This window comes from Brevundimonas sp., from assembly GCF_030656255.1.
Classification (GTDB): Bacteria; Pseudomonadota; Alphaproteobacteria; order Caulobacterales; family Caulobacteraceae; genus Brevundimonas.
The window spans coordinates 1-90,021 of sequence record NZ_JAUSOE010000036.1 but is presented as its reverse complement, the minus strand read 5'-3'; the positions used below and the strand labels follow the sequence as shown (position 1 = coordinate 90,021).

Genomic DNA, 90,021 nt, shown 5'->3' with positions numbered 1-90,021 from the left:
TCCAACGGCTTGACGATTTCTCGCCCCGACTTCCCCGCCAGGGTTCCCCCGTCCCCTATAATCACGCCCGGTCTCGTCGCTTGGAGGGCTCGCTTGGCCTGCGACCTTGCGGCGGCGAGAGCGGATGGAACGGGAGCGGGGGTGGAACTCCCCCGCGCCGACGGCGACACATGGTGCGCCGTCGGAGGGTCGAGGGGGATACTTGATCGCACTCGGGACGGTCCTTCGCAGGGACCGCCGACCCGTCGCAGGCTTATGGGGTTAGGCGATAAGACCGCCACCGCTCGGCGCCCCGAGCTTGCAGGCCAACCATTCGCGCGGGGCGTCAAACCTTCGTCGAAACGGTACTTCTAAATCAAAACTCCGGGCGAAGGCCCGGCGCCCCGCCCAGCCCTCCGCTTCCAAAGGGCCTCCAACTCCGCCGAAAGGACGGAGCGTTTCGCCGTGTCAGAATTCCGAAATGGCGCCCGGACGGCGCGACCGGGTCTTCAGCCACATGACGCCCAGCAGGTCCGAGAAGGACGCCCGCAGCCGGCCCCAGTTGGTGTATTTCGACCGGCCGACCTCGCGATGGCGGTGGTCCACGTCGAGGTACTGGTTCCTGAACCCCTCGCGGATCATCAGGGCCGGCAGATAGCGGTGGATGTGATCGAAATAGGGAAGGCGCAGGAAGACGTCGCGGCGAAAGGCCTTCAGTCCGCAGCCGGTGTCGTCGGCGTCGTCGCCCAGCAGGCGGCGGCGGATGCGGTTGGCCCAGATCGAGGCCTGGCGCTTGGCCTGGCTGTCCTGTCGCTTGGCGCGGCGGCCGCCGACCAGGCCCACATCGGCCGGCGCGGCCAACAGGGCGTCGACCAGGCGCGGCGCGTCAGCCGGGGGGTTCTGGCCGTCGCCGTCCATGGTGACGACCACGGGCGCGCGGGCCGCCAGCACCCCGGTGCGGACCGCCCGGCTCTGACCCGCATTGGTCCCGTGGGCCAGGACCCGCAGGGCCGGCAGTTCGGCCATGGCGGCCCTCAGCTCCGCCAGGGTCGCATCCTTGGAGGCGTCGTCGACGAAGATCATCTCATAGGATCGCCCGGCGAAGGCCGCCGCGATCTCGCGGGCCAGGGGCACGGCGGCGCCCGCCTCGTCATGGACGGGCACGACGACGGAGATCAGAGGCGCAGGGCTGTTTTCGGCGGTCATCGCCGCTCCATAGACGAGATCGAGCGCTTAGGGGAGACGGCTGACGACGGGCCGGTCGCCGTGTAAGGAGTCTCTCATGAAGACTTTCGATCTGGATCGCCGCATCGCCGGCTGGAAGGGTCCGCTCCTGGCGGCCCTGCTGACGCTGATCGCCGGCCTGCCCGGCCTGCTGCTGCTACCGCCGCTGGACCGCGACGAGAGCCGCTTCGCCCAGGCCACGGCCCAGATGCTGGAGAGCGGCGACTATGTCGATATCCGCTTCCAGGACGAACCGCGTTGGAAGAAGCCCGTCGGCATCTACTGGATGCTGGCCGCCGCCGTCGCCCTGACCTCGGACGTCGAGGATCGCGACATCGCCCCTTATCGAATCCCGTCGCTGCTGGGGGCCATGCTTGCCGCCTGGGCCGTGGCCTGGGCCGGTTCGGCCCTGCTGGGCGCTCGTGTCGGCTTCTTCGGCGGCGCGATCATGGGGGCCACTTTCCTGCTGTCGACCGAGGCGGGCATCGCCAAGACCGACGCCATGCTGTGCGGCGCCACCACCCTGGCCATGGCGGCCCTGGCGCGGATCTATATGGCGACGCGGGCCGGCGAACGGCCGATCCGGCCGCACAAGCTGCTGTTCTGGATCGGGGTCGGCCTGTCGATCCTGATCAAGGGGCCGATCGGGCTTCTGGTCATCGGCCTGGCCGTGATCGCCCTGTCGATCTGGGACCGGAACATCAAATGGCTGGCGCGCCTCGGCTGGGGCTGGGGCCTGCCCCTGGTCGCCCTGATGGTCGGGCCCTGGGCCATCGCCATCACCATCGCCACCGACGGCGGCTTCTGGCGCGAAGCCATCGGCGGCGACCTGGCGCCCAAGATCGCCGGCGCGCATGAGAGCCATTCCGGCTTCCCCGGCATGTATCTGCTGCTGGCGCCCCTGCTCTTCTTCCCCTCGACCCTGCTGCTGCCCGCCGCGGTCTCGACCGGCTGGAGCCGGCGCGCCGAGCCGGCCATCCGCTTCCTGGTCTGCTGGCTGGTTCCCGGCTGGCTGATGTTCGAACTGGCCCCGACCAAGCTGTGGCACTACACTCTGCCGACCTTCGGGGCCCTGGCCCTGCTGGCCGCCGCCGCCCTGGCGCGACCCATCGGCAAGGCGTCACGCATCACCGGCGCCGCTCTGGCCCTGTTCGCCGCCCTGCTGATCATCGGCATCACCGTCTATGGGCTGACCGTCTATGGCACCTCGACGGCCCAGACCTGGGCCGCCCTGACCGTGGTCACGACCCTGGCGGCGGCGGCCATGGGCGCCTTCCTGCTGCTGAACCGCGCCCCGGTCGCGGCCCTGGTCGCGTCCCTGGCCTTCGGAATCGTGGCCCACGGCGCCCTGGCCGGGACCATCCGCCAGCTGCGCCCCCTGGCCATCGCCCCCCAGTTGGAAAAGGCGCTGGAGGCCGCCGACCTGCATCCGCGCCAGGGCCGCACCCCCGGCCCGGTCGCCATCACCACCTATCATGAGCCCAGCTTCGTCTTCCTGACCGGCCGGGATACGGACCTGACCGACGCCGAGGGCGCCGCCCGCGCCCTGGCCGAGGGTCGGCCCGCCATCGTCGAGGCGCGCGACGCCGACGCCTTCCGCGACGCTGCAGGACGACTGGGCGTTTCGGGCCACGCCGTCGGCGTGGTGCGGGGCTACAACTATTCGGGCGGGGACGAGATGACCCTGACCGTCTATGCGCCGCCGCCCCGGCCCGGAACAGCCGATGACGCAGGCGATGGCGCAGGCGAAGCCCCATGAGTCGGTTCATCCAGATCGTCGAAGTCGGTCCCCGCGACGGGCTGCAGAATGAAAAAACCGTGCTGGACCCCGCCGTCCGCGTCGATCTGGTGCGGCGGCTGGAAGCGGCCGGCGCGCGCCGGATCGAGGCCGTCTCCTTCGTCCATCCCAAATATGTGCCGCAGATGGCCGGCGCCGAAGCCGTCATGGCCGCCCTGCAGCATGCGGCGGGCCGCAGCCGCATCGGCCTGGTCCTGAACGGAAAGGGCTATGACCGGGCGCTGGCGACGGGGGTCGATGAGGTCAATGTCTCGGTCGCCGCCACCGACGGCTTCGGCCTGAAGAACCAGGGCCTGTCGGTGAAGGACCAGCTGGCCATGCTGGGCGAGATCGTCGCCCGCCGGCACAATGCGGAGGCGTCAGACGGCGCCCCGTCCCTGTCGGCCATGATCTCGTGCGTCTGGGGCTGCCCGTTCGACGGCGAGGTCTCTGTGGATCAGGTCGCAGACATGGTCGGGGCCTTGGCGGACCTGGGCGTGGCGGAGATCGGCCTGGCCGACACCATCGGCGCCGGGGATCCCTGGGCCGTGACTCGCAAGGTCGAGGCCGCGCGCAAGGCCGCGCCTGACGCGACCCTGCGCCTGCATTTACACGACACCCGCAACACCGGCCTGGCCAACGCCTACGCCGGGGTCGAGGCCGGGATCGATGTGCTGGACGCCTCGGTCGGCGGCATCGGCGGCTGTCCCTTCGCGCCCGGGGCGACGGGCAATATCGCCACCGAGGACCTGGTCTATATGCTGGCGCGCGGCGGGTTCGAGACCGGCTATGACCTGGACGCCCTGATCGCCACGGCCCGCTGGATCGGCGAGGTCCTCGGCCGCCCGGCCCCGTCCGCCCTCAGCCGCGCGGGCGGATTTCCCCGCGCCTGAGCACGCCGTCACCTCCGTCGTGGCGAAACGGGACAAATAGAGTTAATCAAGCTTAACAAGCGCAGCCGTTGCGCCGGGGAGGACTGCCATGCTGATCGCCATACCCCTGCTGCTGATCCCGGTGATCCTGTACAATATCGTCGTGCTGTTCGGCGCGCCGGGCGATATGGGCATGGCCCAGGCCGACGCCATTCTGCGCGATCCGATGTTCTCAATCCCGATGGCGTCCGGCGCCCAGTGGAATATCGGTTCGGGCGACCTGATCCTGTTCCTGGGCCTGATTCTGCTGTTCTTCGAGCTGATCAAGTCGACCTCCAGCCAGAAGGTCGCCATCGTCAATCACGCCCTGTCGATGGTCCTGTTCATCGTCGTTCTGGTCGAGTTCCTGCTGATCCGCGGCTTCGCCACCTCGACCTTCTTCCTGATCGTGGTGATGATCCTGCTGGACGTCCTGGCCGGCTTCATCGTCACCATCATCTCGTCCCGTAAGGACTTCGACCTGGCGGGCTGACGGGTTCGGGCCTCAAGTCGCCCGAAGGGCGACAGGCCCCTAAGAAAAAGCCGTGAAGATCAGGGCGACGACGGCGACGTCGAAAACCTTGGCGGCAAGATGAAGCGCGGGCATGGGCTGGTCCGAAAAGAGGCGTCCTGCCCCCGTCCCAGCAAACCCCGTGCCGCTTGGACCCTGCGGCGATCAGATGTCGGTCTTGGCCGCCTGGCCGACCGGAGGGCGACGCTCGGCCTCGCCCGAATATTCGGTCCCCAGATAGGCGGCGCGGGCGGCGCCCAGCACGGGCGGACCGCCACGCAGGCCGCGCTTCTGGCCGCGCTGTCCCATCTGCTGGGCGACGAAGGCCGCCGCCCCCGGCTCGGCCGCCACATGGACGGCAGGTCTTGCCGGGGCGGTTTCGGGCTTGAACTCAGTTTCGGCGGGTTCGATCGGGACCAGGGCGCGCGACGTTTCATGATCGGCCCGCCGCTCACGTTCCCGGCGCTCGCCTTCGCGGCGATCGATTCGCTCAGGCCCGCCGACCGCCCGTATGCGCTCGGTCATTTCGCCTTCGACCCGCCCGCCAGACGATCAATCTGGGCGCGCATCTCGTCCATCTGGCGGCGCATCTCGTCCAGAGCGTCGGGGGCTGCAGGAGCCTCGGTCCCGGTTTCCGCAGCCGTCGCCTGAGACGACGTTTGGGGCTCGGTCCGGGAATAGCCGAAGGCGGGGAACATCTGCATGGCCCGTTCGAACATGGCCATGTTCGCCTTGGCCGCCTCCTCCATCAGGGTCGCGCCCGATCCCGTGCCGAAGGCGCGGCTCATCTGGCTGGCGAACTGTTCCTGCTGGCGGCCGAAATTGGCCAGCGACATCTCCAGATAGGAGGGCAGAACCCCCTGCATGGAGCCGCCGTAAAATCCGATCAGCTGGCGCAGGAACTGCACCGGCAGCAGGGCCTCGCCCCGGCTTTCCTCTTCGAAGATGATCTGGGTCAGGATCTGGCGGGTCAGGTCGTCGTTGGTCTTGGCGTCATAGACGACGAACTCGGTGCCTTCGCGCACCATGGCGGCCAGGTCCTCCAGCGTCACATAGGCGCTGGTCCGCGTATTATAGAGCCTGCGGTTCGCATACTTCTTGATGACGACCTGGGCGCCGTCGCCGTGTTTTCCACCCTTGGTCTTTTCGTCAGCCACGCTTGTTCTCGCGATGTTGCAACGCGTCACTATCCTCCGTTGCGACGCGATGCGCCAGAGGGGTGATTCGGCGACCTAAACGCGCAGGGATCGGACGAATGCCCTAGTGGCTCATCGCGGGGGCCAGCACGACGCCCACCAGAACCGCCGTCCAGTGGACCGTCGCGCCGGTGACGACGAAGCCGTGCCAGATGGCCCTGCGGAAACGCACCTTGGGGCTGATGAAGACCAGGACCCCGGCGGTGTAGATCAGACCGCCGATCACCAGCAGAGCCAGGGCGACCGGATGGACCGTCTCGACCATGGGCTTGAGCGCGGCCACAGCCAGCCAGCCGAACACCACATAGACGCCGCTCCAGAACTTGTCGGAAATGCGCGGCGCGAACAGCTTCACCCCGGCGCCGACGAAGGCCAGGGTCCAGATCAGGGCGGTGAAACCGACCGACCACAGTCCTTCGAATCTCTGGGTGGTGAAGGGCGTATAGCTGCCGGCGATCATCAGGAAGATGGCGGCCTCGTCGAGGCGGCGCAGCACGGGTCGCGCGGCGCAGGGCTTGGTCCAGTTGTAAATGGTCGAGGCGGTCAGCATGCCGACCAGACAAAGAGCGTAGATGGCCGTAGCCATGACCCCGCCGATTCCGGCGTAAACCCCGGCCAGGCCGGCCAGAATGACGCCGCCGACCGCCGCCAGCATCAGGCCGACGACATGGACCCACAGGTCCGCCAGTCTTTCGGCGCGTGTCTGGTAGTGCTCGATCATGTCCAGCTCGTCCGGCGTGCAGACGTGGGCAGCAAGGCGTTTCAGCGTGCGGAGCATGGCCAATCAAATCCAGGATCGTCCGTATCGTTCCTCCACAATGCGCCGACAGGGTGACGAATGCCTGAATCTGCGTCGGTCTATTTCAGCCACAGGTGACGAAGCCGCCGGGATGCGGCAAAACGGCAACTCATTATTCTGCAGTGAGTGAAATCCCATGACCGAGGTCGTCATCGTCTCCGCCGCCCGCACGCCCGTCGGGTCCTTCCTGGGCGCCCTGTCGACCCTGCCGGCGTCGAAGCTGGGCGAAATCGCCATTCGGGCCGCCTTGGAAAGGGCGGGCGTCTCGGGCGAAGAGGTCGATGAGGTGATCCTGGGCCATGTGCTGCAGGCCGCCGCCGGCCAGGGTCCGGCCCGCCAGGCCGCCGTCGGCGCCGGGGTGCGCCAGGCGGCGCCGGCCTGGAGCCTGAACCAGATCTGCGGCTCGGGCCTGCGCGCCGTGGCCATCGCCGCCCAGCAGATCGCGCTGGGCGATGCGAAGATCGTCGTCGCCGGCGGCCAGGAAAGCATGAGCCAGGCCCCGCACGCCCAACAGCTGCGGGCCGGGCACAAGATGGGCGACGTCGCCCTGATCGACACCATGATCAAGGACGGGCTGTGGGACGCCTTCAACGGCTATCACATGGGCCAGACCGCCGAAAACATCGCCGACAAATGGGCCATCACGCGTGAGGCCCAGGACGAATTCGCCCTGGCGAGCCAGCACAAGGCCGAGGCGGCGCAGAAGGCGGGCCGGTTCGACGCCGAGATCGTTCCGGTCGTCATCCCCGGCAAGAAGGGCGACGTCGTCGTCGATCAGGACGAATATCTCCGCCACGGCGCGACCATCGAACTGATGCAGAAACTGCGCCCCGCCTTCGCCAAGGACGGCAGCGTCACCGCCGCCAACGCGTCGGGTCTGAACGACGGCGCCGCCGCCCTGGTGCTGATGAGCGCCGATGAGGCGAAGGCGCGCGGCCTGGAGCCCCTGGCCCGCATTGTCTCGTCCGCCACCGCCGGCGTCGATCCGGCGATCATGGGCACGGGGCCGATCCCGGCTTCGAAGAAGGCGCTGGAAAAGGCGGGCTGGAGCATCGCCGACCTGGATCTGGTGGAATCCAATGAGGCCTTCGCCGCCCAGAGCCTGTGCGTGGTCAAGGAACTGGGTCTCGACCCGGCCAAGGTCAACGTCAATGGCGGCGCCATCGCCATCGGGCACCCCATCGGCGCCTCGGGCGCCCGCATCCTAACCACCCTGCTGTTCGAGATGAAGCGGTCGGGCGCGAAAAAGGGCCTCGCCACCCTGTGCATCGGCGGCGGCATGGGCGTGGCCATGTGCGTCGAGCGCGACTGACCCCGCAAAAAAGGGGCGGCGTTCCCGCCGCCCCTTCCTCAGATGACGATCTCAGTCCGCCGGATACTCGAACGGATCGCTGGGCGTCGGCTGGGTCGGCAGCGGCATGCGCGGCAGAGGTTCGTCGCGATTGGCCGCATTCAACAGGAAACTGGCCAGGATGACGGCCGCCTGACGCATGTCCTCAGCCTTCAGGTGATCATAGCTGTCGATGCTGGTGTGGTGGATGCGCGCGGAGTAATCGAGCGGGTCCTGGATGAACTGGTAGCCCGGGATGCCGACCGTCTGCATATAGACATGGTCGGTGCCGCCGGACGGCCGCAGGGACACCGTCGTGGCGCCCATGCTGGCGAAGGGCGCCAGCCATTCCTGGAAGATCGGGGCGACGGCGACATTGCCCTCGGCGTTGACGCCCCGGATCTTGCCCGAGCCGTTGTCGATGTTGAAATAGGCGACCAGATCGCCATAGCCCGCGCGCGGCTCGACCGGCCAGCGGTTGCGCCAGGTGCGATTGTTGGGCAGGGCCGCCAGGGCCGGATCCGTCGCGGGGGCGCGGGTCGCCAGATGCCGGTCCACATAGGCCAGTGAGCCCAGTATGCCCTGTTCCTCGCCGTTCCACAGGGCGAAGCGGATGGTGCGCTTGGGCCGGACGCCCAACTGTTTCAGGATGCGCGCCGCCTCCATGACCACGGCGCTGCCCGCCGCATTGTCCTGGGCCCCGTCCGAGGCGACCCAGGAGTCCAGGTGAGCGCCGGCCATCACATATTCGCGGCCGCCGCCGCTGCCCGGAATATCAGCCAGGATACTGTAGGCGTTGACGTCTTCGTCGTGGAACCGGACCTCGCTGGTCAGTTCCAGCGTCGGCGGCGCATCGGTCAGGGCCAGGCGCGCCAGACGGCGATAATCCTCGGCCGCCAGCTCCATGCCCGCCAGTTTCGGCGTGGCCCCCACCTGATAGGTGTAGCCCGTGCCGTGCAGCAGGCCGCCGTCGCGCTGGGAGATTTTCACCCAGGCCAGAGCGCCCTGTTCGACCAGAAAGGCGTCCAGCTTGGCGGCGAAATCAGCGGTCGCCAGCTGCTTCTGGATGGCGATGGGGGAATATTGCGGTTGGGAATAGGTGTTCCGTTCGGCCAGTTCGGCGCTGGTCCACCGGCGGAAGGCCGGCTCGCTCGGCTCGGAGCCCGTCCCTGGCTGCGACAGCATGACGATCTTGCCAGCCAGCTTGCCACGCCACTTGTCGAAGTCCTCGACCTTGGAGATCGGCGCCACGACGACGCCCGCGCTGATGGTTCCGTTGGTCGAGGGGGTCCAGGCCACCGGAATGGCGCGCAGATCCAGCGGACGCGGCGCGGTCATCCGGGCGCTGGAGCGGACGATCGACCAGCCCCGGCCGAACTCGAAGCCTTCGGCCCGGACATTGGACAGGCCCCAGTCGCGGAACTGCTGCTGCGACCAGCGTTCGGCCTCGCGCATCTGGGGCGAATTGGTCATCCGTCCGCCGATCCGGTCGGTCAGATAGGCGGCGGTCTGCATCACCTGGCTGTGGTTCAGTCCCTGGTCGATGATGCCGTTGACCGCGACCCGATCCACAGACTGAGCGGCGACGGGCGTGGCGAGCAGAGCGGCGACGGAAACAAAGGCGAGCAGACGCGACATGGAACCCCCTGATTGGTCAGGCGCCCATCTGAATTGATCCGCACGCCGAGCGCAAACGGCAAAACCGGGTCACGCCGCGGCGATCAGCCCCAGGGGCCGCGCGGTTCGCTAGGGGTGGCGGGCACGCCGGTGGTCGCGCGGCGCGGGGTGACAGGAACCGCAGAGACGGGCGGCGTCGCAGCCGCACGAGGACGCACCCCCATCTTGGCGCCCAGCTCCACCAGGGCGCGCACTCGGTTGGCCGTGGCCGGATGGGTCGAGAACAGATTATCGGCGCCGCGTCCGGCCAGGGGATTGATGATGAACAGCTGGCCCGAAGCCGGATTGCGTTCGGCGGTCGGATTATGGATCCGCTTGGCGTAGGCGTCGATCTTCTGCAGGGCCGAGGCCAGGGCCTGGGGGTCGCCGGCGATCTCGGCGCCGATACGGTCGGCGTCGTATTCGCGGCCTCGGCTGATCGCCATCTGCACCAGGCCGGCCGCCATGGGCGCCAGGATCATCAGGGCCAGGGTTCCGATGATGCCGCCCGGCCGTTCGCGATCCTCGCCGCCGCCGAAGAACAGCGCGAAATTGGCCAGGGCGGCGATGGCGCCGGCGATGGTCGCCGTCACCGTCATGATCAGGGTGTCGCGGTTCTTCACATGCGCCAGTTCGTGCGCCATCACCCCGCGCACCTCCTCGCGCGTCAGCATGTCCAGAAGGCCGGTGGTGGCGCAGACGGCGGCGTTCTGGGGATTGCGGCCCGTGGCGAAGGCGTTCGGCTGATCGCTGGGAATGATGGCGACCTGTGGCTGGGGCAGGCCGGCGTCGCGGGCCATCTGGCGCACGTCGGCGACATAGTTGCGCACCACCGCATTGGGATGCTGCTCGTCGACCGGCTGGGCCCGGTACATCTTCAGCACGATCTTGTCGGCGTTCCAGTAGCTGAACAGGTTCATCCCGCCGGCGAACACCAGGGCCACGGCCATGCCGGTCGCGCCGCCGATCAGATAGCCCAGCCCCATGAACAGGGCGGTCAAGGCGGCCAACAGGATGAAGGTCTTCAGATGGTTCATCGTCGTTCCATCCGCGATCATCCGGTTTCTCTGGCGTCGCGGCTTCAATCGACTATTTGAGGCCATGAGACGCCGCCCTCAAGGGAGCCGACCTGTGACCGAACATCCCACCCCCGAGGGGGACGCCCCCTCTGCCGAAAATGAAAACACGCCTGTTTTCAACACCGAAATCCCCCATGCGACGCCGGAAAAGCCGTTGAGCGAGGTGGCGCGCCGCGCCCTGCTGGAAGCGGCTGATCGTCGCGCGGCCGAACAGGTCGCTCCGACCGACCCGGAATACGGCGGGCCGAGCGGCCCTGAACCCACCCGTTACGGCGATTGGGAGAAGAAGGGCCTGGCCATCGATTTCTGAGGCCACCATCCCGACATCGGGCGCAGGACTTGCCTGAACGGAGACAACTCAAAGGAGTCTGTCCCGTGACGATACAGTCCATGATCGCCGCCGCGTCGGCGGCCCTTCTGCTTTCCGCCGTTCCCGCCCTCGCCGGAGGCCCGTCTGGCGGCCATGGCGGCGGCTGTGGAAGCTGTGGCGGAGGCGGCGGAGGCGGCGGCCATCAGGGCGGCGGCGGACACTCGGGCGGGGGTCATTACAACGGCGGCTACAACAGCAACGTCAATGTAAACGTGAATGCGGGGGCCAACGCCTCGGCCTATGCCGGCGCAGCCGCCTATTCCGCCGTCAACGCCCGGGCCTATTCCCATTCGTCCAGCTTCAGCCGCGGGTCCACCGGCGGCGGCGTGACCTATGTCGGCGGCGGCGGTTACGCCGACGGCGGATATTCGGGCGGCTATATTCCCGGCCCGCCCGTGAACTTCGTCGGCCCGGCCCCGGTCAGCGCCCCGGTCGGCTATCCGGTCTATGGCTTCGGACGCGACTATATCGGCTGGCGTCCTTATCAGCCGCAGCGCCCGGTCGATTGCAACTGTCGCCCCGCTCCGCGCCCGACCTATCGCGAAGACCGATATGAAGGCCGTTATCAGGAGCGGTACGAGCAGTCCTATGAACAGCGCGGCTACGAACAAGACCGCTATTACGAGCAGGCCCCGGTTCAGGTTCAGGGCCCGCCCGTCTATGTCGCGCCGCAGCGGATCTATGTCGCCCCGTCCCAGGTGAACATCGCGCCGCCCGAGATCGTGACCGGACCGCCGGTCTATATCGAACAGCCGCCCATCTATGTGCAGGCGCCGCCGGTCAATATCGGGCCTCAGCGCATCCATGTCGCGCCCAGCCAGGTCAATCTGGCGCCGCCCCAGATCGAGACCGCCGGTCCCGTCTATATCGACCAGGCGCCGGTTCATGTTCAGCCGGCCCCGGTCGAGGTCGCCCCGGCCCCGATCTATGTGGCCCCGCCTGAAGTCCACACCGCGCCGCCGGTCCAGGACTATTACGGCGACCTGCCGCCCCCCGACTATGTCGCGCCGCAGGCCCCGCCGCGTCAGCGCTACGCCCAGGAGCCGGGCGAGCGCGGCTGATCAGATCAGGGCGATGCTCTCGGCCACGGCCAGGGCTGCGGCCCGGGGATCGGTCGCCGCCGTGATCGGGCGGCCGATCACCAGATGGGTGGCGCCGGCCTGAAGCGCGGCTTCGGGCGTCGCCGCCCGGGCCTGGTCATCCAGGGCGGAGCCCGCCGGCCTGACCCCCGGAGTCACGATCAGGAAGTCCGGGCGACCGGCGGCGACGGCGATCTCGCGCACCCGCGCCGCTTCGTGCGGGCTGGAGACGACGCCGTCGATCCCGGCCTCCAGCGCCTGTCGCACACGCAGCTCCACCAGATCGGCCGGCGACAGCCTATGGTCGTCGGCGGCCAGATCCTCGGCGGTCAGACTGGTCAGGACCGTGACGCCCAGCACCTTCAAGCCAGACCCCGCCACGCCTCGCGCCGCCGCCGCCATCACCTGGGGCCGGGCGTGGACGGTCAGCAGGTCGCAGCCCGCGTCCGCAAGATTGGCCGCCGCCTTCTCGACCGTGGCGCCGATGTCGTGCAGCTTCCAGTCCAGAAACACCTTGCGCCCCTCGGCCTTCAGGTCGCGCGCCAGGTCCATGCCGCCCGCCGCGAACAGCTGCAGCCCGATCTTGTAGAAACCCACCGCGTCCTGGACCCGAGCCACCAGGGCGGCCGCTTCGGCGGTGGTCGGGACGTCCAGAGCGCAGATGATCCGTTCGTCCGGACCACGATTGGGAGCCAAGGTTTCGGTCTGGGTCATCGACGGACTCGCGCTGAGCGGCTATGCGAGGACGCAAGGGGTGCGTCGGCGCGGCCGGCGTGTTGAATTTCAAGAGCGAGGCGAGGCGATGAACGCGGTCGATCTGGGTGTCAACCTGTTCGTGACCCTGTTCGCCCTGCTGGATCCCATCGGCAATCTGCCGATCTTCGCCGCCGCCACGGCCGGGGCGACCCTGCGTCAGCGGATTTCTGTCTCGGCCCTGATCTGCGCCTTTGCGGCCCTGTTCCTGGCCTTCTTCCTGTTCACGGGCCTGGGCCTGCTGCAGTTCTTCGGCATTTCGCTGGCCGCCTTCCGGATCGCGGGGGGCATATTGCTGTTGCTCCTCGGCCTGGACATGGCGCGCGGCGACTTCCTGGCCATGTTCGCCGACAAGGACGCCATCGCCGATTCCAAGGATGTGCGCGGCTACGCCCGTCGGCGGTTCCAGCGGCTGGTGGTGCCCTTCGCCATACCGCTGATGATCGGCCCCGGCGCCATTTCGGCGGTCATCATCCAGGCGGGCGAGGCGGCCAAGCTGGGCTATGCCGGAACCATGGGCTCGCTGGTCGCCATCGCGGCCGCCTGCGCCGTCTCATTCGTCTGTTTCGCTCTGACCGGCTCGCTCAGCCGACTGCTGGGCGAGGTGGGCATGGCTATCATCGTGCGCGTCCTGGGCCTGATCCTGTGCGCCCTGGCGATCCAGTTCATCCTGCTGGGCCTGGGCGAGGCCATCCCCGGCATGATCTCCGGCGCTGTGACCACCCCCTATCCGGCGGCGAAATAAGGCTTCAGTCGGCGTCTTCCTCGATGGCGTGGATGTCGTCGTCGGACAGGCCGAAATGGTGGCCGATCTCGTGGATCAGGACATGGGCGATCAGTTCGGCCAGGCCGACGTCGCCGCGTTCGCACCATTCGTCCAGGATCGGGCGGCGATACAGGAAGACCCGCGACGGCTCCGCCGCCGGTCCCAGACTGTCGCGCCGGCCGATGTCCACACCATGATACAGGCCCGTCAGCTCGAACGGATCCTCGATCTCAAGGTCCGCCAGGGTCTGTTCGTCGGCGAAATCGTCGATGCGGAACACCACCTCGCCCGCCGCCGCCCGGAACTCGGCCGGCAGGGCGTCGAACGCCTCGCGCGCCAGTCGGGCGAAATCGTCGAGAGAGGGGGCGAAGAGATCGGCGGTCGCGTCGGTCATGCCCTCGCTATCGCCGTCTGAGGCCCGCCATGCAACGGGGCGCGATGACGCGACGAAGACTGACTTTTTCCGGCCAGGTTTGCGGTATGGTGAACGCCGAATCAGGTCGCGGGACCCAGGGACAAGAATGGCCGAGGCCGACATCGCCTATGTCGCCACTGCGGGCGCAGCCGGGCTGGCCCTGGCGGTCAGCGCCTGGGCTCTGCGTCTGCGCGCCAGGCTGAACGCCGCTGCGACCCTGGCCGAAGGCGAGCGGGCCGCGGCCCTGGCCGATCTCAGCCGCCATGACAGCATGTTGCGGGCCTTTGACGACGTCAGCCTGGCCCTGACCCCTGACGGCGAAGCCAGCGGCCCCCCCATCGGCCCGCCCGAACTGATCGACCGCCTGACCGAGGCCAACGGCGACGCGGCGGGACAGGCCCTGCTGACCCGGTTGAAGACCTCTTATGTCGTGCTGATCGACGGCCTGGTGACGGCGGGCAAGGCGTTTGAAGGCCTGATCGAACTGGGCGACGTGGAGCCCTGGCGGATCGAGGGCCGGGTGGCGGGCGGCGGCGCCTGGTTGCGGCTGTCGCCGGCGTCGCGCGTCATGCTGACCGGCGCCGATGCGACCGAGAGCGGCTTGGCCCTGCTGGGCGACGCCTCGCCGATCCCGACCTGGGTGGTGGACGGCGCCGGCAAACTGGCCTGGGCCAACCGGGTCTGGCTGCACGAGATCGGCGCCGACAGTGTCGAGACGGCGCGGGACAAGGGCCTGTCGTTCGACCGGGGCGCCGACGCCCTGGTGGCGGAGGCCGGGCGGCTGGGCGTGCGCCAAGAAGGCTTCCGCTGGACCACCGGCGGCGGCCATCGCCGCGCCTGGCGAATCATCGCCGAACCGGCCGGCGGCGGCGCCGTCACCGCCTTCGCCATCGAGGTGACCGAGGCGGAAGAGACGCGCGACACCCTGCGCCGCCACGTCGACGCCCATGACGAGACGCTGAACCATCTGGCCGACGCCGTGGCCATCTTCGGCCCGTCCAAGCGGCTGGCCTTCCACAACACCGCCTTCCAGACCCTGTTCGACATCGACCCGGCCTGGCTGGACGAACGCCCGACCCACGCCGAACTGCTGGACCGTTTGCGCCAGCGTCGGCGCCTGCCCGAGGTCATGGACTACGCCGGCTGGAAGGCGCGCGAGCTGGAGTTCTATGGCGCATCCCAGGCCTCGCCCGACGACAGCTGGTCGCTTCCGGACGGCCGCACCCTGCGGGTCGTGCGCCAGCCCCATCCGCTGGGCGGCATATTGCTGATCTTCTCGGACATCACCGACGAACTGAACCTGAGAAGCCGGTTCAACGCCCAGATCCAGGTCCAGCGGGCGACCCTGGACAAGCTGAACGACGCCGTCGCTGTGTTCGGTTCAGACGGACGGCTGCGCTTGCACAACGAGGCGTTCGAGACCTTCTGGAAACTGTCGGCGGAACAGATCGCCGGCTCGACCGACTTCGACGCCCTGGCCGAACTGTGCAAGGCCGTACTGCCGGATCCCGCCTTGTGGCTGGGGTTGAAGGCCCGGGTCGCCGATCCCGATCCCGAAAGCCGGGTCGCCATATCGGGCGAAGGGCGCACCATCGACGGCCGGATCGCGGCCTGGCAGACGCGGCCCCTCCCCGACGGCGCCACCCTGGTCGCCTTCTCGGACATCACGGCCCGGCGCGGTCTGGAACAGGCTCTGGTTCAGCGCGAACAGGCTCTGGCTGAGAGTCAGGCCTTGAAACGCGAATTCGTCGGCAGCGTCTCCTATGAGCTGCGCACCCCGCTGACGACCATCGTCGGCTATTCCGAACTGCTCGAGACCATGGGCGACCTGCCGGAACGCAGCCGCCAGCACGCGGGCGCCATCCGTGTCGCCGCCAGCCAGCTGGCCCGGTCCATCGACGACGTGCTGGACATGGCCCAGATCGACGCCGGCGAGATGGAGCTGTCGCTGGGCGACGTGCGTGTTCAGGATCTGCTGGAGCAGGCCGCCGAACGGGTGCGCGCCAAGGTCGAGGGCCGGGGCGCGACCCTGACCGTGACCTGCCCGCCGGGTCTGAAGCCGATCCGCGCTGACGACCACCGTATCGGCCAGGCCCTGAACCACCTGCTGGAGAACGCCGCCCGCGCCGTGTCCGAAGGCGGCGCCGTGACCCTGTCGGCCGAGATGGGGCCGTCGGAAATGCGGGTGACCGTGTCGGATTCGGGACGCGGCATCCCCTATCACCTGCAGGCCCACGTCTTCGACCGGTTCGTGCGGCGCGAGCGCGGCGGCCCCGGCGTCGGCCTCGCTTTGGTCAAGGCCCTGGTCGAACTGCACGGCGGCTGGGCCGAGGTCGAGAGCGAGCCGGGCAAGGGCGCCGCCTTCATCCTGCATCTGCCGCTGGGCGCCGCGACCAGCGCCGCCGCGCCCGAGCTGCAGCTCGTCGTCCCCTCGTTCCAGACAACGGCCTCTTAAGGCCGCGACGCCTTGGACTGATCCCGCGCGGGGCCGAACTCGGCGCCGGGATTCCATTCGGGCCAGGCGTCGGACTGGGCCAGGTCGCGGCCGACGGCGTAGATCAGGGCCACGTCCGCAGCGGCGACGTCCATGCGCCAGGTCGCATCCCATTCGTCCGACGGCTGGTGATAGCGGTTCTGGACATAGTCGCGGCTGGCGGCGCTGGCGCCGGTGAAACCGGCGGCCGGGAACAGGGCCGGCACGCCCTTCAAGGCGAGGGGGAAGTGGTCGGAGCGATAGAAGGCGCCGGCCTGGGGCGCCGGATCGGCGATCAGGGTGCGACCGGTCGCGGTCGCATGGCGGGCCAGGACGTCGTCCAGCTGGTTCTTGCCCTTGCCGATGACCACGACATTGGGATCGATCTCGGTTCCCGGCAGCAGGCTGTCGACATTGATGTTGGCCACGGTCGTCTCCAGCGGCCAGACCGGATTGGCGGCATAATAGGTCGAACCCAGCAGGCCGGCCTCCTCCCCCGACCAGGCGGCGAAGACGATCGAGCGTTTCGGGCGCGGCGCGTCGGCGAAGGCGTGGGCCAGCTCCAGCAGGGCCGCGACGCCGGTCGCATTGTCCACCGCCGCATTGTAGATCTTGTCGCCCGAGGCGTCGGGCGTGCCCACGCCGTAACCGTCCCAGTGGGCGCCGTACATGACGGTCTCGTTGGGCCGTTCGGAGCCGGGTATGCGGGCGATCACGTTCTTGGTTTCCACCCGGTCGGCGATCTGGCGGAAATCAACGCTCATCGTCATTCCCGGCAAGACGACGGGGCGGAAGTCGGCGCTGCGAGCCCTGTTCTTCAGAGCGGCGAAGTCCAGGCCGGCGGCGGTGAACAGTTCCTCGGCCTTGGCGCGCTGGATCCAGCCCTGGAAGGGGGCGCGCTCCGCGTTCGGGTCGGCGCGGACGATGTCGAACTTGGGCGCGGCCGACGAGTTCTGCAGCACCGACCAGCCGTAGCCGGCGCCGGCCGTCTCATGCACCACCAGCACCCCCGCCGCGCCGCGACGGCCGGCCTCTAGGAATTTATAGGTCCAGCGGCCGTAGAAGGTCATGGCCTTGTCGTCGAACTTGCCGGCGACCGGATCGCCCGCCGGGGCTTCAAAGTCGGGATCATTGACCAGGACGACGATGACCTTGCCGCGCACGTCCACGTCCTTGAAATCATCCCACTGGCGCTCGGGCGCGGTGGCGCCATAGCCGACGAAGACCACGGGGGCGTCGGTCACGGTGATATGGTCGGTCGGGCGGTCGCTCGAGACCAAGACGTCCGGGCCGCGCTCGAGGGCTATGGTCTGATCACCGACACGGGCGGCGACAGTCGCCGGGCCGTCCTGGCGCGTGCGCGACAGATGGGCGACCTGGACGAAGGCGCCGTCCGGCCCGCCGCCCTCTGCGCCGGCGGCGCGGAACTGTTCGACGAGCCAGGCGACCGTCTTTTCCTCTCCCGCCGATGCGGGGGCGCGGCCTTCGAATTCGTCCGACGCCAGAACGCGCACGGCCTCATTCATCCGCGACGCGTCGATGTCAGGCTTCTCCTGTGCGGTCGCAGAGGAACTGGCGATGATCAGGGCGAGGGCGGAAACAGCGGGCAGGGCGTGGCGCATCGGGGGAGAGCTCCAGAATGGCGGGGGAGTTCAACCCTGCCCGCGTCAGTCCCGCCTGTCGAGCCAGGCCATAAGGCCGCGCGCCGCGACGACGCCCGATGCGAAGCTGGCCTGAAGCAGGTAGCCGCCGGTCGGCGCCTCCCAGTCCAGCATCTCGCCGGCGACGAAGACGCCCGGTCGGGCGGTGAGCATCAGCCTTTCGTCGACGCCCTCCAGCGCCACACCGCCGGCCGAGGAAATCGCGCGTTCCAGGCCCTGAACGCCCGTCAGCGTCAGCGGCATGGCCTTGATCCGCTCGGCCAGGGCGCGGGGCGAAACCGGCGGGGGGCCGGCTTCATACAGCAGGGCGACGGCGGCCGACTCGAGCCCGACCACCTTGCGCAGATGGTTCGACAGGCTGGCCTTGCCGCGGGGCTTCGACAGCCGGTCGGTCAGTTTGCCGACCGCGACATCCGGCTTCAGATCGATTTGGACATCGGCCCGCCCGTCCGCCTCCACCGACGCCCGCAGCGCGGCCGACAGGGCGTAGATGGCGCCGCCTTCGAGGCCGTAGCGGGCGATCATGGCCTCGCCGCGCGCGGTCTTTCCCCCATGCGTCACGGCGACGCCCTTCAGCGGCTGACCCGCGAACCGATCACGGAACAGCGGGGACCAGGCGAGGTCAAACCCCACATTGGCGGGGCGGAAGGGCGCGACGGCGACCCCGGCGGCCTCAAGCCAAGGTTTCCAGGCGCCGTCCGACCCCAGGCGCGGCCAGCTGGCGCCGCCAAGGGCCAGGACCACGGCGTCCGGCCGTTCCAAACGCTCTCCGTCCGGGGTCTCGAACACCAGAGCCCCGTCGCGCCAGCCCGCCCAGCATGATCGGGTGCGGATCTCGACGCCCAGACCCTCCAGCCGCGCCAGCCAGGCCCGGAGCAGGGGCGAGGTCTTCATCGCGTCGGGAAACACTCGCCCGCTGGACCCGATGAAGGTCGGCTGGCCCAGTTCTTTGACCCAGGCGGTCAGGTCGGCGGGCGTGAAGGCGTCGATCCAGCGCGAGACCGGCGCCTGGGCCGGGCCATAACGGGTCAGGAACCGGTCCAGAGGCTCCGAATGGGTCAGATTCAGTCCGCCGCGACCGGCCATCAAGAATTTGCGCGCGACGGACGGCATCCGTTCGTGAACCACGACGCTTAGACCCGCCTGGGCGAGGCGTTCAGCCGCCATCAGCCCGGCGGGGCCGGCGCCGATGACATGCACTTTGCGTTTGGATTGGGTCATCCCCCGCTTTGCCCGCTCGCGGCGACGCTGGCTATAGGGACGGGCGTCGCTATGTTCCGAACCATGAGCGTTGCATTCACCCGAGAAGAAGATCTGGAAGCCACCGCCGCCGACTTGGCGGACCGGCCGATCTCGCCCCACCCCAATCTGGTCACGCCCGAAGGCCTGGCCCTGATCGAGGCCGAACTGGCCGCCGCCCGCGCCGCCTATACCGCCGCCCAGGTGAAGGGCTCCATTGAAACCGACCGCACCGCCATGGCGCGCGCGACGCGAGACCTGCGCTACTGGTCCGCCCGCCGCGCCTCCGCCCAACTCCAGGAGCCCACCGCAGACGACGGCGGAGTGCGATTCGGCGGCTCGGTCTCCATCGAACGCGAGGACGGCCGGACCCAGACCTGGCGGATCGTCGGCGAGGACGAGGCGGACCCGGCCAAGGGCTCGGTCAGCCATGTCTCGCCGCTGGCCCGCGCCCTGCTGGGCAAGCGGGTCGGGGACGAGGCCCTGGTGGCGGGTCAGTCGGTGGAGATCACAGCCGTCGGCTGATCCGGCTCAGCGCGGCTTGTCGGCGCCCTCGCCCAGCATTTCGCGCATCATGTCCAGGATCAGCTTCTGGTTCCGGGCCGGAAGGCGCGGCGCCAGGCGGGCGATCTCGACACTGTGTTTCGTCGGCTTGTGCTCGTGGTCGAAGCCGGGCGTCTCTTCTTCACTCACGCCCGGCTGCGCGTCATGAAAACCCTGGAAGAAGAAGGGGATCTCCACCTTCATGAACTCGGCCATCTCGAACAGTTTCGAGGCCGAGACACGGTTGGCGCCCTTCTCGTACTTCTGAACCTGCTGGAAGCTGACGCCGACGGCGCGGGCTAGAGCGGTCTGGGTCAGTCCCAGATCCAGGCGTTTTTCCTGAACGCGGCGGCCGACGTGACGATCGACGGGATGCGGCTCCTCGAGCTTCTCACGCGCCATGCCGTCCCCGCCCACTCAAATCACTGACCGATTCGGGCGAAGCCTAGTTCTTAGAATCAGCGGCCACAAGCCGGCGAGCGCTGCGGCCAGCAGGCCCGCCAGGAAAGGCCCGTCACCCAGTCGTCCATAAGGGGTGACGCCTGTCGGACGCGGCAGGAGCGTGTCGATCACGCCCATGACGCCAGGGTCCAGACGCTGACCGTCCACGATCCGGCCCCAGGGGTCGATCATGGCTGAAATTCCCGTCGGCGTCGCCCGGGCGATGGGCAGTCCGGTCTCAATGGCGCGGTAGCTGGCCAGGTTCAGATGCTGGCGCGGACCCGAGGTCGCACCGAACCAGGCGTCATTGGAGGCGTTGACGATCCAGTCCGGGCGGCCCGCCGCGCCTGGAGTGAAGCCGGGATAGAGGCTTTCATAGCAGATCAGCACCTGAACCGGCGGCGCGCCCGGAATCTGGATCGGCGCCGGGGTCGGGCCGGCGGAGAAATCGCTGGGCATATGCACCAGGCTGCGCAGGCCGATGGCGGTCATGACCGAACCCAGCGGCAGATATTCGCCGAACGGGACCAGCCGGTGCTTGTCATAAACGGCGGCGATCCGAAGGCCCGGCCCGCCTTCGTCGGCCAGGGCGAACAGACTGTTGTAATAGCGGCCGCCCCCCGGGGCCGTCAGATCCGCCTCGCCGCGCGCCAGCCCCATCAACAGTGTCTGACCCGGCCGCAGGGCGCTGGCGATGGCCGTCGCATCCGTCGAGGCGAAAACCTCATTGGCCGAGGCCGGCAGGGCGCCTTCGGGCCAGACCACCACGTCAGGAACCCGGGCGCCGGGCTGGCCGGTCAGGGCCACATAGCGATCCACGATGGAGCGATAGGCTTCAGGCGACCATTTCGTCTCCTGTTTCACATCAGCCTGGACCAGGCGGACCAGGGTGTCGGTGAACTGCAGATCGGCCTGGGCCAGCCGCACAGCGCCGAAGACGCCGACCAAAACCAGGGCCAGGACGCCCAGTCCCGCCGAGATCAGCCGGTTGCGGGCCGCGCCTGGACCGATCAGGGGCGCGAAGGCGGCCGTGCCGGCGACCGTGACGAGGCTCAGCCCATAGACGCCCACGACTGCGGCGAACTGCGACATGCCGCCGCCCGCCCGCCAGGTCGCGCCGGCCGGGTTCCATGGGAAACCGGTCAGCACATGACCGCGCAGCCATTCGGCGGCGCAGAAGAGGGCGGCGAACAACAGGACTCGAACCACGCCGATAGGCGCGAACCGGCGATAGAGGGCGCAGGCCGCCCCCCAGAACAGGCCGATACCCGCCGGCAGCAGACTGGCGGCGAAGGGCGCCATCCAGGCCTGCTCAGGATTGACGAAAAAGGCCTCGGCCACCCACCAGCAGCCGATGAAGAAATAGGCGAAACCGGCCAGCCAGCCCATCCAGAAGGCGCCGCTTGTCGTGTCCGACCGTTCGGACAGGATCATCAGCAGCGGATAGCCCAGAAGGCCGATCAGGACGCCGAACGGCGGATGGGCCAGGGCTGTTCCCGCCCCAGCCAGCAGGGCCAGGCCGATGCGGATGAACCGCCAGGTCAGGGCGCGCCGCCGCTCGGGCAGGGCGCGGATACGGGCGGCGAACCGGTCCAGGGCGGCGTCGGGAAACATGATCAAACGTCCTGCCCAAGGTCAGCGGATTCGGCGGCGTAGGGGTCGGCGACGCCCAGTTCGGCCAGGATCTCGCGCTCCTCGGCCTCCATTTCTTCGGCCTCGGCGTCGTCCTCGTGGTCGCGGCCCAGCAGGTGCAGCACGCCGTGGACGACCAGATGGCTCAGATGATCCGACAGGGTCTTGCCCTGAGCCTGGGCTTCGGCTGTGCAGACGCCGTAGGCCAGGACGATGTCGCCCAGGTGTGGGGCGGCGCTTTCAGGGGCCGGAAAGGACAGGACGTTCGTCGGCTTGTCCTTGTCACGGAACCGGGCGTTCAGCTCACACACCGCCTCGTCATCCGTCAGCAGGACGACCACGTCGCCCGCGACAGCGCCCAGGGCCGCCTCGGCCGCCTTCGTCACCACCGCCTCGGTTTCCGGCAGGGCGCCGGTCCAGGCCTCGGCCTCGACTTCAATCTCGATCATGCGGGGTCTTCGAGGTCCGGGGCCGGGCGGCCCTTTGCGGCGTCGGCGTCATAGGCGCGCACAATCCGCTCGACCATGGCGTGACGCACCACGTCCGAGGCTTCGAACTTGAGGATACCGACACCCTTGACCCCGTCGAGGATGCGCAGAGCGTGGGCCAGGCCGGAATCGCGCGGGTTCAGCAGATCGATCTGGGACGGGTCGCCCGTCACCACCATGCGCGCACCCTCGCCCAGCCGGGTCAGGACCATCTTCATCTGCAGGCGCGAGGTGTTCTGTGCCTCATCGACGATGACGAAGGCGTGGCTGAGGGTGCGGCCGCGCATGAAGGCGATGGGGGCGGCTTCGATCTCGCCCTTGTCGCGGCGGCGCTGCACGTCCTCGGCGCCCAGGATGTCGTTCAGCGCCTCCCAGATCGGGGCCAGATAGGGATCGACCTTCTCATTCAGGTCGCCCGGCAGGAAGCCCAGTTTCTCGCCCGCCTCGACCGCCGGCCGGGTGATGACCAGCCGGTCCACCTGACCGCGCCGCAGAAGCGAAGCGCCGTAGGCGGCGGCCAGGAAGGTCTTGCCGGTGCCGGCCGGGCCGACGCCGAAGCTGAGTTCGCACCGGCCCAACATGTCCAGATAGGCGGCCTGAGCCTTGGTCTTGGGCACAATGGCGCCACGCTTGCCGCCCGGAAGCGACACGCCCGCCGCCGCCATGCCCGGCGTGCCCTTGCCACCCCGCGCCTGGCCCAGGGCCGCGCGCACATCGGCCTCAGTGACCTCCGCGCCCAGGGCTGCGCGCTTGGCCAGATCCTCAATGACCTGGCGCGCATCGGCGCGGTCGCGCGTGCCGCCGTTGACCGAGACCCCGCCGCCCGGCGCCTCGACCAGCACCTTGAAGGCATCCTCGATCAGGGCGACGTGACGACTGTTCGGCCCGACGACGGCGCGCAATTCGGCGTCGTTCAAGGGGACGAACTCGGATTCTCGCGCCATCAAGCGGCCTTTTCCTCTGGGGCCGTCGCCTCCGGGGCGACGAGCCGACCGGTCAGACTGTTGTGCTGGCCGGCGATGATTTCGACCGGAACGATCCGGCCGATCAGATGATCCGCGTCATCGACGTGAACCGACTGAAGATATGGGGATCGTCCGACCGCTTGACGACGGTGGCCGTGGCGACCCTGACGATCAAACAGCACATTCAGGGTCCGACCCGCCTGCGCGGCGTTGAAGGCGGTCTGCTGTTCGGTCAGCAGGTCGATCAGCGCGTGGAGCCGCGCCTTGGCGACCTCCGGCTCGACCTGTTTGCCCATTCCGGCGGCGGGGGTGCCGGGGCGGGGCGAATACATGAAGGCGAAGGCCGAGGCGTAGTTCACCCGCCGTACCAGATCGAGCGTGTCCTCGAACTCGCGGTCCGTCTCGCCGGGGAAGCCGACGATGAAGTCGCCCGCCATGGCGATGTCGGGTCGCGCGCTGCGGATGCGGTCGATCAGGTCGAAATAGGTCTGACGCCCGTGCTTGCGGTTCATCAGCCGCAGAATCCGGTCCGACCCCGCCTGAACCGGCAGGTGCAGATAGGGCATCAGGGCGTCCAGCTCGCCGTGGGCCGCAATCAGGTCATCCGACATGTCGTTCGGGTGGCTGGTGGTGTAGCGAATCCGGTCCAGTCCGGGAATTTCCGCCAGGGCGTAGGCCAGTTCGACCAGGCTTGACTTGCGGCCGTCGGGCCGTTCGCCGTCATAGGCGTTGACGTTCTGACCCAGCAGAGTGACTTCGCGCACGCCGCGCCCGGCCAGGGCCCGCGCCTCTTCCAGAACCGAGGCCAGGGGACGCGACCACTCCGCGCCGCGCGTATAGGGCACGACGCAGAAGGTGCAGAACTTGTCGCAGCCTTCCTGCACCGTCAGGAAGGCGGTCGGCCCCTCGGTAAAGCGGGCGGCCGGCAGCGCGTCGAACTTGTCGTCCGGGGCGAAGTCGGCGCCGATCCGTTCGCCCCGCGCCCGCGCCGTGCGGGTCAGAAGCTCGGGCAGCTGGTGATAGGCCTGGGGGCCGACGACGATGTCGACCGCCGGCTGGCGGCGCATGATCTCTTCGCCCTCGGCCTGGGCGACGCAGCCGGCGACCGCGATGGTCAGATCGCCGCCGGTCTCGCGCTTGATGTCGCGAAGCTCGCGCATCTTGCCGAGTTCGGAATAGATCTTCTCCGCCGCCTTCTCTCGGATGTGGCAGGTGTTCAAGATGACGAAATCGGCGGCCCGCACGTCCTCGGTGACGGCATAGCCCAGGGGGCGCAGGACGTCGGCCATGCGCTCGGAGTCATAGACGTTCATCTGACAGCCGTAGGTCTTGATGAACAGGCGCTTTGACGGCGCCGCCGGCATCACGTCGGCTTCTTGAACCTGGGTTTCGGTCATGCCGGGCTTATGATCGCCCGGACAGGCGACGACAAGACCGAGGCTCAGCCCGCATCCACGTCTGCGGGCAGATCCGCGGGGTTCACGCGGGCCGCATGGCGTTTGAAGATCAGGCCTTCGCGCTTGGACGGTTCGGCGCCCTCGATCGGCACGCCGTACAGTTCCAGCTTATGGCCGATCAGTTCGAAGCCCAGCCGGTCGGCGATCTCGGTCTTCAGCTTCTCGATCTCGGCGTCGAAGAATTCGATCACCTCGCCGGTCTTGGTGTCGATCAGGTGGTCGTGATGGTCGTCGCCCGCCTCTTCATAGCGGCTGCGTCCGTCGCCGAAGTCATGCTTCTCGACCACGCCGGCCTCTTCGAAGAGGCGCACGGTGCGGTAGACGGTGGCGATCGAGATGTGCGGGTCGATCGAGGAGGCGCGGCGATACAGCTCCTCCACATCCGGGTGATCTTCGGCCGAGGACAGCACCCGGGCGATCACCCGACGCTGTTCGGTCATACGCATGCCGCGGTCGGCGCAGAGTTTTTCGATCCGGTCCATACCCCTAGAATAGGACGTCGGATCGTTTCAGGGAAGCGCCGCCTTTTCAGGATTTTCCGCGAGGTCCAGACTCAGGACCAGGGCGTCGGTTCGCCCCCCGTCCAGGGCGGCGTAATAGGCCTTGCGACGTCCGATGGGACGAAAGCCCGCCCGGTCGTAAAGGGCGCGGGCGGGGACATTGTCTTCGGCCACCTCCAGGAACAGACGCGAGGCCCCGGCGCGGGCGGCGACCAGGGCGCCCTGGCCCGTCAAACGCCCGCCCAGGCCCGCGCGGCGCGCCTCGGGCTGGACAGCCAGAGTCAGGATTTCGGCCTCATCCAGCACCACGCGAACCAGGATGAAGCCGTCCGGTTCGACCACGGCGAGCACGCCGGCCTGGCCAAGAAGGTCCGCAAACTCCGCCTCGCTCCACGGCGCGGCGAAGGCCTGGGCGTGCAGTCGCGCCAGCAGGGCCGGATCGACGGGCGTCATGGTACCGGTTGACGCGGCTGGCCCGGTAGGCGGGTGGGCGGGGTGGCGTCCGGCGCCCGAAGATACAGAGGGCGGGGCGGATGGTCGGCGGGATCGGCTGCGGCGACCAGTCGCGCCAGAGCCTCAGCCGACGGCGCAACACGAGGGTCCACGGACGCCATGATAAGGTCCGGAAAGGCCTCGGCCAGGACGGCGGCGCCGGAGCCGACCAGTCGAACATCTTTCCCCAGGGCGGCGATTCGTCGCGCCGCCTCGTCCAGCGACAGGGCCTCATCCGCACCAACGGCAGCGCCATCCATGAACAGCCTGGCGTAGACCTGGCCTCGTCGGGCGTCGATCAGGGCCGCAACCGGCGTTGCCCCCGAATCCAGAGACGCGGCCAGCGCATCCAGAGCCGACACTCCGACCACCGGCCGATCCAGGGCCGCGCCCAGTCCCTGGGCGAAGGCCAGCCCGACCCGCAAACCGGTGAAGGAGCCCGGCCCGACGGTGACGCCGATCCGGTCCAGAGCGTCGAAGCTGCGGCCCGCCTCGGCCATGACATCGCGCACCAGACCGCCCAAACGTTCCTGATGGCCCTTGGTCATGGGTTCGAAACGAACGGCCAGGGGCCGCTCGTCCTCAAACACCGCCGCCGTGCAGGCGCCGAGCGCCGTATCGATCACCAGAAGTCTCATGCCGCGCCTTCTAGGCCGCGCGAGACAGAACCTCCACCAGTCGCGTCAGGGCCTGACGCACGGCCCGGTCTTCGATGCGGGAAAAACCGGCGGCCATCGCCCGGCCTTCGGGCGTGGCGGCCATGGTCCGCATCATGGACAGTTCGGGGATTTCCCCGCCGTCCGCCGGTTCGGGAAAGAAGGCCCCGACGGGCAGACCGAGGGCCAGGGCCAGATTGTGCAGCCGCGAGGCCGAGATTCGGTTCTGCCCGCCCTCGTACTTCTGCACCTGTTGGCAGCTGACCCCGATCAGGGCGCCCAGGGCGGTCTGCGACAGACCCAGGGCCGTTCGCCGTGAAGCGATCCGGGCGCCGACGACGGCGTCCAAGGGTTCCGGCGCGCGGGCCGTCTTGCGTGCTGTGGCGGGCGTCCTGTCCATGCCGGGACGATCTCACAACCTTTCCGCGTATGCAACCTTTTCGTTTCATGATTCGCGGCGGGCGGTCACGGCCGAGATGCGGACGACAGACTGGCGGTCAATCACCTCCGCCCGATCCAGCGCGCCCGCTCCCCGAACATGGAGCCGGTCGGCCTCGGTCCGGTCGAAGAGGCGTGGGCGCAAGTCGCCGTCCTTCATCTCAATGATGCAACCCTGGCCGCCCCTGGGCCACAGATCCGGTTGGTATTCGAGGATGACTCCCGGTTCGGCCCAGGGCGAGAGGGCGTCGTCCCGGACCCTCAGGTGTTTCACGTCAGCAGGCGGCGGGCCGTCGAAGCCGCGCCCTCGGCTTTCCAGACCGGTCGCGCTCGGATCGACGGGCGGCGTCTGGGCGCCCGAGACAAACAAGGCCAGGGCCTCTGGCGTCGAATCCAGCGCCCCGGTCAGGCGACGCTGAACATCGGGCCGGAACAGGCCGGGTCGGCGGCCGGATTCATAGAGGCCCCAGCCCTGACTGGTCATATCCAGCCGCGCCCCGGCCTCGGCCTGAGACAGGCCGCGTTGGCGGCGCAGAGCGGCCAGGGCGTCACCCAGGCGAAGAACTTCGGGATCGGGGACAAAACGCGGCATGGGAGGACGAGGATGGCGCCCCGCCGCACGTCTGGCGAGAACGAAAACGCTCAGCCGGTCAGAGGGTCTGCTCGACCCGCGTCACTTCTGGCACATAATGGCGCATCATCTGTTCGACGCCAGACTTGAGGGTGGCCGAAGACGAAGGGCAGCCCGAACAGGCGCCGCGCATGCGCAGGCTCAGCACCCCGGTCGCCTCATCGAAGGAATCGAACAGGATGTCGCCCCCGTCCTGGGCCACGGCCGGGCGGATGCGGCTGTCCAGCAGGGCCTTGATCTCGGCCACGATCTCGCTGTCGTCCTCGGCATGGGTCTCGGTTTCAGATCCCGCGAGGGTCAAGGGCCGGCCCGAGACGAAATGATCCATGATAACGCCCAGGATCGGCGCCTTCATCTCCGACCAGTCCGGCCCGCGCTCCTGCCGGGTCACCGACACATAGTCGACGCCGAAGAAGACGCCGTCGACGCCTTCGAGTTCGAACAGGGCCTCGGCCAGAGGCGAGGCGGTCGCCTCGTCGATGGTGCGGTAATCCAGCACGGCGATGGGCGAAACCTCGCGGCCGGGCAGGAACTTCAGCACATTGGGATTGGGCGTGGGTTCGGTCTGGATGAACATGGGCGGGAGATGCGCTCGACCCCGCCCCGTTGCAAGACCTAGCGGCGCTTCAGCCCACCCAGCAATCCGCGCAGCAGTTCGCGGGTGAGGGTGGATCCCGCCGTGCGCAACACCGACTTGGTCAGGGCCTCCATCGGGGTCTGGCGGTTGGAGGTTCGGGCGCGGGGCGCCGGTGCGGGGCGGGGCTGGCTTCTGGCGCGCGTCTTGGCCGTCGCCTCCTGCGCCCGGTCTTCAGCCTTCTCCTCGGCCTCAGTCCGGTCGGAGGCCGCACGGCGGGCCGCGAGGATTTCCTCGGCGGATTCTCGGTTCAGCATCTGATCGTAGAGGCCGCGCACCGGGCTGGCGGCCATGACGGCGGCGCGCTCGGCCTCGGTCGCCGGGCCCAGGCGCGAGGCCGGCGGCCGGATCTTGGTGCGGGCCACGACGGTGGGCGCGCCCTTCTCGTCCAGCACCGAAACCAGGGCCTCGCCCACGCCCAGCCCCTGGATCGCCTCGGCCGTGTCGAAGGCGGGATTGGGGCGGAAGCTTTGCGAGGCGGCCTTCAGCCCCTTCTGCTCCGACGGCGTATAGGCGCGGAGCGCGTGCTGGATACGGTTGCCGAGCTGGGCCAGGACGCTGTCGGGGATGTCGGCCGGATTCTGGGTCACGAAATAGACCCCCACCCCCTTTGACCGGATCAGCCGCACCACCTGTTCCACCTTCTCCAGCAGGGCGCGCGGCGCATCGTTGAACAGCAGGTGGGCCTCGTCGAAGAAGAAGACCAAGCGCGGCTTGTCGGGGTCGCCCACCTCCGGCAGTTGTTCGAACAGTTCCGACAAAAGCCACAGCAGGAAGGCCCCATACAGGCGCGGGCTGTTCATCAGCCGGGTGGAGTCCAGCACATTGACCTGACCGCGCCCTTCCAGACCGACGCGGATCATGTCTTCCAGTTTCAGAGCCGGTTCCCCGAAGAAGGCGTCGCCGCCCTGTTGTTCGAGCTGAAGCAGGGCGCGCTGGATGGCGGCGATGGAGGCGGGGGCGACATTGCCGACCTCGCGGCCAATCCGCTCGGCGTTCTCGCCCACATAGGCCAGCAGGCTGCGCAGGTCGCCGAGGTCCAGCAGCAGCAGGCCCTCCTTGTCGGCGATATGGAAGACGACGGTCATCACGCCTTCCTGCACCTCGTTCAGGTCCAGCATCCGGGACATCAGCACCGGACCGATCTCTGACACGGTCGTGCGGATCGGGTGTCCCTTCTGTCCATACAGGTCCCAGAAAACGGTCGGAGCCGCGCGCGGCGTCAAGTTCAGACCCATTTCGGTCGCCCGGGCGACCAGTTTCTCGTTCGGCGTTCCGACCTGAGAAATGCCGGACAGGTCTCCCTTCACATCGGCGCAGAAGACCGGCACCCCGGCGTCAGAAAAGCCCTGGGCCATGATCTGCAGCGTGACCGTCTTGCCGGTGCCGGTAGCCCCGGCGACCACGCCGTGGCGATTGGCGCGGTGAAACAACAGGGTTTCCGGGCGGGCGGCGTCGGACTGGCCGAGGAAAAGGCCGGCAGGGGCGTCGGACATGAGAGGTCTCCAGAGGACTGGCAATGGTCTAGCGCAGAGCCTGTCGCGCCGGAACCGCCGCTGTTGGTGCGTGTTGACGCCGCTCGGCGCGCCGCCGAAAAGGACCGCTATGAAAAGCCCTATCACCATGCAGCCTTCGGCCGTATCGCGGAACGCCGCCGCCCTGATCGCCACGGTCGCTGCGGGCGCCGCGATCTATTGGCTGAGGGACATCCTCACTCCGCTGGCCATGGCCGTCTTCCTGTTGATCATGATCGACGGCGTGAAGCGTTCGGTGGCCGACCGGACGCCGCTGAACGACCATTGGGCCGGCGTCGCCGCCCTGATCCTGGTGGTTCTGTCCTTCTTCGCCGCCATCGCGATCATCGTGAACGGGGCGGCCAGCTTCTTCGGCGAGGCCTCGGGCGTATCCCAGAACATCGGGCCGCGCATCGATCAGATCATCCGCGACGTCTACGGCCTGGTGCGGCTGGAACAGCCGCCCACCGCGCAAGACCTGATCAACGGCGTCGACATCCGGGGTTATGTGACCATGGTCGCCATGCAGGCCCAGGGGATCGCGTCCGGCGCTTTCTTCGTCATGGTCTATCTCGGCTTCCTGCTGGCCTCGCAGATCGGTTTCCGGCGCAAGATCGTGGCCATGTTCCCGCAGAAGAGCCAGCGCGACGAGGCGGTGGCCGTGTTCAACCGGGTTCGCAGCGGGGTCGAGGGCTATATCTGGGTCCAGACCGTCACCGGCGCCATGATCTGCGTCGTGGCCTGGATCCTGATGCGCGCCGTGGGGCTTCAGAACGCCGAGTTCTGGACCTTCGTCATCTTCATCGTCGGCTTCATTCCGGTTCTGGGTGGCGCAGTGGCCGGCTTGGCGCCGCCCCTGTTCGCCTTGGTGCAGTTCCCCAGCTACTGGCCGGCCCTGATCCTGCTGGTCGGTCTTCAGGCCATACTGTTCATCGTCGGCAATATGATCCAGCCGCGGATGCAGGGCGACAACCAGAACATCGACCCGGTCGTGGTCCTGTTGTCCCTGGCCTTCTGGGGCAAGCTGTGGGGCGTGGTCGGCATGTTCCTATCCACCCCTCTGGCCGTCATGGCCATGGCGATTCTGGCCGAATTCCAGGGATCACGATGGATGGCCATCCTGCTGTCGGGCGACGGCGAACCCTATGCCGACGAGGGCAAGTCAAAACGAAAAAAGGCGGACCAGACCGAGACGGAAGCAGCGGCGGACGCCGGAGCCTGAACCTGCGGCGCCGCGCCACATCGAAAGCTGTGTTTGGGTCTCTTGAACCTCAAACAAGGCTTCCCATCTGATCTTCAACGCTGCGGGACATCCCCCTCCGAACCGCAGCGAAGCGACCGACGCACATTCCCCTCCCCGAGCGTCGTTCGCGCAGGCCGCCGAGTTCCCCCGCTCGGCGGCCTTCTCGTTTGTGGCGCCGCACAAGTCTTCCAACCTGAACACTGTTCATGAGAATCTTCGATCGTCAGGGGCTTCCCGCGCGACCGGACCTGGCCTAGTCAACGCTGTGGCGCCTCGTCGCGCCATGCCCTTGCGGCCAAGGCCGCGTCGCCCGAGACTGTAGTCCATGACCGCCCTCGATCCGCGCCCCGTCCCGGTTCAGCCAATCTCTTCGGCCGCCCTGGAAACCTCATTCGCGCGGATTCTCGGCACCAGCCCCGGCAAGCCGGAGCAGTCCTTCCTGGCTCAGGCGCACGAGGATTACGCCGCCGACGAAACGCCCGAGCTGGACGGCGAGGATCTGGCCGCGCTCTTGGCCGCCTCGTGGCGGGCGGCCAAGGACTATCCGGCCGGTTCCGCCCCCCTGATCACTGTCGGCCCCTTGGCCGGCGCCGACGGTCAGGCGCTGGACTATGACCTGGTCCGCATCGTCCAGACGGACGCGCCCTTCCTGGTCGACAGCGTCATGGGCGCCCTGGCCGAGGCCGGGGTCTCGGTGCGGGCCCTGTTCCATCCGGTGGTCGAGCTGGACGATCGACGTCTGTCGGTGATCATGCTGGTGATCGACGGCGCCCCGCAGGAGCGCCGTGACGCCCTGGGCGAGGGCCTGGCCGAGTGCTTGACCGACGTCCACGCCGCCGTCGCCGACCATGAGGCCATGACCGGCCTGATGCGTCAGGCCATGCAAAGGCTGGAGGCGACGCCGCCGACCGTCGATCCGGCGGTTCTGGCCGAAAACATCGCCTTCCTGAAATGGCTGAAGAGCGATCATTTCGTCTTCCTGGGCGCACGCGACTATAATTATCCCCTGAACGCCGACGGCGACTACGAGGCCGAGGCCCCGCTGAGCCAGTCGAGCGCCGGTCTGGGCATCCTGGCCGATCCGGACCGCACCGTTCTGCGTCGTGCGTCCGAACCGGCTGTCCTGACCCGTCAGATGCGCCGGCAGCTCGACCTGAGCGAACCGGTCACCGTCGCCAAGGCCAACGCCCGGTCCCGCGTTCATCGCCGCGCCTACATGGATTACGTCGGGGTCAAGCGTTACGGGCCGGACGGCAAGGCGACGGGCGAGACGCGGTTCGTCGGCCTGTTCACCTCGGACGCCTATGACCAGTTGGCGACGGAGACCCCCCTGATCCGCCGCAAGGTGGCCAATGTCCTGAACCGTGCCGACAAGGCGCCCGGCAGCCACAACGAGAAGCGGCTGCGCAATATTCTCGAAAATTATCCGCGCGACGAACTGTTCCAGATCGGTGAGGACGAGCTTCTTTCCATCGCCCTGGGCATCCTCCACCTCTACGACCGGCCGCGCATCCGCCTGTTCACCCGCCAGGATCCGTTCGACCGGTTCGTCTCGGTTCTGTGCTTCATTCCGCGTGAAAAATTCGATTCCTCGGTGCGCGAGCGGATCGGCCAGATCGTCGCCCGCGCCTGGGGCGGCCGGATCTCGGCTTGGTATCCGCAGCTGTCGGACGCCCCCCTCGTGCGGGTTCACTTCATCATCGGCGTGACGCCGGGCGACCATCCGGTCCCGGACGCCGCCCAGCTTGAGCATGACGTGGCCGAAGCCGGGCGCGGCTGGGTCGAACGGTTCGAAGCCGCCTTGCGCCGCGCCGACGTGGCGGATGTCGAGGTCGGGCCGCTGAGCACGCGCTGGGCTCGCGCCTTCGGCGCCGCCTACCGTGACCGCTACGACGCTGACGAGGCCGCCGTCGATCTGAGCGAGATGAACCGGCTGAATGCGACGGGACAGGTCGGAGCCGGAGAATCGGTGGCGGTCCGCGCCTTCCGCAACGCCGACGACAGCCGTCTGCAGTTCCGTTTCAAACTCTATCGCCGCGGCCCATCGGTGCCCCTGTCGGACGTCCTGCCGATCATGGCCGACATGGGTCTGAAGACCTTGGAGGAATACGGCTATCCGATCCGGCCGCTGGGCGAGGAAGAGATTCACGTCCACGAGTTCCTGATGGAAGACCCGCGTGGCGAGGCCCTGGTCTTCGCGGATGTGAAGGAGCCGTTCGAGCGCGCCTTCGCCGCCGTGTGGAACGGCCGCACCGAGAGCGACGGTTTCAACCGTCTGGTCGTCGAACTGGGCATGGAATGGCGCGAGGCCGCCCTGATCCGCACCCTGGCCCGCTATCGCCAACAGACGGGCCTTGATCCGTCCCAGGCGGTGCAGGAGGAGGCCCTGCGCGAATATCCCGACCTGTCGCGCGCCCTACTGTCCCTGTTCAAGGTCCGGTTCGACCCGGCGGACGGCGCGGTCGAGGCGCGTGAGGGCGCGGTGGCCGAACTGAACGCCAAGATCACGGCCCTGCTGCAGGACGTGAAGAGCCTGGACCACGACAAGGCCCTGCGCCGGATGGCCGCGCTGATCGGGGCGATCAAACGCACCAACTATTTCCAGCTGGACGCCGACGGCCTGTCCAAGCCGTACATCTCGATCAAGATCGCCTCGCGCGAGCTTGAAGATTTGCCGCTGCCCAAACCCTATCGCGAGATTTTCGTCTGGGCGCCGCACGTCGAAGGCGTTCACCTGCGCTTCGGGCCGGTGGCGCGGGGCGGGCTGCGCTGGTCCGACCGTCGCGACGACTTCCGCACCGAGGTGCTGGGCCTGGTCAAGGCGCAGCAGGTCAAGAACGCTGTCATCGTGCCTGTGGGCTCGAAGGGCGGCTTCTATCCCAAACAACTGCCCCGGACGACCGACCGCGAGGCCATTCAGGGCGAGGCCATCCGCGCCTATCGCACCTTCCTGTCGGGCCTGCTGGACATCACCGACAATATCGCCGCCGACGGGTCTGTGACGCGTCCGGCCCATGTCGTCGCCTGGGAGCAGGACGACCCCTATCTGGTCGTCGCCGCCGACAAGGGCACGGCGACCTTCTCGGACATCGCCAACGGGGTTTCGGCCGCCTACGGTTTCTGGCTGGGCGACGCCTTCGCCAGCGGCGGATCGATCGGCTACGACCACAAGGCCATGGGCATCACCGCGCGCGGCGCCTGGGAGGCGGTCAAGCGCCACTTCCGCGAGATCGGTCCCCGCGACAAGGTCTGGGACATCCAGACCGAGCCCTTCACCATGGTCGGCGTCGGCGACATGTCGGGCGACGTCTTCGGCAATGGCGCGCTTCTATCCAAGGCCACCAAGCTGATCGCCGCCTTCGACCACCGCGACATCTTCATCGACCCCACGCCCGACCCCGCCGCCAGCTGGATCGAGCGCAAACGGCTGTTCGACCTGCCGCGCTCGTCCTGGCAGGACTATGACAAGGGTCTGATTTCCCAAGGCGGCGGCGTCTTCTCGCGTTCGGCCAAGTCGATCCAGCTGACGCCCGAAATCAAGGCGGCGCTGGACATCGCCGACGACGAACTGGATCCCGTCAGCCTGATCCGCGCCATACTGAAGGCGCCGGCGGACCTGCTGTATCTCGGCGGGATCGGCACCTATGTGAAATCGGCGGCCGAGACCGACGCTCAGGTCGGCGACAAGGGCACGGACGCCCTGCGGATCAACGGCGACGAGCTGCGGGTCAAGGTGGTGGGGGAAGGGGCCAATCTGGGCTTCACCCAGGCCGGGCGTATCGTCTTCGCCCAGGGCGGCGGGCGGATGAACACCGACGCCATCGACAACTCCGCCGGGGTCGACACCTCGGACCACGAGGTCAATATCAAGATCCTGGTCGGGTCGGCCGTGACCAACGGCGTCCTGCCGGTCGAAGAGCGGACCCCGCTGCTGGCGTCCATGACCGATGAAGTCGGACTGAAGGTGCTGGCGCACAACTATGACCAGACCCTGGCCCTGACCCTGCAACAGGCGGAAGGGTCTGGGGCCCTGGACGCCCAGCAGCGGTTCATGCTGGCCCTGTCGGCGCGCGGCAAACTGGACCGCAAGGTCGAGGGCCTGCCGGGCGACGCCCGGGTCAAGGAGATGATGGCCGCCGGAATCCCGCTGGCCCGACCCGAGCTGGCGGTGCTGACCGCCTACGCCAAGCTGGAGCTGTCGGAAGAGATCGTCGCGTCCCAGGCGCCGGAGGATCCCTTCTTCGAACAGATCCTGGTCCGCTACTTCCCCGAGGCCCTGGCCCGGTTCGAGCCGGAGATGAAGAGCCACCGGCTGCGGCGCGAGATCATCGCCACCGTCATAGCCAACGAGGTCGTCAACATGTGCGGCCCGACCTTCCCGGACCGGCTGCGCGGCTCGGCCGAGTGCGACACCACAGCTCTGATCATCGCCTTCGAGGCCGCCAGGCGCGTGTTCCGACTGGACGAGGCCTGGGACGCGGTCTCGGCGCTGGACCTCAAGATCTCGGCCGAGGCCCAGACCGCCCTCTATCGCGAGATCGCCGTGGTGCTGCGTCGCCAGACCTTCTGGCTGGCCCGTCGCGCCAAGGCCGGGGCGTCGGTCCAGGCCTTGATCGACCGCTATCGTCCGACCGCCGACGCGCTTCAAGCCGAGGGCGCGCCGGTTCTGTCGCGCTTCGAACAGAACCGTCTGGATGACCGAGTCGCCATCTTCGCGCATCATGGCGCGCCGCAGGACCTGACCCGCCGCATCGCCATCATGCGGCCCCTGGTGGCCGCCGCCGATATCGGCGACCTGGCCCAGGAAAGCGGCTGGCCGGTCGCGGCCATGGCGCGGCTGTATCACCAGGTGGGCGCCGCCTTCGACTTCGACCGTTTGCGCGCAGCCGCCGGGTCGATCCCGTCGGTCGATCATTTCGACCGTCTGGCCGTGCGTCGCATGATCGAAGACCTGATGAACGAGCAGGCGACCCTGACCCGCGCCGTGGCCCGAGCGTCGGACGCCGCCGTCGGGGTCAGCGAGGATGCGGCCGAGGCCGCCGTGGACGCCTGGATCGGTTCGAAACTGGCCGTGGTCGAAGGCGTCCGCGCCTCGGTGGACGAGATCGAACAGTCGGGATCGGGCTGGACCTTCGCCAAGCTGACCATCGCCAATGCAGCGATCCGCGACCTGGCGTCCGCAGCGGTGCAGGCTTGACGGGGGTCTCGTCTCGCGGCCTCTTCGGTCGATAAGAAGAGCGGGGAGGCCGGCATGCCGAGAAAATTCCTGGTCGTCGTGGACGACAGTCCCGAGTTCGAGGCGGCGCTGCGCTTCGCCTGCCGCCGCGCCCGCTCAACCGGGGGGCGGGTGGTCATGCTGCGGGTCCTGCCGTCCAACAGCGACGCCCACTGGTCGGGCGTGCGCGAAGAGATCGAACGACAGCAGCGCGAAGAGGCCGAGGCCCTGCTGAACCGGCTGGGGGAGGAGGCGCTGGAGCGGTCCGGCGCCCCGCCGATCTTCCTGATCGAGAAGGGCGAGGCCCAAGGCGCGATCAAGAAGGCGGTCAGCGACGATCCGGACATCAAGATCCTGGTTCTGGCCGCCGGAACCGGATCGCGAGGGCCCGGACCGCTGGTCTCCGCCATCATCAAACAGGGCGCCCAGCTGGGCGGGCGCAAACTGCCGGTCACCATCGTCCCCGGCGAACTGACCGAGGCCGAGATCGAAGACCTAGCCTAGCACGAAGCCCTAGGCCGAGGCCGACCGGAGCTGATTGCGCAGGTCGATCAGACCATCGCGCAATTGCACCATGGCCTCCGGCGCCAGGCCGGTCGCCTTATGGAAAGCGTCGGGGATACAGGCCGCCTCCTGCGCCAGGACGCGACCGGCGTCGGTCAGACTGACCCGCACGACGCGCTCGTCGGCCGGATCCCGCGTCCGAGTAACCAGACCGGCGGCCTCCAGCCGCTTGATCAGGGGCGTGACCGTGTTGGACTCCAGAAACAGCCGCTCGCCCAGGCGGCCCACCGTCTGGCCGTCCTCCCGCCACAAAACGCTCATGGCCAGGAGCTGGGGATAGGTCAGCCCCATCCGGTCCAGCATGGGCTTGTAGTAGCGATTGAAGGCCAGGCTGGCCGAATAGGCGGCGAAACACAGCATGTCGTCGACATCCAGCGGGGCGGCGCCGGACAGGTCGGATTGGGGAGGGGCGTCGGGCATAGACCTATAATAATCGCACACGATATAATCGCAAGCTTGACGTCCGAAGGCCTCTGGAGCTAGAAGGACCGCGCGATTATATCGTACACGATCTATTTCATCAGGAGCTCGCCATGTCTATCAATGTCCTCTATCGCGCCACCGCCGCCGCCACGGGCGGCCGCGACGGCCGGGTCGCCACCACAGATGGGGCGCTGGATCTGGCGCTCGGCACGCCCAAGGCGCTGGGCGGCGCCGGCGTCGGCAATAATCCCGAGCAACTGTTCGCCGCGGGCTATGCCGCCTGTTTCCTGAGCGCGATGAAGTTCGTCGGGACCCAAGAAGGCTTTGCGAAGGTTCCGGCCGACGCGACGGTCAGCGCCACGGTCGGAATCGGCCCGCGCAGCGACAAGGGGTTCGGTCTGGAGGTCGCGCTGGTGGTCACCCTGCCGGGCGTTGATCGCGCCGAAGCGGAGGCCCTGGTGGCCGAGGCGGACACGGTATGCCCTTACTCCCACGCCACGCGCGGCAATATCGCGGTGACCCTGACCGTCGCCTAACCCTTGGGCGTCAGGCGCCACATGCGCAGGGGGTGACGCACCGTGCCGGCCTCGGCCCCGGCGGCGTCGCCCCGGCCCATATAGAGGTCGGCGCGGACCGGGCCGCGGATGGCCGAGCCGGTGTCCAGCGCCATGGCCAGACCTCGATACGAGGCCGTGGCGCCGCGCAGGTTTCCGCCGTCCGCGTCCAGCCAGACCAGCTCGCCATAGCGCCACTGGGACGGATCGACGGCGACGGCCCGACGCTCGGTCAAGGGCACGCCCGCCGCCCCGGCCGGATGTCCGTCGTCATCCGGGTCTAGCCGGAAGAAGATGTAGCGCGGGTTCAACGCCATGACCGTCTGGGCTTCATATCCCCGATGGTCGGCCAGCCAGGCTCGGATCGCGTCGCCCGACGTGCCGTTTTCCGGCAGCAGGCCCTGGCGCGCCATGGGACGGGCGATGCCGACGAAAGGCCGGCCGTTGTCGGCGGCGTAGGCGGCGCGCGCGCGCGATCCGTCCTCAAAGGTCAGATAGCCCGAGCCCTGGATCTGCAAAAAGAACAAGTCCTCGGCCCGCATCCAGGCCAGGGCCTGATCGGGACGGGCGTTGGATTCCACCATGGCCCGGTCGCCGGCGCCGCGCGGATCGGCGGGCTTGGGCAGGACGGGCGCGGCGAACTCGGCGTCCGGAACCCGGCGTGCCGGGTATTCCGGGGCGAAATAGGCGGTCAGCAGGCCCGGCCGTCCGTCAGGGGTATCGGCCGGGACGGCGCTGAAGTTCGCTTCGAAAAAGGCGCGCGCGGTCGACGGCGTCACAGTCGTCGTCGACGCCATGGTCTTGGCCCGGCCGCAAACCGCACGGGCGACGGCGTCGCGCGCCGCGCCACATCCGTCGAGATAGGCGTGGAAGGCGGCCAGATGATCCTCGTCATTCCAACCCGGCAGGACGGCGGGACTGAGAGCATCGGAGGGCGGGGGCAGGGGAGCGGCCGGTCCCGGCGATGGAACATAGGGCCGGGGCCCCGTTCCCGGAGCGGTCGGCGCCGTGGGCGTCATGGGGCCGGTGGAACAGGCGGCGGCGGCCAAGACGGTCGCCAGAAGCGACGCCGCCCGGACCCGCCGCAGGACGGCCGACATCAGGCGTTGGCCGGCTCGACCCGGGCCAGGACCCAGTTGGGATCGGCGGCGCCCAGGGTGCGTTCGAAGGTCCAGTGTTCGGCGGTGCGGCGTTCCTCGACCAGAGGCTCGCCCGTGACGGAATCAGCGGTTTCACCCGAGGCCTTGGTCACGCGGCTGCGCAGCTCGGCCAGGAAGCGGACCTTGGCCACGGCCTTATCGCCCTGAACCGTGGCGCCTTCCAGATCGGCGCGGGGCGGGAAGAGGAATTCGACCGTCTCGGTCTCGCCGCGCGTCTCGCGCGCCGCAATGCCGGCGTCGAACGAGGCCATGACATTGGGGGTCAGCAGGGGAGCCAGGGCCGCGCGATCACCGGAGGCGTAGCCGCGTACGATGGTCTCATAGGCCTGACGCGCGCCCTCGACGAAACGATTGGGGTCGAAGGCCGGGTCGCGCGCCTTCAGGCCGGCGATGGAGGCCAGGGTCGCGGCGTCCAGCGCCGGGGTCTTGGCGGCGTCCGGGGTGGAGGTCGGCGGCGAAGGGAGCACCTTGGCGTCCTCCTGCGGCTGACGGCCGACCCTTTTGCCCAGCACATTATAGAGCTGGAACAGGACAATCGCCGCGATGACGGCGAAGATCACGATCTGGAACTGGACCGGCAAGGGGACTTCCTGACTTTCGGCGCGCGAGCGAGAAGGCGCCACGGAGACGATTAGGGTCTCATATAGGAGGACGCAAGGCGGCGCGCGCCCCCTGTCGAGCAAGCGACGTTGCGGCCAAGCGTCTCGGCGTGGTAGTCGCGGCGCCTTATTCCCGGCCCAATCGGCCCTTTTCCGTAATCGAAGACGCCCATGACCGACGCCGCTCCGCCCGCCGACACCGCCGCCCCGAACGGGACACAGCCCCAGCAGGGCCAGCCCGCCGGTCCCGGATTCCGCATCCTGGCGCAATATGTCCGCGACTTCTCGTTCGAGAACCCGCGCGCGCCGGAATCCCTGCGCATCGACGGCAAGCCGGCCATCGACCTAGGCGTCGAAATGGCGGCCCAGGGGCGTCCGGACGGCCTGTTCGAACTGGACCTGAAGCTGTCGATCAAGGCCAGTCACGAAGACCAGCCGGTCTTCCATGTCGAACTGGTCTATGGCGGCCTGTTCCAGCTGGCCAATGTCCAGGAGCAGGACATCGAGCCCCTGCTGCTGATCGAATGCCCGCGTTACCTGTTCCCGTTCGCCCGCGAGATCATCGCCCGCGCCACGGCGGACGGCGGCTTCTATCCGCCCTTCATGCTGGACCCGATCGATTTCGCCGCCATCTATATCGCCCGCCAGCAGCAGATCGCCCAACAGCCGGTCGAGACCGGCCAGGCCTAAGACGAACTAAATCTCCCTCCCCCGCAGGCGGAGGGAGAGATTGCCCTCAGGCCGCGTCTTCCGCGATCTTGACCCCATAGGAGTCCCACAGGGAATGATCCTTCAGGGTCTGGGCCAGGAAGGCGATGTGGGCGGCTTGTTCTTCCGGGGTTGAACGGAGCGTCAGCGGCTGGGGCCGGGCGCCATAGACGGCGGTCTGGGTGATCCCGGCCGCCGAACGGCCCGCGACCGGGGCGGCCGACAGGTCCAGCACCCGCTCCTTGCCGCCGCGAAGCTCCAGATAGACCTCGGCCAGCAGACGGGCGTCGATCAGGGCGCCGTGCAGGGTGCGTTCGACCAGCGACACCTTGAACCGTTTGCACAGGGCGTCCAGCGAGTTGGGCATGCCCGGAAACCGGGCCTGGGCCAGCTTCAGGGTGTCGATCCAGCGCGCCTCGCCGGTGATCGGCCGGCCGCACAACTTGTATTCGAAATCGATGAAGTTGCGGTCGAAGGCGGCGTTGTGGGCGATCATCGGCGCGTCGCCGATGAATTCGATCAGGTCGTCGGCGATCTGGTGGAATTTCGGGGCGTCCTTCACCTTGTCGTCGGTGATGCCATGCACCCGGATCGCGTCCGGCGGAATGGTCCGCTCAGGATTGACGAACCGGTGGAAGGTGCGGCCGGTCGGCAGCAGATCCTGAATCTCGATACAGCCGACCTCGATCAGCCGGTCGCCCGTCTTGGGGTCGAAGCCGGTGGTTTCGGTATCCAGAACAATCTCGCGGGCCATGGGCCCTTAATGGAGTCGTTCGTCGCTTTGCGGAAGACCGGCTTTGCCGTGACGCGGAGATATCCACGCCGGATCCAGCACGGTCTCGACCACGGCGGCGACCTCGGCGCGAGCGGCCTCGAGCCCACGGCCCGTATCGATGACGAAATCGGCGCGGGCGCGTTTTTCGGCGTCGGGCAGTTGGCGGGCCAGGATAGCCTCGAACCGGTCGCGGGTCATGCCCGGGCGGGCCAGGACCCGTTCGGCCTGGATCGCCGGGTCGGCGGTGACCACGACCACGGCGTCCACATGGGCGTCGCCGCCGGTTTCGAACAGCAGGGGAATGTCGAGGACCGCCAATTTCACGCCTGCCGCCCGCGCCGCCTCCAAATCAGCGGCCCGGCCCTGGGCCACCAGCGGGTGGACGATGGATTCCAGCCGGCGGAAGGCGGTTTCGTCCCGACCCAGGGCCTCGGCCAGGCGGGTACGGTCGACGGCCCCATCCACGATCACGCCAGGAAAGGCGGCGCCGACCGGTTCGACGGCCGCGCCGCCGGGCGCATAGAGCTGATGCACGGCGTCGTCGGCGTTCCAGACCAGGGCGCCCAGGCCGGCGAACATGGCGGTCGTCGTCGACTTGCCCATGCCGATGGAGCCGGTGAGACCCAGCAGGATCATGCCGTTTCGCCCAGATGCGCCGTCAACAGGGCGCGCAGGTCCAGCGGCGGCGGCGGGCGGCGGAACAGGGCCTGGAACGAGGGCGCCGCCTGGCCGATCAGCATCGACAGACCGTCCACCGTCGGCAGGCCCCGCGCCCGCGCCGCCGTCAGGAAGGGCGTGGCCAGGGGTTTGTAGGTCATGTCCATCATCACCGTGCCCGGCGCGACGGCGTCGAAATCCACATCCGGCTGGACGCTGAGGGCGTTGATCACCAGAACCGCGCCGTCAAAAGCCTCAGGGCCCGACAGGACCTGGACTGAAGGACCCAAGTCAGCGGCCAGGGCCAAGGCCCGGTCGGCCGATCGGTTGACGATCCGCACCTGGGCGCCGGCCTCGACCAGGGCGCCGGAGCCAGCCCGCGCCGCCCCGCCTGCTCCGAGGACGACGACCGGCTTGCCGTCGAGGTTCAAGTCCGGCGCCTGTTCCTTCAGACCCCGCATCAGGCCGACGCCGTCGGAACTGTCGGCCAGAACCCGGCCGGCCTCAAAGGTCAGGATATTGGCCGAAGACGTCAGTTTAGCCGCCGCCGTCGCCGCATCGGCCAGGGCGAAAGCCTGTTCCTTGAACGGCGCGGTGACGTTCAGCCCGGTGATCAGCCCGGCCCGACCGGCGGCCACCAGTGCATCGAACCCCGCCGCATCGGCGGGGGCGAAGGGCACATAGGCACCGTCGATGTCGCCGGCCGCCAGCCAGGCGTTGTGGATGACAGGGCTGAGCGAATGAGCCACCGGATTGCCGGCGATCCCGGCGACCAAGGCCGCGCCCGTGATGCGATGACCGCTCATGCCGTGAGAACTCCCGCGCGACGCAATTCGGTCAGCACCGGCCAAAGAGGCAGGCCCAGGACAGTGAAATAGTCGCCGTTGATCGCCTCGAACAGTTGCGATCCCATCCCCTCCAGCCGGTAGGATCCGACGCAGGACAGCATGGCCTCGCCCTCGGCCGCCAGATAGGCGTCGAGGAAGGCGTCGGAAAAGTCGCGCATCCGCATCTCGACCGTATCGACACCGGACCAGACGATCTCGCCCTTAACGGCCAGTGCGGCGCCCGAATGGAGGTGGTGGGTGCGGCCACGCATGGATTTCAGCCGGTCGCGCGCGGCCTCCAGCGATTTCGCCTTGGAAATCAGTCCGCCGTCGAAAGCCAGGGTCTGGTCCGAGCCCAGCACCCAGGCGGCCGCATCGTCGCGCGACACGGCCAGAGCCTTGGCCTCGGCGAGGCGGACGGCGAGGGCGGCGGGGTCAAGGTCGGTCGAAACGGCCTTGATCGCCTCCTCGTCCACCCCGGCGACGCGGACCTCGAACGGAACGCCGGCGTTTTCCAGCATGGCGCGGCGGGCGGCGCTCTTTGACGCCAGGATGAGGGGTTCGCGCTCAGGCATTTACCAGCTTGTCCCGATCTTGTGGTTGCGATGCTCGCTTAGCAGGTTGGTGATGGCGGCCGCCGTCTCCTCCACCGAGCGACGGGTGACGTCGATGGTGGGCCAGCCGCGCCGGGCGAAGGCGCGTTTGGCCTTGATGGTCTCGTCGCGGACGGCGTCCTGGTCGGTATAGTTGGAGGATTGGCTGGCGTTCAGATTGTCGATCCGGTTGCGGCGGATCTGGACCAGACGGTCGGGCGAAACGGTCAGGCCGATGACCAGAGGGTTCTTCAGCTTGGTCAGCCGTTCGCCGTCCTCCTGGCCCGGCACCAAGGGCACGTTTGCGGCGCGGATGCCGCGGTGGGCCAGATAGATGCAGGTGGGGGTCTTGGACGTCCGGCTGACGCCGCACAGGACGACGTCGGCGCCCTCCAGCTGTTCCAGCGACCCCTGCCCGTCGTCATAGGCCATGGCGAAGTCCAGGGCGGCGATGCGGTTGAAATAGTCGTGATCCAGAGCGTGTTGTGCGCCCACCCGCGTCGACAGAGCCGCGCCCAGATAGCGGGACATGGCCCCGACCAGGGGATCCAGGGCGCCGATCTGGGGCATGTCCAGCCGCCGGCAGCCGTCCTCCAGCTGTTCACGCAGATCACGGTCCACCAAAGTATGCAGAACCACGCCGGGCGCCGCCTCTACCTCCTGCAGGACACGCTCCATCTGCTTCTCGGACCGGACCAGGGCGTAGATGTGTTCGATCGGAATGACGCCGTCGAAGCGGGCCGTCACCGCCTTGGCCATGGCGTTCAAGGTCTCACCGGTCGAATCCGAGACCAGATGGACGTGAAAATAGGTGGCCAGACGGGTGGGGCCGGGACGGGCGCCGGAGGGTCGCGCGGGGCTCATTCGGTCTGTCGACTCCCTGTTGAAAAATGGGGGACGGCGAGGGACCGTCGGGGCGCCGTTCTCCTTAGCGGGTCATAGGCGCGGTCGCGAGCGGGGATGACGGTGGACGGCGGCGTCGGTTCGACAGCGGTTCGTCCCAAGGCGGACAACCGGTTTCGGCTCGGCTGTGGAAAATCCTAATGGAAGGTTAACGACGCTTAACCCCGTTCACAGCCTCAGACCCCCGCAAAGCCTTGGGCGTTAAGGTTTCATTAGGGATTGTCCACCGCCGGGATAGGGCTGTTCGACATCCCCGTTAAGCCATGGTGTGTCGTGGATATCCGCTTTTGTTCCGCCGACGACCGCCAAACCATCCCCGCCGTTCCACCGCCCTACCTGCCACTTCGAATCTTTTAATTCTTAATCTGATTAGGGATTGAGAGCGGGGGGCTGTGACCTTAATCGTCCTGCATGACCGATCAGACCCCGAACCCCGCTCAGACGCCGATGATGATCCGGGCTCTTCGGGGAGAGAGATTGGAGCGCCCGCCGGTCTGGTTCATGCGCCAGGCGGGCCGGTATCTGCCCGAGTATCGTCGGCTCAGGGCCGAGGCGCCGGACTTCATCGCCTTTTGCCTGAACCCCGAGATGGCGGCTGAGGCGACGCTTCAGCCGATGCGTCGGTTCGGCTTCGACGCGGCCATCGTGTTTGCGGACATTCTGCTGATCCCGCGCGCCCTGGGTCAGGACGTCTGGTTCGAGACCGGCGAGGGGCCTCGGCTGGGCGAAATGCCGATCCCCGGCCGGATGGCGGAACTGGCGCCCGACGCCGGCGCGCATCTGTCGGCCGTGGGCGAGACCCTGTCGATCGTGCGCAAGGCCCTGGAGCCGGAACGCGCCCTGATCGGTTTCGCCGGCGCGCCCTGGACGGTGGCCACCTATATGCTGGACGGCGAGCACCGGACCATCGGCAAGGGCGAGCGCGCCCAGGCCCGGACCTACGCCTATGCCGATCCCAAGCGGGTGGACGAGACGCTGGAGGTTCTGGTCGAGGCCACGGCGCGGTATCTGAAGATGCAGGCCGACGCCGGCGCCCAGGTGTTGAAGATCTTCGAGAGCTGGGCCGAGGGTCTGCCGGACGACCTGTTCGAAAGACTGGTCCTGAAGCCCCACCAGGCGCTTGTGAAGCGCACCCGGGAGCTGGGTGTCACCGTGCCCCTGATCGGCTTCCCTCGGGGCTCTGCGGCGCTTGCAGAGCGGTATGCGCAGGAGGTTGAGGTCGACGCCGTCGCCCTGGACACCGCCTGTCCGCTGGAGGTCGGCAAACGGGTGCAGCAGATCAAGCCGATCCAGGGCGCCCTGGACCCCCTGTTGCTGCGCGCCGGGGGCGAATTGCTGGACCGCCGGGTGGATCAGCTGATGGAGGCCTGGGGCCAGGGGCCGTGGGTGTTCAACCTGGGTCATGGCATATTGCCGGACGTGCCCATCGACCATGTCGAACGGGTTCTGAAGAGGATCGGCGCGCAATGACCCAAACCTCGCAAGGTCGCCGTATCGCGGTGGTGCTGTTCAATCTGGGCGGACCGGATGATCAGGCCTCGGTGAAGCCTTTCCTGTTCAATCTGTTCAATGATCCGGCCATCATCGGCCTGCCGGGATTTGCGCGAACGCCCCTGGCCAAGCTGATCTCCAGCCGGCGAGAGACCAGCGCCCAGGCCAACTACGCCCTGATGGGGGGTGGTTCGCCGCTGTTGCCCGGCACCCGCCGCCAGGCTGAGGCCCTGGAGGCGGTTCTGAACGGGCGCCTTGGCGGGGATGAGGTGCGTGTCTTCATCGCCATGCGGTACTGGCATCCGTTTACGGAAGAGACTGCGGTGGATGTGGCGGCCTTCGGGCCCGATGAAGTGGTGCTGCTGCCGCTGTATCCGCAGTTCTCGACCACCACGACCCAGTCCTCGCTGAAGGTCTGGAACGAGACCTATGCCGGGTCCGGCGTCAGTCGGGCCGTCTGCTGCTATCCCCGCGCCGACGGCTGGGTCGAGGCCCAGGCCCAGGCCATCGGAGCGAAGCTGGACGAGGCGGGGGAGGGACCGGTTCGGGTGCTGTTTTCCGCCCACGGCATCCCCGAGAAACTGGTGAGCGGCAAGGGCGACCCCTATCAGGAACAGGTCGAGACGACCGTGGCCGCCGTGGTCGCCGCTATCGAACGCGACCGGGGGCCGATCGATCACGCCCTCTGCTACCAGAGCCGCGTCGGGCCGATGAAATGGCTGGGCCCGTCGACGCCCGAGGCCATCGAACAGGCCGGTCGGGACGGGGTCGGGGTCGTGATCACCCCCATCGCCTTCGTCTCCGAACATATCGAGACCCTGGTCGAACTGGATATCGAATACGGTGAACTGGCCCACGAAAAAGGGGTCAGTTTGTATTTGAGGGCGCCGGCCGTCGGGACGGCGCCGCTGTTCATCGACGCCCTGGCCGATGCGACGGTCGGCGCCTTGGGGCGGACTGGCGTCGCGCCCTTTGGGCCGGGCTGCAAGGCGGATTGGAAGGCCTGCCCCTATCGTCAGCGCAAGGATGCGGCATGAACCCCTATGACCTCGCGCGTGGCCTGCACATTCTGGCGGTGATCGCCTGGATGGCCGGGCTGCTGTTCCTGCCGCGGCTCTATGCCTATGACGCCGAACAGAACGCCAAGCCCGAGCCCCTACGCAGCGAAATGCAAGCGCTGTTGAGGCTGTGGCAGTCCCGGCTGCTGCGCATCATCGTCAACCCGGCCATGATCCTGGCCTGGGGCTTCGGCCTGTGGCTGATCCATATCGACGTCTCGGCGCGGGGGGCTGCGTTTTTGGCCGAGCCGTGGATGGTCGCCAAACTGGTCGGGGTCTTCCTGCTCAGTGGCTGGCACGGCTTCCTGGCGGCGCAGCGCAAGAAGATCGCTGCGGGGACGTCGAAATATTCCGGCAAGTTCTGGCGGATGACGAACGAGGTCCCGTTCGTCCTGGCCATCGTCATGGTGCTGTCGGTGACGACGGAGTGGACCTTCGGGTGAGGCGGTTAGGCGTGGGTCGAGAGCGATATGACGCCGTTCGAGTGACCAGGAAACTTCGTCGGGAATTGGAAGCCATTCAATTTCCGACCGAGCCCCATTCGGGCATGGGATATTTCCATTGGAAAATACCCGTGCCAGCGGGTTTGGTGTCGGGCGCCTCGGCCAGACCTCGTTTTCAGGCGATCTGCGCCCAGATAATGATCGATGCCAGTAGAAGACTGGCGAGTTTGAAGCCCAAGTCGCTCCAGGATACGCGTGTTGTGGTGATCCTGGGCTATCCGGATTTGTTTCAGAGCGAGATCTGCCTCTTCTTCAAACCTGAGTATTTTGCTTCCTTCTGCAGCCGGAACTCGGACGACTTCAAAAGGGTCGCTCGGCCGGATTCAGAACGGGTTGCCCGCTGGAATTTGAGCATCCCACACGGCTTCGAAGTTCGAGGGTTCGATACTTATCAGCGCGATGACTCATTCGATCCTCCCTTTGAAGAGTGGGGGGAGATGTGGCTGATTGGGGAAGTGGCGGATTGATCCTGGGCATCCTGATGCGCCTCCGCTTGACCTGAACCGCCGCCTGTGGTTCCGCTGGCGGTGAACCGTTCGGTCCTTCCGGCGGTCCCTCTCTTTTCGCGACGCCCGCCGGTTCGACCAGCGGGAGCCCGCCGCGCCTCCCTCCGGCCTCACGGCCAGACATTTCCAGAGACCTGACGCCGTGCGGTTCCGTGCGCGCGTCCGCGAGCCTGTATCATGACCGACGTCACCGACAACGACACCCCCGAGACCGAAAACGCCGAGGTTGAAGCCCCGGCCCATCACGGCGCCGAGCATGAAGCCGGCGAGGCGGCGGGCGCCGATTCCGGCGTGGACACCACGGCGGACGACGAAGAAGATGATGGCGAGCCCGTCGTCGCCAACGGCCGGATCACCCTGGCCGAGCTGAACGAGAAGACGCCGGCCGACCTGGTCGCCTTCGCCGAACAGCTGGAGGTCGAGAACGCCTCGAACCTGCGCAAGCAGGATCTGCTGTTCGCCATCCTGAAGGCTCTGGCCGACGAGGAAGTCGAGATCATCGCCGACGGCGTGCTGGAAATCCTGCCCGACGGGTTCGGCTTCCTGCGCAGCTCGGACGCCAACTATCTGCCGGGCCCGGACGACGTCTATGTGTCGCCGTCGCAGATCCGCCGCTTCGGCCTGCGGTCGGGCGACACCGTCCATGGCGCGGTGCGGGCGCCGCGCGAAGGCGAGCGTTATTTCGCCCTGTTGAAGGTCGACACGATCAATCTCGAAGACCCCGAGATGGTCAAGACCAAGGTCCTGTTCGACAACCTGACGCCCCTCTATCCCGAAGAGCGGCTGCACATGGAAATCCAGGATCCGACGCTGAAGGATCGCTCGGGCCGGGTGATCGACATCGTCGCCCCCCTGGGCAAGGGCCAGCGCTGCCTGATCGTGGCGCCGCCGCGGGTCGGTAAGACGGTGATGTTGCAGAACATCGCCAAGTCGATCGAGCGGAACCACCCGGAAGTCTTCCTGATCGTGCTGCTGATCGACGAACGGCCGGAAGAGGTCACCGACATGCAACGCACGGTCAAGGGCGAGGTCGTGGCCTCGACCTTCGACGAGCCGGCCACGCGTCACGTCGCCGTCGCCGAGATGGTGATCGAAAAGGCCAAGCGGCTGGTCGAGCACAAGAAGGACGTGGTGATCCTGCTCGACTCCATCACCCGCCTGGGCCGCGCCTATAACGCCACCGTCCCGTCGTCGGGCAAGGTGCTGACCGGCGGTGTGGACGCCAACGCCTTGCAACGGCCGAAGCGCTTCTTCGGCGCCGCGCGGAACGTGGAACAAGGCGGGTCTCTCACCATCATCGCCACGGCCCTGATCGACACCGGCAGCCGGATGGACGAGGTGATCTTCGAAGAGTTCAAGGGCACCGGCAACTCGGAAATCGTGCTGGACCGCAAGGTCGCCGACAAGCGCATCTTCCCCGCCATCGACGTGCTGAAGTCCGGCACCCGCAAGGAAGACCTGATCACGCCGAAGGACCAGCTGGCCAAGACCTATGTCCTGCGCCGCATCCTGAACCCCATGGGTCCGCAGGACGCGATCGAATTCCTGCTCGACAAGTTGCGTCAGTCGAAGAACAACTCGGACTTCTTCCAGTCGATGAACACCTGATCCGTCGTCTGACGGTTTCACGTGGAACAGGAGAGGGTTCGATGAAGATCAATGTCGAAGTGGACTGCACCCCGGCCGAGGCGCGGGCCTTCCTGGGCCTGCCCGACGTCACCCCCCTGAACGAGGCGATGGTGGCCGAGATGCAGAAGCGGATGGAGGCCAATGTGGCCGCCATGCAGCCCGACGAACTGATGAAGACCTGGACCAGTTTCGGGCTTCAGGCCCAGGACCAGTTCCGCAGGCTTATGGAAGCCGCAGTGAAGTGAACACCACGTCTCCTCCGCACGGGGTGGGGAGGAGACAACAGGATCATGACTGACACCATCTTCGCCCTCGCTACGCCTCCCGGTCGGGGAGCAATCGCCGTTTTGAGACTGTCGGGGCCGGCGGTTGAGCCGGTTCTGGCCGCCATGGGCGCGGGGCGGCTGAAGCCGCGCATGGCCTCGGTCCGCGACCTGACCCATGACGGCGCCCACATCGACCAAGCCCTCGTGCTGCGGTTCGTGGCCCCCAACTCCTATACCGGCGAGGATGCGGCCGAACTGCATCTGCACGGTGGGCGCGCCGTGGTCGAGGCGGCGAGCCAGGCGCTGATCGCCCTTGGTGTGAGGCCTGCGGAGCCGGGCGAGTTCACCCGGCGCGCCTTCCAGAACGGGCGAATGGATCTCGCCCAAGCCGAGGCGGTTGCGGACCTGATCGACGCCGAGACGACCGCCCAGGCGCGGCAGGCCCTGGGCCAACTGGAGGGGAAGCTTAGCGAGACCTATTCCGGCTTTCGCCGCGACCTGCTCCACGCCCTGGCCTTGGTCGAGGCGGAGATCGATTTTCCGGACGAAGATGTGCCCGATAATCTGGCGCGAACAGCCGGGCCTGTGCTGGACCGATTGGCGAATGATTTACGGCGCGCGGTGGATACAGGGCGGCGGGGCGAGCGGGTGCGTGACGGTTATCGGATCGTCCTGATCGGCGAAACCAATGCGGGCAAGTCGTCGCTGTTCAACGCTCTGGTCGAACGCGAGGCGGCTATCGTGACGCCCATTGCCGGGACGACGCGTGATGTCCTGGACGCCGACCTGGTGATTGGCGGCTATGCGGTGACCTTATCCGATACGGCCGGCCTGAGAGAGAGCACTGACCTTGTCGAGGCGGAAGGCGTGCGACGGGCGCGTATGCGGGCCGAACAAGCGGATCTGCGTCTTTGGGTCAGGGCGCCCGGAGATCCTGATGGGGTGGCGGCCGCATATGCCAAGCCTGGCGACCTCGTCGTAGCCAACAAGGCGGATTTAGGCGGCTCTGTTCCAAGCGGCGGTTTTGAGAGAATAGAGGTCAGCAGCCGAAGCGGGGAGGGTCTCTCCGCTCTGCACAACTGGATCGCGGCGCGATTGGCGCAGGATCTGTCCGGCGCCGATTTTCCAGCGATTACGAGAGAACGTCACCGTCTGCGTCTGAACGAGGCCCTGGCTTCTGTCGAGTCAGGAAGACGGGCCTTGGACATTGCGCCGGAGATGGCGGGTGAGGACCTGCGACGGGCGGCCGAGTCCTTGTCGCGGGTGACAGGGGCGATTGGCGTTGAAGATATCCTTGGCCAGGTGTTTTCGTCCTTCTGCATTGGCAAGTAATACCGGTGTTTCACGTGAAACACCTTAGGTAATACCACCGATCTTCGAAGCGATGCCGCGGTGTGCGGTATAGCGAAAACCGTCCATCTGGACTATGTGGCGGGGATGAACCCCCCAATCGAGATTTCCTACGACGTCGTCGTCATTGGCGGCGGTCACGCCGGCTGTGAAGCCGCAGCCGCTTCGGCCCGTGCTGGCGCGCGCACCCTGTTGTTGACCCAGAAGCTCGAAACCGTTGGCGAGATGTCGTGCAATCCCGCCATTGGCGGCCTGGGCAAGGGCCATCTGGTGCGTGAGATCGATGCGCTGGACGGGATTATGGGGCGGCTGGCCGATGTTTCAGGTATCCAGTTCCGACTGTTGAATCGATCCAAAGGCGCAGCCGTGCGCGGCCCCCGAAGTCAGATCGACCGCCGCCTGTATCGCGAGTCCATGCAGGCGGAGTTGGCCCAGACGCCGAACCTGAGCCTGAGGGCGGGCACGGCCGAGGGCTTGATCCTCGACGGCGACCGCGTGGTTGGCGTGACGACGGGGGCAGGGGAGAAGATCAGGGCGGGCGCCGTGGTCCTGACGACCGGCACCTTCCTGAACGGCGTCATTCATCGTGGCGACGAAAGGATTGCGGCCGGCCGTCATGGCGAGGATCCCTCGACGGGTTTGGCCGCTGATCTTCATGCGGCCGATCTGATGATGGGACGTCTAAAGACCGGCACCCCAGCGCGGCTGGATGGACGAACCATCGCCTGGGATCGGTTGGAGATGCAGCAGGCGGACGAGACGCCTTCCGCCTTCTCCTTCATGACGGACGCAATCACCGTGCCGCAGATCGCCTGTGGCGTGACCCATACGACCGAGGAAACCCACCGCATCATCGCCGAGAACCTGGGTGAGAGCGCGGCCTATGGCGGCAAGCTGTCAGGCCGGGGCCCTCGCTATTGCCCGTCGATCGAGGACAAGGTCGTACGGTTCGCCGATAAGACCAGCCATCAGATCTTCCTGGAGCCGGAAGGTCTGGATGATCCCACCGTCTATCCGAACGGTATCTCGACCTCCGTGTCGGAGCCGACCCAGCTGGCGTTTCTCCGCACCATACCTGGGCTGGAGGCGGTCGAGGTGTTCCGCTACGGCTACGCCATCGAATACGACTACGTCGACCCGCGAGAACTGAGCCCGGCACTTGAGGTCAAGAAGCGCCCCGGCCTGTACCTGGCCGGCCAGATCAATGGCACCACGGGTTACGAGGAGGCTGCGGCCCAGGGTTTGATGGCTGGCCTGAATGCGGCGCGAACGGCGGGTGGCCGCGCGCCGGTGATCCTGGGGCGTGACCAGGCCTATATCGGGGTGATGATCGACGATCTGGTGACTCGGGGGGTGACGGAGCCCTATCGGATGTTTACCAGCCGAGCGGAATATCGGCTGACCTTGAGGGCCGACAATGCAGACCAGCGGCTGACGCCGCTGGCGATAGAGCTGGGGATCGTGGGGTCGGAGCGTCGGAGCCGGTTTGAGATTAAGGCCCAAAAACTGTCCGAGGCCGGTCTTGTTTCACGTGAAACCCTGTTCACGCCCAAGGAGGCCAATGCGCTGGGCATTCCGGTGAACGCAGACGGCCGGCGGCGTTCCATGCGGGAGCTGCTGGCTTTCCCGGATGTGAGCCTGGATCATTTCGTTAAGGCCTATCCTGTCATTGCCGACTGGGACGCCGAGGTGCGCGAGCAGGTGGAGATCGACGCCGGCTACGCCAACTACCTGGATCGTCAGTCGGTAGACGCCGAAGCCCTGAGAACCGAGGAGGGCCTGTTGTTGCCCTCGAATCTCGACTATGCCGCCATCGGCAGCCTGTCGAACGAGGTGAAGGAAAAACTGTCGAGGGTTCAGCCCCGTACCCTGGGCCAGGCGGGGCGGATCGAAGGCATGACCCCCGGCGCCCTGACCGCCCTACTTGCGCATGTGAAGAAGGCGCCGAAGCCCTCGGTTCAAGGCGGGGTCGCCGCCTGATGTTGGATGCCGAAAAGACCGCCTTTCAGATCAAGGCCGGTGCGACCCCTCAGCAGATGGCGGACCTGGAGGATTTTCGAATCCGGCTGGGCGAGGCCAATTCGGTGATGAATCTGGTGGGTCCCGACAGTCTGCCGGACTTCTGGAACCGGCATGCCTGGGACAGCGCCCAGCTTTTGGCTCATGCGCCTGAGGCTCTCACCTGGGCCGACCTGGGCGCGGGCGCCGGCTTCCCGGGCGTCGTCCTGGCCATTCTGTTGAAAGACAGGATTGGGGCGCATGTCTGGTTGATCGACAGCCTGGGTAAACGCTGCCGGTTCTTGCAGGAAATCGTCGACGCCATGGACCTGCCGGCGACGGTCATTAATGGGCGGGCGGAGGAGCAGACGGTCAAATGCGATATCGTCACCGCGCGCGCCGTCGCCCCGATGGAGCGATTGCTAGGTTATGCACAGCCCTACTTCCAAAGGGGTGCACAAGGTCTGTTCCTGAAGGGGGAGAAGGCCGAATCCGAGTTGATTGAAGCGCGGAAATCCTGGCATCTCGAGGCTGAACTGGCCCCGTCGCAAAGCGACCCGCGCGGCCGCATCGTGACAGTCCGGAGTGTTCGACGTGCCCGCCCCCAGCACTAGCAAACTGCCTGCCCGCGTTCTTGCCGTCTCCAACCAGAAAGGCGGGGTGGGCAAGACCACGACCGCCATCAATCTCGGCACCGCCCTGGCCGCCATCGGCAAGCGTGTCCTGATCGTAGATATGGACCCGCAGGGCAATGCCTCGACCGGTCTGGGTGTTCCACGTGAAACACGCCGCGTCACCATTTATGATGTCGTTGTCGATCAGCGCTCGGTCGATGATGCTGCGGTTCAGACGACGGTGCCCGGCCTGTGGATCGTGCCGTCCGACGCCGACATGTCCGGCGTTGAGATCGAATTGAGCCAGGCCGATCGCCGCTCCTATCGCTTGCGCGACGCCTTGCGGGCGCATGACGACGGCCCTACCGCGTATGACTATGTGCTGATCGACTGTCCGCCCTCCCTGAACCTGCTGACGCTGAACGCCATGGCGGCCGCGGATGCGGTTCTGGTGCCGCTTCAGTGCGAATTCTTTGCTCTAGAGGGCCTGAGCCAGCTGATGCGGACCATAGACATGGTCAAGCAAAGCCTGAACCCTGCGCTGGAAATCCAGGGCCTGGTCCTGACCATGTATGATCGCCGCAGCGCCCTTTCAGGCCAGGTGGCCAATGATGTCCGGGCCCATTTCGGCGACAAGGTTTATGACAGCGTCATCCCTCGCAATGTCCGCGTGGCCGAAGCGCCCTCGTTCGGCAAGCCGGCCCTGATTTATGATCTGAAATGTGCGGGCAGCCAGGCCTATCTGCGCCTGGCCAAGGAAGTGGTGAAGCGCGAACGCCAGCGGCTGAAACTGGCCGCCTGAGTCGGGCCCGAAACGGTCCACGAGTATTAGAAGAAGAAACGGAACAGTATCTTGGCTGAACGACAAAGAGGTCTTGGACGCGGTCTGTCCGCCCTGATGGGCGAGGCCGTCGAGGCGCCGACGGCGGCGGGCGCGACCCTGCCGTCAGGCGTTCAACGCGTGCCGATCGAGAGCCTCAAGCCCAATCCCGATCAGCCACGGAAGATCTTCACCCAGGAACATCTGGAAGAACTGACGGCCTCGATCCGCGACAAGGGCGTGCTGCAACCGATCCTGGTCCGGTCGCAGCCTGGCGAGGACGGGGTCTGGCAGATCATCGCCGGCGAGCGCCGCTGGCGCGCGTCTCAGGCGGCGCGCCTGACCGAGGTGCCGATCGTCGTCCACGAGATGGACGACGTCGAGGTGTTCGAAGTCGCCATCATCGAAAACGTCCAGCGCGCCGACCTGAATCCGCTGGAGGAGGCCGACGCCTATCGCGTGCTGATGGAGCGGTTCGGCCGTACCCAGGACCAGGTGGCGGGCATTGTCGGCAAGAGCCGCAGTCACATCGCCAACACCCTGCGCCTGCTGCAGCTGCCGGAAGAAGTGCTCTGGTACGTTCGCAACGGCAAGCTGACGGCCGGTCACGCCCGCGCCCTGATCACCGCGCCCAATGCCCCCGCGCTGGCTGAACAGGCCTACAACGAAGGCCTGAACGTTCGTCAGGTCGAGGCCCTGGCGCGGCGCGCGGCGGAAGGCCCCAAACCGGTCAAGCCCAAGCCGGTCGAAAGCGGGGAGGGGGCGGCCGATGTCGCCGCCCTGCAACAGGATCTGGCCGACGCTCTGGGCCTGAATGTCCAGCTGAACGACCGCAGCGGCAAGGGCGAGCTGACGATCCGCTATGGCTCGCTGGAACAGCTGGATGACCTGTGCAGGCGTTTGATGCGCGCCTGAGACGCCAGACTCATCGGTGAGGACGTGCTAGGATCAGTCCATGACCGACGAAACCACCCCCTCCGCCGCCGACAATCTGAAACAGGCCCTCGCCGCCAAGAAGGCCAAGGCGGGTCATGGCTTTAAAGCCCAGGCCGGCGCCAAGGCTGAGGAAAAGAGCGTCTCGGCGCGGAATGTCGCCATGGCCCAACCGGCTTTCCGCAAGGCGTCGAAGCGGGGCTGAGACTGCCTTTCTCCCCCCTTTCAGGGGAGGAAGGCCGTTAAAGACCGAGCCTGCGCGCGCGGCCGGCGATTTCCAGCAGCAGGCGTTCGGCGATCAGCTGATCCGGCATGCCTGTCGTCTTGGTGGCGACGTCAGCGGTATTGATGCTGTCCAGCACCTCGTCCAGCGCCTCCAGGCGCCAGGCGCGGGCCTGACGCAGCATTTCCGCCTCCTGCTTCCAGAACACGCCGGCGGCCTTGGCCGCCTCCTTGGCGCCTGCGCCATTGGTCTGCAGGATATTGATCCGCCGCAGCCGCCCCAGATGCAAGGCGGCGGACCGCACGGCCAGGACCGAGGATTCCCCCTCGGCGAAGGCCCTCCTGAGACCCGCCTGAGCGGGACCGGGCCGGGCCCCGAAGGCCTGAAGCGCGGCGTCGGACAGGGAGGCGTCAGGCTCGACGCCCAGATGCTGTTCCAGTTCTTCTACGTCGATAGTCCGGCCCGAGCCGGGGCCGATGAACAGGGCCAGACGCTCGATCTCCTGGCGCATCAGGCCCCGCTCGCGCGGCAGTCGGCCGACAAACCGGTCCAGGGCGTCCGCCGTCAGCCCCACCTTGTCGATGGCTAGGGCCTCGCGGACCATGCGGGCTACGTCGCCTGTCTCGTCTTCGTAGCAGACGATGCCGACGGCTCCGTTTTCCTTTTCTGCGGTCTTGCGCAGGACGGATTCGCGGCCCAGTTGGTCGGCCTCGACCACCAGCATGGCGTCGGGATTATAACCGCCTTCGGCATGAATCTTAACGGCCGCGGCCACAGCCTTGTCCACGCCGGGCTTCAGCGTCGACAGGCGGATCCGCACCAGACGACGCCCGCCCATCAGGGACATGGCCGTCAGGGCCTCTTCCAGCTTGCTTTCGTCGCTGTCGATGTCGCTGTCGGTGAGGACGGTGACATTGAAGGGGTCGTTCAGATCCGGCGTGATCGCGCGACACAGGACCTCGGCCCGCTCGGCGACGCCCGACCGGTCCTTGCCGTGGATCACCGCCGCCCGGATGGCCGGATCGGGCGCCTTCAGAAAGCGATCGATCTCAGGGCGTTTGGCGAGGATCACTGGTTCGACAGCGCCTGCATCAGGTCCAGCCGGATCCGGCGGGCCAGTTCCGACGCCGCGCGTTCCTCGCCGTCCTGCTGGGCGGCGATGGCGGCGTAGGGTTGGTCGGCGGCAGCGTAGGTGGTGGTGACGGTCTGCACACCCGTGGCGGGCGTCCCGCCGGCGGCGGGCGTCAGGGTCCAGCTGGCCTTGACGGTTAACTCATAACGGGTGGCGGTATCGTCGATCCGCCGTCCCAGCGAGCGCCGTTCCTGTTCCACCTGGGTCGTCAGGCGATAAAGGGGTGTCGCCGACCGATCCCAGCCCAGGGCGTCCTCCAGCTGCTCGCGCAGCCGATAGCCCAGTCGGTCATCCTGGGCCGAGACGGCGATCCGGCGCAGGGGCGAGCCCACAGCCGGCTCGGCGTACATGGGGGTGAAGCCGCACGCGGAGACCGCCAGCGCGCCTATGACCGCAATAACCGCTGCACCGCGCATCAGCCGGCCACCAGATTGACGATCCGGTCCTTGACCACGACGATCTTCTTCACGCTCAGACCCTCCAGCCGCGCCTGCACAGTCTCGTCGGCCAACACCATGGCCTCGACCTCGGCGGGCTCCATGCCGCGCGGTACGCGGATTTCCGCGCGACGCTTGCCGTTGATCTGGATGGGCAGGACCACCTCGTCGTCGGCCGCGAGCGCAGCGTCCCACACCGGCCACGGCGCGTCCAGAACCATCCCGTCCTCGCCCAGCTGGGTCCAGCATTCCTCGGCCAGGTGCGGGGTGAAGGGGGCGATCAGGCGGGCCAGGGCCGATAGGGCCTGGCGCTTGGCGTCGCCGCCGGCCTGAGCGCTGTCGCGGACGGTGGCGACAAAGGCGTACAGCTTGGCGATGGCCGAGTTGAAGCGGAAGCCCTCGACCCCTTCGGACACGGCCTTGATCGCCTTGTGCGTCTCGCGCAGCAGCTCGGCGTTGGCCTTGTCCTCGCCGGCGAAGCCGGCGTCATAGGCATCAAACAGGGTCCAGGTGCGCTGCACGAACCGGCTGGCGCCCTCGACCCCGCCGGGGGTCCATTGCACGTCCCGTTCGGGCGGGCTGTCGGACAGGACGAACAGGCGACCGGCGTCCACACCATGCGATTCCAGGATTTCCTGGGGGGCGACGACGTTCTTCTTGGACTTGGACATCTTCTCGATGTCGCCGATGACCAGGGCCTCGCCGGTCGACAGCTGGCGCGCGGAGCGGACGCCGTCAGCATTGGTCAGCTCGACGTCGGTGGGCTCGACCCACTGGCCGTTCTCACGACGATAGGTCTCGTGAACCACCATGCCTTGGGTGAACAGGCCCGCGAACGGCTCCTTCACCGACAGCATGCCGGCGTCGGACAGGGCGCGGGTGATGAAGCGGGCGTACAGCAGGTGCAGCACCGCGTGTTCGACCCCGCCGATATACTGATCCACCGCCAGCCAGCGGTTCGCCGCCTCGGTATTGATCGGTTCGGCCGCCGTCGGGTCGGTGAAACGGGCGAAATACCAGCTGGAGTCCACGAAGGTGTCCAGGGTGTCGGTCTCGCGCGTCGCGTCCTGACCGCAGGACGGGCATTTGACGTGCTTCCAGCTGGGGTGACGGTCCAGCGGATTGCCGGGTACGTCGAAGGTGACGTCGTCGGGCAGGACCACCGGCAGCTGGTCGGCGGGAACCTCCACCGGCCCGCAGGATGGGCAGTGAATGATCGGGATCGGGCAACCCCAGTAGCGCTGGCGCGAAACGCCCCAGTCGCGCAGACGATAGATGGTCGCGCCCTGGCCCGCACCCGCCGCCTCGACGCGGCGGATCGCCTCGGCCTTGGCGGTCTCGATATCCAGGCCGTCCAGGAAGTCGGAATGGAAGATGGAGCCCGGGCCCGTATAGGCCTCGTCGCCGACGGCGAAATCGTCGCCGGCGCCCTCGGGGCGGACCACCGGGATCACCGGCAGGCCGTACTTGCGGGCAAAGTCGAGATCGCGCTGGTCGTGGGCCGGGCAGGCGAAGATCGCGCCGGTGCCGTATTCCGACAGGATGAAGTTGGCGATCCAGACCGGGACCTCGGCCCCGGTGAAGGGATGGACGGCCTTCAGGCCCGTGTCCCAGCCGATCTTTTCCGCCTGGTCGATATCGGCCTGAGACGTGCCGCCAGCGCGGCATTTGGCGACGAAGTCGGCGACCGCCGGATCGGCCTCGGCCAGCTGTTTCGAGATCGGGTGATCGGGGGCCAGACCCAGGAAACTGGCGCCGAACAAGGTGTCCGGCCGAGTGGTGTAGATTTCGACCCCGGACTCGTAGCCCGCAGGGGCCTGGCCTGCGAAAGCCCAGGTCATCTGCAGACCCTTGGAGCGACCGATCCAGTTCTCCTGCATCAGCCGGACCTTCTCGGGCCAGCGGTCCAGGGTCTTCAGGCCGTCGATCAGGTCGTCGGCATAGTCGGTGATGCGCAGGAACCACTGGTTCAGCTTGCGCTTCTCGACCACCGCGCCCGAGCGCCAGCCGCGCCCGTCGATGACCTGTTCATTGGCCAGGACGGTGTTGTCGACCGGGTCCCAGTTGACCACCCCGTCCTTGCGATAGACCAGGCCGCGCCGATACAGCTCCAGGAACCAGGCCTGCTGCTTGCCGTAGTATTCCGGGTCGCAGGTCGCGAACTCGCGCGACCAGTCCAGCGACAGGCCCAGCAGTTTCAGCTGGTCGCGCATCTGGGCGATATTGTCGTAGGTCCAGCCCTTGGGGTGGATGCCGCGCTCCATGGCTGCGTTCTCGGCCGGCATGCCGAACGCGTCCCAGCCCATCGGGTGCAGGACGTCATAGCCCTGGGCGCGCTTGGACCGCGCCACCACGTCGCCCATCACATAGTTGCGGGCGTGTCCCATGTGGATGTTGCCCGACGGATAGGGGAACATCTCGAGCACATAGTATTTCGGCCGGCCGGTGTCCTTCGTCACGAAGGCGGAGGCCTCGGCCCAGCGGGCCTGTTGGCGAGGTTCGGCGGTCTTGGGTTCGTAACGGGCCACGGTCGTCCTGAAAGTCAAAAGGGCGCTGCCGCCCTCCGTGCTCAACTAGCCCGAAGGACGACAGCGCCCAAGAAAAATGAGTTCTAATCGCCTCAACGACGACCGAACTCAGACTAATCGGCGCTCAACTAGCCCGAAGGGCGGTAGCGCCAACCAGAAAGTCAGCCTGCGTTAGACAGGTTCAGTTGGCGCGCCTTGGTCAGAATGGCGTTTTCCAGGTCCGCCTCGGTCTGGGCGGCGACCGGAGCGGCGGTCCATTGACCGTCCGCGCCCTTCACTTCCTTGGTCACCGTCACGTTCAACGCGTCGGCGCGCAGGCGGGTGTCCAGGATGAAGACGGTCGCCTTGAAGCGCTCGTTCGGCGTCTGGGGGTTGGCGTACCAGTCGTAGTTGATCACGCCGCCCCACGGATCAGCGGTCAGCAACGGCATGAAGCTGAGGGTGTCGAGCGAGGCGCGCCACAGATAGCCGTTGACGCCAATGCCTTGCTGCACGTTCGTCTTGGGGGCCTTCTTGTCGCCGCCGCCGACAAAGGGGATGCTCGAGCAGGCGCTCAGGGCGACGCCCGAGACCAGGGCGATGGCGACGCCGCGAACCAGGGCCTTGTTGAGGCTCATCAAGGAAGTCTCCGTAAACTCAGGGACGTGAAGGCCCTCGCCCACACGCGCGCAGGGGACCGCGCGTAGGTTCGCGCCGCTGCGTGGCTCTATAACACGGGCAAAAGGGGCGATGACAAGGCGAAGTGCAGCCCTGCGCCGATACGAGTTGCGCCGTTCCGTGACAGATCGCTGACAGCAACCCCTCTTTTGGCTCGAATCCCGTGACGCTTGAGCCACATCGCACTGCAACAATGCAGCGGAACCCCGACATCCGGACCACGTTGCGTTGACCGGGCGGACCCCCGGTGTCTAATCGCGGCGTCCACGACCATATTAGGGTCGGTTCAGGGTAGGGACGTCCAAAATCAAGGACGTTCGAAGGGTTCAGAATGCGTTTCGGCGGTTTCTCGGCTGTGATTTTTGCGACGATGGCGCTCGCCGTCGCTGCGCCGGCGCTTGCCCAGAACGCAGCGACCACGCGCGCGCCCAGCGTCACCTTGTCCGAAGCCCAGGCCGCCCAGCGCAACGCCCCGTCACAACAACGACGTGGCCTGCGCCTGAACGACAAGGGTCGGTGGGGTCTCGATTTCAATCTGAACCAACCGGTCGGGCGCGAGACCGACTGGGGCGATGTCGAGGCTGGCGCCTATTACCGCTTGAACGACCGTCTGCGCGTCGGCGCCGCCGCCGCTGTAGCATCGCGCGAAGCCGACCCGGCCCGCGCGCCTGAAACCAATGGCCGGACCCAGCCCCGCGTGCGGCTCGAGACCATCTTCAACTTCTGATTCGTGATCGACGCCTCACGGCGTCGACGCCAGCCTTCCGCCCTGGCCACGCCTTGCGGGCCAGACTGGCCGATGGTTTTTATGCGTCGTCGAGACGACCGTCTCAACGGAAGGCGAATTGGATCGCCTCCACCCCCGCCAGCCCGCACGCTCCCGCTCCGATCAGGGACGCGACATTATCCGGCTTGATCCCACCCAGAGCATAGACCGGAAGATCGACATTCTGGCTCCAACACCTGAATTCGGCGACGCCCAGGGCGGGTTTGACCGCTGAGGTTCCGCCGGCCGGAAACACCGGCGACAGCACCAGGGCGTTCAGACCTTCGGTCATGGGCCGACCCCCATGCCAGGCGGCGGTCAGCAGCCAATCGGGATGAGCCTGACCAACGGACCGCGCCCGTCCCGCCTCGCGTTCAGGCAGATGAAGCCCGTCCGCCTCCAAGGTCTCCGCCAGATCGGCGTCTCGCCCGATCAGAAGCTTCACCCCGACGCCCTGCGTCGCTTCTCTCAACCGTCGTCCCGTCTCGACGGCGTCGGCCGCCCCGAAGGCGCGATAGACCACCGCAGATCCCGCCGGCAGCCGGACCGCCGTCTCCCACGGTCGAGGCGTACGGTCCGGGTCGGTGAAGAACAGCAACGGCGGCAAACCGGCGGCGTGCGGGCTGACAGCGGCGGCGGCACGGTTTAGAGCGGTCGCCGCATCCCAGAGCGCGCGCGCATCGTCGCTGTAATCAGCCGGCAGGATCATGACCTCTTCTTCCCTCGCTTCGTCCGCCCCGTCCATCGCCGAAAGGGTCGCCGCCGTCCGCGCCCGAATCGACGCCGCCTGTCACGCGGCCGCACGAGATCCCGCCGCCGTCACCCTGACCGCCGTCTCCAAGACCCAGCCGGATGAGGCCATCGACGCCATCCTGGCCACGGGCCAGCGGGTGTTCGGCGAGAACCGGGTGCAGGAGGCGCAGGGGCGCTGGACCGAGAGGTTGTCGGGCCTGGCGGGGTTGGAGTTGCGGTTGATCGGCCCCCTGCAGACGAACAAGGCCGAGGACGCCGTCGCCCTGTTCGATGTGATCGAGACCCTGGACCGCGAAAAACTGGCCCGCGCCCTGGCCGAGGCGGCGCAGAAACGCGGCCGATCGCCGCGCGTCCTGGTTCAGGTCAACACCGGCGCCGAGCCGCAGAAGGCCGGGGTCCTGCCCGAGGCCGCCGACGCCCTGATCGAGACGGCGCGACGGACCTACGGCCTGACGGTCGAAGGTCTGATGTGCATTCCGCCAGCGGATCAGGCGGCCGAATCCCATTTTGTCCTGTTGCGCGACATGGCTGAACGCAACGGCCTGTCGGTCCTGTCGATGGGGATGAGCGGCGACTATGAGGCCGCCATCCGCTGCGGCGCGACCCATGTCAGAGTGGGAACGGCGTTGTTTGGGGAACGAAATCGTCCTTAAACCGCCTCTAGGCCGTAACCCGACGTGAATTCGCACCCCCAAGCCTTGGCGCGGGGGCCAAGCCTCGCCATTGTCTGAACATGCCCACGCCCAAGACCATTCTGATCATCGACGACGACGACGACCTGCGCGAGGCCTTGGCCGAGCAGTTGAACCTCCATGAGGAGTTCAAGACCCAGCAGGCCGCGACCGCCACGGACGGGGTGAGGATGGGTCGCGAGATCCGCGCCGACCTGATCCTGCTGGACGTCGATCTGCCCGACATGGACGGCCGCGAGGCCTGCCGCCTGCTGCGCAAGGACGGGGTTTCCACCCCGGTCATCATGCTGACGGCCCAGGCCGCCGACGCCGACGCCATCCTGGGGTTGGACGCCGGGGCCAACGACTATGTCACCAAGCCTTTCCGATTCGCCGTGCTTCTGGCCCGCATCCGCGCCCATCTGCGCAGCCACGAACAGTCGGAAGACGCCGTCTTCTCCATCGGCCCCTACGAGTTCCGTCCTGCGGCCAAGGTTCTGATGGACGCCAAGGGCAAGAAGGTGCGGTTGACGGAAAAGGAAACCAACATCCTGAAATACCTGTACCGCGCCGGCGCGAAGCCGGTGTCGCGTGAGGAGCTGCTGACCGAAGTCTGGGGCTATAACGCCGGCGTCACCACCCATACGCTGGAAACCCATATCTATCGGCTGCGCCAGAAGATCGAGCCCGAGCCTGGGCAGGCCCGACTGCTGCTGACCGACGCGGGCGGATACCGGCTTCAGCCCTGAGGCTCAGCCGCCTTCCTGATCGTGAACATCGGCAGGAAGACGTGGACCAGCGGGCCGATGCTGACGGCGTAAAGCACTGTGCCCAGGCCCACGGAGCCCCCCAGGCTCCAGCCGACGGCCACCACGATCACTTCGATTGTTGTTCGCACCCATTTCACCGGCCAGCCGGTGCGCGCGACAATCCCGGTCATCAGGCCGTCGCGCGGCCCCGGACCAAGACCCGCGCCGATATAGGCGCCGCTGGCCACGCCGTTCAGCAGGATTCCTGTACCTAATAGAACGGCCCTGACGGGTAGGCCCAGGTCTGTCGGCAGCCAGTCCAGACCAAACCCCGCCACCGTGCCGATGACCAGAACATTGGCTAGAGTGCCGATTCCTGGCCGCTGGCGCAGGGGAATCCATAACAATAGCACCGCCATACCGATCAGGTTGACGACCAGGCCGAAGCCGATACCCGCCGGGCCGGCGAACCGTTCGAATACGCCCTGGGTCAGGACGTCCCACGGGTCCAGCCCCAGATCGGCGCGCACGATCAGGGCGATAGACAGGCCGTAGAGGATCAGGCCGACGAACAATTGGATCAGGCGACGGGTCATTTCGTCGAATTGCGACAAACTGGCTATTAGAAAAAGGTCCAGTTATGCCATTCTGGCCTATGTCGCCGCAATCTATCAGTCCCGTCTCCCTGACACGTCATCTCGGCCCCTGGCGCACGCCCGGCGCGGGGGCGGCCTATCGCCAGCTTGCCGGCGCAGTACGACTTTTGATCCTGGACGGACGACTGCCGTTGGCGGCGCGGCTGCCCGGTGAGCGAGAAATGGCGCAGGTGTTGGGTTTGAGCCGTACGACCGTATCCGCTGCCTATGGCCGACTTCGGGATGACGGCTTTCTGACCGGCGGACAGGGGGCGGCGGCCCGGACAAGTCTGCCGGCCGGGCCCGGTCCGCGTCATGCCCCCGGCGTCGACGAGACTAAACCCGGCCTGATCGACCTGACGGCCGCAGTCCTGCCCGCCGACCCCAATGTTCATGCCGCCTATGTTCGCGCGCTCGAGCGATTGCCCGCGAACCTGCCCGGCCACGGCTATGAAACCGCCGGGCTGGAGGAGCTGCGCGAAACGGTCGCGGCCGGCTATCGCCGCCGGGGCCTGCCGACGTCGCCGGGCCAGATCCTGATCACCCACGGGGCGCACAACGGCCTGGTCCATCTGTTGCGCCTGACGGTTCGCCCCGGTGATCCGGTGGTGATCGACCATCCGACCTATCCCCAGGCCATCGACGCCATCCTGGCCGCCGGAGGACGCGCCACGCCCGTGGCCCTGCCGGACGACGCAAGCGAGGACGGTTGGGATGTAGAGGGTCTGGTCTCGGCCTGTCGGCGCAGCGGCGCGCCCATGGCCTATCTGGTCCTCGATCATAATAATCCGACCGGCCGGATGATGCGTGCGCCCGACCGGTCGCGTTTGTTGGCCGGGTTGAAGGGGAGCGAGACCCTGCTGGTCCTCGACGAGACCCTGGTCGATCTGACGCTCAGCGGACCGCCCGCACTCAGCGCCTCGGCCGTCGATGCGCCGCGCGTCGTGCGGCTGGGCTCCATGTCCAAGAGCGTCTGGGGCGGGTTGCGCATCGGCTGGATCCGCGCCGACCGAGCGGTGATCCAGCGCCTGGCCCAAAGCCGCGCCAGTTTCGACCTGGGCGTGCCGATCCTCGAGCAGTTGGCGGCGGTTGAACTGCTGAATGACGGCGGCGCGGCCCTGGCGGCGCGTCGCCCCCTGCTGCGCGCGCGCCGAGACCATTTGCGCGCGCAGCTTGCTCACCGCCTGCCGGACTGGACCTGCCCCCGTCCTGCCGGCGGCCTGTCGCTTTGGGTCCGGCTGCCCGCGCCGATCAGCTCCGCCTTGACGGTGCGAGCCGAGGCCGAGGGGCTGCGGCTCGCGGCCGGGCCTCGATTCGGCGTCGACGGCGCCTTCGAACGCCGCCTGCGCCTGCCCTACACCCTGCCCGAACCGGTCTTGGATCAGGCCGTGGACCGACTGGCCAAGGCGGCCAAGGCTCTGGGCCGACGCCCCAAGCCCACCACCGCGACTCGTGGACGCCTGCTTCCCGTCTATTGAGGGTCAGACGTCCAGATCGACCGTCACCGGGGCGTGGTCCGACGGCCGTTCCCATTCGCGGACGTCGTCGTGGATACGGGCGGTGTCTTTGACGACGGCGGAGGTCAGGCCCGGCGAGGTCCAGATATGGTCCAGGCGCAGGCCGCGGTTGGACTTGCGGAAGTCGGCGGCGCGATAGCTCCACCAGCTGGCCAGTTTCTGCGGCTCGGGGAACCGGTCGCGCAGCACGTCGGCGAAACCGCCGGTCGCTTGGAGCCGATTGAGGGTCTCGACCTCGATCGGGGTGTGGCTGACGATCTTGGACATGTAGCGATGGTTGAAGACGTCGCCTTCACCCGGCGCGATGTTGAAATCTCCGGCCATGACCAGGGGGCGGGCCTGATCCTGGCGGGCGACGATGGCCGTCAGCTGTTCGTAGAAATCCATCTTGTGATCGAACTTGGGGTTCAGGGTCCGATCAGGGACGTCGCCGCCGGCGGGGATGTAGAAGTTCTGAACATCGATCCCGGCGACCTGGGCCGAGACGCAGCGCGCATGGCCCAGTTTGCAGACCTGGAAGGTGTCGCTGTCCTCCAGCGGCAGGCGCGAGGCGATGGCGACCCCGTGCCAGCCCTTCTGGCCCGCCACGCGCAAGTGGGGCATCCCCATCTCTTCGAAGGCCGCGCGCGGAAACTGATCCGTCGTGCATTTGATCTCCTGCAACAGCAGGACGTCGGGCGCGCGTTCGGCGACGAACCGGGCGACCTGGTCGATGCGCAGGCGGACGGAGTTGATGTTCCAGGTGGCGAGGCGAAGGGTCATGCCCCGCCATAGCAGGCCCCGGCGCATAAAAAAGGCCCGGCCGCTACGGGCCGGGCTTATAAAAGGTGATCGTCTCTCTCGCCGCCGGGAGGGGGATGCATCCGAGGCGGTAGAACGGCCGCCGCCGCTCTGTGCTTCTGATGTCACGGCAAAAAGAAAAGGTCAAATTGTCATATTTGACGTTTGGCTGTGATTATCCGGCAACGGACGGATAGTGTTGATCCTTGAAGCCAGACTCAGTTGCGGCCCGGGCGACGGGTCGGATCCCGCAACTGGAACAGGCTGGAAGCCAGGTTCGAAGCCGGTTGAAGAGCGGTCAGCTGGGTGCGGGTGCGGGCGCCCTGTGCGTCCGTAATGGTCCATTCATGCAGCCGCATCGGATCGCCGGCGAAGGCCAGAACGACCGCACCGTCGTTGGGACGACCGGAATCGCGCGCCGTGATCGCGAAGGCGCCCGAGCTCATCCGCGTGACACGGTCGATGCGGACGCCCTGATCCAGGCGGACATTGCGCGCCAGGAAGGTGGACAGGGGCGTGCGGCCCAGCGGCACCTGCTGGAAATTGTTCAGGCGCGGGTCATAGCGTTTGACGTTGTAGCCGTCCGACACCACCAGAAGGCCGGCGGGATTGGTGTATTCGAAGCGCATCTTGCCCGGACGCTGCAGATAGAACCGACCTTCACGGCGCTGACCGCCGGGACCCGTCTCGACGAAGGTCCCCTGAGCAGAGGTCAGGGCCTGCAGATAGGCTTGAGCCTGCTGCACCACGGCGCGGTCCTCGGCGGACAGGTTGGACTGGGCCTGGGCCGCATCGAAGACGCCGAGCGCCGCGAAGCCGGTCAGGAGGCCTGCGCCCAACAGCAGCCGACGGCGCTGGAGATCGGCAGGGGCGATGGCGAGGGTCTTGGCGTGGGCGGTCATGAAGTCAGTCTCCCGTTCGGGACGGTTGTCGATCCTGCCGTCTTGCCCGGTCGGCTTGGCGTCGGAATGACGCGAGCCTGACCATATTCCGGCGCTCCGATGAAGCCCTGTTCATCGAAATGCTGAAGCTTGCGACGGCAGTGGGAGGGGTAACGGCCTTGGACGTCGCCTGTTCCGAAGCGGCGTCACACCATCGGCGGCGGGCCGGCGAGGACGTCGCGCTTGCCGGCGTGGTTGGCGGGGCTGACCACGCCTTCCTGCTCCATCCGTTCGATCAGGGAGGCGGCGCGGTTGTAGCCGATCTGGAGCCGGCGCTGGACGTAGGAGGTCGAGGCCTTGCGGTCGCGGGTGACCACGGCCACGGCGCGATCGTAGAGGTCGTCGCCGGAGCCGCCGCCCCCATCGTCCACGGCGCCGTCCGCATCCCCGTCCGGCTCGTCGGTGATCAGGTCCAGATAGTCGGGCTCGGCCTGCGCCTTCAGGTGTTTGCAGACGTCCTCGACCTCCTTGTCGTCGACGAAGGGGCCGTGCAGGCGGGTGATCCGTCCGCCGCCGGCCATATAGAGCATGTCGCCCTGGCCCAGCAGCTGTTCGCCGCCCTGTTCGCCCAAGATGGTGCGGCTATCGATTTTTGACGTGACCTGGAAGCTGATCCGGGTCGGGAAGTTGGCCTTGATGGTGCCGGTGATGACGTCGACCGACGGGCGTTGCGTGGCCATGATCAGGTGAATGCCGGCGGCGCGCGCCATCTGGGCCAGGCGCTGGACGGCGCCCTCGACGTCCTTGCCGGCGACCAGCATCAGGTCGGCCATCTCGTCCATGACCACGACCAGGAAGGGCAGGGGCTCGGGCCGGATTTTCTCGGACTCATAGACCGGGCGCCCCTGCTCGTCGAAACCGGTCTGGACCGTGCGTTCGAAATGCTCGCCCTTGGCCTGAGCCTCGCGGGCGCGCTCGTTGTAGGAGGCGATGTTGCGCACGCCCAGTTTGGACATGCGGCGATAGCGGTCCTCCATCTCCCGCACCGTCCATTTCAGGGCGACGACGGCCTTTTTTGGATCGGTGACCACCGGGGCCAGCAGGTGCGGGATGCCGTCATAGACCGACAGCTCCAGCATCTTGGGGTCGATCATGATGAAACGGCATTCGGCCGGGCTGTGGCGATACAGGATCGACAGGATCATGGCGTTGACCCCGACCGACTTGCCCGAGCCGGTGGTGCCCGCGATCAGCAGGTGGGGCATGCGGGCCAGGTCGGCGACATAGGGCTCGCCGCCGATGGTCTCGCCCAGGGCCAGGGGCAGCAGATGGCCCTTCTTGTCGTATTCGGCGCTGGACAGCAGGTCGCGCAGATAGACGGTCTCGCGCTTGGCGTTGGGCAGTTCGATGCCGATGGCGTTGCGCCCCTGGACCACCGAAATCCGGCAGGCGCGGGCGGACATGGAGCGGGCGATATCGTCGGCCAGGGCCACGACGCGGCCGTGTTTCACGCCGGGTGCGGGGACCAGTTCGTACAGGGTGACGACGGGGCCGGGGCGGATCTGGTCGATCACGCCGCGCACGCCGAACTCCTGCAGCACGCCTTCCAGCATCTTGGCGTTCTGCTTCAGCGAATCCTCGTCCACCGAGGCGACGCGCTGGGCGGGCTTGGTCAGTATGCCCAGCGGCGGCAGGTCGAAGGCGCCTTCGGGCCGTACGAAGTCGAAGGCCTGCTGGTCGGTGTCCTCCTTGCGGGCCTTGGGCGCCTTGGGGGCGGCCACGCGGGGCTCGATCGGGCGAGCGGCCGAAAGGCGGGGCGCGGCCTGAACTTGTTCGTCCTCCCACGGCGGCAGGTCGTCATAGGCGGTCTGTGGGGCGTCGGCCGAACCCGCGTCGAGCGCCGCCTCACCAGGCGCGACGGCTGAGCGGGGTTCCGGCTTGGGCTTGGCCGGCGCCCGGGCGCGGGGCGTCTTGACTGCAGGGGCGGGGGGGGCGCTCGGGCGACGCAGCGACCGGCCCCAGTGCAGGGCGTCCACGAAATCCATGGCGCGCAGGCCGATGGCGAAACCGGTCAGCCACAGGCCGCCGATCAGGAAGATCAGGCCGGCGATGATCCGACCGCCGGGAATACGCAGGGCGCCCAGGCCCTGGGCCGTCAGGCCGGTGAAGCCGTCGCCCCAAAGTCCGCCCAGTCCGGCGGCCAGGGGCCAGGCGGCCGGCGCGGCCAGGGCGGCGAGGGCCCCGGACAGCAGCAGCACCCCGGCCGTCGCGGCCAGGGCCTTCAATGGTGTCGGCTTCAGCCGCTGCTGGATGGCGTCGCCGACCGCACGGGCCAGGCCGAAGGCGACCAGCAGCAGGGCTGCGGGCCAGGCGGCCAGACCCAGCGACTGCATGAACAGATCGGCGAACAAAGCGCCGTTGGCGCCCAGCCAGTTGGTGGTCGGCAGGCTGGAGGCGGCGTTCAGACTGGCGTCGGCCGGGTTCCACGAGATCAGCGCGATCATCAGCAGGGTGGCCAGCAGGGCCTGAAGCACGCCCCGGAACCGCACCACAAAGGGCGCGCCCCACAGGATGCGGGCGCTGATCCAGGCCTGACGGCCGACGGCGAGGGCGGTGGACATGAAAGGCGGACCTTCCGGGCGGCTGACGTTCAACCGCCCTTGTCGCACCTTCAGGGTTAAGAGGTTGTTTACCAGCCGGCCCAAGCCGTCAGACGATCACCGCCTCGACCGAGCGGCGCGGGGACAGAGGCAGGGTCGGGCCGTAGCCGAGCCGCAGCACCAGGTTCGGGCGTTTGTCGCCCTCGCCGACCAGGGCGGCCAGTTCCGGGCGCAGGGCCGCGACCTCGACTGGCTGATTCACGAAGGCGTGGCGCAGCCCCAAGCCCGTCGCGGCCAGCATCAGCCTCTGGCAGGCCCGGCCGACGGCGATCCAGTGGGCGGGATCGGATCGTTCCGCCACGAAGACGGCCACGGCGGCGGACGAGGCGATCTGGGCCTCATAGCGGGTGTTTTCGCTCGCGGCGGTGAAGAACCGGTCGAAAGCGAGCCGGCCGAGCCCGTCGGGAAGGACGGGACTGCCGCTGGCCGCCGAAAACAGGCCGTCGCCCTGGCGCAGAGCCGCGCGGGGATTGAAGCGCAGCCATTGCTTCAGCTCGGCCATGAAGGCGGGATCGGCCATCTGAACTGTGTTGCCGGCGACGACCAGTTCGCGGACGCGGTCCAGACTGGGTCGGTCGATCAGAAGATGAACGGCGACGCCGGGCGCCGCAGCCGCCTGACGCAGTTGGGCCAGCGCGTTCGCCGGTATAAGGCGGCCGTCATAGACGGTGCGGCTGGAGCGTCGAGCCGGAATGGCGGCGAACAGGGGATCGGGCTGGGCGCTTCCGGAGGTGAAGCTGTAGCGCAGGCTGCGTCCATCGGGGCCGACGGCTAGTTCGCCGGGACGGCCGGTCGCACCGGCGGCGATCCGCAAATTCTCGGCCGCACAGCCTAGGCTGACGAACAGGTGATGGTCGTCAGGATCGACCGCCGGCGTTCGACGCGACAGGTCGGGCAGGATGTCGACGGCCCCGTCGGACAGGCGAAAGCGCCAGGGCTGGGTGTTGTGACCACTGGCCGCCAGGGCGGCGTAGCGGATCAGTTCAGTGACGGGCGGCGCGTCGGTCAGGGGCGCGCGAAACCGGGCCGCCAAGCGGTCGTAGTCGCCGCTCGATCCGGTGGACGTCCGCCAAGCCACGCCGCCCGCTGCGCCCAGGGCGAGCGTGGCGCCAGCGCCGATCAAAATCCGTCGTCTGTTCATCCGGGCCTCCTGCCCCGACACCCGTGAGCCGGCCGCCGGGCGAAAGCCTTGACCTCGGTCAAGGCTCGTCGGCGCTGTGACGATTTCCCGTCTGGACGTTTCGGTCTTCGGGCGCGACAAGCCTGCCATGGCAGACACCGAACGCTACGACATCATCATCGCCGGGGCGGGGTTGAGCGGGGCGGCGTTCGCTCTGGCGGCGGCCCAGGCCGGGCTGAAGGTGGTCCTGGTCGATCCGCAACCGTTCAGCGCCCAGCTGGCGCCGACTTTCGACGGCCGTTCGACGGCCGTGGCCTTTTCGACCTTCCGCATGCTGGACGTCCTGGGTCTGGGCCAGTCCCTGCGACCCCACGCCTGCCGGATGGACCATATCCTGGTGACCGACGGCCGTCGGCCGGGCGCGGCCAGCCGGTCGGCCTCGCCGGCCTTCCTGCGGTTCGACGCCGACGAGATCGGCGGCCGCACCGGGGGCGAGCCCCTGGGCTATATGGTCGAGAACCGCCGCATCCGCGTGGCCCTGGCAGAGGCGGTGACGGCGGCGGGGATCGAGGTGCGGGCGCCGGCCTCGGTCGTCCGGGTCGAAACCGACGCCGGCAAGGCGACCGTGACCCTGGCGGACGGCGCGACCCTGATCGCGCCTCTGGTGGTGGGGGCGGAAGGCCGGGGTTCGACCGTGCGGCGCGCCGCTGGGATCGAGACGGTCGGCTGGAGTTACGGTCAGAGCGGCGTAGTGGCCACGGTGCGGCTGGGCCGCGACCACGGCAATGTCGCCCATGAATATTTCCTGCCCAGCGGCCCCTTTGCGATACTGCCGCTGACGGACCAGCGCGCCAGCCTGGTCTGGACCGAGACCACACGCCGGGCCGAGGCGTTGCGCGACGCGTCCGATGCGGCCTTCCAGTCCCATCTGATGCGACGGTTCGGCGATTTCCTGCAGGATGTGACGGTCGAGGGGCCGCGTTTCGTCTATCCGCTGTCGCTCAGCCTGGCCGAAAAACTGATCGCGCCGCGCATCGCCCTGATGGGCGACGCGGCTCACGGCGTGCATCCGGTGGCGGGTCAGGGCCTGAACATGGGGCTGAAGGACGCCGCCGCCCTGGCGGAGGTGCTGGCCGAGGCCGCGCGTCTGGGCGAAGACTTGGGCGCCGAGACGGTTCTGGAACGCTACGCCCGCTGGCGCCGGTTCGACACGGCGGTCCTGGCGGCGGGGTTCGACGCCTTCGTGCGGCTGTTCTCCAACGACATCGCCGCTGTGCGGATCGCGCGCGACCTCGGCATGGCGGCGGTGAACCGTATCGGACCCTTGCGCCGGGCCTTCATGCAGGAGGCCGGCGGGGCGACCGGGGATTTGCCGAAGCTGCTGCGCGGCGAGGTGGTCTAGTTCAGTTGCAGCCGCACGCGTTCGAAGGTCGAACTGCGCCGCGCCTCCTCGACACCGTCCAGACCGTGGGCGCGCGACAGGGCCTGGAGCGAGCCGGTCAGGGCGCCCTGTTTCTCGCGCGCGGCGGCGACGTCCAGCCAGGGCCGGTGGTCGTCAGGGTCCAATAGGGCGCGGCGTAGGGCTGAACGCTCGGCGGCGTCATAGTCGCGGCTGTGGATGGCGCGGCTGAACAGCATGTTCTGCAGCCGGATCAGGGTCTGGCGGTCGGTCACCGGCGCCATCAGTATGTCCAGACGGTCGGCGACATGCGGCGTCAAGCCGGCTCGCAGGGCGCGCCGGGTTAGTTCGCTGGGCATGACCAGCCGCCCCTGACTGAAGGGGTCCAGGGCCACGGGCCCTTCGCCGGTCTCGACCCGCACCAGAAAATGGCCCGGAAAATCGACGCCGGCCGCCTTGAGTCCCGCCGCCTTGGCCGCGTGCAGATAAAAGACCGCAAGCGCCGCCGACAGACCGCGCCGACGCTCGGCCACCGCAATGATGTCGGTATTGTCGGGATGGTCGTAGTGCAGCAGGTCGCCGTTCAGCCGCAGATCGGCCGCCATGGTCTCGGACAGGGCGTCGTCGGGGCCTTCTGCGCCGATCCGCTCCTTCAGCCGTTCGCAGGCGCTGTGGGCCAGGGTGCGGACGGGCTCGGCGTCGCGCAACGGGTCGTCATGGATGGCGCAGGCGATCGCCGCCTCCAGCAGAGGGAAGCCGTCGTCGCCGGCCGCTCCGGCCGACGTCAGGATGGCCTCGGCCTTCTCCCGCGTCATGCGATCCTTTCAGCCCCCGCCGTGTCTCTGGACGCCGCGAAGATGACGTGGAAACCGACCGGGAGCCAGCGCCACCATATCAATTCTCAAATCAAGAGGTTGCAGGGCCGGCCGATTGCGCCGGACGGCTTCGCCCGCTGCGACCAGTCGATCATGCTGGGCCGGCTTCAGCGCAAGGAGGGCGGCGTTCAGAGTGGCGCGTCGCTTGACCTCGACCACGGCCAAGATCCGGCCGTGGCGGGCCAGCAGGTCGATCTCGCCCGAGCGGGTCTTCAGCCGGAAACCCAGCACCTGATAGCCTTTGAGCATCAGCCACAGGGCGGCGATCCATTCCGCCGCGTGGCCGGCCTTGAAAGCGGCGCCGCCCTTGGCCTGACGCCACGCCGCCTTGGGGCGACGAATCGGCGTCGGGCGAGGCAGACGGGGGCTCACTTGCCCTGAAGCTCCAGAGCCCGGCGGTACAGAGGCTTGCGCGGCAGATCCAGCGCGCGCGACACCTCGGACGCCGCTTCGCCGGGCGCCAGCCGGGTCAGGGCCTCGGCCAGAGCCGCATCCGCATCGGCCGCCGAGGCCACCTCGGCTTCGCCGGGACCGACGACCACGACGATCTCGCCCTTGGGACCGTCGAGCTTGGGATGAACCGCCAGTTCGTCGAGCGAGCCGCGCACGCATTCCTCAAACAGTTTCGTCAGTTCGCGGGCCACGGCGGCGGGGCGCGGACCCAGGACGGCGGCCATGTCCGTCAGACTGTCGCGCAGACGCGGCCCGCTCTCGAAGAAGACCAGGGTCTGGCGCTGGCTTTTCAGGTCTTCCAGCATCGATTTGCGGCCGGCGGTCTTGGGCGGCAGGAAACCGGCGAACAGGACCCGGTCGGCGGGCAGGCCGGCGATGCACAGGGCGGCCAGCAGGCTAGACGGACCGGGGATCGGGTGGACTGGCAGGCCCTCGGCGATCACCGCACGGGCCACGACGAAGCCGGGATCAGACACCAACGGCGTGCCGGCGTCGGACACCAGGGCCACGACCTCGCCGTTCCTCAGCCGTTCGATGGCCAGTTCGGCGGCGCGGCTCGAGGCGTGGTCGTCGCATCGCTCCAGCTTGGCCTTCAGCCCATAGGCGGTCAGCAGCTTGGCGGTGACGCGGGTGTCCTCGGCCAGGACCAGGTCGGCGGCGGCCAGGACGTCCAGGGCCCTGAGCGTCATGTCGCGCAGGTTCCCGATCGGCGTCGCCACCAGATAGAGACCCGGCTCCACCCGCCGGGGCGGGGGGGCGGTGGGCGGGAAGGGGCCGGGTTCGCTCATGATTAGACGGTGGGAGGCACCGCAGTGGTGGTCTTCTCGACCGCTGCTGCGGGCGGGCGCGGGGCCGAGGTGAGGCCCGATCCCTGGAAGGCGGGACCGGCGTCATAGGCGGCGAAGGTGGCGGCGGTGATGATCTCGCTGACCGAGGCGCCCAGGGAGACGATCTGCACCGGCTTCTCCAGGCCCACCAACAGCGGGCCGATGACCGTGGCGCCGCCCAGAGCCTGAACCAGTTTGGTCGAGATGGCGGCTGAATGAATCGCCGGCATGACCAGGACGTTGGCGGGCTTGGTCAGGCGGTTGAAGGCGTAGGCGGGGTGGCCCGCCGGATCCAGGGCGACCTCGGGCGGCATTTCGCCTTCGTATTCGAAGTCGACGCCCTTCTTGTCCAGGATGCGGATGGCCTCGCGCACCTTTTCGGCCCGGTCGCCCGGAGGATTGCCGAAGGTGGAATAGCTTAGGAAGGCGACGCGCGGGTTGCGGCCCAGTCGGCGAACGGTCTCGGCCGCCTTGACGGCGATGTCGGCCAGATCCGCCGCGTCCGGCAGTTCGTGAATGGAGGTGTCGGCGACGAACAGGGTCCGGCCCTTGGCCAGCAGGATCGACAGGCCGATCAGGGTGTCCTCGACGTCCAGCACCCGCTGGACTTCCTTCAGGGCCATGTTGAAGTTGCGGGTCACGCCCGCGACCATGGCGTCGGCCCGGCCCTTGGCGACCAGGGTGGCGGCGAAATAGTTGCGGTCCTGATTGATCATCCGCGCCACATCGCGGCGCAGATAGCCCCGGCGCTGCAGCTTTTCGTACAGCCAGTCGGTGTCCTCGACATTGTGTTCGGAGACGCGAGCGTTGGTGATCTCGATGCCCAGGTCGTCGAAGTTCAGACCGGCCTCTGCGGCGTTCTGGCGGATCAGATCCTCGCGGCCGACCAGGATCGGCGTGCCCAGATCGGCCTGTTTGAAGCCCCAGGCGGCGCGGATCACGGCCAGTTCTTCACCCTCGGCGAAGACGACCCGCTTGTTCGGTCCGCCACGCACGGCCGAGCTGATCTTCTGCATCAGGGCGGCGGACGGATCGACGCGCGAGCGCAGGGCGTTGCGATAGACGTCCATGTCCTCGATCTGGACCCGGGCCACGCCGGTATCCATGGCCGCCTGGGCGATGAAGGGCGGGATGTACCAGATCAGGCGCGGGTCGAACGGGGTTGGAATGATGTAGTCCGGGCCGAATTTCAGCTTGCGGCCGCGATAGGCGGCGGCGACCTCATCCGGCACGTCCTCGCGGGCCAGGGCTGCCAGGGCCTGGGCGCAGGCGACCTTCATCTCGTGGTTCACCCGCCGCGCCCGCACGTCCAGGGCGCCCCGGAACAGATAGGGGAAGGCCAGGACGTTGTTGACCTGGTTCACATAGTCCGAGCGGCCGGTGGCGATGATGGCGTCGGACCGCACCGACTTGACGTCTTCCGGCGTGATCTCGGGATCGGGGTTGGCCATGGCGAAGATGATCGGATTGGGGGCCATGGAGGCCACCATCTCCTTGGTGATCGCGCCCTTCGCCGACAGGCCTAGGACGACATCGGCCCCGACCATGGCCTCGGCCATGGTGCGCAAGGGGGTGTCGGTGGCGTGAGCGGCCTTCCACTGGTCCATGCCGTGTTCGCGGCCCTGATAGACGACGCCGTCCCTGTCGCAGATGACGGTGTTCTCGGCCTTGACCCCGGCGGCCTTCATCAGGGCGATCGAGGACAGGCCGGCCGCGCCGGCGCCCGAAAGGACCACCTTGACCTCGTCCAGCCGTTTTCCGGCGACGTGGCAGGCGTTGATCAGGCCGGCGGTCGAGATGATGGCCGTGCCGTGCTGGTCGTCATGGAAGACGGGGATATCCAGCAGGTCCTGAAGTTCGCTCTCGATGACGAAGCATTCGGGGGACTTGATGTCCTCCAGATTGATCCCGCCCCAGGTGTCGCCGATGTTCTTGACGACGGTGATGAATTCGTCCGGGTCCGTGGTCTTGACCTCGACGTCGAAGCTGTCGACGTCGGCGAACCGTTTGAACAGGACCGACTTGCCTTCCATCACCGGCTTGGAGGCCATATGGCCCAGATTGCCCAGGCCCAGGATGGCGGTGCCGTTCGAGATGACCGCGACCAGATTGCCCTTGGCCGTATAGTCGTAGGCCTTGTCCGCATCGGCGGCGATGGCCAGGACCGGCACGGCCACGCCCGGCGAATAGGCCAAGGACAGATCGCGCTGGGTCGCCATCGGCTTGGTCGGCGCCATGGAGATCTTGCCCGGCGTCGGGATGCTGTGGAAGTCCAGCGCTTCCTGGTCGGAGAAGGTCTGTTTTTCGGTTTGATCAGGCATCGGAAGGTCCAGGGCGTCGGCGGGGCTGTAACCGTTCGTGTCCTAGAGTGTGGGAAGGGCCACGCCAAGCCTTGACGCTCCGTAAGGCGTACGGACCTGTTCCGAAGCTTCCGTTCGCGTCAGCGTCAACCAGCTAAATCGCCTAGAAGGTCAGCGCGCCCGTGCGTTCGATCTCGACCGGGCCGGTCATCAGGACATGGTCGGTCGCCGCATCCCAATCGATGACCAGTTCGCCACCATCAACGACGACGGTGGCCTTGCGGTCCGTCAGGCCTCGCCGGGCCGCCGCGACCTGGGCCGCGCAGGCGCCGGTGCCGCAGGCCTTGGTCAGGCCCGCGCCCCGTTCCCAGACCCGCAGGCGGATGTGGTCGCGGTCCAGCACATGGGCGAAACCGACGTTCACACCCTCGGGAAAGAGCGGGTGATGTTCGATTAGCGAGCCCGAGCCGGTGACGAAGCCGTCGTCCTGGCGGTCGGTGAAGAAGACGACGTGCGGATTGCCCATGGAGACGGCGCCGGGCGTGTGCAGCAGAGGGGCGTCGATGGGGCCGACCTGAAGCTCGATCCCGCGGGTGTCCATCTCCTCGGCCAGGGGCACCTGGGTCCAGTCCAGCCGGGGCTTGCCCATGTCGACCGTGACCTGGTGGTCGCCAGCGCGCGTGGCGGTGGTTGGTCCGGCGGCGGTGTCGATCGTCACCTTGTCTCCGCCGCCCGCTTCCATCAGCAGCCAGCCGACGCAGCGCAGAGCGTTGCCGCAGGTCTCGACCATGGAGCCGTCGGCGTTCCACACCCGCATGAAGGCCTCGGCCGTATCGGACGGCTCGATGGCGATCAGCTGGTCGAAACCCTCGCCCGAGGCGCGGTCGGCCAGGGCGCGAATCTGGTCCTCGCTCGGACGGAACGGCTGTTCCAGCGCATCGACCACGACGAAGTCGTTGCCGGCGCCGTTCATCTTGACGAAGGGACGGGTCATGTCGGGGATATAGGCCAGCCGGCCGTGCGGCGAAACGGCCGTATCGCCCCTTGCCGTCCGGAACCGTTGGACAGTTGAGGCCGTAAACGATTGAGTGGCGGCTCCCCCAGGATCCGGCCCCGCCGGAATAAGCGGAATACAGAGTGTCTCAAACGGAATCTGAGCCGACAGTCCCGGCCGACAAGACCAGCGGCCTGAGACTGAGGGCCCGGCTGCGCTATCTATACCATGGAAGCCAGCCGCCGGCGGTGCGGTTCCGGCTGATGGTGATCACGGTCGATTTCGCCATCATCGCCTTTTTCCTGGCTTCGCCCATTCTGAAGAATATGGGGGTCGCCTTCTATGTGCTCGACTATCTGATCGCGGCCATATTGGCGGCGGATCTGGCGGCCCGGGCCTATGCCTATTCGGACATCCGGGACTGGCTGAAACGGCCGATCGTCTGGCTGGATCTGTTTATCCTGGCCACCCTGCTGTTCCCGATCTGGCTATTCAACCTGGGTTTCTTGCGGATGCTGCGGCTGTGGACCCTGCTGAACTCGGACTTCTTCTGGCGCACCATCGGCGCCAAGTTCGACGACACGCGGGTCGAGGCGATCGTGCGGGCCTTGTCAGGGCTGGTGACTTTCGTCTTCGTCGTGACCGGCTTCGTCTATGCGACCTTCCGGGGACACGACGGGATCAACGGCTATGTCGACGCCCTGTATTTCACCGTGGCGACCCTGACGACGACGGGGTTCGGGGACGTCACCCTGCCGGGATCGGCGGGCCGGCTGCTGTCCATCGCCATCATGCTGGTGGGCATCACCCTGTTCCTGCGTCTGGCTCAGGCCCTGATCAAGCCGCACAAGGTGCGCTTCCCCTGCGACCGCTGCGGCCTTCAGACGCATGATCCGGACGCCGTCCACTGCAAGGCCTGCGGGAACCTGCTCTGTATTCCCGACGAGGACTGATCGGACATGACAAAAGCGTAAGGATCGGCTCGGCCGCCTTGCCGCGAGGCGGGTCGCCGCTAAGGTGCCGGGCTTCATTCCGGGGACTGTTCATGATCCGCTCATCCGCCGCCGTGCTCGCGGCTCTTCTCGCCTCCACCAGCCTGACGTCGATATCCATGGCCCAAACCGCTCCCGCCTCCACCCCGGTCCCTGGCTCCGGTTTCGCCACCAGCGAGGCGGCCGACCCCTATGTCTGGCTGGAGGACGTCGAGGGCGAGCGGGCCATGGCCTGGGTCAAGGACCACAACACCCATTCCCTGGGCGTGCTGCAGGGCGACCCCCGGTATGAGCCCCTGCACCAGCAGGCGCTCGAAATCGTCCAGGCGCGTGACCGGATCCCCGCGCCTGGCTTCACCCATGACGGCCATATCGACAATTTCTGGCAGGACGCCGAGCATGTGCGCGGCGTCTGGCGCCGCACGACGCTGGACTCCTACAAGACCGCCGAGCCCCAGTGGGAGACGGTGCTCGACATCGACGCACTGGCCGAGGCCGAGAGCGCCAACTGGGTCTACAAGGGCTCGACCTGCCTGGCCCCCGAAGAACGCTACTGCCTGATCAGCCTGTCGAACGGCGGCAAGGACGCCGTGACCCTGCGCGAGTTCGACAGCGTGACCCGCAGCTTTGTGGAGGGCGGCTTCGTCCTGCCGGAATCCAAGGGCGGGGCGACCTGGCTGAACAAGGACACCCTGCTGATCGCGCGTGATTTCGGCGTCGGCACCCTGACCAACTCGGGCTATCCGATGGTGGTGAAGCGGATGACGCGCGGCCAGTCGCTGGATCAGGCCGATGTCCTGTTCATGGGCGAACCGACCGACGTCTCGGTGTCCGGCTATACGCTGCGCGACGCCGACGGAGTGCTGAAGGCGACCCTGATCAACCGGTCGATCGACTTCTACTCGTCCGAGACCTATCGCGTGACCGACGACGGGGCGGTGGTGAAACTGGCCCTGCCGGCCAAGTCGGACATCACCGGACTGGTCGCCGGCAAGCTGGTGGTGTCGCTGAAACAGGACTGGACCGCGCCGTCGGGCCAGGATTTCAAGAGCGGCGACCTGATCGCCTGGCCGCTGGACGCCTGGCTGGAAGACCAGGCCACGCCCGCGGTCCTGGTGCTGCGCCCGACCGAGCGTCAGGCGGTCGAGGGCGTCAACGCCACGCGCAACACCCTGGTCGTCGCCCTGTACGACAATGTGCGCGGTTCGGTGCGGATCTACCGGCCCGGAGAGACGGAATGGACCCATACGACCCTGGACCTGCCGCAGAACGTCTCGGTCGGCGTCGGCTCGGCCTCCGAGACCGACGACAAGGTCTTCGTCAGCGTCACCGGCTATCTGAACCCGTCCAGCCTGTGGCTGGCCGATGCGGCGACCGGAGCGGTGGATCAGGTCAAGTCGATGCCGGCCAAGTTCGATGCGACGGGCATGACGGTGGATCAGCACGAGGCCCGGTCGGCCGACGGGACCATGATCCCCTATTTCGTGGTTCATAAGGCCGACATGCCGCTGGACGGGTCGAACCCGACCCTGCTGTACGGCTATGGCGGGTTCGAAAGCTCGCTGCTGCCCGGCTATTCGGCCACGGTCGGCAAGCTGTGGCTGGAGCGGGGCGGGGTCTATGTCATCGCCAATACGCGCGGCGGCGGCGAGTTCGGTCCGCGCTGGCACGAGGCGGCCCTGCAACAGAACCGCCAGCGGGCGCACGAGGATTTCCAGGCCGTGGCCCTGGACCTGATTGCGCGCAACATCACCAGCCAGCCGAAGCTCGGGATCATGGGCGGCTCACAGGGCGGCCTGTTCATGGGGGCGATGCTGACCCAGCGGCCCGATCTGATCAACGCGGCCGTCATCCAGGTGCCCCTGTTCGACATGCTGCGCTTCCACAAGCTGCTGGCCGGCGCCTCGTGGATCGGGGAATACGGCAATCCGGACGTTTCGGAAGAACGCGCCTGGATCCAGGCCTATTCGCCCTATCAGAACCTGCGGGCGGGTCAGCCCTATCCGGAGGTCTTCATCCACACCTCGACCAAGGACGACCGGGTCCATCCGGGTCATGCCAGGAAGGCGGCGGCGCGCCTGGAGGAACTGGGCTATCCGGTCCTGTTCTACGAGAACACCGACGGCGGCCATGCGGCGGGGGCGAACCTGCGCGAGACCGCGCGGCGGTTGGCGCTGGAATACACCTACCTGTCGCGGCGGCTGATGGATGCGCCGGCGCAGGAATAGGCCCTATTTCTTTCCGCTCATCCCCGCGAAAGCGGAGACCCAGTTCTTTCGCAAGGTTCGGCGGCTGGGATCGAGTTCAGTACGAACGGGCGACGCCGAACGCCCAAAGGTCTGGGTCTCCGCTTTCGCGGGGATGAGCGGAGAGTTTGAGTCATGCGTCACCTGATCTTGTCCGCCGCCATTCCGGCGCTTCTGCTCGGCGCCTGCGCGAGCAATCGGAACATGGAAGAGTATTTCTCCCCCATGACCGTCGCTTCGGAGACGTCCCCGCCCCACTTCCCCCGCGACCTGACCCCGGCCGGCGTCGCGGCAGCGGACGATCATCTGGCGCTGGAGCAGGTGGACGGGGCCGAGGCCATGGCCTTCGTCGCCGAGGAGAACCGCAAATCCCTGGCCGTCCTGACCGGCGACCCTCGCTACGAGACCTTCCGCGCCGAGGCTCAGGCGATCCTGACCGCCACCGACCGGATCCCCGGCCCGTCCTTCCTCGGCGACGGGATCGGCAACTTCTGGCAGGACGCGGCCAATCCCAAGGGCGTCTGGCGCCGCACGACGCTGGACAGCTACCGCGCCGCGACGCCGCAGTGGGAGACCCTGCTGGACATCGACGCCCTGTCCAAGGCTGAGGGCAAGGACTGGGTGTTCAAGGGCGCCGACTGCCTAGCGCCCGACGAGACCCGCTGCCTGATCAATCTGTCCGACGGCGGCAAGGACGCAGTGGTCGTTCGCGAGTTCGACCTGACGACCAAGCGGTTCGTCACTCCAGGCGAGGGGGCCGGGTTCAGCCTGCCCGAAGGCAAGCACCGCATCGAATGGCTGGACCGTGACACCCTTCTGGTCGCCACCGACTTCGGCGCCGGGACCATGACCGAGTCCGGCTATCCCTTCATCGTCAAGACGTTGAAGCGCGGCCAGACCCTGGCCCAGGCGACCGAGGTCTATCGCGGCGAACAGGGCGACGGCGGCTACGGCGTCAGCCCCGCCGTCTATCGCGACAAGGACGGCAAGGTGACGGCGGTGATCATCACCCGTCCGCTGGACACCTTCCGGTCGGAGACGTGGCGGCTGGTGGGGGAGCGAACCTATAAGCTCAGAATTCCCGAACGGGTAAGCATCTACGGCATGCTCGACGGCATGTTGGTCTTCACGCCTGAAGAGGTCTTTGGCCGGGATCTTCTCGGATATGGCGGTGGGCCTGCCGGAGCCCTGATGGCGATGCCATTGGACAGCTTACATGACCGGCCTGACGGTTCCCGGGCGGGACCGAGCCATCAGGCGGCACAGGTCTTCGTTCCAACCCCACGGCAAGCCATCGCCGATGTCAGGGTGCTTTCCGATCGCATCGTCGTCGCCATAAACGACAATGTCAGCGGTCGCCTCTCGATCTTCACGCCTCAAGGCGAGTTCCCTTGGCACGAGCGGTCCGTCGCCGTTCCCGACAACCTCGCCGTCGGCCTGGGCGACTCGTCCAAGTCGCGAGGCGAGGTTTTCGTCTCGACCCAAGGCTTCCTGGTTCCGCCGACTCTCAGCCTGGCCGATGCGGGCGACGCGAGCCTGACCCCGCTGAAATCGGCTCCGGCCAAGTTCGACGCCTCGACCCATGTGACCGAGCAGTACGAGGCCACCTCGACCGACGGGACCAAGATCCCCTATTTCATCACCCGTCCGCGCGACATGAAGCTGGACGGGTCGAACCCGACCATCATGCTGGGCTACGGCGGGTTCCAGGTCAGTCTGAACCCGGCCTACAAACCCGAGATGGGCAAGCTGTGGCTGGAGCGGGGCGGGGTCTTTGTTCAGGCCAATATCCGCGGCGGCGGCGAGTTCGGTCCCGACTGGCACCAGGCGGCCCTGGACGGAAACCGCCAGCGCGCCTTCGACGACTTCGCCGCCGTCGCGCGAGATCTGGAACAGCGCGGGATCACCAGCCCGCGTCGGCTGGGCATCTACGGCCGCTCGAACGGCGGGGTCCTGACCAGCGTGTCGATCACCCAGCACCCGGAACTGTTCAACGCAGCGGTGATCGAGAGCCCGCTGGTGGACATGCTACGCTATCACGAGCTGCCGGCCGGCGCCTCTTGGATTGGCGAATACGGCGACCCGCGCATTTCGGAAGAGGCGGAATGGATCGCCCGATATTCGGCCTATCAGCAGTTGCGGCCCGACGTGACCTATCCGCGTGTCTATCTTACCACCAACACGCGCGACGACCGGGTCCATCCCGGCCATGCGCGCAAGTTCGCCGCGCGCCTGGGGGATCAGGGCCACGACCATCTCTATTACGAGGACACGGCCGGCGGTCACTCGAACGACGCCGATCCGGTGGCCAACGCCCGTCGCTGGGCCCGCCACTATGTCTATCTGTCGCAGCAACTGATGGATTGAGGCTTGCCGCTGCGGGTCACGCACTTATGACCCCCGGCCGCATCCGCGCGGGCTAAGAACGTCGCCATGAGAAACAGGGTCTGGGTCATCGCAGCCACGGTCATGACGGGCGTCCTGCTGTCCGTCGGGTCGATCGCCCAGCCCGTCGGGGCGCGGGCCAAACCCGTGCGCCCGGCCGTTACGGCCGGTCCCCCGGTCGTGGTCGAACTGTTCACCGCCCAGGGATGCGGCGGCTGTATCGAGGCCAATGCCGTGGTCGAGCGGGCGGCGGCGGAGCCCGGGGTGATCGCCCTGACATACGGCGTCGACTACTGGGACTATCTGGGCTGGACCGACACCTTCGCCCGGCCGGAGTTCACCCAGCGCCAGCGGGATTATCGTGTCGCCCTGCGCCAGCGCGGCGTCTCGACCCCGCAGGTGGTGATCGATGGTCGTCGCCAGGTGTCCGGCGCGCGCGGCCTTGAGCTGGAAACCGCCATCGTTCAGGAGGCAGGCCGTCAGGTCTGGCCGCCCGAGATCGAGTTCCGCGAGACCGGCGACCGGGTCGGGATCGGCTCGGGCCGTCCGCCGTCAGGCGGCGCCGAGGTGCTGGCCGTCACCTATACGCCCGGTCCCCAGGTGGTTGAGGTCAGCCGTGGCGAGAACCGGGGTCAGACCGTGCGCCATATCAATGTGGTGCGCGATATCGTGAATCTCGGCGACTGGCGCGGCCGGCCCATCCTGTTCGACCTGCCCCAGACGCATGGCGGCGACGCCGTGGTGGTGATGATCCAGGGCAAGACGGACCGCCGCATCCTGGGCGCCGCCGTTAGAAACTGAGCGACGCCGCCCGAGCGACCGCGCTCACTTCGACGTCGGGCAGAGGGCGCTGACGGGATTGGGGCCGGTCGCCGTCAACAGACCGAGGCGATAGGGCAGGTCGATATAGGCTGTATCGGGCGCGTGGGGCTCCAGGCCCTGATAGAGGAACTGCAGGGGCCGGCAGGGATCAAGGGTCAGGGTCTGGTCATAGCCGCTGCGAACCAGTTCGCCGTGCGACACGCCCTGAGACCAGGCCGGGCCGTCGAAGACGACATTGTCCGATCCGGCGAAGGAGTCCGACGGGCTGCCCGCCAGCAGGGTCCAATCCCCGTCCAGCCGATCACTGGTCCAGGCGCGGAAATAGCGTCCCTGGGGTCCGATGGCCTCGATCAGGGTCAGGTAGGTGTTCGTTCCGGCCAGCCGGTAGTGCAGGCTGGCCTCGAAGATATCGTCCCGCGGCCCCGACATGACCCGTTGCGTGTCGGAAAACCCGGCCGGAAACTGTTGGATCGAGGTCCGGGACCGGAACAGATTGCCGTGGTCGTCGGTGTTGAACAGATAGCAGGACGTCTCGTCGCAGATGACCCAGAAATCGAGCCAGGCCTCCTCGCCCGTGGCGGCCTTGATGAGGTCAGGGGTCTGGTCGAAGAAGGGTTTCGGGGCGGTCCAGGACGACGGATCCCCCAGGGTCGCTGTCGTCGAATAGACGGGCGGGCCGCTCTGATAGACCATGTACCAGAGCTTATGCGGCGCGAAATAGAAGACCTGGGGCGCAGCGCGATAACCGGGTCCGATCCCGGACTGTTTCAGGTCCACGATGGGGGCGGCGGAGGCCTGGGACCAATCGGTGAAATGGGTGTAGGCCATGTGCCACCCTTCGGCGCCGACCGAGGTCATGAAGACATGATATTCGCCGTCCACATAGACGATGGACGGGTCCTTGAGGGCGGAATAGCCGTTCCCGTCCTCGGCGTGCGGCGAGATCAGCTGGGCGGAGGACCGCCAGTGGAACTGTGTCGGCGACTTCGCCGGCTCGGCCGCGCCGGCTGTCGCTGGTCCAACCGCGCCGATCAAAGCGATGGCTGCCGCCAGCGCCCCGGCGCGTCGCCCTCGTGTCAGGATTGGGAAGATCATCGCCTGGCCCCGGATAGATAATCAGAACGCGCCGTTACCGTCGCAGACAGCCTGCGTAAAGCCAGGCGCTAGGCGCCGGCCTTCTTCGCAAAGCCCCAGGCCGCGTCGCTGAGCGGTCCGACCTGGGCGGCCATGGTGCGGGCGTGGGCGCTGGCGGCCGTGCCGTCGCGGACCCGGCCGGCGATGCCCTGGCAGATGGCCGCCAGCCGGAACAGATTATAGGCGTATAGCCAGTCCAGATTGGCGGGTCGCATCCCGGTCGCCGCCGCATAACGTTCGACCGTCTCCTCTACCGACGGAATCCCCAGGGCCTCCAGGTCGGCGCCCCCGAGGCCGTTGCGCAGCGACGCCGGAATGGCCCAGGCGATCAGCAGATAGGAGAAGTCGGCCATCGGATCGCCCAGGGTCGACAGCTCCCAGTCCAGCACGGCCCGAACCTCGGCCGCGTCCGGCGCCAGGATCAGATTGTCCAGCCGGAAATCGCCGTGAACGATGCGGCTGGGGCTCTCGGGCGGCAGACTGTCCGGCAGGAAGGCGATCAGCCGATCCATGGCCGGGATCGGCTCGATCTCTGAGGCGCGATACTGTTTGGTCCAGCGGCCGACCTGGCGAGCGAAGTAGTTGCCGGCCTTGCCATAGTCCGACAGTCCGATGGCGTCGGGATCGAAGGCGTGCAGCCGGGCCAGGGCGTCCGTCTGAGCCTCATAGACGGCGCGCCGTTCCGTCGGAGCCAGGCCGGGCAGTTTCAGGTCCCAGAAGATCCGCCCCTCGACCTTGTCCATCACATAGAAGATCGAGCCGATGACGGTCTCGTCCATGCAGAGGGCGTGCGGTCGGGCGACTGGAAACCCTTGGGCGGCGAGGGCGGAGATGACCTGGAACTCGCGGTCCACCGCATGGGCGCTTGGCAGCAGAACCCCCGGCGGCTTGCGGCGCAGCACATAGGCGGCGGACGGCGTGGTCAGCTCATAGGTCGGGTTCGACTGGCCGCCCTTGAACTGGCGCACAGTCAGGGGGCCGGCGTAGTCCGCGACATGGACCGCCATCCAGGCGTTCAGAGCGTCCTCGTCCAGCCGATAGCGAGGATCGACCTCGCGCGTGCCGGAAAACGCCGTCTGGGCGTCGATTGAAGCGTCGGTCATGGGCGGCCTGTCGTTTCCTGCACCGGCCCCGTCTTATGCGCGGTCCGGTGCGGCGATGATGGCGGCCTTTACAGCGCGGCGCCAGCCGGAAAGCAGATGGTCGCGCTCGGCCGGCTTCATGCGGGGCCTCCAGCGGGCCGGCGCCTCGGTCGTGTGCGCCTGAAGATCCGGCAGAAGCCCGACGCCCAGGGCGGCGAGGCGGGCGGCCCCCAGGGCCGTCATTTCTTGGAAGGCCGGGCGTTCGACCTCGACCTCGCAGATGTCGGCGACGAACTGCATGGCGAAACTGTTGGCGGTGACGCCGCCGTCGACCTTCAGCGTTTTCAGCGGCGGAGCGCCATCCTGGGCCAGGGCGTCCAGCAGGTCCCGCGTCTGATAGGCCAGGGCCTCCAGCGCCGCGCGGACGAAATGGGCGGGGCCGGAATCCCGCGTCAGCCCCACCACGGCGCCCCGCGCATCAGGCTCCCACCAGGGCGCGCCCAAACCCGTGAAACCGGGCACCATATAGACCCCGCCATTGTCGATCAGGCCTTGAGCCATAGCTTCGGATTGGCGGGACTCCGAGATCAGCTTCACCCCGTCACGAAGCCATTGAATCGCCGAGCCGGCCGAAAAGATCGAACCCTCCAGCGCATAGGCGGTCTGGCCTGCGGCCTGATAGCCCAGCGTGCCCAGCAGGCGACGGGTTGAGGCGACGGGTTCCGGCCCGACATTGGCGACCAGGAACGCCCCGGTGCCATAGGTGATCTTGGCGTCGCCGGGGTTCAGGGCGCCATGCCCGACCAGGGCCGCCTGCTGGTCTCCAGCGGATCCGGCCAGGGGCAGGGCGCGACCGAACAGGCCGGGCTCCGTCTCGCCGATCACCCCCGCGCAAGGCACGATGACGGGCAGGGCGGCGCGGGGTACGGCGAACAGGGCGCACAGATCGTCACGCCATTCCACCGTCTTCAGGTCCATCAGGGCGGTGCGGGCGGCGTTGGAGGCGTCGGTGGCGTGGACCCGGCCGCCCGTCAGTTTCCAGATCAACCAGGCGTCGATCGTGCCCAGTTTGACCTCGCCCCGGATCGCCCGGTCGCGCGCGCCCGGCACGGCGTCCAGCAGCCAGGCGAACTTGGTCGCCGAAAAATAGGGATCCAGGATCAGGCCCGTCGCGGCCTGGACGGCGGGCTCGTGGCCTTCGGCGGTCAGACGGGCGGTGACGGGGGCGGTGCGTCGGTCCTGCCAGACGATGGCGTGGTGCAGGGGCGCGCCGGTCTCTGCGTCCCACATCACCGCCGTCTCGCGCTGGTTGGTGAGGCCCACGGCGGCGAAACGATCCACGCCGCCGGCCTTCTGCACCACTTCACGACAGGTCTGGAGCACGGCGGACCAGATCTCGGACGCATCGTGTTCGACCCAGCCGGACTGGGGGAAATACTGGGCCAGTTCGATCTGACTGACGGCCACGGGCCGCAGGCCCTGGTCGCGGATTTCGAAGGCGATGGCGCGGGTCGAGGTCGTGCCCTGGTCGATGGCGAGGATCAGGCTCAAGCGGTTTCTCTCCATATCGGCGCCTTACGCGGCGCTCAGTCCTTGGGCTAAGGGGGACATATGACCACGCACCGGCCCAGCTATGAAGGCGTCCTCGACGCCGCCCGCCAGATCTATGGCGTCGCCGTCCGCACGCCGTTGATCGAAAGCCCCGCATTGAACGCGGTTGTCGGCGGTCGGGTGCTGATGAAGGCGGAGAACCTGCAACGGGCAGGGGCCTTCAAGTTCCGCGGGGCCTACAACCGTATCAGCCGACTGAGCGCCGAAGAGAAGACGCGCGGCGTCGTCGCCTTTTCTTCCGGCAATCACGCCCAGGGCGTGGCCGCCGCCGCCCTTGTCGGGACGTCGGCCATCATCGTCATGCCGTCCGACTCGCCTCGGGTGAAGGTCGAGGGGGTGATCGGGTTCGGCGGCGAGGTTCGGCTCTATGATCGCTGGACCGAGAGCCGCGAGGCTATCGGCGCCGCGATAGCAGACGAGCGGGGCTCGGTTCTGGTTCCGCCGTTCGACGATCCCTTCATTATCGAAGGCCAGGGCACGGTGGCGCTGGAGATGCTGGATCAAGCCGACACGCCGATGGATCAACTATTGTGCGGCGCCTCGGGCGGCGGGCTGATGGCCGGGATCAACCTGGTCATGGCAGAACGCAGTCCGCAGACGAAGGTGATCGTGGTGGAGCCCGAGGCCTATGACGACACGGCGCGGTCTCTTTCGGCGGGAGAACGGGTCGGTCATCCGGAGGGCGCGCCGTCGATCTGCGACGCCCTGATGTCCCCAATGCCGGGCGCATTGACCTGGCCGATCAACCGGCGGCTGGCGGGGGCGGTCACGGTGTCCGACGCCGAGGTGGCCGAGGCGGTGCGGTTCGCCTTTCGTCACCTGAAACTGGTCGTCGAGCCCGGCGGGGCGGTCTCCCTGGCGGCCCTGCTCTCCGGCAAGTCTGAAACGAGGGGGCGAACCACAGGTATCGTCCTATCCGGGGGCAATATTGACGCCGCCCTCTACGGTGAGATCGTCGAGGGCCGTTTCAGGGGGTGAGTCTTTCTTTCGGCCTCCGTCTAAGCCACCGTCGCTCAAACAGAAAACGACAGGAAGGGATCGCATGGCGAAGACAGCGAGGACGACGACGGGCGAACTCCAGAGTTTGGTCGGTCAGCAGGTGGGCGTATCGAAGTGGTTCGAGGTGAGTCAGGCCAGGATCGACGCCTTCGCGGATTGCACTGAGGATCGGCAGTTCATCCATGTGGACCCCGATGCGGCCCAGGCGACGCCGTTCGGCGGAACCATTGCCCATGGCTTCCTGACCCTCAGCCTGGCGTCGGCCATGAGTTATGACGCCGTTCCGCCGCTTGAGGGCGTGTCGATGGGAATCAACTACGGGTTCGACCGGCTCAGGTTCCTGGCGCCGGTGCGAGCGGGGTCGAGGGTTCGGGGGCGGTTCCGGCTGCTGTCGGCCGAAGACCGGGGCGCTGGGCGTTGGTTGTTGAAGCATGAGATCACGGTCGAGATCGAAGGCGACGACAAGCCTGCCCTGATCGCGGAATGGTTGGGAATGCAGGTGATCGCCGACTAGTGTCCTCGCTTCAGGACGCCCGCTCCGCGCCCAGCCGTTGTGTCGCAGCCGGGTCGGAAACGCGTTCAAGCAAAGGTCGCCGGACAATTTCACCTGTAGCATCAATAGCACGGTGATCAATTCAGCGCGCTTGTCCGCCTCGTTTTCGCCTCGACCTTCCACGGCAACGCTGGTAAGACCCGCGAAGGCGGTAGACCCGCCCCAATATGAACAGGCGGAGGGCTAACCCCCATGAGTATGAAGACTATCGTGCTGGCCTCCAGCGCAGCGGCCGCCCTGGCCCTGTCTGCTGGCGCGGCTTCGGCAGAACCGAACGGCTGGTACGGCGCGATCGACGCCGGCTACCACATCATCGACGACATCAACGCCGAGTCGTCGACGACGGGCGCCAACTGGAACTATGAAGTGAACGACGGCTGGGCGGCTTTCGCCCGTCTCGGCTATCGCTTCAACCCCAACTGGCGCGTTGAACTCGAAGGCGGCTATCGCTCGGGCGACATCGGCAAGGTTCGCGCCGTCTCCGGCACCCAGGGCCTGTGCAACCTGACCCCGGCGACCGGCGGCTGCTACTCCCCGGAAGGCGACATCGAGTCGACCACCCTGATGGCCAATGTCATCTATGACTTCGGCTATGAAGCCTGGGGCATCCGTCCCTTCGTCGGCCTCGGCGCCGGCGTGAACCACGTCAATACCGAGACCGTGGGCGCCCTGCGCGCCAACCGCGCCGCCACCTTCGCTGTCGATGACAGCTCGACGGAGTTCGCTGCTCAGGCGATCGCCGGTCTGGCTTGGGCCATCAGCGACCGCGCCAACATCGACCTGACCTACCGTTATCTGACGGGCGACGCTTCCTTCGCCTCGACCACGGTCGGCACCGGCGC

86 protein-coding genes are annotated in these 90,021 nt (G+C 67.5%); 38 read left to right on the top strand and 48 right to left on the bottom strand.

Annotated features, from left to right (window positions below):
• Positions 1-447 precede the first annotated feature (447 nt).
• On the bottom strand, positions 448-1,185 hold the full coding sequence (locus Q7J26_RS04465) for a glycosyltransferase family 2 protein (RefSeq protein ID WP_304935304.1): 738 nt from the start codon (positions 1,183-1,185) through the stop codon (positions 448-450).
• 76 nt (positions 1,186-1,261) lie between these two features.
• On the opposite strand from Q7J26_RS04465, the gene Q7J26_RS04460 reads away from it, so the two are divergent.
• From Q7J26_RS04460 to Q7J26_RS04450, 3 genes are all read left to right on the top strand, one after another.
• Entirely contained in the window at positions 1,262-2,962 is a 1,701-nt protein-coding gene (locus tag Q7J26_RS04460) for a glycosyltransferase family 39 protein (RefSeq protein ID WP_304935303.1), read from the top strand.
• Complete coding sequence (locus Q7J26_RS04455; RefSeq protein WP_304935302.1) at positions 2,959-3,873, top strand: hydroxymethylglutaryl-CoA lyase; 915 nt, start codon at positions 2,959-2,961, stop codon at positions 3,871-3,873. Before Q7J26_RS04460 ends, Q7J26_RS04455 begins: the two co-directional genes overlap by 4 nt.
• Positions 3,874-3,961: 88 nt before the next feature.
• Positions 3,962-4,384, top strand: coding sequence for a hypothetical protein (locus tag Q7J26_RS04450; protein ID WP_304935301.1), 423 nt, complete (start codon positions 3,962-3,964; stop codon positions 4,382-4,384).
• Between the two features lie 183 nt (positions 4,385-4,567).
• Here Q7J26_RS04450 and Q7J26_RS04445 read toward each other — a convergent pair whose 3' ends face one another.
• The 3 genes from Q7J26_RS04445 to Q7J26_RS04435 all read right to left on the bottom strand — a co-directional run bounded on the left by Q7J26_RS04445 (position 4,568) and on the right by Q7J26_RS04435 (position 6,376).
• Positions 4,568-4,927 carry a hypothetical protein gene (locus Q7J26_RS04445; RefSeq protein WP_304935300.1) on the bottom strand — a complete coding sequence of 120 codons (360 nt, stop codon included), beginning with the start codon at positions 4,925-4,927 and terminating at the stop codon, positions 4,568-4,570.
• Positions 4,924-5,559 (bottom strand): polyhydroxyalkanoate synthesis repressor PhaR, encoded by a 636-nt coding sequence (phaR, locus tag Q7J26_RS04440; RefSeq protein ID WP_304935299.1) that lies wholly within the window; start codon positions 5,557-5,559, stop codon positions 4,924-4,926. The genes Q7J26_RS04445 and phaR overlap by 4 nt, the downstream gene beginning before the upstream one ends.
• Positions 5,560-5,662: 103 nt before the next feature.
• Complete coding sequence (locus tag Q7J26_RS04435; protein WP_304935298.1) at positions 5,663-6,376, bottom strand: hemolysin III family protein; 714 nt, start codon at positions 6,374-6,376, stop codon at positions 5,663-5,665.
• A 157-nt stretch (positions 6,377-6,533) separates the two neighbouring features.
• On the opposite strand from Q7J26_RS04435, the gene Q7J26_RS04430 reads away from it, so the two are divergent.
• Entirely contained in the window at positions 6,534-7,709 is a 1,176-nt protein-coding gene (locus Q7J26_RS04430) for an acetyl-CoA C-acetyltransferase (protein ID WP_304935297.1), read from the top strand.
• A gap of 51 nt (positions 7,710-7,760) precedes the next feature.
• On the opposite strand, the gene Q7J26_RS04425 is transcribed toward Q7J26_RS04430, so the two are convergent.
• Complete coding sequence (locus tag Q7J26_RS04425; RefSeq protein WP_304935296.1) at positions 7,761-9,365, bottom strand: M20/M25/M40 family metallo-hydrolase; 1,605 nt, start codon at positions 9,363-9,365, stop codon at positions 7,761-7,763.
• A gap of 83 nt (positions 9,366-9,448) precedes the next feature.
• On the bottom strand, positions 9,449-10,420 hold the full coding sequence (gene htpX, locus Q7J26_RS04420; RefSeq protein WP_370651908.1) for a zinc metalloprotease HtpX: 972 nt from the start codon (positions 10,418-10,420) through the stop codon (positions 9,449-9,451).
• Positions 10,421-10,514: 94 nt separating this feature from the next.
• Between htpX and Q7J26_RS04415 the strand changes: the two genes are divergently transcribed.
• Both Q7J26_RS04415 and Q7J26_RS04410 read left to right on the top strand, forming a co-directional pair.
• The gene (locus Q7J26_RS04415) at positions 10,515-10,772 is read left to right on the top strand and encodes a DUF1674 domain-containing protein (protein WP_304935295.1); all 258 of its coding nucleotides are present in this window, start codon (positions 10,515-10,517) and stop codon (positions 10,770-10,772) included.
• A gap of 65 nt (positions 10,773-10,837) precedes the next feature.
• On the top strand, positions 10,838-11,893 hold the full coding sequence (locus Q7J26_RS04410; RefSeq protein ID WP_304935294.1) for a hypothetical protein: 1,056 nt from the start codon (positions 10,838-10,840) through the stop codon (positions 11,891-11,893).
• Here Q7J26_RS04410 and pyrF read toward each other — a convergent pair whose 3' ends face one another.
• Positions 11,894-12,625, bottom strand: coding sequence for an orotidine-5'-phosphate decarboxylase (gene pyrF, locus Q7J26_RS04405; RefSeq protein WP_304935293.1), 732 nt, complete (start codon positions 12,623-12,625; stop codon positions 11,894-11,896).
• 88 nt (positions 12,626-12,713) lie between these two features.
• On the opposite strand from pyrF, the gene Q7J26_RS04400 reads away from it, so the two are divergent.
• Positions 12,714-13,409, top strand: coding sequence for a MarC family protein (locus Q7J26_RS04400; protein WP_304935292.1), 696 nt, complete (start codon positions 12,714-12,716; stop codon positions 13,407-13,409).
• A gap of 4 nt (positions 13,410-13,413) precedes the next feature.
• Here the strand turns inward: Q7J26_RS04400 and Q7J26_RS04395 are convergent, their stop codons facing one another.
• Positions 13,414-13,824: a metallopeptidase family protein gene (locus Q7J26_RS04395; RefSeq protein WP_304935291.1), complete on the bottom strand. Its 411-nt coding sequence runs from the start codon at positions 13,822-13,824 to the stop codon at positions 13,414-13,416.
• Positions 13,825-13,951: 127 nt separating this feature from the next.
• On the opposite strand from Q7J26_RS04395, the gene Q7J26_RS04390 reads away from it, so the two are divergent.
• The gene (locus Q7J26_RS04390; protein ID WP_304935290.1) at positions 13,952-16,300 is read left to right on the top strand and encodes an ATP-binding protein; all 2,349 of its coding nucleotides are present in this window, start codon (positions 13,952-13,954) and stop codon (positions 16,298-16,300) included.
• Here the strand turns inward: Q7J26_RS04390 and Q7J26_RS04385 are convergent.
• Positions 16,297-17,940: a M28 family metallopeptidase gene (locus tag Q7J26_RS04385; protein ID WP_304935289.1), complete on the bottom strand. Its 1,644-nt coding sequence runs from the start codon at positions 17,938-17,940 to the stop codon at positions 16,297-16,299. The two genes, Q7J26_RS04390 and Q7J26_RS04385, sit on opposite strands and share 4 nt — an antisense overlap.
• 45 nt (positions 17,941-17,985) lie before the next feature.
• A complete protein-coding gene (locus Q7J26_RS04380) occupies positions 17,986-19,200 on the bottom strand; it encodes a TIGR03862 family flavoprotein (protein WP_304935288.1) in 1,215 nt (404 codons plus the stop codon).
• Between the two features lie 63 nt (positions 19,201-19,263).
• On the opposite strand from Q7J26_RS04380, the gene greA reads away from it, so the two are divergent.
• Positions 19,264-19,743, top strand: a complete 480-nt coding sequence (gene greA / locus Q7J26_RS04375) for a transcription elongation factor GreA (RefSeq protein ID WP_304935287.1) — start codon at positions 19,264-19,266, stop codon at positions 19,741-19,743.
• A gap of 6 nt (positions 19,744-19,749) precedes the next feature.
• Here greA and Q7J26_RS04370 read toward each other — a convergent pair whose 3' ends face one another.
• Genes Q7J26_RS04370 through Q7J26_RS04315 form a run of 12 tightly spaced genes read right to left on the bottom strand, consistent with a single transcriptional unit; the run spans position 19,750 to position 29,591 of the window.
• Positions 19,750-20,163 carry a helix-turn-helix domain-containing protein gene (locus tag Q7J26_RS04370; protein WP_304935286.1) on the bottom strand — a complete coding sequence of 138 codons (414 nt, stop codon included), beginning with the start codon at positions 20,161-20,163 and terminating at the stop codon, positions 19,750-19,752.
• A gap of 15 nt (positions 20,164-20,178) precedes the next feature.
• A complete protein-coding gene (gene lnt, locus Q7J26_RS04365; protein ID WP_304935285.1) occupies positions 20,179-21,816 on the bottom strand; it encodes an apolipoprotein N-acyltransferase in 1,638 nt (545 codons plus the stop codon).
• 2 nt (positions 21,817-21,818) lie between these two features.
• A complete protein-coding gene (ybeY, locus tag Q7J26_RS04360) occupies positions 21,819-22,283 on the bottom strand; it encodes an rRNA maturation RNase YbeY (RefSeq protein ID WP_304935284.1) in 465 nt (154 codons plus the stop codon).
• A complete protein-coding gene (locus Q7J26_RS04355; protein ID WP_304935283.1) occupies positions 22,280-23,266 on the bottom strand; it encodes a PhoH family protein in 987 nt (328 codons plus the stop codon). Before Q7J26_RS04355 ends, ybeY begins: the two co-directional genes overlap by 4 nt.
• Entirely contained in the window at positions 23,266-24,684 is a 1,419-nt protein-coding gene (gene miaB / locus Q7J26_RS04350) for a tRNA (N6-isopentenyl adenosine(37)-C2)-methylthiotransferase MiaB (protein ID WP_304935282.1), read from the bottom strand. The genes Q7J26_RS04355 and miaB overlap by 1 nt, the downstream gene beginning before the upstream one ends.
• Positions 24,685-24,728: 44 nt before the next feature.
• Positions 24,729-25,226, bottom strand: a complete 498-nt coding sequence (locus Q7J26_RS04345; RefSeq protein WP_008259871.1) for a Fur family transcriptional regulator — start codon at positions 25,224-25,226, stop codon at positions 24,729-24,731.
• 27 nt (positions 25,227-25,253) lie between these two features.
• Positions 25,254-25,697 carry a GNAT family N-acetyltransferase gene (locus tag Q7J26_RS04340; protein WP_304935281.1) on the bottom strand — a complete coding sequence of 148 codons (444 nt, stop codon included), beginning with the start codon at positions 25,695-25,697 and terminating at the stop codon, positions 25,254-25,256.
• The gene (tsaB, locus tag Q7J26_RS04335) at positions 25,694-26,374 is read right to left on the bottom strand and encodes a tRNA (adenosine(37)-N6)-threonylcarbamoyltransferase complex dimerization subunit type 1 TsaB (RefSeq protein WP_304935280.1); all 681 of its coding nucleotides are present in this window, start codon (positions 26,372-26,374) and stop codon (positions 25,694-25,696) included. Before tsaB ends, Q7J26_RS04340 begins: the two co-directional genes overlap by 4 nt.
• Before the next feature lie 10 nt (positions 26,375-26,384).
• Positions 26,385-26,792 carry a helix-turn-helix domain-containing protein gene (locus tag Q7J26_RS04330; protein ID WP_304935279.1) on the bottom strand — a complete coding sequence of 136 codons (408 nt, stop codon included), beginning with the start codon at positions 26,790-26,792 and terminating at the stop codon, positions 26,385-26,387.
• 45 nt (positions 26,793-26,837) lie between these two features.
• The gene (locus Q7J26_RS04325) at positions 26,838-27,422 is read right to left on the bottom strand and encodes a helix-turn-helix transcriptional regulator (protein ID WP_304935278.1); all 585 of its coding nucleotides are present in this window, start codon (positions 27,420-27,422) and stop codon (positions 26,838-26,840) included.
• Positions 27,423-27,480: 58 nt separating this feature from the next.
• Complete coding sequence (locus tag Q7J26_RS04320) at positions 27,481-28,038, bottom strand: NifU family protein (RefSeq protein WP_304935277.1); 558 nt, start codon at positions 28,036-28,038, stop codon at positions 27,481-27,483.
• 38 nt (positions 28,039-28,076) lie between these two features.
• Positions 28,077-29,591, bottom strand: coding sequence for a helicase HerA-like domain-containing protein (locus tag Q7J26_RS04315; protein ID WP_304935276.1), 1,515 nt, complete (start codon positions 29,589-29,591; stop codon positions 28,077-28,079).
• A 109-nt stretch (positions 29,592-29,700) separates the two neighbouring features.
• Between Q7J26_RS04315 and Q7J26_RS04310 the strand changes: the two genes are divergently transcribed.
• The 3 genes from Q7J26_RS04310 (at position 29,701) to Q7J26_RS04300 (ending at position 36,571) form a co-directional block, all read left to right on the top strand.
• A complete protein-coding gene (locus Q7J26_RS04310; RefSeq protein WP_304935275.1) occupies positions 29,701-30,831 on the top strand; it encodes an AI-2E family transporter in 1,131 nt (376 codons plus the stop codon).
• Positions 30,832-31,177: 346 nt separating this feature from the next.
• Positions 31,178-36,049, top strand: a complete 4,872-nt coding sequence (locus tag Q7J26_RS04305) for an NAD-glutamate dehydrogenase (protein ID WP_304935274.1) — start codon at positions 31,178-31,180, stop codon at positions 36,047-36,049.
• 54 nt (positions 36,050-36,103) lie between these two features.
• On the top strand, positions 36,104-36,571 hold the full coding sequence (locus tag Q7J26_RS04300; protein WP_304935273.1) for a universal stress protein: 468 nt from the start codon (positions 36,104-36,106) through the stop codon (positions 36,569-36,571).
• Positions 36,572-36,580: 9 nt separating this feature from the next.
• Here Q7J26_RS04300 and Q7J26_RS04295 read toward each other — a convergent pair whose 3' ends face one another.
• A complete protein-coding gene (locus tag Q7J26_RS04295) occupies positions 36,581-37,051 on the bottom strand; it encodes a MarR family winged helix-turn-helix transcriptional regulator (RefSeq protein ID WP_304935272.1) in 471 nt (156 codons plus the stop codon).
• A gap of 119 nt (positions 37,052-37,170) precedes the next feature.
• Between Q7J26_RS04295 and Q7J26_RS04290 the strand changes: the two genes are divergently transcribed.
• Positions 37,171-37,590 (top strand): organic hydroperoxide resistance protein, encoded by a 420-nt coding sequence (locus Q7J26_RS04290; protein WP_370651909.1) that lies wholly within the window; start codon positions 37,171-37,173, stop codon positions 37,588-37,590.
• Here Q7J26_RS04290 and Q7J26_RS04285 read toward each other — a convergent pair.
• Positions 37,587-38,708 carry an MltA domain-containing protein gene (locus Q7J26_RS04285; protein WP_304935270.1) on the bottom strand — a complete coding sequence of 374 codons (1,122 nt, stop codon included), beginning with the start codon at positions 38,706-38,708 and terminating at the stop codon, positions 37,587-37,589. The genes Q7J26_RS04290 and Q7J26_RS04285 overlap by 4 nt on opposite strands.
• Entirely contained in the window at positions 38,708-39,349 is a 642-nt protein-coding gene (gene timA, locus Q7J26_RS04280) for a TIM44-related membrane protein TimA (protein WP_304935269.1), read from the bottom strand. Before timA ends, Q7J26_RS04285 begins: the two co-directional genes overlap by 1 nt.
• A gap of 189 nt (positions 39,350-39,538) precedes the next feature.
• Between timA and secB the strand changes: the two genes are divergently transcribed.
• Positions 39,539-40,057, top strand: coding sequence for a protein-export chaperone SecB (gene secB / locus Q7J26_RS04275; RefSeq protein ID WP_304935268.1), 519 nt, complete (start codon positions 39,539-39,541; stop codon positions 40,055-40,057).
• Positions 40,058-40,103: 46 nt separating this feature from the next.
• Here the strand turns inward: secB and dnaQ are convergent, their stop codons facing one another.
• From dnaQ to Q7J26_RS04250, 5 genes are read right to left on the bottom strand one after another with little or no spacing between them, the layout of a single operon-like run.
• Positions 40,104-40,829, bottom strand: coding sequence for a DNA polymerase III subunit epsilon (gene dnaQ, locus Q7J26_RS04270; RefSeq protein WP_304935267.1), 726 nt, complete (start codon positions 40,827-40,829; stop codon positions 40,104-40,106).
• A gap of 6 nt (positions 40,830-40,835) precedes the next feature.
• Complete coding sequence (coaE, locus tag Q7J26_RS04265) at positions 40,836-41,486, bottom strand: dephospho-CoA kinase (protein ID WP_304935266.1); 651 nt, start codon at positions 41,484-41,486, stop codon at positions 40,836-40,838.
• A complete protein-coding gene (locus Q7J26_RS04260) occupies positions 41,483-42,313 on the bottom strand; it encodes a shikimate dehydrogenase (protein WP_304935265.1) in 831 nt (276 codons plus the stop codon). Before Q7J26_RS04260 ends, coaE begins: the two co-directional genes overlap by 4 nt.
• Complete coding sequence (locus tag Q7J26_RS04255) at positions 42,310-42,909, bottom strand: nucleoside triphosphate pyrophosphatase (protein WP_304935264.1); 600 nt, start codon at positions 42,907-42,909, stop codon at positions 42,310-42,312. Before Q7J26_RS04255 ends, Q7J26_RS04260 begins: the two co-directional genes overlap by 4 nt.
• On the bottom strand, positions 42,910-43,791 hold the full coding sequence (locus tag Q7J26_RS04250) for a pyruvate, water dikinase regulatory protein (RefSeq protein WP_304935263.1): 882 nt from the start codon (positions 43,789-43,791) through the stop codon (positions 42,910-42,912).
• A gap of 450 nt (positions 43,792-44,241) precedes the next feature.
• Between Q7J26_RS04250 and hemE the strand changes: the two genes are divergently transcribed.
• From hemE to Q7J26_RS04190, 12 genes are all read left to right on the top strand, one after another.
• On the top strand, positions 44,242-45,300 hold the full coding sequence (gene hemE / locus Q7J26_RS04245; RefSeq protein WP_304935262.1) for a uroporphyrinogen decarboxylase: 1,059 nt from the start codon (positions 44,242-44,244) through the stop codon (positions 45,298-45,300).
• Positions 45,297-46,358, top strand: a complete 1,062-nt coding sequence (hemH, locus tag Q7J26_RS04240; RefSeq protein ID WP_304935261.1) for a ferrochelatase — start codon at positions 45,297-45,299, stop codon at positions 46,356-46,358. Before hemE ends, hemH begins: the two co-directional genes overlap by 4 nt.
• Entirely contained in the window at positions 46,355-46,822 is a 468-nt protein-coding gene (locus tag Q7J26_RS04235; protein ID WP_304935260.1) for a CopD family protein, read from the top strand. The genes hemH and Q7J26_RS04235 overlap by 4 nt, the downstream gene beginning before the upstream one ends.
• A 41-nt stretch (positions 46,823-46,863) precedes the next feature.
• Positions 46,864-47,349 (top strand): DUF3916 domain-containing protein, encoded by a 486-nt coding sequence (locus tag Q7J26_RS04230; protein WP_304935259.1) that lies wholly within the window; start codon positions 46,864-46,866, stop codon positions 47,347-47,349.
• Between the two features lie 216 nt (positions 47,350-47,565).
• Positions 47,566-48,996 (top strand): transcription termination factor Rho, encoded by a 1,431-nt coding sequence (rho, locus tag Q7J26_RS04225; RefSeq protein WP_304935258.1) that lies wholly within the window; start codon positions 47,566-47,568, stop codon positions 48,994-48,996.
• Between the two features lie 41 nt (positions 48,997-49,037).
• The gene (locus Q7J26_RS04220) at positions 49,038-49,262 is read left to right on the top strand and encodes a DUF6489 family protein (protein ID WP_304935257.1); all 225 of its coding nucleotides are present in this window, start codon (positions 49,038-49,040) and stop codon (positions 49,260-49,262) included.
• A 45-nt stretch (positions 49,263-49,307) separates the two neighbouring features.
• Positions 49,308-50,615 (top strand): tRNA uridine-5-carboxymethylaminomethyl(34) synthesis GTPase MnmE, encoded by a 1,308-nt coding sequence (gene mnmE / locus Q7J26_RS04215; RefSeq protein ID WP_304935256.1) that lies wholly within the window; start codon positions 49,308-49,310, stop codon positions 50,613-50,615.
• 105 nt (positions 50,616-50,720) lie between these two features.
• Entirely contained in the window at positions 50,721-52,613 is a 1,893-nt protein-coding gene (gene mnmG, locus Q7J26_RS04210; protein WP_304935255.1) for a tRNA uridine-5-carboxymethylaminomethyl(34) synthesis enzyme MnmG, read from the top strand.
• Entirely contained in the window at positions 52,613-53,245 is a 633-nt protein-coding gene (gene rsmG / locus Q7J26_RS04205; protein ID WP_304935254.1) for a 16S rRNA (guanine(527)-N(7))-methyltransferase RsmG, read from the top strand. Before mnmG ends, rsmG begins: the two co-directional genes overlap by 1 nt.
• Before the next feature lie 4 nt (positions 53,246-53,249).
• Complete coding sequence (locus Q7J26_RS04200) at positions 53,250-54,047, top strand: ParA family protein (protein WP_304935305.1); 798 nt, start codon at positions 53,250-53,252, stop codon at positions 54,045-54,047.
• A 51-nt stretch (positions 54,048-54,098) separates the two neighbouring features.
• Positions 54,099-54,980 carry a ParB/RepB/Spo0J family partition protein gene (locus Q7J26_RS04195; RefSeq protein WP_304935253.1) on the top strand — a complete coding sequence of 294 codons (882 nt, stop codon included), beginning with the start codon at positions 54,099-54,101 and terminating at the stop codon, positions 54,978-54,980.
• Positions 54,981-55,020: 40 nt separating this feature from the next.
• Positions 55,021-55,203, top strand: coding sequence for a hypothetical protein (locus tag Q7J26_RS04190; RefSeq protein WP_304935252.1), 183 nt, complete (start codon positions 55,021-55,023; stop codon positions 55,201-55,203).
• Positions 55,204-55,240: 37 nt separating this feature from the next.
• On the opposite strand, the gene holA is transcribed toward Q7J26_RS04190, so the two are convergent.
• The 4 genes from holA to Q7J26_RS04170 form a co-directional block, all read right to left on the bottom strand.
• Positions 55,241-56,293: a DNA polymerase III subunit delta gene (gene holA, locus Q7J26_RS04185; protein ID WP_304935251.1), complete on the bottom strand. Its 1,053-nt coding sequence runs from the start codon at positions 56,291-56,293 to the stop codon at positions 55,241-55,243.
• Positions 56,290-56,769, bottom strand: a complete 480-nt coding sequence (gene lptE, locus Q7J26_RS04180) for an LPS assembly lipoprotein LptE (RefSeq protein WP_304935250.1) — start codon at positions 56,767-56,769, stop codon at positions 56,290-56,292. The genes holA and lptE overlap by 4 nt, the downstream gene beginning before the upstream one ends.
• On the bottom strand, positions 56,769-59,318 hold the full coding sequence (gene leuS / locus Q7J26_RS04175; RefSeq protein ID WP_304935249.1) for a leucine--tRNA ligase: 2,550 nt from the start codon (positions 59,316-59,318) through the stop codon (positions 56,769-56,771). Before leuS ends, lptE begins: the two co-directional genes overlap by 1 nt.
• Before the next feature lie 161 nt (positions 59,319-59,479).
• Positions 59,480-59,935, bottom strand: a complete 456-nt coding sequence (locus Q7J26_RS04170; RefSeq protein ID WP_304935248.1) for a DUF3576 domain-containing protein — start codon at positions 59,933-59,935, stop codon at positions 59,480-59,482.
• 371 nt (positions 59,936-60,306) lie between these two features.
• Between Q7J26_RS04170 and Q7J26_RS04165 the strand changes: the two genes are divergently transcribed.
• Positions 60,307-60,702, top strand: a complete 396-nt coding sequence (locus tag Q7J26_RS04165) for an NtrZ family periplasmic regulatory protein (protein ID WP_183197004.1) — start codon at positions 60,307-60,309, stop codon at positions 60,700-60,702.
• 103 nt (positions 60,703-60,805) lie between these two features.
• Here the strand turns inward: Q7J26_RS04165 and Q7J26_RS04160 are convergent, their stop codons facing one another.
• Positions 60,806-61,450, bottom strand: coding sequence for a thiamine phosphate synthase (locus Q7J26_RS04160; protein WP_304935247.1), 645 nt, complete (start codon positions 61,448-61,450; stop codon positions 60,806-60,808).
• Between Q7J26_RS04160 and Q7J26_RS04155 the strand changes: the two genes are divergently transcribed.
• Together Q7J26_RS04155 and Q7J26_RS04150 are read left to right on the top strand one after the other, a co-directional pair.
• Entirely contained in the window at positions 61,449-62,147 is a 699-nt protein-coding gene (locus Q7J26_RS04155) for a YggS family pyridoxal phosphate-dependent enzyme (protein WP_304935246.1), read from the top strand. The two genes, Q7J26_RS04160 and Q7J26_RS04155, sit on opposite strands and share 2 nt — an antisense overlap.
• 80 nt (positions 62,148-62,227) lie before the next feature.
• Complete coding sequence (locus tag Q7J26_RS04150; RefSeq protein WP_008263939.1) at positions 62,228-62,914, top strand: response regulator transcription factor; 687 nt, start codon at positions 62,228-62,230, stop codon at positions 62,912-62,914.
• Here Q7J26_RS04150 and Q7J26_RS04145 read toward each other — a convergent pair.
• Positions 62,905-63,510: a YitT family protein gene (locus Q7J26_RS04145; RefSeq protein ID WP_304935245.1), complete on the bottom strand. Its 606-nt coding sequence runs from the start codon at positions 63,508-63,510 to the stop codon at positions 62,905-62,907. The genes Q7J26_RS04150 and Q7J26_RS04145 overlap by 10 nt on opposite strands.
• Before the next feature lie 44 nt (positions 63,511-63,554).
• On the opposite strand from Q7J26_RS04145, the gene Q7J26_RS04140 reads away from it, so the two are divergent.
• Positions 63,555-65,027, top strand: a complete 1,473-nt coding sequence (locus Q7J26_RS04140) for a PLP-dependent aminotransferase family protein (protein WP_370651907.1) — start codon at positions 63,555-63,557, stop codon at positions 65,025-65,027.
• A gap of 3 nt (positions 65,028-65,030) precedes the next feature.
• Here Q7J26_RS04140 and xth read toward each other — a convergent pair whose 3' ends face one another.
• The 4 genes from xth to Q7J26_RS04120 form a co-directional block, all read right to left on the bottom strand.
• Positions 65,031-65,828 (bottom strand): exodeoxyribonuclease III, encoded by a 798-nt coding sequence (xth, locus tag Q7J26_RS04135; protein ID WP_304935243.1) that lies wholly within the window; start codon positions 65,826-65,828, stop codon positions 65,031-65,033.
• Positions 65,829-66,064: 236 nt separating this feature from the next.
• Positions 66,065-66,748 (bottom strand): outer membrane lipoprotein carrier protein LolA, encoded by a 684-nt coding sequence (locus tag Q7J26_RS04130; RefSeq protein ID WP_304935242.1) that lies wholly within the window; start codon positions 66,746-66,748, stop codon positions 66,065-66,067.
• Positions 66,749-66,933: 185 nt separating this feature from the next.
• A complete protein-coding gene (locus tag Q7J26_RS04125) occupies positions 66,934-69,348 on the bottom strand; it encodes a DNA translocase FtsK 4TM domain-containing protein (RefSeq protein WP_304935241.1) in 2,415 nt (804 codons plus the stop codon).
• An 88-nt stretch (positions 69,349-69,436) separates the two neighbouring features.
• Positions 69,437-70,528: a nitroreductase family protein gene (locus Q7J26_RS04120; protein ID WP_304935240.1), complete on the bottom strand. Its 1,092-nt coding sequence runs from the start codon at positions 70,526-70,528 to the stop codon at positions 69,437-69,439.
• Positions 70,529-70,655: 127 nt separating this feature from the next.
• Here Q7J26_RS04120 and Q7J26_RS04115 point away from each other — a divergent pair, with 127 nt between their 5' ends.
• Complete coding sequence (locus Q7J26_RS04115) at positions 70,656-71,909, top strand: UbiH/UbiF/VisC/COQ6 family ubiquinone biosynthesis hydroxylase (protein ID WP_304935239.1); 1,254 nt, start codon at positions 70,656-70,658, stop codon at positions 71,907-71,909.
• Here the strand turns inward: Q7J26_RS04115 and Q7J26_RS04110 are convergent.
• From Q7J26_RS04110 to dapF, 5 genes are all read right to left on the bottom strand, one after another.
• On the bottom strand, positions 71,906-72,721 hold the full coding sequence (locus Q7J26_RS04110; RefSeq protein ID WP_304935238.1) for a transglutaminase family protein: 816 nt from the start codon (positions 72,719-72,721) through the stop codon (positions 71,906-71,908). The two genes, Q7J26_RS04115 and Q7J26_RS04110, sit on opposite strands and share 4 nt — an antisense overlap.
• Positions 72,722-72,730: 9 nt before the next feature.
• A complete protein-coding gene (locus Q7J26_RS04105) occupies positions 72,731-73,153 on the bottom strand; it encodes a YraN family protein (RefSeq protein WP_304935237.1) in 423 nt (140 codons plus the stop codon).
• Positions 73,150-74,022, bottom strand: a complete 873-nt coding sequence (gene rsmI, locus Q7J26_RS04100) for a 16S rRNA (cytidine(1402)-2'-O)-methyltransferase (protein ID WP_304935236.1) — start codon at positions 74,020-74,022, stop codon at positions 73,150-73,152. Before rsmI ends, Q7J26_RS04105 begins: the two co-directional genes overlap by 4 nt.
• A 2-nt stretch (positions 74,023-74,024) precedes the next feature.
• Complete coding sequence (locus Q7J26_RS04095; RefSeq protein ID WP_304935235.1) at positions 74,025-76,382, bottom strand: NADP-dependent malic enzyme; 2,358 nt, start codon at positions 76,380-76,382, stop codon at positions 74,025-74,027.
• Between the two features lie 142 nt (positions 76,383-76,524).
• Complete coding sequence (dapF, locus tag Q7J26_RS04090) at positions 76,525-77,355, bottom strand: diaminopimelate epimerase (protein WP_304935234.1); 831 nt, start codon at positions 77,353-77,355, stop codon at positions 76,525-76,527.
• Positions 77,356-77,498: 143 nt separating this feature from the next.
• Here dapF and Q7J26_RS04085 point away from each other — a divergent pair, with 143 nt between their 5' ends.
• From Q7J26_RS04085 to Q7J26_RS04070, 4 genes are all read left to right on the top strand, one after another.
• Complete coding sequence (locus Q7J26_RS04085; RefSeq protein ID WP_304935233.1) at positions 77,499-78,308, top strand: potassium channel family protein; 810 nt, start codon at positions 77,499-77,501, stop codon at positions 78,306-78,308.
• 92 nt (positions 78,309-78,400) lie between these two features.
• Complete coding sequence (locus tag Q7J26_RS04080; RefSeq protein ID WP_304935232.1) at positions 78,401-80,575, top strand: prolyl oligopeptidase family protein; 2,175 nt, start codon at positions 78,401-78,403, stop codon at positions 80,573-80,575.
• A 153-nt stretch (positions 80,576-80,728) separates the two neighbouring features.
• On the top strand, positions 80,729-82,960 hold the full coding sequence (locus tag Q7J26_RS04075; RefSeq protein ID WP_304935231.1) for a prolyl oligopeptidase family protein: 2,232 nt from the start codon (positions 80,729-80,731) through the stop codon (positions 82,958-82,960).
• Positions 82,961-83,026: 66 nt separating this feature from the next.
• Entirely contained in the window at positions 83,027-83,779 is a 753-nt protein-coding gene (locus Q7J26_RS04070) for a thioredoxin family protein (protein ID WP_304935230.1), read from the top strand.
• 24 nt (positions 83,780-83,803) lie between these two features.
• Here Q7J26_RS04070 and Q7J26_RS04065 read toward each other — a convergent pair whose 3' ends face one another.
• From Q7J26_RS04065 to glpK, 3 genes are all read right to left on the bottom strand, one after another.
• Positions 83,804-84,895 carry a non-reducing end alpha-L-arabinofuranosidase family hydrolase gene (locus tag Q7J26_RS04065; RefSeq protein WP_304935229.1) on the bottom strand — a complete coding sequence of 364 codons (1,092 nt, stop codon included), beginning with the start codon at positions 84,893-84,895 and terminating at the stop codon, positions 83,804-83,806.
• A 68-nt stretch (positions 84,896-84,963) separates the two neighbouring features.
• A complete protein-coding gene (locus tag Q7J26_RS04060; protein WP_304935228.1) occupies positions 84,964-86,037 on the bottom strand; it encodes a phosphotransferase in 1,074 nt (357 codons plus the stop codon).
• 33 nt (positions 86,038-86,070) lie between these two features.
• On the bottom strand, positions 86,071-87,582 hold the full coding sequence (glpK, locus tag Q7J26_RS04055) for a glycerol kinase GlpK (RefSeq protein ID WP_304935227.1): 1,512 nt from the start codon (positions 87,580-87,582) through the stop codon (positions 86,071-86,073).
• Positions 87,583-87,627: 45 nt separating this feature from the next.
• Between glpK and Q7J26_RS04050 the strand changes: the two genes are divergently transcribed.
• The 3 genes from Q7J26_RS04050 to Q7J26_RS04040 all read left to right on the top strand — a co-directional run.
• On the top strand, positions 87,628-88,605 hold the full coding sequence (locus Q7J26_RS04050; RefSeq protein WP_304935226.1) for a threonine/serine dehydratase: 978 nt from the start codon (positions 87,628-87,630) through the stop codon (positions 88,603-88,605).
• A 64-nt stretch (positions 88,606-88,669) separates the two neighbouring features.
• Entirely contained in the window at positions 88,670-89,140 is a 471-nt protein-coding gene (locus Q7J26_RS04045; RefSeq protein ID WP_304935225.1) for a MaoC family dehydratase, read from the top strand.
• Between the two features lie 231 nt (positions 89,141-89,371).
• Positions 89,372-90,021 (top strand): outer membrane protein (locus Q7J26_RS04040; protein WP_304935224.1); only part of this gene is annotated, 650 nt, incomplete at its 3' end.

Coding starts and splice junctions, on each gene's coding strand:
- Q7J26_RS04465 (WP_304935304.1), bottom strand. CDS start 1,185: ATGACCGCCGAAAACAGCCCTGCGCCTCTGATCTCCGTCGTCGTGCCC.
- Q7J26_RS04460 (WP_304935303.1), top strand. CDS start 1,262: ATGAAGACTTTCGATCTGGATCGCCGCATCGCCGGCTGGAAGGGTCCG.
- Q7J26_RS04455 (WP_304935302.1), top strand. CDS start 2,959: ATGAGTCGGTTCATCCAGATCGTCGAAGTCGGTCCCCGCGACGGGCTG.
- Q7J26_RS04450 (WP_304935301.1), top strand. CDS start 3,962: ATGCTGATCGCCATACCCCTGCTGCTGATCCCGGTGATCCTGTACAAT.
- Q7J26_RS04445 (WP_304935300.1), bottom strand. CDS start 4,927: ATGACCGAGCGCATACGGGCGGTCGGCGGGCCTGAGCGAATCGATCGC.
- Q7J26_RS04435 (WP_304935298.1), bottom strand. CDS start 6,376: ATGCTCCGCACGCTGAAACGCCTTGCTGCCCACGTCTGCACGCCGGAC.
- Q7J26_RS04430 (WP_304935297.1), top strand. CDS start 6,534: ATGACCGAGGTCGTCATCGTCTCCGCCGCCCGCACGCCCGTCGGGTCC.
- Q7J26_RS04425 (WP_304935296.1), bottom strand. CDS start 9,365: ATGTCGCGTCTGCTCGCCTTTGTTTCCGTCGCCGCTCTGCTCGCCACG.
- htpX (WP_370651908.1), bottom strand. CDS start 10,420: ATGAACCATCTGAAGACCTTCATCCTGTTGGCCGCCTTGACCGCCCTG.
- pyrF (WP_304935293.1), bottom strand. CDS start 12,625: ATGACCCAGACCGAAACCTTGGCTCCCAATCGTGGTCCGGACGAACGG.
- Q7J26_RS04400 (WP_304935292.1), top strand. CDS start 12,714: ATGAACGCGGTCGATCTGGGTGTCAACCTGTTCGTGACCCTGTTCGCC.
- Q7J26_RS04395 (WP_304935291.1), bottom strand. CDS start 13,824: ATGACCGACGCGACCGCCGATCTCTTCGCCCCCTCTCTCGACGATTTC.
- Q7J26_RS04390 (WP_304935290.1), top strand. CDS start 13,952: ATGGCCGAGGCCGACATCGCCTATGTCGCCACTGCGGGCGCAGCCGGG.
- Q7J26_RS04385 (WP_304935289.1), bottom strand. CDS start 17,940: ATGCGCCACGCCCTGCCCGCTGTTTCCGCCCTCGCCCTGATCATCGCC.
- Q7J26_RS04380 (WP_304935288.1), bottom strand. CDS start 19,200: ATGACCCAATCCAAACGCAAAGTGCATGTCATCGGCGCCGGCCCCGCC.
- greA (WP_304935287.1), top strand. CDS start 19,264: ATGAGCGTTGCATTCACCCGAGAAGAAGATCTGGAAGCCACCGCCGCC.
- Q7J26_RS04370 (WP_304935286.1), bottom strand. CDS start 20,163: ATGGCGCGTGAGAAGCTCGAGGAGCCGCATCCCGTCGATCGTCACGTC.
- lnt (WP_304935285.1), bottom strand. CDS start 21,816: ATGTTTCCCGACGCCGCCCTGGACCGGTTCGCCGCCCGTATCCGCGCC.
- ybeY (WP_304935284.1), bottom strand. CDS start 22,283: ATGATCGAGATTGAAGTCGAGGCCGAGGCCTGGACCGGCGCCCTGCCG.
- Q7J26_RS04355 (WP_304935283.1), bottom strand. CDS start 23,266: ATGGCGCGAGAATCCGAGTTCGTCCCCTTGAACGACGCCGAATTGCGC.
- miaB (WP_304935282.1), bottom strand. CDS start 24,684: ATGACCGAAACCCAGGTTCAAGAAGCCGACGTGATGCCGGCGGCGCCG.
- Q7J26_RS04345 (WP_008259871.1), bottom strand. CDS start 25,226: ATGGACCGGATCGAAAAACTCTGCGCCGACCGCGGCATGCGTATGACC.
- Q7J26_RS04340 (WP_304935281.1), bottom strand. CDS start 25,697: ATGACGCCCGTCGATCCGGCCCTGCTGGCGCGACTGCACGCCCAGGCC.
- tsaB (WP_304935280.1), bottom strand. CDS start 26,374: ATGAGACTTCTGGTGATCGATACGGCGCTCGGCGCCTGCACGGCGGCG.
- Q7J26_RS04330 (WP_304935279.1), bottom strand. CDS start 26,792: ATGGACAGGACGCCCGCCACAGCACGCAAGACGGCCCGCGCGCCGGAA.
- Q7J26_RS04325 (WP_304935278.1), bottom strand. CDS start 27,422: ATGCCGCGTTTTGTCCCCGATCCCGAAGTTCTTCGCCTGGGTGACGCC.
- Q7J26_RS04320 (WP_304935277.1), bottom strand. CDS start 28,038: ATGTTCATCCAGACCGAACCCACGCCCAATCCCAATGTGCTGAAGTTC.
- Q7J26_RS04315 (WP_304935276.1), bottom strand. CDS start 29,591: ATGTCCGACGCCCCTGCCGGCCTTTTCCTCGGCCAGTCCGACGCCGCC.
- Q7J26_RS04310 (WP_304935275.1), top strand. CDS start 29,701: ATGAAAAGCCCTATCACCATGCAGCCTTCGGCCGTATCGCGGAACGCC.
- Q7J26_RS04305 (WP_304935274.1), top strand. CDS start 31,178: ATGACCGCCCTCGATCCGCGCCCCGTCCCGGTTCAGCCAATCTCTTCG.
- Q7J26_RS04300 (WP_304935273.1), top strand. CDS start 36,104: ATGCCGAGAAAATTCCTGGTCGTCGTGGACGACAGTCCCGAGTTCGAG.
- Q7J26_RS04295 (WP_304935272.1), bottom strand. CDS start 37,051: ATGCCCGACGCCCCTCCCCAATCCGACCTGTCCGGCGCCGCCCCGCTG.
- Q7J26_RS04285 (WP_304935270.1), bottom strand. CDS start 38,708: ATGTCGGCCGTCCTGCGGCGGGTCCGGGCGGCGTCGCTTCTGGCGACC.
- secB (WP_304935268.1), top strand. CDS start 39,539: ATGACCGACGCCGCTCCGCCCGCCGACACCGCCGCCCCGAACGGGACA.
- dnaQ (WP_304935267.1), bottom strand. CDS start 40,829: ATGGCCCGCGAGATTGTTCTGGATACCGAAACCACCGGCTTCGACCCC.
- coaE (WP_304935266.1), bottom strand. CDS start 41,486: ATGATCCTGCTGGGTCTCACCGGCTCCATCGGCATGGGCAAGTCGACG.
- Q7J26_RS04260 (WP_304935265.1), bottom strand. CDS start 42,313: ATGAGCGGTCATCGCATCACGGGCGCGGCCTTGGTCGCCGGGATCGCC.
- Q7J26_RS04255 (WP_304935264.1), bottom strand. CDS start 42,909: ATGCCTGAGCGCGAACCCCTCATCCTGGCGTCAAAGAGCGCCGCCCGC.
- Q7J26_RS04250 (WP_304935263.1), bottom strand. CDS start 43,791: ATGAGCCCCGCGCGACCCTCCGGCGCCCGTCCCGGCCCCACCCGTCTG.
- hemE (WP_304935262.1), top strand. CDS start 44,242: ATGACCGATCAGACCCCGAACCCCGCTCAGACGCCGATGATGATCCGG.
- hemH (WP_304935261.1), top strand. CDS start 45,297: ATGACCCAAACCTCGCAAGGTCGCCGTATCGCGGTGGTGCTGTTCAAT.
- Q7J26_RS04235 (WP_304935260.1), top strand. CDS start 46,355: ATGAACCCCTATGACCTCGCGCGTGGCCTGCACATTCTGGCGGTGATC.
- rho (WP_304935258.1), top strand. CDS start 47,566: ATGACCGACGTCACCGACAACGACACCCCCGAGACCGAAAACGCCGAG.
- Q7J26_RS04220 (WP_304935257.1), top strand. CDS start 49,038: ATGAAGATCAATGTCGAAGTGGACTGCACCCCGGCCGAGGCGCGGGCC.
- mnmE (WP_304935256.1), top strand. CDS start 49,308: ATGACTGACACCATCTTCGCCCTCGCTACGCCTCCCGGTCGGGGAGCA.
- mnmG (WP_304935255.1), top strand. CDS start 50,721: ATGAACCCCCCAATCGAGATTTCCTACGACGTCGTCGTCATTGGCGGC.
- rsmG (WP_304935254.1), top strand. CDS start 52,613: ATGTTGGATGCCGAAAAGACCGCCTTTCAGATCAAGGCCGGTGCGACC.
- Q7J26_RS04190 (WP_304935252.1), top strand. CDS start 55,021: ATGACCGACGAAACCACCCCCTCCGCCGCCGACAATCTGAAACAGGCC.
- lptE (WP_304935250.1), bottom strand. CDS start 56,769: ATGCGCGGTGCAGCGGTTATTGCGGTCATAGGCGCGCTGGCGGTCTCC.
- Q7J26_RS04170 (WP_304935248.1), bottom strand. CDS start 59,935: ATGAGCCTCAACAAGGCCCTGGTTCGCGGCGTCGCCATCGCCCTGGTC.
- Q7J26_RS04165 (WP_183197004.1), top strand. CDS start 60,307: ATGCGTTTCGGCGGTTTCTCGGCTGTGATTTTTGCGACGATGGCGCTC.
- Q7J26_RS04155 (WP_304935246.1), top strand. CDS start 61,449: ATGACCTCTTCTTCCCTCGCTTCGTCCGCCCCGTCCATCGCCGAAAGG.
- Q7J26_RS04160 (WP_304935247.1), bottom strand. CDS start 61,450: ATGATCCTGCCGGCTGATTACAGCGACGATGCGCGCGCGCTCTGGGAT.
- Q7J26_RS04150 (WP_008263939.1), top strand. CDS start 62,228: ATGCCCACGCCCAAGACCATTCTGATCATCGACGACGACGACGACCTG.
- Q7J26_RS04145 (WP_304935245.1), bottom strand. CDS start 63,510: ATGACCCGTCGCCTGATCCAATTGTTCGTCGGCCTGATCCTCTACGGC.
- Q7J26_RS04140 (WP_370651907.1), top strand. CDS start 63,555: ATGCCATTCTGGCCTATGTCGCCGCAATCTATCAGTCCCGTCTCCCTG.
- xth (WP_304935243.1), bottom strand. CDS start 65,828: ATGACCCTTCGCCTCGCCACCTGGAACATCAACTCCGTCCGCCTGCGC.
- Q7J26_RS04130 (WP_304935242.1), bottom strand. CDS start 66,748: ATGACCGCCCACGCCAAGACCCTCGCCATCGCCCCTGCCGATCTCCAG.
- Q7J26_RS04125 (WP_304935241.1), bottom strand. CDS start 69,348: ATGTCCACCGCCCTCGCCGTCGGCCGTCAGGCCTGGATCAGCGCCCGC.
- Q7J26_RS04120 (WP_304935240.1), bottom strand. CDS start 70,528: ATGAACAGACGACGGATTTTGATCGGCGCTGGCGCCACGCTCGCCCTG.
- Q7J26_RS04115 (WP_304935239.1), top strand. CDS start 70,656: ATGGCAGACACCGAACGCTACGACATCATCATCGCCGGGGCGGGGTTG.
- Q7J26_RS04110 (WP_304935238.1), bottom strand. CDS start 72,721: ATGACGCGGGAGAAGGCCGAGGCCATCCTGACGTCGGCCGGAGCGGCC.
- rsmI (WP_304935236.1), bottom strand. CDS start 74,022: ATGAGCGAACCCGGCCCCTTCCCGCCCACCGCCCCCCCGCCCCGGCGG.
- Q7J26_RS04095 (WP_304935235.1), bottom strand. CDS start 76,382: ATGCCTGATCAAACCGAAAAACAGACCTTCTCCGACCAGGAAGCGCTG.
- dapF (WP_304935234.1), bottom strand. CDS start 77,355: ATGACCCGTCCCTTCGTCAAGATGAACGGCGCCGGCAACGACTTCGTC.
- Q7J26_RS04080 (WP_304935232.1), top strand. CDS start 78,401: ATGATCCGCTCATCCGCCGCCGTGCTCGCGGCTCTTCTCGCCTCCACC.
- Q7J26_RS04075 (WP_304935231.1), top strand. CDS start 80,729: ATGCGTCACCTGATCTTGTCCGCCGCCATTCCGGCGCTTCTGCTCGGC.
- Q7J26_RS04070 (WP_304935230.1), top strand. CDS start 83,027: ATGAGAAACAGGGTCTGGGTCATCGCAGCCACGGTCATGACGGGCGTC.
- Q7J26_RS04065 (WP_304935229.1), bottom strand. CDS start 84,895: ATGATCTTCCCAATCCTGACACGAGGGCGACGCGCCGGGGCGCTGGCG.
- Q7J26_RS04060 (WP_304935228.1), bottom strand. CDS start 86,037: ATGACCGACGCTTCAATCGACGCCCAGACGGCGTTTTCCGGCACGCGC.
- glpK (WP_304935227.1), bottom strand. CDS start 87,582: ATGGAGAGAAACCGCTTGAGCCTGATCCTCGCCATCGACCAGGGCACG.
- Q7J26_RS04050 (WP_304935226.1), top strand. CDS start 87,628: ATGACCACGCACCGGCCCAGCTATGAAGGCGTCCTCGACGCCGCCCGC.
- Q7J26_RS04045 (WP_304935225.1), top strand. CDS start 88,670: ATGGCGAAGACAGCGAGGACGACGACGGGCGAACTCCAGAGTTTGGTC.